98 protein-coding genes, 1 tRNA gene and 3 pseudogenes (2 of these 102 running past the window's edge) are annotated in these 115343 nt (G+C 59.8%); 44 read left to right on the top strand and 58 right to left on the bottom strand.

The window, feature by feature from the left end; genetic code table 11:
• Both QEN71_RS18805 and QEN71_RS18800 read right to left on the bottom strand, forming a co-directional pair.
• On the bottom strand, positions 1 to 254 hold the 5' portion of the coding sequence (locus tag QEN71_RS18805) for a phasin family protein (protein WP_201660718.1). 250 nt of this gene lie to the left of the window's left edge; 254 of the gene's 504 nt are visible here — the first part of the coding sequence; it begins with the start codon at positions 252 to 254; the stop codon falls past the left edge of the window.
• Positions 255 to 1538: 1284 nt separating this feature from the next.
• Positions 1539 to 1784 carry a hypothetical protein gene (locus tag QEN71_RS18800; RefSeq protein ID WP_201660721.1) on the bottom strand — a complete coding sequence of 82 codons (246 nt, stop codon included), beginning with the start codon at positions 1782 to 1784 and terminating at the stop codon, positions 1539 to 1541.
• Between the two features lie 50 nt (positions 1785 to 1834).
• Here QEN71_RS18800 and QEN71_RS18795 point away from each other — a divergent pair, with 50 nt between their 5' ends.
• The 3 genes and pseudogenes from QEN71_RS18795 (at position 1835) to QEN71_RS18790 (ending at position 3519) form a co-directional block, all read left to right on the top strand.
• On the top strand, positions 1835 to 2341 hold the full coding sequence (locus QEN71_RS18795) for a hypothetical protein (RefSeq protein WP_201660724.1): 507 nt from the start codon (positions 1835 to 1837) through the stop codon (positions 2339 to 2341).
• Positions 2319 to 2378, top strand: a pseudogene (locus tag QEN71_RS44680) (hypothetical protein); the annotation flags it as partial. The gene QEN71_RS18795 and the pseudogene QEN71_RS44680, both read left to right, overlap by 23 nt.
• 88 nt (positions 2379 to 2466) lie before the next feature.
• Complete coding sequence (locus tag QEN71_RS18790) at positions 2467 to 3519, top strand: putative bifunctional diguanylate cyclase/phosphodiesterase (protein WP_201660727.1); 1053 nt, start codon at positions 2467 to 2469, stop codon at positions 3517 to 3519.
• 953 nt (positions 3520 to 4472) lie between these two features.
• On the opposite strand, the gene QEN71_RS18785 is transcribed toward QEN71_RS18790, so the two are convergent.
• Positions 4473 to 5387, bottom strand: coding sequence for a helix-turn-helix domain-containing protein (locus QEN71_RS18785; RefSeq protein ID WP_201660730.1), 915 nt, complete (start codon positions 5385 to 5387; stop codon positions 4473 to 4475).
• 507 nt (positions 5388 to 5894) lie between these two features.
• Between QEN71_RS18785 and QEN71_RS18780 the strand changes: the two genes are divergently transcribed.
• A complete protein-coding gene (locus tag QEN71_RS18780; protein WP_201660732.1) occupies positions 5895 to 6899 on the top strand; it encodes a glycosyltransferase family 2 protein in 1005 nt (334 codons plus the stop codon).
• Positions 6900 to 7236: 337 nt separating this feature from the next.
• On the opposite strand, the gene QEN71_RS18775 is transcribed toward QEN71_RS18780, so the two are convergent.
• On the bottom strand, positions 7237 to 7806 hold the full coding sequence (locus QEN71_RS18775) for a CGNR zinc finger domain-containing protein (protein ID WP_201660734.1): 570 nt from the start codon (positions 7804 to 7806) through the stop codon (positions 7237 to 7239).
• Between the two features lie 72 nt (positions 7807 to 7878).
• Between QEN71_RS18775 and QEN71_RS18770 the strand changes: the two genes are divergently transcribed.
• From QEN71_RS18770 to istB (QEN71_RS18760), 3 genes are all read left to right on the top strand, one after another.
• A complete protein-coding gene (locus QEN71_RS18770; RefSeq protein WP_201660736.1) occupies positions 7879 to 9066 on the top strand; it encodes an MFS transporter in 1188 nt (395 codons plus the stop codon).
• 369 nt (positions 9067 to 9435) lie between these two features.
• The gene (gene istA, locus QEN71_RS18765) at positions 9436 to 10959 is read left to right on the top strand and encodes an IS21 family transposase (protein WP_201662938.1); all 1524 of its coding nucleotides are present in this window, start codon (positions 9436 to 9438) and stop codon (positions 10957 to 10959) included.
• 6 nt (positions 10960 to 10965) lie between these two features.
• Positions 10966 to 11754, top strand: coding sequence for an IS21-like element helper ATPase IstB (gene istB, locus QEN71_RS18760; RefSeq protein ID WP_201662941.1), 789 nt, complete (start codon positions 10966 to 10968; stop codon positions 11752 to 11754).
• 122 nt (positions 11755 to 11876) lie between these two features.
• On the opposite strand, the gene QEN71_RS18755 is transcribed toward istB (QEN71_RS18760), so the two are convergent.
• The 3 genes from QEN71_RS18755 to QEN71_RS18745 all read right to left on the bottom strand — a co-directional run bounded on the left by QEN71_RS18755 (position 11877) and on the right by QEN71_RS18745 (position 16438).
• Positions 11877 to 12371 carry a GFA family protein gene (locus QEN71_RS18755; protein ID WP_201661635.1) on the bottom strand — a complete coding sequence of 165 codons (495 nt, stop codon included), beginning with the start codon at positions 12369 to 12371 and terminating at the stop codon, positions 11877 to 11879.
• 342 nt (positions 12372 to 12713) lie between these two features.
• Positions 12714 to 15101, bottom strand: a complete 2388-nt coding sequence (locus QEN71_RS18750; RefSeq protein ID WP_201661638.1) for a hybrid sensor histidine kinase/response regulator — start codon at positions 15099 to 15101, stop codon at positions 12714 to 12716.
• Positions 15102 to 16036: 935 nt separating this feature from the next.
• The gene (locus QEN71_RS18745) at positions 16037 to 16438 is read right to left on the bottom strand and encodes a hypothetical protein (protein WP_233472161.1); all 402 of its coding nucleotides are present in this window, start codon (positions 16436 to 16438) and stop codon (positions 16037 to 16039) included.
• 595 nt (positions 16439 to 17033) lie between these two features.
• Here QEN71_RS18745 and QEN71_RS18740 point away from each other — a divergent pair.
• Positions 17034 to 17231 carry a hypothetical protein gene (locus tag QEN71_RS18740; protein ID WP_201661641.1) on the top strand — a complete coding sequence of 66 codons (198 nt, stop codon included), beginning with the start codon at positions 17034 to 17036 and terminating at the stop codon, positions 17229 to 17231.
• Positions 17232 to 17488: 257 nt separating this feature from the next.
• The gene (locus tag QEN71_RS18735; RefSeq protein ID WP_233472162.1) at positions 17489 to 17761 is read left to right on the top strand and encodes a hypothetical protein; all 273 of its coding nucleotides are present in this window, start codon (positions 17489 to 17491) and stop codon (positions 17759 to 17761) included.
• Between the two features lie 665 nt (positions 17762 to 18426).
• Here the strand turns inward: QEN71_RS18735 and bktB are convergent.
• The 8 genes and pseudogenes from bktB to QEN71_RS18695 all read right to left on the bottom strand — a co-directional run bounded on the left by bktB (position 18427) and on the right by QEN71_RS18695 (position 28092).
• Positions 18427 to 19620 (bottom strand): beta-ketothiolase BktB, encoded by a 1194-nt coding sequence (bktB, locus tag QEN71_RS18730; protein ID WP_201661643.1) that lies wholly within the window; start codon positions 19618 to 19620, stop codon positions 18427 to 18429.
• 64 nt (positions 19621 to 19684) lie between these two features.
• Positions 19685 to 21358, bottom strand: coding sequence for an electron transfer flavoprotein-ubiquinone oxidoreductase (locus QEN71_RS18725; protein WP_201661646.1), 1674 nt, complete (start codon positions 21356 to 21358; stop codon positions 19685 to 19687).
• A gap of 249 nt (positions 21359 to 21607) precedes the next feature.
• Entirely contained in the window at positions 21608 to 22585 is a 978-nt protein-coding gene (locus tag QEN71_RS18720) for an AraC family transcriptional regulator (protein ID WP_233472165.1), read from the bottom strand.
• 192 nt (positions 22586 to 22777) lie between these two features.
• A pseudogene (locus QEN71_RS18715) lies at positions 22778 to 24518 on the bottom strand (PHA/PHB synthase family protein).
• 14 nt (positions 24519 to 24532) lie between these two features.
• Positions 24533 to 25003 (bottom strand): MaoC family dehydratase, encoded by a 471-nt coding sequence (locus QEN71_RS18710; RefSeq protein WP_201661652.1) that lies wholly within the window; start codon positions 25001 to 25003, stop codon positions 24533 to 24535.
• A gap of 83 nt (positions 25004 to 25086) precedes the next feature.
• Positions 25087 to 26022: an electron transfer flavoprotein subunit alpha/FixB family protein gene (locus tag QEN71_RS18705; protein WP_201661655.1), complete on the bottom strand. Its 936-nt coding sequence runs from the start codon at positions 26020 to 26022 to the stop codon at positions 25087 to 25089.
• 28 nt (positions 26023 to 26050) lie between these two features.
• The gene (locus tag QEN71_RS18700; RefSeq protein WP_201661658.1) at positions 26051 to 26800 is read right to left on the bottom strand and encodes an electron transfer flavoprotein subunit beta/FixA family protein; all 750 of its coding nucleotides are present in this window, start codon (positions 26798 to 26800) and stop codon (positions 26051 to 26053) included.
• A 296-nt stretch (positions 26801 to 27096) separates the two neighbouring features.
• Positions 27097 to 28092, bottom strand: a complete 996-nt coding sequence (locus QEN71_RS18695; RefSeq protein WP_201661706.1) for an AraC family transcriptional regulator — start codon at positions 28090 to 28092, stop codon at positions 27097 to 27099.
• A 203-nt stretch (positions 28093 to 28295) separates the two neighbouring features.
• Here QEN71_RS18695 and QEN71_RS18690 point away from each other — a divergent pair, with 203 nt between their 5' ends.
• The 9 genes from QEN71_RS18690 to QEN71_RS18650 all read left to right on the top strand — a co-directional run bounded on the left by QEN71_RS18690 (position 28296) and on the right by QEN71_RS18650 (position 38718).
• Positions 28296 to 29351, top strand: a complete 1056-nt coding sequence (locus tag QEN71_RS18690; RefSeq protein ID WP_201661661.1) for a BKACE family enzyme — start codon at positions 28296 to 28298, stop codon at positions 29349 to 29351.
• 139 nt (positions 29352 to 29490) lie between these two features.
• The gene (locus tag QEN71_RS18685; RefSeq protein ID WP_201661664.1) at positions 29491 to 30831 is read left to right on the top strand and encodes a spinster family MFS transporter; all 1341 of its coding nucleotides are present in this window, start codon (positions 29491 to 29493) and stop codon (positions 30829 to 30831) included.
• A 52-nt stretch (positions 30832 to 30883) separates the two neighbouring features.
• Entirely contained in the window at positions 30884 to 32896 is a 2013-nt protein-coding gene (locus tag QEN71_RS18680; protein ID WP_201661667.1) for an acetoacetate--CoA ligase, read from the top strand.
• A gap of 88 nt (positions 32897 to 32984) precedes the next feature.
• Positions 32985 to 33965: a quinone oxidoreductase family protein gene (locus QEN71_RS18675; RefSeq protein ID WP_201661670.1), complete on the top strand. Its 981-nt coding sequence runs from the start codon at positions 32985 to 32987 to the stop codon at positions 33963 to 33965.
• A 25-nt stretch (positions 33966 to 33990) separates the two neighbouring features.
• Positions 33991 to 34839 (top strand): TauD/TfdA dioxygenase family protein, encoded by an 849-nt coding sequence (locus QEN71_RS18670; RefSeq protein ID WP_201661684.1) that lies wholly within the window; start codon positions 33991 to 33993, stop codon positions 34837 to 34839.
• 8 nt (positions 34840 to 34847) lie between these two features.
• Entirely contained in the window at positions 34848 to 36491 is a 1644-nt protein-coding gene (locus QEN71_RS18665) for a fatty acid--CoA ligase (RefSeq protein WP_201661685.1), read from the top strand.
• A 98-nt stretch (positions 36492 to 36589) separates the two neighbouring features.
• Positions 36590 to 36961 (top strand): Rieske (2Fe-2S) protein, encoded by a 372-nt coding sequence (locus QEN71_RS18660; protein WP_342965472.1) that lies wholly within the window; start codon positions 36590 to 36592, stop codon positions 36959 to 36961.
• A gap of 192 nt (positions 36962 to 37153) precedes the next feature.
• The gene (locus tag QEN71_RS18655) at positions 37154 to 38305 is read left to right on the top strand and encodes a porin (RefSeq protein WP_201661687.1); all 1152 of its coding nucleotides are present in this window, start codon (positions 37154 to 37156) and stop codon (positions 38303 to 38305) included.
• A gap of 29 nt (positions 38306 to 38334) precedes the next feature.
• Complete coding sequence (locus tag QEN71_RS18650) at positions 38335 to 38718, top strand: BON domain-containing protein (protein WP_201661689.1); 384 nt, start codon at positions 38335 to 38337, stop codon at positions 38716 to 38718.
• A gap of 333 nt (positions 38719 to 39051) precedes the next feature.
• On the opposite strand, the gene gcvA is transcribed toward QEN71_RS18650, so the two are convergent.
• Complete coding sequence (gene gcvA, locus QEN71_RS18645) at positions 39052 to 39960, bottom strand: transcriptional regulator GcvA (RefSeq protein WP_201661691.1); 909 nt, start codon at positions 39958 to 39960, stop codon at positions 39052 to 39054.
• Between the two features lie 114 nt (positions 39961 to 40074).
• On the opposite strand from gcvA, the gene QEN71_RS18640 reads away from it, so the two are divergent.
• The 3 genes from QEN71_RS18640 (at position 40075) to QEN71_RS18630 (ending at position 42416) form a co-directional block, all read left to right on the top strand.
• Positions 40075 to 41019, top strand: a complete 945-nt coding sequence (locus tag QEN71_RS18640; protein ID WP_201661720.1) for a DMT family transporter — start codon at positions 40075 to 40077, stop codon at positions 41017 to 41019.
• Between the two features lie 509 nt (positions 41020 to 41528).
• Positions 41529 to 41933: a hypothetical protein gene (locus QEN71_RS18635; protein WP_201661694.1), complete on the top strand. Its 405-nt coding sequence runs from the start codon at positions 41529 to 41531 to the stop codon at positions 41931 to 41933.
• 15 nt (positions 41934 to 41948) lie between these two features.
• A complete protein-coding gene (locus QEN71_RS18630; RefSeq protein WP_201661697.1) occupies positions 41949 to 42416 on the top strand; it encodes a hypothetical protein in 468 nt (155 codons plus the stop codon).
• Between the two features lie 87 nt (positions 42417 to 42503).
• Here QEN71_RS18630 and QEN71_RS18625 read toward each other — a convergent pair whose 3' ends face one another.
• Positions 42504 to 43163: a hypothetical protein gene (locus QEN71_RS18625; protein WP_201661700.1), complete on the bottom strand. Its 660-nt coding sequence runs from the start codon at positions 43161 to 43163 to the stop codon at positions 42504 to 42506.
• Positions 43164 to 43706: 543 nt separating this feature from the next.
• Entirely contained in the window at positions 43707 to 44324 is a 618-nt protein-coding gene (locus QEN71_RS18620) for an HAD family hydrolase (RefSeq protein ID WP_201661702.1), read from the bottom strand.
• A 154-nt stretch (positions 44325 to 44478) separates the two neighbouring features.
• Here QEN71_RS18620 and QEN71_RS18615 point away from each other — a divergent pair, with 154 nt between their 5' ends.
• Entirely contained in the window at positions 44479 to 45492 is a 1014-nt protein-coding gene (locus QEN71_RS18615) for an IS110 family RNA-guided transposase (protein ID WP_201663006.1), read from the top strand.
• Between the two features lie 1058 nt (positions 45493 to 46550).
• On the opposite strand, the gene QEN71_RS18610 is transcribed toward QEN71_RS18615, so the two are convergent.
• The 3 genes from QEN71_RS18610 to QEN71_RS18600 all read right to left on the bottom strand — a co-directional run bounded on the left by QEN71_RS18610 (position 46551) and on the right by QEN71_RS18600 (position 49048).
• Positions 46551 to 46883, bottom strand: a complete 333-nt coding sequence (locus QEN71_RS18610; protein ID WP_290468215.1) for a hypothetical protein — start codon at positions 46881 to 46883, stop codon at positions 46551 to 46553.
• Between the two features lie 232 nt (positions 46884 to 47115).
• A complete protein-coding gene (locus QEN71_RS18605) occupies positions 47116 to 48531 on the bottom strand; it encodes a transposase (RefSeq protein WP_201662188.1) in 1416 nt (471 codons plus the stop codon).
• Positions 48532 to 48892: 361 nt separating this feature from the next.
• Positions 48893 to 49048 (bottom strand): hypothetical protein, encoded by a 156-nt coding sequence (locus QEN71_RS18600; RefSeq protein ID WP_201662190.1) that lies wholly within the window; start codon positions 49046 to 49048, stop codon positions 48893 to 48895.
• Positions 49049 to 49718: 670 nt separating this feature from the next.
• Here QEN71_RS18600 and QEN71_RS18595 point away from each other — a divergent pair.
• The 3 genes from QEN71_RS18595 to QEN71_RS18585 all read left to right on the top strand — a co-directional run bounded on the left by QEN71_RS18595 (position 49719) and on the right by QEN71_RS18585 (position 52389).
• Entirely contained in the window at positions 49719 to 50000 is a 282-nt protein-coding gene (locus tag QEN71_RS18595; RefSeq protein WP_201662191.1) for a hypothetical protein, read from the top strand.
• Between the two features lie 110 nt (positions 50001 to 50110).
• Positions 50111 to 50809 carry a hypothetical protein gene (locus QEN71_RS18590; RefSeq protein WP_201662193.1) on the top strand — a complete coding sequence of 233 codons (699 nt, stop codon included), beginning with the start codon at positions 50111 to 50113 and terminating at the stop codon, positions 50807 to 50809.
• Between the two features lie 434 nt (positions 50810 to 51243).
• Complete coding sequence (locus QEN71_RS18585; RefSeq protein WP_201662195.1) at positions 51244 to 52389, top strand: branched-chain amino acid ABC transporter substrate-binding protein; 1146 nt, start codon at positions 51244 to 51246, stop codon at positions 52387 to 52389.
• Positions 52390 to 52728: 339 nt separating this feature from the next.
• Here the strand turns inward: QEN71_RS18585 and QEN71_RS18580 are convergent, their stop codons facing one another.
• From QEN71_RS18580 to QEN71_RS18560, 5 genes are all read right to left on the bottom strand, one after another.
• Complete coding sequence (locus QEN71_RS18580) at positions 52729 to 53658, bottom strand: asparaginase domain-containing protein (RefSeq protein ID WP_201662197.1); 930 nt, start codon at positions 53656 to 53658, stop codon at positions 52729 to 52731.
• 12 nt (positions 53659 to 53670) lie between these two features.
• On the bottom strand, positions 53671 to 54816 hold the full coding sequence (locus QEN71_RS18575) for a threonine synthase (protein WP_201662199.1): 1146 nt from the start codon (positions 54814 to 54816) through the stop codon (positions 53671 to 53673).
• A 260-nt stretch (positions 54817 to 55076) separates the two neighbouring features.
• Positions 55077 to 56048 carry an ornithine cyclodeaminase family protein gene (locus QEN71_RS18570; RefSeq protein ID WP_201662201.1) on the bottom strand — a complete coding sequence of 324 codons (972 nt, stop codon included), beginning with the start codon at positions 56046 to 56048 and terminating at the stop codon, positions 55077 to 55079.
• Positions 56038 to 56667, bottom strand: a complete 630-nt coding sequence (locus QEN71_RS18565; RefSeq protein WP_201662203.1) for a helix-turn-helix transcriptional regulator — start codon at positions 56665 to 56667, stop codon at positions 56038 to 56040. The genes QEN71_RS18570 and QEN71_RS18565 overlap by 11 nt, the downstream gene beginning before the upstream one ends.
• A gap of 1108 nt (positions 56668 to 57775) precedes the next feature.
• Positions 57776 to 58537, bottom strand: coding sequence for an H-NS family nucleoid-associated regulatory protein (locus QEN71_RS18560; protein ID WP_201662235.1), 762 nt, complete (start codon positions 58535 to 58537; stop codon positions 57776 to 57778).
• A 169-nt stretch (positions 58538 to 58706) separates the two neighbouring features.
• Here QEN71_RS18560 and QEN71_RS18555 point away from each other — a divergent pair, with 169 nt between their 5' ends.
• Together QEN71_RS18555 and QEN71_RS18550 are read left to right on the top strand one after the other, a co-directional pair.
• Positions 58707 to 59045 carry an H-NS family nucleoid-associated regulatory protein gene (locus QEN71_RS18555; RefSeq protein WP_201662206.1) on the top strand — a complete coding sequence of 113 codons (339 nt, stop codon included), beginning with the start codon at positions 58707 to 58709 and terminating at the stop codon, positions 59043 to 59045.
• A 181-nt stretch (positions 59046 to 59226) separates the two neighbouring features.
• The gene (locus QEN71_RS18550; protein ID WP_201662209.1) at positions 59227 to 59538 is read left to right on the top strand and encodes a hypothetical protein; all 312 of its coding nucleotides are present in this window, start codon (positions 59227 to 59229) and stop codon (positions 59536 to 59538) included.
• Between the two features lie 38 nt (positions 59539 to 59576).
• On the opposite strand, the gene QEN71_RS18545 is transcribed toward QEN71_RS18550, so the two are convergent.
• Together QEN71_RS18545 and imuA are read right to left on the bottom strand one after the other, a co-directional pair.
• Positions 59577 to 60539 (bottom strand): SOS response-associated peptidase family protein, encoded by a 963-nt coding sequence (locus tag QEN71_RS18545; protein WP_201662212.1) that lies wholly within the window; start codon positions 60537 to 60539, stop codon positions 59577 to 59579.
• A 45-nt stretch (positions 60540 to 60584) separates the two neighbouring features.
• A complete protein-coding gene (imuA, locus tag QEN71_RS18540; RefSeq protein ID WP_201662215.1) occupies positions 60585 to 61295 on the bottom strand; it encodes a translesion DNA synthesis-associated protein ImuA in 711 nt (236 codons plus the stop codon).
• Between the two features lie 65 nt (positions 61296 to 61360).
• On the opposite strand from imuA, the gene QEN71_RS18535 reads away from it, so the two are divergent.
• Genes QEN71_RS18535 through QEN71_RS18525 form a run of 3 tightly spaced genes read left to right on the top strand, consistent with a single transcriptional unit; the run spans position 61361 to position 62237 of the window.
• Positions 61361 to 61675, top strand: a complete 315-nt coding sequence (locus QEN71_RS18535) for a hypothetical protein (protein ID WP_201662218.1) — start codon at positions 61361 to 61363, stop codon at positions 61673 to 61675.
• Complete coding sequence (locus QEN71_RS18530) at positions 61672 to 62019, top strand: hypothetical protein (RefSeq protein WP_233472193.1); 348 nt, start codon at positions 61672 to 61674, stop codon at positions 62017 to 62019. Before QEN71_RS18535 ends, QEN71_RS18530 begins: the two co-directional genes overlap by 4 nt.
• On the top strand, positions 62019 to 62237 hold the full coding sequence (locus QEN71_RS18525; protein WP_201662221.1) for a hypothetical protein: 219 nt from the start codon (positions 62019 to 62021) through the stop codon (positions 62235 to 62237). The genes QEN71_RS18530 and QEN71_RS18525 overlap by 1 nt, the downstream gene beginning before the upstream one ends.
• Positions 62238 to 62652: 415 nt before the next feature.
• Here the strand turns inward: QEN71_RS18525 and QEN71_RS18520 are convergent, their stop codons facing one another.
• From QEN71_RS18520 to QEN71_RS18475, 10 genes are all read right to left on the bottom strand, one after another.
• Positions 62653 to 62919, bottom strand: a complete 267-nt coding sequence (locus QEN71_RS18520) for a hypothetical protein (protein ID WP_201662224.1) — start codon at positions 62917 to 62919, stop codon at positions 62653 to 62655.
• 130 nt (positions 62920 to 63049) lie between these two features.
• Positions 63050 to 63712: a hypothetical protein gene (locus QEN71_RS18515; RefSeq protein ID WP_201662226.1), complete on the bottom strand. Its 663-nt coding sequence runs from the start codon at positions 63710 to 63712 to the stop codon at positions 63050 to 63052.
• Entirely contained in the window at positions 63696 to 63983 is a 288-nt protein-coding gene (locus QEN71_RS18510) for a hypothetical protein (RefSeq protein ID WP_201662229.1), read from the bottom strand. The genes QEN71_RS18515 and QEN71_RS18510 overlap by 17 nt, the downstream gene beginning before the upstream one ends.
• Before the next feature lie 185 nt (positions 63984 to 64168).
• On the bottom strand, positions 64169 to 65272 hold the full coding sequence (locus QEN71_RS18505) for an HAD domain-containing protein (protein WP_233472194.1): 1104 nt from the start codon (positions 65270 to 65272) through the stop codon (positions 64169 to 64171).
• Positions 65273 to 65388: 116 nt separating this feature from the next.
• Positions 65389 to 65664, bottom strand: coding sequence for a hypothetical protein (locus tag QEN71_RS18500; protein WP_201662232.1), 276 nt, complete (start codon positions 65662 to 65664; stop codon positions 65389 to 65391).
• A gap of 155 nt (positions 65665 to 65819) precedes the next feature.
• Positions 65820 to 66626 (bottom strand): metallophosphoesterase, encoded by an 807-nt coding sequence (locus QEN71_RS18495; protein WP_233472195.1) that lies wholly within the window; start codon positions 66624 to 66626, stop codon positions 65820 to 65822.
• A gap of 96 nt (positions 66627 to 66722) precedes the next feature.
• Positions 66723 to 67511, bottom strand: a complete 789-nt coding sequence (gene istB / locus QEN71_RS18490) for an IS21-like element helper ATPase IstB (protein ID WP_201662945.1) — start codon at positions 67509 to 67511, stop codon at positions 66723 to 66725.
• Between the two features lie 5 nt (positions 67512 to 67516).
• Positions 67517 to 69037 (bottom strand): IS21 family transposase, encoded by a 1521-nt coding sequence (gene istA / locus QEN71_RS18485; RefSeq protein ID WP_201662948.1) that lies wholly within the window; start codon positions 69035 to 69037, stop codon positions 67517 to 67519.
• 501 nt (positions 69038 to 69538) lie between these two features.
• The gene (locus QEN71_RS18480) at positions 69539 to 69847 is read right to left on the bottom strand and encodes a BPSL0761 family protein (protein ID WP_290468214.1); all 309 of its coding nucleotides are present in this window, start codon (positions 69845 to 69847) and stop codon (positions 69539 to 69541) included.
• A 294-nt stretch (positions 69848 to 70141) separates the two neighbouring features.
• Positions 70142 to 70369, bottom strand: a complete 228-nt coding sequence (locus QEN71_RS18475) for a DUF6471 domain-containing protein (RefSeq protein WP_233472113.1) — start codon at positions 70367 to 70369, stop codon at positions 70142 to 70144.
• A gap of 285 nt (positions 70370 to 70654) precedes the next feature.
• On the opposite strand from QEN71_RS18475, the gene QEN71_RS18470 reads away from it, so the two are divergent.
• Together QEN71_RS18470 and QEN71_RS18465 are read left to right on the top strand one after the other, a co-directional pair.
• Complete coding sequence (locus tag QEN71_RS18470) at positions 70655 to 71134, top strand: HAD domain-containing protein (RefSeq protein ID WP_201659619.1); 480 nt, start codon at positions 70655 to 70657, stop codon at positions 71132 to 71134.
• A 13-nt stretch (positions 71135 to 71147) separates the two neighbouring features.
• Positions 71148 to 72464, top strand: a complete 1317-nt coding sequence (locus tag QEN71_RS18465; RefSeq protein WP_233472117.1) for a TniQ family protein — start codon at positions 71148 to 71150, stop codon at positions 72462 to 72464.
• Positions 72465 to 72594: 130 nt separating this feature from the next.
• Here QEN71_RS18465 and QEN71_RS18460 read toward each other — a convergent pair whose 3' ends face one another.
• The gene (locus QEN71_RS18460) at positions 72595 to 73290 is read right to left on the bottom strand and encodes a hypothetical protein (protein ID WP_201659624.1); all 696 of its coding nucleotides are present in this window, start codon (positions 73288 to 73290) and stop codon (positions 72595 to 72597) included.
• 1146 nt (positions 73291 to 74436) lie between these two features.
• Here QEN71_RS18460 and QEN71_RS18455 point away from each other — a divergent pair.
• The 3 genes and pseudogenes from QEN71_RS18455 to QEN71_RS44780 all read left to right on the top strand — a co-directional run.
• Positions 74437 to 77028 carry a DDE-type integrase/transposase/recombinase gene (locus tag QEN71_RS18455; protein ID WP_233472114.1) on the top strand — a complete coding sequence of 864 codons (2592 nt, stop codon included), beginning with the start codon at positions 74437 to 74439 and terminating at the stop codon, positions 77026 to 77028.
• Positions 77029 to 77261: 233 nt separating this feature from the next.
• Positions 77262 to 78317 (top strand): AAA family ATPase, encoded by a 1056-nt coding sequence (locus QEN71_RS18450; RefSeq protein WP_201659630.1) that lies wholly within the window; start codon positions 77262 to 77264, stop codon positions 78315 to 78317.
• A pseudogene (locus QEN71_RS44780) lies at positions 78314 to 78763 on the top strand (TniQ family protein); the annotation flags it as partial. The gene QEN71_RS18450 and the pseudogene QEN71_RS44780, both read left to right, overlap by 4 nt.
• 1030 nt (positions 78764 to 79793) lie before the next feature.
• Here the strand turns inward: QEN71_RS44780 and QEN71_RS18445 are convergent.
• The 7 genes from QEN71_RS18445 to fdnG all read right to left on the bottom strand — a co-directional run bounded on the left by QEN71_RS18445 (position 79794) and on the right by fdnG (position 89050).
• A tRNA-Sec gene (locus QEN71_RS18445) sits at positions 79794 to 79889 on the bottom strand.
• Positions 79890 to 79973: 84 nt separating this feature from the next.
• A complete protein-coding gene (selB, locus tag QEN71_RS18440) occupies positions 79974 to 81914 on the bottom strand; it encodes a selenocysteine-specific translation elongation factor (RefSeq protein WP_201659635.1) in 1941 nt (646 codons plus the stop codon).
• Positions 81911 to 83356 carry an L-seryl-tRNA(Sec) selenium transferase gene (gene selA, locus QEN71_RS18435; RefSeq protein ID WP_201659638.1) on the bottom strand — a complete coding sequence of 482 codons (1446 nt, stop codon included), beginning with the start codon at positions 83354 to 83356 and terminating at the stop codon, positions 81911 to 81913. Before selA ends, selB begins: the two co-directional genes overlap by 4 nt.
• A 15-nt stretch (positions 83357 to 83371) precedes the next feature.
• Complete coding sequence (gene fdhE / locus QEN71_RS18430; RefSeq protein ID WP_201659641.1) at positions 83372 to 84304, bottom strand: formate dehydrogenase accessory protein FdhE; 933 nt, start codon at positions 84302 to 84304, stop codon at positions 83372 to 83374.
• A gap of 93 nt (positions 84305 to 84397) precedes the next feature.
• Positions 84398 to 85033 (bottom strand): formate dehydrogenase subunit gamma, encoded by a 636-nt coding sequence (locus QEN71_RS18425; protein ID WP_201659644.1) that lies wholly within the window; start codon positions 85031 to 85033, stop codon positions 84398 to 84400.
• The gene (gene fdxH, locus QEN71_RS18420) at positions 85030 to 85968 is read right to left on the bottom strand and encodes a formate dehydrogenase subunit beta (protein WP_201659647.1); all 939 of its coding nucleotides are present in this window, start codon (positions 85966 to 85968) and stop codon (positions 85030 to 85032) included. The genes QEN71_RS18425 and fdxH overlap by 4 nt, the downstream gene beginning before the upstream one ends.
• Positions 85969 to 85978: 10 nt before the next feature.
• Positions 85979 to 89050 carry a formate dehydrogenase-N subunit alpha gene (gene fdnG / locus QEN71_RS18415; protein WP_201659650.1) on the bottom strand — a complete coding sequence of 1024 codons (3072 nt, stop codon included), beginning with the start codon at positions 89048 to 89050 and terminating at the stop codon, positions 85979 to 85981.
• 258 nt (positions 89051 to 89308) lie between these two features.
• Here fdnG and QEN71_RS18410 point away from each other — a divergent pair, with 258 nt between their 5' ends.
• Positions 89309 to 90631 (top strand): YihY/virulence factor BrkB family protein, encoded by a 1323-nt coding sequence (locus tag QEN71_RS18410; protein WP_201659653.1) that lies wholly within the window; start codon positions 89309 to 89311, stop codon positions 90629 to 90631.
• A gap of 397 nt (positions 90632 to 91028) precedes the next feature.
• On the top strand, positions 91029 to 92207 hold the full coding sequence (locus QEN71_RS18405; RefSeq protein WP_201659657.1) for a porin: 1179 nt from the start codon (positions 91029 to 91031) through the stop codon (positions 92205 to 92207).
• A 154-nt stretch (positions 92208 to 92361) separates the two neighbouring features.
• Here QEN71_RS18405 and QEN71_RS18400 read toward each other — a convergent pair whose 3' ends face one another.
• The 7 genes from QEN71_RS18400 to QEN71_RS18370 form a co-directional block, all read right to left on the bottom strand.
• Entirely contained in the window at positions 92362 to 93264 is a 903-nt protein-coding gene (locus QEN71_RS18400) for a peptidase (protein WP_201659661.1), read from the bottom strand.
• Between the two features lie 151 nt (positions 93265 to 93415).
• A complete protein-coding gene (locus QEN71_RS18395; protein WP_201659663.1) occupies positions 93416 to 94222 on the bottom strand; it encodes a transglutaminase family protein in 807 nt (268 codons plus the stop codon).
• A 13-nt stretch (positions 94223 to 94235) separates the two neighbouring features.
• Positions 94236 to 95186, bottom strand: coding sequence for an alpha-E domain-containing protein (locus QEN71_RS18390; protein ID WP_201659666.1), 951 nt, complete (start codon positions 95184 to 95186; stop codon positions 94236 to 94238).
• 117 nt (positions 95187 to 95303) lie between these two features.
• Positions 95304 to 96713, bottom strand: a complete 1410-nt coding sequence (locus tag QEN71_RS18385) for a circularly permuted type 2 ATP-grasp protein (RefSeq protein WP_201659669.1) — start codon at positions 96711 to 96713, stop codon at positions 95304 to 95306.
• A gap of 972 nt (positions 96714 to 97685) precedes the next feature.
• A complete protein-coding gene (locus QEN71_RS18380) occupies positions 97686 to 98141 on the bottom strand; it encodes an HU family DNA-binding protein (RefSeq protein WP_201659674.1) in 456 nt (151 codons plus the stop codon).
• 340 nt (positions 98142 to 98481) lie between these two features.
• The gene (pdxR, locus tag QEN71_RS18375; RefSeq protein ID WP_201659677.1) at positions 98482 to 99951 is read right to left on the bottom strand and encodes a MocR-like pyridoxine biosynthesis transcription factor PdxR; all 1470 of its coding nucleotides are present in this window, start codon (positions 99949 to 99951) and stop codon (positions 98482 to 98484) included.
• A 675-nt stretch (positions 99952 to 100626) separates the two neighbouring features.
• Entirely contained in the window at positions 100627 to 102153 is a 1527-nt protein-coding gene (locus QEN71_RS18370; RefSeq protein WP_201659680.1) for a peptide MFS transporter, read from the bottom strand.
• A 748-nt stretch (positions 102154 to 102901) separates the two neighbouring features.
• On the opposite strand from QEN71_RS18370, the gene QEN71_RS18365 reads away from it, so the two are divergent.
• The 7 genes from QEN71_RS18365 to QEN71_RS18335 all read left to right on the top strand — a co-directional run bounded on the left by QEN71_RS18365 (position 102902) and on the right by QEN71_RS18335 (position 110808).
• Positions 102902 to 103471 (top strand): cupin domain-containing protein, encoded by a 570-nt coding sequence (locus tag QEN71_RS18365; RefSeq protein ID WP_201659683.1) that lies wholly within the window; start codon positions 102902 to 102904, stop codon positions 103469 to 103471.
• Positions 103472 to 103675: 204 nt separating this feature from the next.
• Entirely contained in the window at positions 103676 to 105292 is a 1617-nt protein-coding gene (locus QEN71_RS18360) for a peptide ABC transporter substrate-binding protein (protein ID WP_201659686.1), read from the top strand.
• A gap of 29 nt (positions 105293 to 105321) precedes the next feature.
• A complete protein-coding gene (locus QEN71_RS18355; protein ID WP_201659689.1) occupies positions 105322 to 106260 on the top strand; it encodes an ABC transporter permease subunit in 939 nt (312 codons plus the stop codon).
• A 5-nt stretch (positions 106261 to 106265) separates the two neighbouring features.
• Positions 106266 to 107156: an ABC transporter permease gene (locus QEN71_RS18350; protein WP_201659692.1), complete on the top strand. Its 891-nt coding sequence runs from the start codon at positions 106266 to 106268 to the stop codon at positions 107154 to 107156.
• Between the two features lies 1 nt (position 107157).
• Complete coding sequence (locus QEN71_RS18345) at positions 107158 to 108147, top strand: ABC transporter ATP-binding protein (RefSeq protein WP_201659695.1); 990 nt, start codon at positions 107158 to 107160, stop codon at positions 108145 to 108147.
• Positions 108144 to 109145: an ABC transporter ATP-binding protein gene (locus QEN71_RS18340; RefSeq protein WP_201659698.1), complete on the top strand. Its 1002-nt coding sequence runs from the start codon at positions 108144 to 108146 to the stop codon at positions 109143 to 109145. Before QEN71_RS18345 ends, QEN71_RS18340 begins: the two co-directional genes overlap by 4 nt.
• Positions 109146 to 109299: 154 nt before the next feature.
• Positions 109300 to 110808 (top strand): OprD family outer membrane porin, encoded by a 1509-nt coding sequence (locus tag QEN71_RS18335; RefSeq protein ID WP_201659701.1) that lies wholly within the window; start codon positions 109300 to 109302, stop codon positions 110806 to 110808.
• Between the two features lie 67 nt (positions 110809 to 110875).
• On the opposite strand, the gene QEN71_RS18330 is transcribed toward QEN71_RS18335, so the two are convergent.
• The 5 genes from QEN71_RS18330 to QEN71_RS18310 all read right to left on the bottom strand — a co-directional run.
• A complete protein-coding gene (locus QEN71_RS18330; RefSeq protein ID WP_201659704.1) occupies positions 110876 to 111175 on the bottom strand; it encodes a hypothetical protein in 300 nt (99 codons plus the stop codon).
• 73 nt (positions 111176 to 111248) lie between these two features.
• The gene (gene panE, locus QEN71_RS18325) at positions 111249 to 112187 is read right to left on the bottom strand and encodes a 2-dehydropantoate 2-reductase (protein WP_201659707.1); all 939 of its coding nucleotides are present in this window, start codon (positions 112185 to 112187) and stop codon (positions 111249 to 111251) included.
• Positions 112188 to 112315: 128 nt separating this feature from the next.
• A complete protein-coding gene (locus QEN71_RS18320; protein WP_201659709.1) occupies positions 112316 to 113500 on the bottom strand; it encodes a thiolase family protein in 1185 nt (394 codons plus the stop codon).
• Between the two features lie 74 nt (positions 113501 to 113574).
• Positions 113575 to 115029: an efflux transporter outer membrane subunit gene (locus QEN71_RS18315; protein ID WP_201659712.1), complete on the bottom strand. Its 1455-nt coding sequence runs from the start codon at positions 115027 to 115029 to the stop codon at positions 113575 to 113577.
• Positions 115030 to 115075: 46 nt separating this feature from the next.
• A protein-coding gene (locus QEN71_RS18310) for a DHA2 family efflux MFS transporter permease subunit (RefSeq protein ID WP_201659715.1) crosses the window boundary here: on the bottom strand, positions 115076 to 115343 show its final stretch. Its footprint extends 1313 nt past the window's final position; 268 of the gene's 1581 nt are visible here — the last part of the coding sequence; its start codon lies off the right edge, out of view; it ends in the stop codon at positions 115076 to 115078.

The raw sequence follows: 115343 nt of genomic DNA, 5'->3' as shown, positions 1-115343 counted from the left end.
GCAGTTCCCGCGAGCGCGTAGCTTGTCTGCAGGCGCCAGGCGCCGAGTGGCGAGCGGGCGGCGGCGGCCTCGAGTGCGACGACGCGCTGCTCGTCGATTGCCGTTTGTATTGCGCGATTATTGAGCTCCGCGATGCGTTCGGCGGTGCGGATGCAAAGCTCCGCAAGATCGGTCATTTCGGCAGCGACCCATACGGCGCGTTCGGATGCTCTGTTGTGGATGGCACCGGGCAACGCAATGACACTCTGATACATGTTCAACTCCTCGACGGTTGGTGGACAAGACTTCGTGTTGCGCTGCCGCAATCGTCATTCCCGTCGCTGATTTCGACATACCGCTGCAAGAGCTGCTGTCTCGCGTGATGGCCCGCAACGATGTATGCGACGCCGCAACGTTGCGTGCGCCGGCTAACCACCGTCGATGTTCCACGTTTGCCCAGTCGCGTTAGACAGCGCGAACCGTGAAATTCCTTCGGCTGTCCGGCCCGGTGCCAAGGGATGCGGCACATCGCCCCGCACGACCGTGGCCATGCCAATTCCCGAGAATGTCCAGACTGCCAAGCGTCGCCATTATGTCTCTGATGCACGACTTGAGAGGCGCGGAGTCGCCGACGTCGCCCCGCAAGCCAAGCGCGCGCCGACCGGCCTGCCCGTTCCACGCTTGCCGGTGACTTCGCACCGCGTCAAAAACCGTGCTCGTTGCATGGGATCATGAATCTGACAAGATGGCTCGTTCGATCGGGTATCGCTGATACTAGGGGTCCGGAACCAGGCGCTCCCGGCGGCCCTCCCGACCGTTGTCACGCAAGCGGAGAGACCATCTCTCTCATCCGTCTCTCTTTCGACAAGCCTTGCCCCGCGGGTGACGTCCGCCACTGTGTCAGAGAAAAACTAGCGCCTCGTAGCCGTTTTGCATGTCAGGCATAGCGCATGCGAGTGAGCATCACATCATGGGGTGTTTCTGGCTGCGCTGAGCCGGCGACGCATTTCCGCAGGCCGGCCAACACTCCGGTACAACCCGCCTTTTTGTCGCGGCACGATTGCATGGCAGTACCCTCTGAGCGGTGGTCAGATGCCGTTCAGGGCGGTTTGGAAGGCCAGGCGCTTATAGGACGCTTGGCTTTTTTTTACTGGCCTGTCGTCCACAAATGGCGGCACGAGGGATGCTTAATTCACCGTGCATCGCAAGCGGTCAACGGTGTCGACGCTGCTTCACCTAAGACCGCGCTTCAAGGACGGCCGGGCGACGGGGACGTCTGGCCTCCTTCTTTCATTGGTCATCTTCATCGCGACTCTTGATGGGGCAAACTAGCACACTGGTCGTGTTCATCCCGGCGCGCTGTAGCGCGGCGTCAACGCGCGCCAACTCAGGCCGGAAATCAAGCTCGCAATCTGCGCCTCGATTAGCGCAAAGCTGTCGCGTACAGCCGAAGAACAGCGGCTTCGTGGCGCCCTTTTCGTGACGTCCGATCTCGAGAGGCTTACGACCCTTCACGTGGCTGCGAACCCCGATTTCCTCGATGGCGCTGGCATCGCGAGCTACGGCCCGAAGGGTTGGCCCATCAGCCGCGAGCGGCGGCGGCAAAGACATACGATCGCCTTGCGGAAGGTCTCGCCACCATGCGCGGCGGGCGCGAGAAACTTCAGGAGTTGCGCCGGTTGAGCGCCGCGTGGCCCGAACAGCTCGATATTGCCGCAAGAAACCTGGGCGCTCGCGGATGCCGATGTGAAACCGATCGAACCGGCACTTCTGCAGCAGGCGAACAGGACGCTCGGCTCGCTCATGGTTCTCTTGGCTCAACTGGAGCGCCGAGCAACGTGCACGAATTGCCGACATGCAGTTCGCGTCGCAGGACCAACTGGTCAGGCAAAAGATCTCTCTGGCGGTCGCCTCGGCAGGAGGCGTCCTGCTGCTCTTCGCGTTGCTCACGCGTCAACGTGCAGCGCTTGCGAAGCTGCCATCGACAATCGCAGCAATCGAGGCGCAACGTCGCTTCAAGGAATACTTCGAACGGCACCCCGTCGCTATGCTGATCTTCGACGTCAACTCGCTTGAGATCCTGACCGCAAACACAGCTGCGCAACGCCAGTACGGCCGCGAATTGCGGGCTACATCGATCGACCAGATCCGCCCTACAGAGGATATACAATACTTCCGGCGTGACCTGCAACACTACATCGCATCCGGCAACACCGGCCGGATTGGGAGGCGTGCGTCGTCACAAACACGCCGACGGCACCGCCGCCGTGCTGTGCGAAGTGGCGCGGCGGCTGTCCGCGGTCGTGTCGTCCACAGAACCGGTGGTTCGGTAGGGCGACCTGCTCAGGAGTGCCGCCGATGAAAACACGAAACTGGCTCTCGTCTTTCTGGACATCGACAACTTCAAGGAGATAAACGACTCGCTTGGACACACCGCGGGAGACTGGGCGCGGCGAAGTCGACGGCCTGGTGGCTGCCGCGAGCGCAATGAAAGATGCACTGAACTTCGGTTTCTCTGTACGCGACACGCTTGTCGTGCCGCAAGCCAGCGTCGGAATCGCCGTGTACCCCGACCACTCGACCGACCCCGAGGCCCTCCTTTCATATGCCGATGCGGCCATGTATCGGGCAAAGGCAATCGGGCGCAACAGCCTTCAGTTGTTTGAAGCGGAGATAGCATCACACAGCAACAGGCGGGCACTGATGGCGCAAGCACTGCGGCGAGCCGTTGGCGCCGACGAGTTCTCAGTTGTCTACCAGCCGCGGGTGAATCCCGTAACGGGACGCACGACAGGATTCGACGCCCTGGTCCGCTGGTACGACCCGGAGCAGGGCCACGTCAGCCCTTCGTTGTTCGTCCCGCTTGCGGAAGAAACGGGCCTGATCGTCAGCATCGGTGAACGCGTGCTTGGAGCGGCTTGCCGGCAGACGGCCATCTGGGCGCAGACCTGTCCGGACATAGTTGTTTCCGTGAACGTGTCGCCCGTGCAATTCGAACAGTCCGACCTGCCCGTCGTCATCGCCGAAACGATCAAGCGGACTGGCGTTCGCCCTCACAATCTCGAACTGGAAATCACCGAGGGCGTCATGATGGGACCGCGGTCGCTCGGAACGTTGCGCGCGCTTCGGGAACTCGGCGTCTCGGTCGCCATTGATAATTTCGGCTCCGGCTACTCGAGTCTCTCCTATATCCGGAACTTCATGGCCGACCGGCTCAAGCTGGACATGTCGTTCGTGCGCGGGATCGGCCGTTCGCATGCGGACGAGGTCATCGTCGAAGCGGTCCTTGCCTTGGGGAAGACGTTAGGGATGCGGGTCGTGGCAGAAGGCGTCGAAACGCCGGAACAACTGCAGTTTCTGGTCGACAACGGATGCGACGAAGTTCAGGGCTTCTGGTTTGCGCGTCCCGTCGAGGCGGGAATAGCGCAATCGTATCTGCCACGGGAATGCGCCACGCATGCGCGAGCCACTCACCAGTTCCAGGAAAAGGTGCCCACTGACGTACCACGACGTTTTCCTCACGGCAAAAAAACATCATGAGTGACAGCAAGCATGACGCGGATGTTGCGGCGGCTGCAAGCAACTGGCCGCTACTGCACGCCATACGTCTCACGGCTGCGAGTCCGTTATCAGAGCCGCGAGAGCGAAACAGCGCAATCCACGGCGATGGCGCTCCAGCACGTCGGTCCGTGCTATTCGCTCACGCGCATAGACATGCATTGCGGACATCAGTGCCCGCGCTGCACAGTGCCGCTCAGCGCCGGTTCGCTCCGGCATCGGCGACAGCAGCGTGCTCAGGTAGCAACGGCGGGATGGAACGGCAAGAAAAGTCTGCCAGTGAGCCCGATCCTCATGCAGCGATCGACGCGCCGCCGACGCATCATACTTCGGACAACCTGACCGCTTTGTTCGCCAGGCTGCGTGCGGGCGGCTCGAAAGCGTAGCGTCGAACATATCGACCGCGCCCGCACTCGAACTCGCGTGGCCGAAGCAGTGCCGGCACTGAGGCCCATCCTGCTCCTGTTAACTTCCATAGCGATCCCCGCCCGCCATGCCAGGAATCCGGACATTCCCCGTCGATTACGGGGTTTCTTCCGCTGCCGTCTGCCGTGGCCATCGGCTACGCTTCCCCATCGTTCACGTCAATGCGACAGCGGAGAGGACGATGACCCGGTGCTTCGAATGTGAAACCTTGCCATGCATGCCCTCGTCAGTAGCACCCCATGGGTCACTGCGGCGAGCCGATGCGTCTGCTGGAGGCGCGGCTGAACTCCCCCTGATCCATTACCTTGAATACCGCTGCGTCGTTTGCGGTTCGCGGTTCCGTCAGAACGATTCCGAAGGCTCTCCCCCCAATCTCTGGTCGGCCTGCGAAAGCTGGGCGACCGTTGAAGATCACGCAATTGAAGAGGCGCATGTCCGCAAACGTTGAGACCGGTCAGCCGATGCAATAACCTGATCCGCACCTGCTCGTGCCACAAGACGGGCACCTGTTAAATACCATTCAGCATGCGGTAGCAAGTTGGCGAAACTCCCATCTTTCGTCGAAATACCTTGGCGAGGCGATCACCGCTTACCATACCCACCCGCCGAGCAATCTTGTCGACCGGCAGTTCGCTATCGATCAGCAGGAGACAGGCCCGCTTCAGACGTGTGTGCAACAGGTACGCGGCTGGCGTCATGCCAAATTCATCCTGGAAGTGTCGCAAAAGCGTGCGCCTGCTCAGTTGTACGGATGCGGCGGCAGCATCTATCGTGAGCCGCTCCGCGCTGTTTCGCACCAGCCATTCCGCAGCGATTCGAGCCTTTACATCTGGCCGCTCGTGTTCGAGGTCTCCGCTACCGAATTGCGCGCACTGCAAGGTATTCTCAAAATGGCTGGCGACGCGTAATGCAAGACCATTGGCTTCGTCGCGCGCAAGCAAGCGTAGCGCGACGACCACTGCGGCATCGACTGTCATTGGCTGAAAGCCGTTATTCTCGCAATCGGCTCGCTGCCCCAACATGAGAACAGGAGTTGCATTCCTGTTTAGCCGCTGTATCCACGCCGCAAGGCCGCTTCGGCGAAGGGCGTTTCCTTGCTCTTTACCGGCCGCGACAAGAACAAAGTGATAGCTGCAAGACATTGTCGCGTCCACTGCTTGCGTGAACACCCGAAATGAGGCTCGTGTAGTGACGAGTCCGCCAAGCGGCGACAGGAAGTGCAGCCGCCATCGGTAGCGCATGGATGATTTTTCCGTGAGTTGACATGCGATCGCAAATACCTCGGCAAAAGCCCCAACGCCTGCAGCTTCGCAACCTTCGAACATGACGACGGCGATATTCCTCGTAGGGCGCGCGTTTTCCTCGGTGGCGGCCTTCGTCACCGCCGCCGCATCGATTGTCTGCGAATCGTTCGCACAAGCCATGAATCCCTCCCTGTCCGCAAGGACGCCTCTAGCGGTTTGCAAGTAGTGCCCTTGCTAAATGTATAGAGGGACGATGATCAACTGCCACCGTCCGTAACGGAGGCGTTTTGAGAATGCGGCATCGCCGCGAGTCACGAGGCAATCGCGACAAAGGTTCCACCGGTGAGGACAAAAGAGACGAACAGGCGTGAGAAATGAAAGTCTGCCAGCATTCGATACGGAGACGCGATGTATCCATTCTCCCGAGTGCACGGATAGGTGGTTGTAACCTGCCCGTTCTATCGGGACATAAGCACAGTACATCGTGCCAACGACGAGTCACCCAGGGACAGCCGCGAGTACCGTTCGATAACGACAGAGCAGACAAGAACTGCCGCGCGCGCCGAATCACGGCGTGTGCCCAAATGGCAGCTGGCTACAGAACGCCGGCTGAAGGAGACACGTTACCTTCGGACCGATCGGTGCGGCGGTTTGTTTTGATGTTTCCCGTAATTGGGCACGTAAGCCATGAATCACGTGACAGTTGTTATCTGCAACTTCAACTACGCCCAGTTCATTGGCAAGGCGATCGACTCGGCGCTCGCGCAGGATTATCCCTTCGTACGGGTGATGGTTATCGACGACGGGTGTACCGATGATTCCCGCAGAGTCATCGAAAGCTACGGCTCGCGAATCCGGCCTATTTTTAAAGAGAATGGTGGCCAGGGGTCTGCGTACAACCTGGCGATATCCCAGTTAGAGACCGAGTACGCGGTGATGCTCGACGCGGATGACCTTCTTTATCCAACGGCCGTCTCGCGAGCCGTAGAACTTCTGGACCTTGGTTACGCAAAGGTTCAGTTTCGCCTCGATGTTCTGAACGGAGACGGCCGGCCAACAGGCACACACGTGCCGCATTCTGAACCGTCTGAGACATGCGGTGAGCTGCTCGCCGACGGCTGGCTATATCCTTCTCCACCAGCGTCCGGTCACGTGTATCAGGTTAGCGCGCTGCAGCGCATATTTCCCGTGCCAGAGTTGGATGTAAATCGTTATGGCGCAGACTTCTATGCAATCTACGGCGTGGCGCTGCAAGGTCGCGTTGCAACAATCCCCTATGTTCTAGGCGGTTATCGTGTGCATCAAAGCACCGGTAGCGATGCAAGCTTCGCAAATTCTGAAGACCATCAGACCGTATCGGAAGCGTGCATTGAACGCTGGTCGCTTTTGCGTCAGATTGCGGCAAAGCGGATTGGCGTTGTGTTATCACCGACCTGTCACGATTTTGCTGTCGAGAAAGCGCAATTCTGCAGGGGCATTTACCGTGCTCCGTTCAAAAGCCGTTGGCACTGGCTTTTGAACGATTCCGGCAATTACCTGCATACGGTCGTCGCTAATCCGTTCTGGAGCCTGAGGAAGAAACTGGGAATGCTGTTCCTCTCAAGCCTATGCTTGCTTCCCTTCCCGTCGATCTCCAACTTTGCAGTCCGGTACATTGTGAATCCAGCGTCACGCCAGCGACGCATGACATGATTGGCCCTGCGGCCGGGCAGTAATCTTTGACTGCCGACGGTTCGGCCTCCCGTCAATGCCCTTTCCGCAAACCAGCGCGTGGAGGTCTCACTGAGCCAGTACGTGTCCGCTTTTTGGATCGACCCGGCCGTCGCGGCGACCTTGAGCGGATTTCGGCGAATGGCCTAAACTGGCCGTCTGCACCCACTCGTCGCCCTCGCAATCCCCGACAGACGGCGAACGCACCAAACCGACCCACAATGGACAGTCAGCTTTCCCTGAAGCGGACATTCAAACTGGATAAGAATTAGCCGCCAATCGAGGCCTGAGTAATACCCGTCGCTCGGAAGGCGTCACGTCAGGCAACGCCGTCCTTCCTTGCTTCACGAGCGCGATATGCTGTGACTTTCGCAATGGTGCCGCACGCCCGTCCGTCTGGGCCGCCCTTTGTCATACCGCACCAGCGTTTGCTGCCATTGCGCGTGTGGTCGTAGAAAGCCCATTGGCAATCAGGACAGGTCTTCAGGCGTGTCCACTCTCCCGAGGCAATGGCCTTTGCCGCTATAGCCACGAGATACCCAACAAAGCTCCCTTCTGACGCTTTGATATCCAACTGCAAAGCGCCGCCTACCCATCGGACTTTCAAGCCGAGCGCAGCGCTGTTGAACCATTCGTTCAGTGCCTCGCTACTGGACGCCTCTCCTTGGCAGGCACTGCGCAAATCATCACGTAGCCGTTGCAGCCGAGCCAGAGAGTCGGCTCGCGATAGGGAGCGGTGCGGAAACTCCTTGTGCCAGACTTTGGGAGCGCGAGCCAATCCGGGCAGTGCGTCTGTTGCTTCACGGGTGTCATTTGGAATCGACCAGGTGTTGATGAACCGCCGCACGTCCTCAAGCTCTCCTGGCGCTGTCTGATTGTGGTCCGGCATCGCGTCTCCGTGTTGCAAAAGAGCAGAGTTTACGTAACCATCAAAATACTACGGTGGTTACAGGGATGCAAGATGCTCGCCAATACCCGTTCGCTCAGTCCGACTTTTTCACAAGACATCAGGGCATTGTTGCGGATGCAAGGCGTGATGAACGCGTCGCACTTCATGACCGTTCCGCTTCTTGCACTGTACATGTCGATGACCCTGCACTTCAATTCCGTCGCGCTTGCGACCGTAATGTCAGCGAATCTGCTTTCCGCCCAGACGCTGCCGCTTATTGCCGGCGCGGTCGCAGACCGCTTCGGCTCCCGGCGGATGTTGGCCTTGGGGCTTTGGTTGAGAGGATTGGGATTTCTCGGATTTAGCGTTACGAACAACGAGACGGCCTGGACGTGCTTCGCTTTCGCGGCCGGGTCGGGCGTTGCATGTTACGAGGCCGGCCTGTACGGAGTCTTCGGCCGCCAGCCGAAGATATCGCATTCTGCCCTGTTCGCAGCGAACAACCAGATGCTGAACATGGGCACGGCGATTGGCCCCATACTCGGAGGACTGGCGGCCCTGATCGATGCCCGTTTCGCCTTTGTGGCAAGTGCACTTTTATTTGGCGTGCTGGGTGCGTCTATGTCCCGATCAACAGTCGGAGCAACTGAGACAGCGGATCGCCGAGCCGTTCTGGTCAATCTGCGCGCCGCTGCGGCTAACCGCGATCTGTGGCGCCTGATCGTGATTTCTTTTCCCTGGTTCTTTCTGTTCCCACAGCTTTATGTCGCGTTTCCGTTGTATGCCGGGCGTCTCGCGGGTCCGCACGCAGCATCAGCTGTCTACGTTGTGAACGGCGTGATCGGACTGGCATTCATGCTGGTCGCGAAGCGCTGGCTTGTCCGGATGAATCCGGCCATTGCAACGATGTATGCCTATTTGGCGGCTGCGATCGCCTTCACCAGCGTGGCCGCGTTCGATAGCCTCGCATGGTTTCTGTTATTCATCGCCGGATATACGGTCATCGAGACAGTCATGCTTCCGGCGCTGGAAACGATGACCGGCTCACTAGCGGTTGACGGAGGTCAGGCCACGTCCTTTGGTGTGTTGAGTGCTACAGGTGCATTGAGCGGCGCTGGCGGTTACTACGCCGGAAGCTGGCTGATCCTCAACGCGACGTCGCTCGAGACGTGGGCGACGTTTGGAAGTGTTGCAGCCGTGGGCTTCGCAGCAGCCGCACTGATTCTTCCGAAAACTATCCGTCGGGCTTCGATGCTCTAAAAGGTAGAGGCGCTGTGCTGGATGTCAACGATTTTGCTGCTTCAGGCGAATGTCCAAAATTGGCCGAGCGTAGCGTGACGGCTGGATTAATCCGACGCAAGGCCTGTCACTGACCGGCATATTCGAGCCATTCCGGGATCGGCGTAATCGAGCCACCGGATGATCGCCGCAATCGAGCCAGTGCATGATCGGCGCAATCGGGCCACTCGATGATCGGCGTATTAGAGCCACCGCAGGATCGGCGTAATCGAGCCACGTAGCGGGCTCAGTGTTCTGTCGGGCGGCAGCCCGAAACGCATTTCGAATTTCCACAACCCGGTACCTTCAGGCTTTTTGCCCGGAGGGCCGATGAGTCGAAGGAGGTTCGAAGTGTTTGAGTATCGACAGGTTCTGGCGCGCATGCGTCAGGGCGATTCCGACCGTGACATTGCCAGCGCACGCCTGATGGGGCGTGGGAAGCTGAAGACCGTCAGGCAGGTCGCGCTCGCTCGGGGCTGGCTCGATCCCGGTCGGCCCTTGCCGGACGACGCCGAACTGGCAGCGATCTTCGGACGCAATCCGAAGCTGCCGCGTAGCTGCGTCTCCACGATTGAACCGTTTCGCGATCTGGTGCGCGGCTGGTATGACGCCGACGTGCAGGGCACGACGATCTTCAACGCGCTTCAGCGCAACCACGGCTATACGGGCAGCTATTCGGCAGTGCGGCGCTTCCTGCTGCACCTGAAGGCCGAGCGCGGCGCGAGAGCGACGACGATCCTGGAGTTCGCACCGGCCGAGGCCGCACAGGTCGACTTCGGCGCCGGTCCGGTGCTCACGCATGAGTCCGGGGTTCTGCTCAAGACATGGTTCTTCGTGATGACGCTGTGCTGGTCGCGTCATCAATACGCCGAGGTCGTGCTGGATCAGACGGTCGAGACGTGGCTGGCCTGTCACCGGCGCGCCTTCGAATGGTTCGGTGGCCGCGTCGAACGCGTGATCATCGACAACGCCAAGTGCGCGATCACAAAGGCGTGCATGTACGACCCCGAGGTACAGCGCTCGTACGCCGCGCTGGCCGAGGGGTACGGCTTCCGGATCGATGCATGCCCTCCACACGATCCTGCGAAGAAGGGCGTCGTTGAGGCCGGAGTCAAATACATCAAACGATCCTTCGTGCCGCTGCGCGAATTCCGCGATCTCGCCGACGCCAACCGTCAATTGCGCGACTGGGTGATGCAGCAGGCCGGCACGCGCGAGCACGGCACGACGCGCGAGCAGCCGCTTGCACGTTTCGCCATCGAGAAGCCACTGCTCGCCAGACTGCCCGATGTGCCGCCAGTGCTGGCCGTATGGTGCGAGGTCAAGGTCCATACCGACGGGCACGTCGTCTACAAGAAGGCACTGTATTCGGTGCCGTTCACGCTCGTTGGCAAGCAGCTGTGGCTGAAGGCGACCGACACGGTCGTGCAGGTGTTCCACCGCCATGAGCTCGTCGCGACCCATCCGCGCCTGCGCAAGCCCGGCGATCGCCACACGGTGCGTGACCACCAGCCGCCTGAAGCGCAAGCGTGGCTCGAGCACGATCCACAGTGGTGCCTGGCGCGGGCAAAGGATATCGGGCCAGCCTGCCACGCGCTCGTTCTCGCGATGTTCAACGACAAGGTGCTCGTCAACCTGCGCGGCGCGCAGGGCGTCTTGAGGCTTCGCGAGAAGGTCGGCGATCAACGGCTGGAGGCTGCGTGCGAGCGTGCGCTCGTGTTCGCCAGCCCCAAGTACCGCACTGTCAAGGCGATCCTCGACAAGGGGCTGGACAGCCAGCCCACCGCAGCACCAGCGCCGACGCCGGCGCCTGCCGACACCTATCTGAACGGCGGCCGCTTCGGCCGTGACCTCCATTCCCTTCTGATCCATTGAACGCCTATGCATCCCAGTCCAGAACTGAACACGATCCTCAAGCAGTTGCGCCTCTCGGGCATCCTCGACTCGCTCGAGCAACGCAACCGTCAAGCCATCGACGGGCAACTTGCCTACACGGAGTTCCTCGCCACGCTTCTGCACGACGAGGTCGCGCGGCGAGAGCAGAAGAAGCTCGGCGTGCGGCTCGCCCGCGCTGGCTTCTCCCTAGGCAAGACGCTCGAGAACTTCGACTTCGACCGCGTGCCCAAACTCAACCGCGCTCACATCTATGATCTCGCCGCCGGCCGCTATATCGACGAGAAGGTCTGCGTGCTGATGGTCGGCCAAACCGGCGTCGGCAAGTCGCATCTCGCGCAGGCCCTGGGCCACTGCGCCGCACGCCAGGGCCGCGATGTCCTGTTCATCACGCAAACCGAATTGCTCAAGAAGCTGCATGCAGCACGGGCGACTGAGCTCTATGAACGCAAGTTGCAGCAGTTCGTGCGCGTTCCGGTGCTGATCGTCGATGACTTTGCACTCAAACCCCTGCGTGCGCCCCACGACGAAGACTTCCACGACCTGATCGCCGCCAGGTATGAGCGCGCGGCAACTATCCTGACGTCGAATCTCGACTTCAGCGAATGGGGCGACGCATTCCCCGACAACCGCATCCTCGGTGCTGCCACGCTCGATCGGCTACGGCACGGCGCCTACCGTGTCGTCATTGAGGGTGAGAGCTTCCGCAAGCCGAAACCGATGCCCGAAAACGGCGAAAACGTGGTTGCAAAATCAGGCAAAAAAACGCATTCTTGAGTCCCTTCGAAATCGCGTTTCGGGGCCATTCCAGGTGGCCTCATTACGCCGATCATCCCCGGCTCGATTACGCCGATCCGTGACAAGGCCTCAGTCACTAATCTCCTAAACTAGCGTCCCGGTCATGGACGCCCGGCGCCAATGCTGCCCTCACGGCCTTCCACCGACTCTCTTTCACGCCATAGGCGAAATAACTCCTCCTGCTCACCGACGCGTCCCTCAAATGCTGGAACGCCTGCCGGAATCAAAAACCATGGCTGTTTGCTACGGGTGTATATGTGCGCTATCGGGGCAAATTCGGTTTGGTTCTGTAGTGTCCCCGGTCTGAGTATCGCTGCGTCTGGTTGGTCAATAGGCTCAGCCCAAAGCCGCGTGTCACATCGCGGGCATGCTTTGCTACGCCGCTGCCGCCCATGACCGATGTCAAATACCAGCATGATCGGTTCGCCTTGTACAACGTGCAAATCTGTTCGACGGACCCACATGACAGGTAGCGCAGCACCGCCCGTTCTACGTTGACAGTTAGTGCAGTGGCAAACATAAAAAGTGAGCGGCTCGTCCCTTAGCTCAAACTTGATTTGGCCGCAGAGGCAGTTGCCAATGTAAGGTGCGGGCATACGAGGTTCCTGGATGTCGGGCGATGAAGGTTCGAAAGCTTGGTGCTGGCGTGACCCAGTGGCGAATTGTCGACGATTTAACTACCACTGTCGAACGACCGTTCTTGGCCGAACGTACTCATTCGCCGACTTTCCCGAGAGCCGCGGTTTATCGCTCGGCGGCCGCAACTCTCCTACGCTTGTCCGCACCCGCCACCATTTCTTGATGTCTCCTTCGAAGCGAGCCATCTGCTGTCGGCGTGGGCAAGTCTGGCAAAAACTCGACGCGCGCTTTTCTTACGTCGCACCGGATAAAGTCTCACCCAGCGCTCGGCATATTGTCTCGAGCGCTTCGCCGTTCCATCACTCCTCGTTTGTCTGCTTACGCCGTCCGTGCATGGCCCTGATCAACGCGTGCAGTTGGTCGCCCGTGAATGGTTTGCCGAGTGATGCACATCCAAATCCGACCTCCTCTGGCGTCGGTGTATTGCCTCCCGAGACAAAAATAACCCTGATGTCCGGATTGCGCCCAACGGCGACCCTGGCGAGTTCGATACCTGACTGCCCTGGGAGGGTGATGTCCGTGAGAAGGACATCGACTTTTTCCGCCATCAGGACACGCATTGCTGCCTCCGCATCCGCGGCCTCATGCACGTCATAGCCCATCGTGGTCAGCAGTTCATTAACCGCTTCGCGTGAGCCATTATCATCGTCCACCACGAGAACCGTGAGGTCTGGGGGTGTATAAGACGGTTGCGACGGCAGAGAAGGCGGGGACGGCGACGCGACCGCTGCGTCCGCATCTGACGCGCCAGCGGGTCCGAGCAGCCGGCGGATTTTTGAGGCAAGCTGCTCGCGGCTGTAGGGTTTGCTCAACAGATGCACGCCCGGGTCAAGGCGGCCACCGTGCACGATTGCGTTCTGCGTGTAGCCCGAAGTGAACAGCACTTTCAGATGCGGGAGCATCAGGGTCGCTCGCTTTGCGAGCTCGGTACTGCGCATCGTGCCGGGCATCACCACGTCGGTAAACAGAAGATCGATATTCATCCCGCTTTGCACGATGGCGAGTGCGCTCTGGGCGTCATCCGCTTTCAGCACCGTGTAGCCCAGCTGTCTGAGCGTTTCAAGGACTGTGACCTGAACCCGGCGGTCATCTTCCACGACAAGAATGGTCTCGGCACCGCCAGCGAGCGCGACCGGCTCCGGAGGTTCAAGATCGACCGCCTCCGCCATCGACCGTGGCAGATAGACCTTCACCGTCGTTCCGTGTCCTGGCTCGCTATAGATCCTGACGTGACCACCGCTTTGCTTGATGAACCCATACGCCATGCTCAGGCCCAGCCCGGTGCCCTGGCCTTCCGGTTTCGTTGTGAAAAACGGCTCGAACGCTCGCTCCATAATCTCGCGGCTCATGCCCGTGCCCGTGTCGGTGACGGCCAGCAATACGTACTGCCCGTCGCGAACATCGTCAGCCAGGGCTGTGTAATGCTCGTCGAGCATCGCATTCGAGAGTTCGAGCGTCAGCTTGCCGCCCTCGGGCATCGCATCGCGGGCATTGATGGCCAGGTTCAGGACCACGTTTTCAAGATGGTTCGGATCCACCAGCGTGTTCCAGAGTCCGCCCGCGATGACGGTCTCCACGTTGATCACTTCACCCAACGCGCGTCTGAGCAGATCGTCCATGCTTCGCAGCATCACCGCGAGATTGACAACAACGGGCTGCAGCGCCTGACGGCGTCCGAACGCGAGCAGCTGGGAGGCCAGCGTGGCGCCGTGCTCAACGGCTTCAATTGCCTTGTAGAGGCGCTCCTGTGTCCAGGCATCCCGACCATGACGACCCTCAAGCAGTTCGAGGTTGCCACGCAGGACCTGCAGCACATTGTTGAAGTCGTGCGCAACACCGCCCGTCAGCTTTCCGAGCGCCTCCATTTTCTGCGACTGAAGCAGCGCGACGCGCGCCTTTTCCAGTTGCTCCTGCGCGGTCTTGCGCTCCGTTACATCGCGTGTGATCTTGGCGAAGCCGATCAGCTCTCCGGTCTCGTCCCGGATCGCATCGATGATCACGTTGGCCCAGAAGCGGGTGCCGTCTTTCCTGACCCGCCAGCCCTCGGTCTCGAACCGGCCTTCTATCGCAGCCGTGTGCAGACCACGTTCAGGCAGCCCCAGGGCCGCGTCTTCGGGCGTATAGAACTGCCTGAAGTGCGCACCGATCACTTCGTTAGCCTGATAACCCTTGATGCGCGCGGCTCCCAGATTCCAGTTTGTCACAAGCCCCTCAGGAGACAGCATAAAGATGGCGTAATCGGTCACACCCTGCACCAGCAGCCGGAAACGTCGTTCGCTTTCGGTCACGGCTTCGTACGCCAGGCGCTTGTCGGTTGTGTCACGCACAACCTTGCCAAAGCCCACGAACGCGCCAGTGTCCGTGTAAAGAGCCGTGACAAGGATGCTGGCCCAGAACTTCGTGCCGTCCTTTCGGACGCGCCAGCCTTCCGTGTCGTGCTGGCCCTGCTCGCGCGCCTTGCGAAGCACTTGTTCAGGAACATGATTGCGCCGGTCCCCATCCGTGTAGAAGACGGAAAAGTGCCGGCCAATGATCTCATCCGCCTCGTAGCCCTTGATGCGTTTGGCCCCGGGGTTCCAGCTGGCAACCTCGCCGCGCTCCGTCAGCCTGAAGATTGCATACTCCGATATGCGACCGATCAGAAGTGACGGCCAGGTTGCCTGGATGTTATTTTCGTCGCCGTGCATTGGCGTCTCTCCGTTTTCCGGCTGTGCACATGTAGGCATCTGGCGTTCTGGGCCTGTTCGATCCGCAACCCGGGAGTCATCGCGTCATACACACTGAATGTGCCTTCTCTAGGCTTCGTACTCCCACGTCATGAGTCGGAAGACACAGACTTCGTGTACACCCTTGACAATGGGCGACCGGAAATCCAGCCGCCCCGCTTCAGTGAACAGGCCCGAGAGAACTTCCTCGTCGCGCAACGGCTCGATCGCCCACATTGTCTCTGCGAGTTGTCGGGAAAGTGCGCCAAGCCTTACGCTTGCGGATCAGTTTGTCGCCGCCCCATTCCCGTCTGACCAGATCCGCGTGGATTCGACCAGATGGTCCGTCCGCAGCCATGAAGACGTCCTGACGCGGCCCACAAGCTGCGAGACGACAAGATAACAGAGCAGCTCGGTCCGCGCTTCGCCATCAAGCCCCGACAGTCGCTTATGGTCCGCGTATGTCATAACGTCCCCTGTAATGTGTGCGGAGCCGGCCAAGCCCGCGCCCTGTCTCGCACGCCGGGCCCGCCAGCGGGCTCCAGCGACTTTTCGTGTTGCTCCCTTATCCTGGGAAGAGTCAATCGATCACTGGCCAAGGTCTCAAGAAACTGTTGAGCGCAGTCGCGCAGGGCAAACGAGCCATGTCTCTCGTTGCAGGTAGGAGACTGCCGGCAACGTCTCCCGATGCGCTTGGGTACGCTCCATTCCCGCGAGTTCAAATCGGCAAGTCACGTGTTGCCCTGCATGGAAAAGCATGGAATCGGGGATCGTGATGCCATATTGCCCTTCTCGACGGCGGCAAAGACGACACCTGCGAAAACGGCGATCCACGACGGCGTAGACAGCTGCCATCAGATCGCTCCTTGCACCGGCTTGGGCGCAATCTTCGGCTCGCGCTCTGCCCAATTCGCGCTCTATTGCTTCGAAGGAAACGGTTGCCAACTGGCGATAATTTTTAACGCGTCCGGTCTGTCTCGTTGCATCACTCGTTCGCCGAGGACGTGAATGAATGCATCGAGATCTGCCATACCGTGCGCCACGACAAAACCAGAAAGAGTATCGCCAACCGCCTGCATCAAAGACGCCTCACTAAGTGTACTTGCAATCACTGAAGCACCCCGGGCCAGTTCAACGGCGTACCTGACCTCGATATGCGGTATTGCAGCCTTGAACCGATTGCACTTTTCGGTTCGCCGGTTCGATGTTCTCTCAGCCATTTTGTTTTGGGAGCCCAGGGCGATCTGACTTCGGCTCATCAGAGTCGAAATCGGCATCCGCCAGGAAATCAGGAAGAGGCCGACACCAATGTGCGGCATCGGCCTGCACAGCGCCGAATTCTACAAGGGTTATTCGGCCCACAAGACGATGCCACGCCATCAGTCAGGAAACGCTTAGGAACTTTCCTATGGCAGGAGACGAAACCCAGAAACACGGTGCAGCACGCTGCTTTTGCGAATACATGTCAGTCGCAACCAGCAACGTCCGGTGACACGGTAGCGCTTTAGTCTCCTCGCACGCCGCTCCGCGGTTTAGCTATTGCTCGGTCTGAGTTGAGCGAGACGGAGACCCCGCGGTCGCACCTGCTCTCTCTGGTTGTATATCACATCGTGACATAATACCAGTCACAATAAACTGAACCGGTCCTGCAGTCGAAGCCATGTATGGTGACCGCAGTCGCTTAGGAAGTGCGGTCACGAGGTGCTATCAGGATGCAGTGTTCATATTTATTTTTCATCCTGTATCGTCCCCGATTTGGATTTAACATTTGTCTCCCGGCTTTGAAGGCTACAGAATTCGCGAAGCCGGCGCTCAAAAAGACTGGAACTACTACCGAATACGAAACGGTCGGCCGCGTCAAAGCATTGATGCTTCCCGACAACGTTCAATCCAGATTAAAGCGGAGACACATCTATGCTGAGCCCGCACGAATTCGCCACCCTCATGCTGGTCGCTGCCGCACCCGAGCAGATTGACCTGAACCGCGAAGAACTCGATACCCTGCTGGAGCGCCACCTCATCGCTTTGGAGCAACCAGCGTCCGGAGCCCAGCGTCTCCGCCTCACCTGCGACGGCGACTCAGTTCTCCAGGCCGTCGCCCGAAAACACTGACTCTCCATCCGCCAGCAGGCCGCCAGTCATGTGCGTGACCACGCCTGGCGCGCATCATCGGTCTGCAAGCGATCCCGCTGTCGCACGTCGCCCGCCCGAACGATGCGGCGTCGGCGCCTGACCGCCCATACAGGAGGTCATCATGCTGAGCCAGAAACAGTTGCCGAAACCTGGAAGGCCAATCTTTACCTTCTTTTCGACGTGAGCAACCATTGGCCGCTGCAGTAAGCCCGCACCTGTACCGGACTGGAGACGTTATGCACTTCTATCATCAAGGTGTAGCGATACAACCATCGGTAGCAAGAAGCGGAAATACTTTTGTCGCGCGTGTATCCATTCTTGAGGAAGATGGCGAGGCCACCTCGCTCGGTGATCTCGGGAATTTTGCGAACAAGCGATCGGCTCTCGCGTTTGCCGCGCGTTGCGGCACTGCATTCGTGGACGACGAACCGATGCCTCGTCCCCCATGCAAAATCCAACTAGTTGAGGGGTCGTCGCAAGCTGCCGTTCAGATTCATCGGGCAACATAGGATCTGCTGCTGCTCGAAATACGTGTTGCCGGGGGCAAGCACAACTACATGGCTCGTCCGGCCGCAATGTCAGTCCTGCCCTTTCGAGGCACGGATGGGTTGGCCGGTGTCGCTCACCGTTGCGGTCGACGGAAGTCGACCCTCAAAAGCCGTCCATGCTACGAGTCCCCAATGACGGCTGGCAGCATATCGTCAGCCACCGAAATCTAGTCGAGATGCGCGAACGGCGCATGCGAATCCATCCAGTCATATTGACCGCCTGAAGTCGCCCACGCCCAGATTCGCTCGGGATCAGAACTCATCGTGCCTGGTCCACCAATGCGATGGCTTTGCGCATAGTCGCACTCGTCAGTCTCTCGCCGCAGTGCCTGTGTTTTCTCTGTTCTCTGTTTCATGATCAACCTGTTTCAATGGATTCAGTGATATGCATTCTTGTCTCCGTCTGCCACGTCAGGTCGAGAGGAGACCAGTCTTTCGGGACGAGCTGCGTCAGCCCGCACATCGTCCACTGCGCTCAGGCAGACTACGGCCGGCGCTTCGGCAACGATGCACGTGACTGCGTTCGCTCAACCATCCAGTTTCGAGAAGCCCATCGTCAGTCGTCGGTATCAGGGCGAGAGACCGGCCACGCGTCATCGACTACCGCCGAAGCCGGTCTCTTGCACTCAGACGCGGCCGAGGTTTTCAAAAACTGCCGCAATGCCCTGTCCGCCGCCGATGCACATCGTGACGAGTGCATAACGGCCGTTCACTCGCTGGAGCTCATATAGCGCCTTGACGGTGATCACCGCGCCCGTCGCGCCGATCGGATGGCCAAGCGATATGCCTGAGCCATTCGGATTCACCTTGGCCGGGTCCAGTTCCAGCAGTTGCGTTACCGCGCACGCCTGTGCGGCAAATGCCTCGTTCGACTCGACGACATCCAGGTCTGTCGCACGCAATCCCGCACGCTGCAAGGCAGAACGCGTAGCCGGGACGGGGCCTATGCCCATATAGCGCGGATCCACGCCGGCGTGCGCATATGAGACGAGGCGGGCAAGCGGTTTCAAACCGCGCCGCTCGGCCGTCGCGCGCTCCATCATGACGAGGGCCGCGGCGCCGTCGTTGATGCCTGAGGCGTTGCCGGCCGTCACGGTGCCCCCGTCGCGCTGAAACGCGGGACGTAGCCCCGCAATCTCATCGGGATCAAGCTGCTGGCGTACGTGCTCGTCGGTGTCGAACACCGTCAACTGTCCCTTGACCTTCTGCTCCAGCGGGATGATCTGCTCGCGAAATCGCCCTTGCGCAATCGCATATGCAGCGCGACGATGCGACTCCACCGCCAGCGCATCCTGCTGTTCGCGCGTGATTCCATGCTTGCGCGCGACGTTTTCTGCGGTCATCCCCATATGCATCGAATGAAACGGATCGTGCAACGCGCCAAGCATCATGTCCAACAGGCGACTGTCACCCATGCGCGAGCCGAAGCGGGCATCAGCCGATACATAAGGTGCGCGGCTCATGTTTTCTGCGCCGCCTCCAATGACGATATCCGCGTCGCCAAGCAGAACAGTCTGCGCAGCCGAAATAATGGCCTGCAGTCCCGAGCCGCAGAGGCGGTTAACTGTGAACGCAGGCGTCTCTTCGCTCACTCCGGCATCCATCGCAGCAACCCGAGCGAGGTACAGGTCGCGAGGTTCGGTGGCGATGACATTGCCGAATACGACGTGCCCGACTTCATCTCCTCGCACACCCGCGCGCCCGAGCGCTTCGCGCGTGACGATCGTGCCGAGTTCCGTCGGTGGCATGGCCTTCAGGCTCCCGCCAAACTTGCCAATCGCGGTGCGCACGCCGCTCACAATGACGACTTCTCTATGCATTTTCGCTTTCCTCTCTGACTCGACCGGCAAAGGCAATCTGCCCTCGCCCGTTACCATGCGGTGATTACATGTTCGGATAGTTGGGGCCTCCACCGCCCTCGGGTGTGACCCATACGATGTTCTGGGACGGATCCTTGATGTCGCAAGTCTTGCAATGCAGGCAGTTCTGCGCGTTGATTTGCAGGTGGTCTTCGTTCTTCGCGTCTTTCACGAACTCATAGACGCCTGCCGGGCAAAAGCGCGCTTCCGGACCCGCATAGGTGCGCAGATTGAGCGCTATAGGAACGCTCGGATCGGTCAGCGTCAGATGCGACGGCTGATTCTCTTCATGATTCGTGTTCGACAGAAACACTGAAGAGAGGCGGTCGAACGTCAGCTTGCCGTCGGGACGGGGATATTCGATCGGCACGCACTGCGACGCGGGCTTGAGCGTTTCGTGGTCGCGGTACCGATGACGCAGCGTCCACGGCACATTACCGCGCAACAGCTTCTGCTCGAGGCCCACCATGAGCGTGCCCAGGACCAGGCCCTTGCTCATCCACTGCTTGAAATTGCGCGCCTTGTGCAGTTCGGTATGAAGCCACGACTGCCTGAACGCTTGCGGATACGCGACAAGTTCGTCGCCCTGGCGTCCCGCACACACTGCGTCGAACGCGGCGTCGGCGGCAAGCATCCCCGTCTTGATCGCAGCATGTGAGCCCTTGATGCGCGAGACGTTCAGGAAACCCGCGTCATCGCCAGCCAGCACGCCTCCCGGAAACACGAGCTTCGGCAGCGACACCAATCCGCCTGCGGTGATTGCGCGCGCGCCGTATGAAACGCGCTTGCCGCCTTCGAGAAACTTGCGGATTTCCGGGTGCGTTTTATAACGCTGGAATTCCTCAAAAGGAGAAAGATACGGATTCGTGTATCCAAGGCCGACCACGAAGCCGACCATGACCTGATTGTTGTCGATGTGATAGAGGAAAGAGCCACCGTAGGTCTGTGTATCGAGCGGCCAGCCGGCGGTATGAATCACGAGACCCGGCTTGTGCTTCGAAGGATCGATTTCCCACAGCTCCTTGATGCCGAGGCCATAGACCTGCGGATCCGCGCCATCCTGCAGTTTGAACCGCTCCGAGAGCTGGCGTCCCAGATGGCCTCGTGCCCCTTCGCAGAAAATCGTGTACTTCGCATGCAGTTCCATGCCGGGCTGGAAGTTCCCAGCCGGCTCGCCGTCCTTGCCGACGCCCATGTTGCCCGTCGCGACGCCCTTTACCGAGCCGTCATCGCGATAAAGCACTTCAGCTGCCGCAAAGCCCGGGAAGATCTCGACGCCAAGGCCCTCGGCCTGCTGCCCAAGCCACCTCGTCACCCTCGCCAGGCTGATGACGTAGTTGCCGTGGTTTCTGAAGTTGTCGGGCAATGCCCAGTCGGGCACCGCGCGGGCTCCTGTTTCGGTCAGAAAGAGAAAGCGATCTTCGGTCACCGGGACGTCGAGCGGCGCACCCCTTTCCTTCCAGTCCGGAATCAGTTCGTTCAACGCGCGCGGATCCATCACTGCGCCCGAGAGTATATGCGCGCCAAGTTCCGAGCCCTTCTCGAGCACGCAGACGCTGATTTCGGTGCCGGCTTCCGCTGCGCGCTGCTTGAGCCGGATCGCCGTCGCGAGGCCTGCCGGGCCACCACCGACCACGACCACGTCGTATTCCATCGTCTCGCGGGGGCCATACTGCCCGGTGATGCATGTTGTTGCCATAACGCTATACCTTCAGATCAGAACGAGTATTGGTGGCGCTGCGCCGCTTCGTTGAGAAACGCCTGCGCGGTGCGCCGACAGTCGCGTTCCCGACCGGGTCAGCAACAGATGTGCGAATCGTATCCCTTTGGGGGCGCAGACCGGCTGTCAAAACTGGACGACCTGTTGACATACCTGGCCACGTCGAGGCGACCACAGAACGTCAGCGGCACATCGATACAGGCCGACGCTGCATGGACATTGGCAAGGTCAACCGCCCCGGCGATACGCTGCCGGCGTGCTGCCTGTCCAGTGACGGAAAGCCCTGTGGAACGCGGTGGGATCGGAGAATCCGAGGTCGCTGGCAATGAAGGCAATCCCGTCGCGCGTGCCTGTCAGACGCTGTATCGCGATGTCGCGGCGCAGTTCGTCCTTGAGCACCTGAAACGCCGTGTTTTCCGCCGCAAGGTGCCGGCACAGCGTTCGCACCGAGCAGTGCGCATCCGCTGCCGCATCTTCAATGGTGGGTACATCGGGCAGCCGGGAGGCAAGATACTCACGCACGCGATGGCTAAAAAGCTGTTCGCTGAATGACACGAAAATCCAGTCCTCCGGCGCGCGTGCCAGAAACCGGCGCAGGTTCGCTTTGCGCTGTCGAATGGGCATGTCGAAATACGCGCTGCTGAACTGCATCGACGTGTGACCGGCATCGAATTTGGCAGGACCGGGGAAAAGGTAAAGGTATTCGAGCGCGTGCGGTGGACGCGCGAAGGCGAACTGCACCTGCAGCAACGGAATCCGCTGGCCGATGAGCCAGGATGCAACACCGTGTGCGAGTTTGAGCATCAGTTCCTGGCCGAGCACACCGGGCCGTGTGCCCGTTTGCCCAGGTTGAAGTGCAAGGCTTGCTACATGTTCGCTGCGCCGCGACTCGAAACGAAAGTCGTCCAGCACGATATGAAAGAACTGCCCGAAACGGTGCATCGCGGTTTCGAGATTGGGGGCGTCCAGCAGACTAAGACACAGAAACTTGAGCGTGCCGCTACGCAAGGGCCGAGAGAAAACACCAGGCATTTCATCGTCGAGCGCGATCGCGAGCGCACGATATAGCGTCGAGAACTGCTCCTCGGTGACGCGCGCCCCAGGCTGGTCCAAAAGTGCCGGCGGGATATTAGCGGCGGTTAGATGCCTGTCGACGATGTCCGTCTGCGTCCCGACGCTGTCCAGAAAGCCATGAACGAGCGACATCGGTACAGTTGCGCCTGGAGCGTGCATGACCTGGTTCCACGGGGCGAAGACGCTTCAGCTTACCCTTCCCGCTGCCTCGTGGCGATGAATTGCCTCCAGATCGAGCCGTGAAGCATGGCGGGAAAGGAGTCGGATGCGAGAATCAGCACAAGCCAGCTTTTCCAGACACGGTCGCTCGCGGCGCTCCAGACATTATTGCGACCGCACTTTTACATACCGACCCGGTGCGGACTCGATCGGTTTGTATCGTGTATTGCCCAGCGACGCGCGTGCCTCCACTTCTCCGCCAGCGTACTTTTTGACCCAGGTGATCCAGTGATTCCACCAACTACCTTGCTGTTGGGTCGCGGTCTCGAGCCACGCGTCGGCGTCCTTGCCGCACGCATCGTTCGTCCAATAACTGCGTTTGTTTCTCGACGCCGGATTGACCACTCCCGCTATATGGCCGCTTGCTCCCAGCACGAACTCTGTTTCGCCGCCCAAGAGTTGCGTCGAATGGTAAGCAGATCTCCATGGCACGATATGGTCTTCCTCAGTTGCCAGCAAATAGCTCGGCATATCGACGTTCCCCAGATCGACTGCACTACCGCAAAGCGTTAGCCTGTCCGGCACACAGAGGTTGTTCTCGAGGTACATGTTGCGCAGATAGAAGCTATACATCGGCCCGGGAAGGTTAGTCGTATCCGCGTTCCAGTACAGCAGATCGAATGCGGCCGCGGTTTTGCCCTTCAAATAGTTATTGACGACATTTGGCCAGATCAGATCGTTGGCACGCAGCGCCTGGAATACAAAGCCGAGTTCTCTCCCGGGATAGAGGCCGCTGCGACCGATCGTGTTCTCTCGCATCGAAACGCCCGGTTCGTCGATGAAAACACCGAGATCGCCGGGCTCGCTGAAATCGAGTAACGCCGTCAACAGCGTCAAACTGGCCACAGAGTCTTCACCGTTCGCGCGCATGACCGCAAGGGCCGACGAAAGCATGGTTCCACCGACACACCATCCCAGCGCATTGACCTTGTCGGCGTTGCTGATGCTGCGAGCGACATCGATTGCCTTCATCACGCCATGTTCAACGTAGTCCTCCCATCCGGTGTTCGCTGCTTCGTTCTGGGGATTGCGCCATGAAACGATAAATACCGTAAGCCCTTGCTCGCATGCAAAGCGCACGAAGGAATTCTCCGGCTGGAGATCCAGAATGTAGAACTTGTTGATACAGGGTGGAACGATCACCAGAGGGCGCTCTCCGACCTTCGACGTCAGTGGAGCGTACTGGATCAGTTGGAACAGTTCATTCTCATAGACTACCGCACCATCGGAGGTGGCAACGCTGCTGCCAACCTCGAACGCGCGCTGGTCGGTGATCGAAATCGCGCCATTCTTTACATCTTCGAGAAGATTCGTCAGGCCTGCGAGCAGGCTCGACCCCTTCGATTCAATCGCCTCGCGGACTGCCTCCCGGATTCGTTGCTACGAAGTTTGCAGGGCTCGCGAGATCGATGAACTGACGCATGAAGAACCGTAGCCGATGCTTGTCTTTTTTATCGAGCGTCCTCGCTTCGACAAGCTCTGTCAGCATCCGGGCGTTAAGCAGGTAGCTCTGTTTCCAAAGGCTGTACCAGCCGTTGTTGGACCACTCCTCGGCATGGAATCTTCGGTCACCATGCTCGGGTTCAGCCACCGCCGTTAAGCGCGCTCGTGCGCCAATCATTCCTTCGACGACACTGCTCCAAAGCGCCGCCTGCTTTTGCAAATAATGGGTGCCCGCCCGCATCAGGACGCTTTGCGCGCCTGACGACCGCGGAGTGATGTCCCGGTTGTCGAAGGAAAGCACCGACCCTGATCCGCACATTGCAGGCGAGGCACGGCAAAAGTCTTGTCCGGCCTTGACCCATCCCATCGAGAACTCATGTGGCATAAAGAATGGCATTGTCAACACGGATCTCGCTGTTAACCATTGCTGACCGCAGAATCCGTGCATGCCTTCACGCGATCAACACTGGAAGTCGGCATGACGATCGCGTCGCCTTCAATTACGATCTTGCCGCCGACCGTGCAAACGGTCGACAGCACCACACGGCGCTTGTCGTGGATCAGTTCCTTGACAGTCACTTCCGCCTGCACCGTCTCGCCGGGTCGGACAGGTGCCTTGAAGCGCAGGTTTTGACCGAGGTAGATTGTGCCCGGTCCCGGCAGCCGACCAGCGATGGTCGCGGAGATGAGGCTCGCGGTCAGCATCCCGTGAGCGATACGCCCTTTGAACGGTGTCGTCTGCGCGAACTGCTCGTTAATGTGGATCGCGTTGATGTCTCCTGAAGCGCCAGCGAACAGCAGGATGTCCGCTTCAGTGATGGTCTTTGCAGAACTGGCGCTCATGCCCGTTTGCAGGTCTTCAAAATCAAAACCGTTGAGTTGATTCATGATGATCTCAGTTGCTGCGGCGACATGCCTCTGCTTTCGATATCGGAAACAGTTTGTGAGACTCACGTTGGCCGCTGGATGTGCTAGCCCAAGGCGTGTTCAAATTCCGGCACGAGGGCGAACAGGTCGCCAACCAGACCGTAATCCGCGACACTGAAGATCGGCGCTTCTTCGTCCTTGTTGATCGCGACGATAACCTTCGAGTCCTTCATGCCTGCCAAGTGCTGGATCGCACCCGAGATGCCGACCGCGATGTACAGCTGCGGCGCGACGATCTTGCCGGTTTGACCGACCTGATAATCGTTCGGGACATAACCCGCATCGACAGCTGCGCGCGACGCGCCCATCGCCGCGTTGAGTTTGTCCGCCAGAGGCTCGAGAACCTTGTTGTAGTTCTCGCCGCTACCCAGACCCCGACCACCCGACACAATGATGTTCGCCGACGTCAGTTCCGGACGGTCCAGCTTCGTGACTTCGCGGCTCACGAACTGCGAGATGCCGGAGTCAGCCGCCGCTTCGATCTTCTCGACCGATGCGCTGCCGCCTTCGGCTGCCACCGGATCAAAGCCCGTCGAGCGAACCGTGATGACCTTGATCGGGTCAGCCGATTGCACGATCGCGATTGCATTGCCGGCGTAGATCGGGCGTTCGAACGTATCGGCGGAATCGACAGCCGTGATGTCGCTGATCTGCGCGACGTCGAGCTTCGCGGCGATACGCGGCGCGATGTTCTTGCCGTAGGCCGTAGCGGGCGCGAGGATGTGCGAAAAATCCTTCGCGATGTTCAGCACCGTCGCCTCGATGTTTTCCGCGAGACCTTCGGCCAGTTGCGGTGCGTCGGCCAGCAGCACCTTGGCCACGCCTGCCACCTTTGCAGCCGCATCAGCCGCGCCTTGCGCGTTGTGACCAGCGATCAGCACATGCACGTCGCCACCGATCTTCTGCGCGGCAGCCACCGTATTCAGCGTCGCTGCCTTGAGCGCCGCGTTGTCGTGTTCAGCAATTACCAGAATCGTCATTTCATTCGTCTCCGTGTGCCCGTAGAAATCAAAGCACCTTGGCTTCGGTCTTGAGCTTCTCGACCAGCGTCTTCACGTCGGCCACCTTCACGCCAGCCGAGCGCTTCGGCGGCTCGCTGACCTTCAGCGTCTTCAGACGCGGCGTGACATCGACGCCCAGGTCTTCCGGCTTCACGGTTTCGAGCGGCTTCTTCTTCGCCTTCATGATGTTGGGCAGCGTCACATAGCGCGGCTCGTTCAGGCGCAGATCGGTCGTCACGACTGCGGGCAGCTTCAGCGACAGCGTTTCCGCACCGCCGTCCACTTCGCGCGACACCGTTGCCTTGCCGTCAGCCACAACAACCTTCGATGCAAACGTCGCTTGCGGCAGATTCGCCAAAGCAGCCAGCATCTGACCGGTCTGGTTGGAATCGTCATCAATGGCCTGCTTGCCAAGAATGACAAGCTGCGGCTGTTCCTTGTCGACCAGCGCCTTCAGCAGCTTCGCGACAGCCAGCGGCTGCAGGTCTTCATTCGATTCGATCAGGATCGCGCGATCCGCGCCGATTGCCAGCGCCGTGCGCAGCGTTTCCTGACATTGCGTGACGCCCGCCGACACGGCGATCACTTCCGTCGCCACGCCCGCTTCCTTCAGACGCACGGCTTCTTCGACGGCGATTTCGTCGAACGGATTCATCGACATCTTCACGTTGGCGATGTCGACTGCCGTGTTGTCCGACTTCACCCGGACCTTCACGTTGTAGTCAATTACGCGCTTTACCGCGACCAGAATTCTCACAAAACTCTCCTACGCGAAAACAGTGACACCAACAGTTCCCGTACACATCGCGTTCCGGCTCCAAAGACGCGTTCGATCATGTGAGTAGTTGCGGATTGCAACGGGAACAACCGTTGGGAACATCGTATCGCTGAGAGCGGAAACCTGGCTGTCCAAACAGGCCCATCTACTGACGGATCTGGCCAGGCGCTCAGGTATGCATTCGCCATCCAATCAAGGACAGCGATGAGTATCGAACCGTCGGCACAGCGCGAAACCTTGCCTGTCAGCCGCTGCCAATATGCACTGCGAGCTGGTTATTGGTTCAACTGCGTAGTCCGCCACGCACGAGGTGATGTGCCGAAGCGCGCCGTGAACCATTGGGTGAAGGTTGACTGCCTCGAATAGCCGAGCAACATTGCGACACGCCCGATCGGGTAACGCCGATTCGTCAGGTAGCGTAGTGCGAGCTCCCGTCGAACTTCATCCACCAGATTCGAGAAGTTGGTGCCGGCCATATCGAGCTGGCGCTGCATCGTGCGTACACTCAGATGCAACTGACCTGCAACCTGGTCAACTGAAGCCTGCTCGATGGGCAGCAGCAGATAGATAGTCTTACGCACATCCAGCACGATTGAGTACGGCTCTGAGAGATTCAGTGGATTGGCCAAACTTTCCGCGTATCTCACGAGTTCAGGATCCGCATTCGGATTTGGTCGGTCGAGATCCCCGGCGGCGCAGACAATGCCATTGAAGTCGCTGCTGAATTCCACCGGGCATCCGAAGAAACGCCGGTAAAAGCTCATGCTGGTAGGCGCGGGATGGGTGAAACTGACGCTTCGCGGTTGCCAGTGTTCTCCAAGGAGGGCGACGCACGTACGGGACAGCACCCCAATGGCAAGTTCCGTTGCCTGCTGCGTCGAAATCCCGTGCTCGGTGATGATCTCCTCGCGGATCACGACTGTGCTTCCGCCTGCTTCCACGTAAATGGCCAGCGCCTCGTTGAGCAGGTGGCGATACTGGATCGCCGCGAGCAGGACCTCACGTAGCGTACGTTTGTGCGAGAGCAATAGCTTGAGCATGCCGAAGTCGAGCGGCTGGCGCGTGTCGGCCATTTCCAGCCCAAAGGTCGGACATTTCGCATTCAATGCGGCACTTTCCAGCAACTGGCACACAGCGCTGACCGGAATGCGATGGTCGAGATTGGCCAGAACGGAGGCATCGAGACCCGCCTCGCGCAGCAGTTGCTGGGGCACCAGCCCGTGTCGCCGGGCCACCTGCAAGAGGCCGCTCAATGCTCTGGCACGAACCATGGGTCCCGTCACTGTTCGATCTCCTGGATACCCCAGGTTGTGCCTGACGACACTGGTGATCGCCGCAGGGTTTTTACCGGGTGGCACCAAAACGAAAATATTTGGCACCTCGACGAAAGAGTCTATCTCATGGCCGACCTACAGTGTAGCCATACGCCGAGCTGCACGCCGCTATCGGTGCTCAACCGCCAGGAGCCAAATTTATGCAATTCCTCGACGACTCGCTTCACCCCAATAACCAGCAGAAAGTTGTCATCACTGTCGCCCCGTACGCCCCCGAGTGGATGCCTTCCGACTTCCCGGAAGACATTGCGGTAACCATGGAAGAGCAGATCCAGAAGGCCGTTGACTGCTACGAAGCAGGGGCACGGGTGCTGCACCTGCACGTGCGCGAACTCGATGGCAAAGGCTCAAAGCGCCTGTCCAAGTTCAACGAACTGATCGCCGGCGTTCGCGAGGCGGTACCCGACATGATCATCCAGGTCGGCGGCTCCATCTCTTTCGCGCCGGAAGATGAAGGTCAGGCCGCGAAGTGGCTGTCGGACGATACGCGCCACATGCTGGCTGAACTGGACCCGAAGCCGGACCAGGTGACGATCGCGATCAACACCACGCAGATGAACATCATGGAGTTGATGACACCGGAGGCCGTGGCAGGTACCTCGCTGGCCGAGCCGGTATTGCAGCAAGCCTATCGCGAGATGACTGTCCCGGCAGGTCCGGGTTGGGTTGAAGAGCACCTGCGCCGTCTGCAGGCTGCCGGTATTCAGCCACACTTCCAGCTCGCGGGCGTTCACTCCTATGACACGATCGAACGCATGATCCGCCGTGGCATCTACAAAGGCCCGGTCAACCTGACATGGATCGGCATCGCTGGCGGTGCGGACGGTCCCAATCCGTACAACTTCATGTATCTCCTGCAGCGGGCGGCCGACGGCGTGTGCGTGACGTCCGAGTCTCTTTTGCACAACGTCCTGCCGCTCAACATGATGTCCATGGCACTGGGCTTCCATCCTCGCGTTGGTACTGAAGACACGCTGACCGATCAACACGGCAATCGCATGACGTCCGTGCAGCAGATCCAGCAGTGCGTGCGTGTCGCCCACGAACTTGGCCGCGAAATTGCCACCGGCAAGGAGGCCCGCGAGATCTATCGCATTGGCACCTGGTACGACGGTGTCGACGAGACGCTGGCAGCGAACGGCATGGCACCCAACCGCCTGCCTGGTACCAGAGGCGTTCCGCTGCGTGCTGCCTGAGGGGACGATCGCACGTCGCGACTTGAGTGCAACCTGGTTCGCTGACCTTGCGAAGCAATGAAATTTCCGGTCTCGTTGAGAGATCACCAGATTAGAAAGAGGCTCTCAATGAAAGGGCCTCAACCCGGAGACGTAAATCATGAACTTGCATTCCGCCGTGCCGCAGTCGGACGACCGCGACGGCTACCTCGTCGGTCGGCGTCAGGCGTGGTTCGCCTTTGCGATGACCTTCGCGCTGATGTTGTTCGATTACATCGATCGTCAGGTCATCGTATCTTTGTTCCCGCACCTGAAGGCCGCCTGGGGTCTCTCGGACATGCAGCTTGGCAGCCTGGTGTCGATCATTTCAATCGTCGTGGCCGCTGGCGGCGTTCCCGTCGCGCTGATGGCTGACCGCTTCAGCCGGGTTAAGAGCATCTTCGTGATGGCGGCGGTGTGGAGCCTTGCAACGATCTCCTGCATGTTCGCGCGCAACTTCGGACAGCTCTTCGCCGCGCGAGCCGTCGTTGGCCTTGGCGAGACCGGCTATGGCTCGGTGGGGGGCGCCCTGATTGCCAGCCTGTTTCCGAAGCGACTTCGCACCACGCTGCTTGGCGCCTTTTTCGCGGCGGCCTCGCTCGGTTCAGTGCTTGGCGTGATGCTGGGTGGCGTTGTCGCGGCCCACTGGGGCTGGAAAGCGGCATTCGGTATTGTTGGCGTTCCTGGCCTGGTCCTGGCTTTCCTTTACCTGCTTGTGCCCGACTACAAGACAGTGGAGCTTGCCCCCCGCATGGACCAGGCGCGGCACTCCGTGCAGAGCTTTGCCAGACAGATCATATCGACGCTGACCGGTTCGCCCACCGTATGGTGGACCTGCCTTGGCGCGGCCCTTCAACTGGTCGTCGTGTCGATGATCTGGTCGTGGCTGCCAAGCTATTTCCACCGTTACCACGGTGCCGCTCCGGACCACGCGGGTATGCTGGCCGCAGTGATCGTACTCTGCGGCGCAGCGGGTTCCGTTATCTGGGGCGTGGTGGCGGATCGACTCGCCCGTCGCCGGCCGCGCAACAAACTTGTGATGATGGCCATCCTGTGCACGGCGACGCTGCTGGTCTTTATGACAGCCTTTGGCGGCACGATGCCAGCGAACCAGAAGTTCCTGCTCATCGCCCTGGGTGGTCTCCTGATGATGTGCACGGTGGCGCCGACCGCCACCGTGGTGCTCAATGTGATTCATCCGGGTGTCCGCTCCACCGGCGCCGCCATTCTGGCGCTGTTCCAGAATCTCTTCGGCCTTGCTGTCGGGCCTTTCGTAGGAGGCTTGGTGTCCGATGCCTGGGGCCTGCAAACGGCGCTTGCGGTGATGCCCGCTTTCGGTCTGCTCGCCGCCCTGTGTTTCCTGCGGGCCATGCGCACCTACGAATCGGAACTGGCGACGGTGGCGGATATCCGGCTGGATGCCGCGACGTCGCAGGGCTCGCCCGTCGCGGCATCGGCCTGAGCCGTGCAGCAACGCGTCCTTACCGTATTTACCTCTTATCGGTAGCCAAGCAATGAGCACTTCCCATAGTCAGACCCCGAACGCCGGTACCTTCGCCTCAGCCCCCGCCTGGTCGCCGTCTGCATCCGTCGTCGACAACGCGCGCGTGACGCAATTCATGCGATGGCTCGAAGAGAAGCGCGGCCTGTCGTTTGTGAACTACGACGCCCTGTGGCAGTGGTCAGTCAACGAGATCGACGCTTTCTGGCTGGCGCTCTGGGAATGGGCCGCCATTCCGTCGATCCAGAAGCCCCGCGTCGCACTGGCTGAGGCCACCATGCCGGGCGCTGCATGGTTCCCCGGCGTGCAGATGAACTATGTCGAACAGGTTTTTCGACACGCCACAGCTGGCCGGCCCGCGATTGTCTACCGCAATGAGGCGGGAGAGACGGGAGAAATGAGCTGGGCTGAGCTGGAACGCCAGGTTGCGAGCCTCGCCGTGTCCCTGCGCGGCATGGGTGTGGTTCGGGGTGACCGGGTGGCCGGTTATCTGTCCAATACGCCGCACGCGATCGTTGCGTTTCTCGCCGTGGCAAGCATCGGTGCAATCTGGTCGGCCTGCGCGCCCGATATGGGGGAACTGGCCGTGCTGGATCGGTTCCGCCAGATCGAGCCCAAGGTCATGATCGCAGTCGACGGCTATCGGTATGGCGGCAAGGAATTCGATCGCCGACCGGTACTGCGCACGCTGCTCGACCAATTGCCGGACATCGAGCGTGTCGTCGTCGTTCAGACGCTACGTTGTCAGGACGATCATTACGGGCTTTCCAACGCAGTAACGTGGGCCGACGTAGTTTCGAATGACGCGCTGCCGCTCGAGGTCGCGCATGTGCCGTTCGACCATCCGCTGTGGATCGTCTATTCCTCAGGCACCACCGGTTTGCCGAAGCCGATCGTTCACTCACAGGGCGGCATCGTTCTCGAGCACGTGAAGCTCACTACGCTCCATCTGGATCTGCGCGCCGGTGACCGCTTCTTCTGGCAGGCCAGCACCGGCTGGATCATGTGGAACCTGCAGGTCGGCGGCCTGCTCGCAGGCGCGACTGTGTGCCTGTTCGACGGCAATCCCGGCTACCCGAATATGAATGCGCTCTGGCAATTCATCGGCGATGCGGGTGTGAACTTTTTCGGTGCTGGCGCAGCGTACTACCAGGCCTGTGAAAAGTCCGCTATCGAACCCCGCGAAATAACGGATCTTTCGCGACTACGCGCCATCGGCTCGACAGGTTCTCCGTTATCGCCGGAAGGCTACGGCTGGATCCTGGACCACGTCGGCCCGATCTGGATCAATGCTTTATCCGGTGGCACTGACTTCGCTGGCTGCTTTGTTTCAGGTGTCCCCACGCTACCTGTCTACCTGGGTGAGATGCAGTGCCGCTGCCTGGGCGCGCGGGTCGAGGCGTTCGATGAGGCAGGAAAAGCGGTGGTAGACGAGGTGGGCGAGCTGGTCTGCACCGCTCCGATGCCATCGATGCCGCTGCACTTCTGGAACGACAAGGGCAACGCGCGCTATCGCGACAGTTACTTCGACATGTATCCAGGCATTTGGCGTCATGGCGACTGGGTGCGCATCACCCCTCGGGGCGGCGCCGTGATCTATGGCCGCTCGGACGCCACGATCAATCGCCACGGCATCCGTATGGGTACGAGCGAGTTGTACCGGGCCGTGGAGGAATTGCCCGAGGTTCTGGACAGCATGGTTGTGGATCTCGAATACCTGGGGCGTGAGTCTTACATGCCGCTGTTCGTGGTGTTGCGGCCGGGTGCCGAACTGACGTCTGCGCTCACCGAAATCATTCGCCAGCGCATCAAGGTTGCGCTCTCTGCGCGACACGTTCCGAACGACGTGTTCCACGTGCCGGCGATTCCGCGCACCCTGTCCGGCAAGAAGATGGAACTGCCGATCAAGAAACTGCTGCTGGGACAGCCGCTGGACAAGGTAGCAAGTCCCGACACCATGGCGAATCCCGAAAGCCTGGACTGGTTCGCCCGGTTTGCCGCCGGTCGCACAGCGATGGGACGGTAGTCACGCGTTAGTGCGCCTGCCACGAAGTGCCGATCCGGCACGAGGCTGGCGTGCCTCTAATCAGAGAATGAATGAAGGAGTACGAATCATGGCAAAAGCTGTTCGCTTTCATGAAACCGGTGGCCCCGAGGTCCTGCGCTATGAGGACGTCGCGGTCGGCGAACCCGGGCCAGGTCAGGTCCGGCTGCGCCACGAGGCGGTTGGCCTCAACTTTGCTGACATCTACTTTCGCACCGGCCTGTATCCGGCGCCGCTGCCCTCGGGCATTGGGACCGAGGCTGCTGGTGTGGTGGAGGCAGTAGGATCGGACGTAACCAACGTCGAAGTCGGCGATCGCGTGACCTATACGGGCGCGGCAAACACCCTCGGCGCGTATTGCACGCAGCGGCTGATCCCTGCCGCTCCGCTCATCAGGCTGCCCGATGGCATTGCCTGTGATACGGCTGCGGCCATGACGATGCGCGGCCTCACGTCTGCATATCTGATGCGCCGTATTTACGCGTTCAAGGAAGGCGACACCGTCCTGCTGCACGCGGCAGCCGGTGGCGTCGGGCTGATCGTCTCGCAGTGGGCGAAGCTGCTCGGGCTGACGGTCATCGGCACGGTTTCCAGCGAAGCCAAAGCCGAGGTTGCACGTGCCCATGGCTGCGATCACATCATCAACTACAGCCACGAGAACACCGCCGCGCGTGTACGCGATCTGACCGACGGCGTGGGCGTCAACGTCGTGATTGACAGCGTCGGCAAGGACACCTTCGAAGCCTCACTCGACTCGGTCAAGCGGCGAGGCCTCGTCGTCTGCGTCGGCACGGCATCGGGCCCGATCCCGCCGTTCAGTCCGCACATCCTCGCCCTTAAGGGCTCGCCGTACCTGACGCGTCCGGCACTGGCCGACTACATCGCCGATCCTGCCGAAAAGGCCGAACTGGCCGGCGAGCTGTTTGGCCACGTGGCATCGGGCCGCATCCGGATCGAGATCAACCAGCGCTACGCGCTGGAGGATGCCGCGCGCGCCCATCGCGATCTGGAGTCACGCAAGACGACCGGCTCTTCCGTCTTCGCGATCTGAAGATCGCTGCCACGAGGACATCATCATGCGTATTGAACAACTGACTTACGCCCTTGGCGCAGAACTCACCGGCGTGAAGCTGGCCGACGCCATTCATGACGACGGCCTGTTCACAGAAATTCTCGGCGCACTGCTGAAGCATCGCGTCCTGTTCCTGCGTGACCAGGAAATCAGCCGGACCGAGCATGTGGCGTTCGCCCGGCGCTTTGGCAACCTGGAGGACCATCCGGTTGCCGGTAGCGACCCGGAGTATCCAGGCCTGGTGCGGATCTACCGCACGCCCGAACAGCCGAATGACCGTTATGAAAACGCCTGGCATTCCGACGCGACCTGGCGCGAGGCGCCGCAGTTCGGCGCGGTACTGCGCTGCGTCGAATGCCCGCCCGTCGGTGGCGACACCATGTGGTCCAACATGGTGCTGGCTTTCGAAAAACTGCCGGCGCACGTCAAGGCCGAAATCGCCGACCTGCGCGCGCGTCACAGTATCGAGGCGACGTTCGGCGCCGTCATGCCGATCGAAAAGCGGCTGGCGCTCAAGGCGCAGTATCCGGACGCTGAGCATCCGGTGGTTCGCACGCACCCCGAGACCGGCGAAAAGATCCTTTACGTGAACGTCTTCACGACCCATTTCACCAACTTCCATACCCCCGGCCGTGTGCGCTACGGCGCCGATGCCAACCCCGGTGGCCCGGACCTGCTGCGCTACCTGATCAGTCAGGCATCCATCCCGGAATATCAGGTGCGCTGGCGCTGGAAGCCCAACAGCATCGCGATCTGGGACAACAGTGCGACGCAGCACTACGCCGTCATGGACTATCCGCCAAGCCATCGGAAGATGGAGCGCGCGGGAATTATTGGAAGCAAACCTTTCTGAGCCCTGCCATGCAAGACCACCTGATCACGCCGACGCCGTCGGCCTATACCTACCCGCTCCTCGTCAAGCAGCTGCTCCTGAATGCACTGAGCATTCATGGCGATCAGCAGATCACTTACCGCGGAGAAATGCGTTACAGCTTCCGGCAGTTCCGCGAGCGCGTCGGCCAGCTCGCGTCCGTGCTGCGCGGGCTGGATGTCCGGCACGGCTGCACCGTAGCCGTGATGGACTGGGACAGTCATCGTTATCTGGAAAGCTATTTTGCGATTCCGATGATGGGTGCGACGCTCTTCACGGTCAACGTGCGACTGTCGGCGCAGCAGATCCTCTATACGCTGAATGATTCCCGCGCCGAGGTTGTACTGGTGCATACGGAGTTCGTTCCCGTGCTCGAGGAGATCAAGAGGGAACTGAAGTTCGTACGCCAGGTGGTGGTGCTTGCCGACGGCGAATCCGTGCCGGTGATGACACTGCCGGTCGCCGGTGAATACGAGGAGATGATGGCGCGCGCTTCGGCGGATTTCGAATTTCCCGAGTTTGACGAAAGGACGCGCGCCGCGACCTTCTACACGACAGGCACGACGGGCGATCCCAAGGGCGTAGCGTACAGCCACCGCGACATCGTCCTGCATGCCATGGGGACAGCGATGAGCCTGTGTGCACCCCGCGAAGGCCAGCGGCTACATCGCGAGGACGTCTACATGCCGATCACGCCGATGTTTCACGTGCTCGCCTGGGGCATGCCGTACATCGCGATCATGCTCGGGCTCAAGACTGTGCTGCCGGGACGCTATATCCCTGAGAGCCTGGTCGCCTTGCGAAAGTCGGAAAAAGTCACTTTCTCCCACTGCGTGCCCACCATCCTCAAGATGGTGCTCCAGGCAGCGGACGTACACGGAGAGGAGCTGACGGGCTGGAAGCTCATGATTGGCGGCTCCGCGTTGCCGCCCGCGCTGTGTGAAGCTGCGCTCGACCGCGGCATGGATGTCTTCACTGCCTATGGCATGTCCGAAACCGGCCCGATCGTCTCCCTGGCGCAACTGCCGCCGGGATATGACTCGAGGGATCGCCAGGAAGAAGTGCGGATGCGCTGCACGACCGGACGCCCGCTGCCGTTTGTCGACTTCAGGGTCGTCGACGGGAACATGCAAGACGTGGTGCGCGACGGAAAGCAGCAAGGCGAGATCGTTCTGCGCTCACCGTTCCTCACCAGGGCCTACGTCGGGAAGCCAGAGGCGTCCGAAGAGCTCTGGGCACACGGCTATCTCCACACGCAGGACATTGCCGTCATGACGCCCGACGGGTTTATCCAGATCGTCGACCGCATCAAGGATGTGATCAAGACGGGTGGCGAATGGGTGTCATCGATCGAAGTCGAGAGCCTGATAACGGGCGTAGCCGGCGTGCAGGAATGTGCGGTAGTCGGCGTGCTCGACGAGAAGTGGGGCGAACGGCCGATGGCGTTCGTCGTTCGCGAGACGGGCGCGGGTGTTTGCGCTGAAGTGATCCGTGAACGGCTGATGCAGCATGTCGATGCCAGGCGCATCAGCAAGTATGCGGTTCCCGACGCCGAGCGCATTAGCTTCGTCACCGAAATTCCGAAAACGAGCGTGGGCAAGATCAACAAGAAGCTGCTGCGTGAGCAATGCTGACGAGCGCGTCGCGGCGGTCGGAATCGAGCAGCATCCGTGGAAGACGAACTTTACGGGAAGGTCGCCCGTTTCAGCGACCTCATTTCCTTCGACAGACCATGACTTGTCAATCCCACTCTGGCATATCGAATCTGGTGCCCGTCGCACTGGCAACTGAGCTTCCTCCAGGCCAACGCAAGCTCGTCTTCGCCGACGGCAAAAGCGTCGTCATCTTCAACGTCGAAGGGACGATCTACGCCATTGAGAACTCGTGCCCTCATAACGGAGCGTCTCTGGCGAGCGGTTGCCTCGAAGGGACAGTGTTGCGATGCCCCGCTCATGGCCTGCGGTTCAATCTGACGACGCAAGATGGTGGGACATCGGGCGCGCTGCGACTGCGCAGGTTTCCAGTGCGCGAGATCGGAGGCGTGCTGATATTACAGACCGATCCCGACGAGCGGTGGTCGATGCCGCGCAGCTCGGATCAGTAACCCGTCACAACAGCAGCCCCTGTTTCGAGCAAAGTTTGAACAACGCCAGTGCATTGGTTCTCTGATAGAAGAGGACTACCAGGCAAAAACATCTGGCCCAACATTGCCCGACCAGCCACAGGCAGCCTAATCGCATCATTTGCTATACAGCCGCCGGAATCTTCCGGCCCCTGCACAAACGTGGAGACCAAAATGAAAGTGAAGTGGAGTGGCGCCGCGGCGCTTGTCGTGTTCGCCAGCGCGGCACATGCTCAATCATCAGTCGCGCTGTATGGCGTCATGGATTCCGGTTTGCTCTATCAGAGCGCAAACGCAGCGAACTTTCAGTCTAAAGTGAATCTCGGGCACGTCTTCCAGTATAAGGACGGCGGGATCTATTCGAGCATCTTTGGCCTGAAAGGCTCCGAGGACATTGGCGGCGGCTTCAAGGTCAACTTCAAGCTGCAGGGATCGTTCAACAGCGGTACCGGGAGGAGCGGTCTGGCCGACACACCGACCGCCACGTCAATGTTCACCCAGCAGACGACGGTAGGCGTTTCGAGTCCGTATGGCTCCGTTGACATGGGTCGTCAGATCGTACCGATGATCTACGCAATGGCCGATACCGATGTGCGGAACGCCCAGTACTTCGGCAGCATCTTGACCGGGTGGCTCGGTCTGAATCAGGCATCGGGCTGGCAAGGTACGAGTACGAATGGTTCGGTCGGCGCGCTGTATGACGACAACGCGATCGTCTACCGGTCGCCGAAGTTCTACGGCGCATCACTGGCACTTGAGTATGCACCGGGTGGCGTCCCCGGCCAGTTCCAGGGCGGCACGCGCGAGTCAGCCGTGCTGCAATATTCGAACTACGGTCTGAACCTCGCGGCCGTGTACTACAACGGGCACGACTCCAATCCGTTCACGACGACCGCCAGTGGAATCGTCACTGCGCCTTCGACGGGTGTGAACAACAACCAGTTCTACTACGTGGGCGCGCAATACACGTTTCACTCGCTTTCCGTGTCGTCATCCTATAGCCGGGCCCGAAATCCCGCGAACACGAGCGGACCTAAGGGATTCAACCTCGAGATGTTCTCCGGGGGACTGGGATATAAATTCACGCCACTCTTCAAGGTCACATCAGGCTTTTACTACCTGCACGACCGGAACGTCGGCGCCAATCACTCGACCGAATACGCGGTGGGCGCCGAATACAGCATATCGAAGCGCACGCTTGCTTATGGGCAAGTTGGTTACGTCGACAACCACGGCAATATGAGTCAGACGATCACCTACGGCGCGCCTGTTCCAGAAGGCCGATCGACCACCGCGGCGATGATCGGCATCCGCCACAGCTTCTGATCCATTCCACACGACAACTGGAGCACACGATGACTACAACAAGGGCCCTTGGAATCGCCGGCGCCATATTGATCGCGCTGGCATCCGCTCATATCTGCGCGCAGCCCGGCACAAGCGGGGCAAGCGCGGCTTCGAACGCCACGGCCGTCGCGGCGTCCGGTGGCACGTCGGCCAAGGACGTTCGTGCGGCCAATCGCGCGCTGCGCAAAAAGGTCTACGCAGCGATCGCAAAATACAAAGAGATCAATGCTGGCGATATCAGTGTCGTTGCGAAAAACGGCGCCGTGACGCTCGACGGAACAGTCGTTGACGCCTCACAGATCGACAAGGTCGCCGAGATTGCCCGAGGCGTTCCCGGCGTGACGTCGGTGACCAACAGGCTGACTGTGCAGAAACCATTCGGCGGCCAGTAAATAGCCGGTGCGGTCCGCTGATGTGGGAGTTTGCTGGCGAGTAAGGCCACCGCACCCCGCCGGTTTGCTGTCTGCAGTTAATGCAGCAGCAGCCGTTCGGAAATGATGATCTAAGGGCCGCCTCGGCCGACTGTACCCATTCGGCACCTCCGCCGGATCAGGGTCGACGGCGACCGCACCAAACCCGACCCTTAGCCGACACTCGCTGATCGAGCTCGTGTGGCTGTTGCTGCTGGCCGACTGTACCCATTCAGCGCCTTTCTACTCCGGACCAAACGGCGAACGCATCGAACCGACCCTTCTCGGCGCTCAGCGCAATCTCGATCGCGATCGTCATCCAGCGTTCGCGAGGAAGCTCTGCACTTCTGCTGCTAACCAGCTGCGCAGAACGCTGACCTTGGGATGGTCGCGATTCCCTGCCCGATAGACCAGATCATAGCCGCGCTCAACCTTCAGTCGCGCATCCGGGAACAGCACGACAAGGCGTCCGGCTACGACGTCATCGCATACCAGAGCACTACGCCCCAAGGCTACGCCTTCGCCGCGAATGGCTGCCTCAATAGCCATGCTTCCATGACTGTATGCGGGCCCCCGCCCCTTGCGGCTCCTGACCACGCCCGCATAGGCAAACCATTGTTCCCAGTTCGTTAGCATCCGGTCCTCATGCAGCAATGTGCAACGAGTGAGGCTTGCTGGCTCCGGAATCCCGCCGGCCTCCTCTCGATACACGGGACTGCAGACGGGCGTCACTGTTTCTTCGAGTATCCGTTCTGACTGGACGCGCGGATAGCGACCACCACCATAACGCACGGCTGCATCGACCTGTCCATCGTCCAGGTCAACGTTGCGGTCGGTCACATCGAGGTGCACGTCGAGTTCCGGATGCATTGCCTTGAATCGATGAAGGCGCGGCGCGAGCCACTTTGTCGCAAACGAAACGCTTGTGCTGATGGTCATGCTCGCAACGCTATCGTGTCCGCGCAAATTCTCTGCTTCTCGCGTCAGTTCGCCGAGTAATCGTGCGACGGCAAAGTGAAACTCGGCACCTGCATCAGTCAGGACGATGCGGCGCGTGAGGCGGCGAAACAGTAGAACACCGAGATGATTCTCGAGCGTCTTGATGTGTCGGCTCACTGCGCCGTGAGTAACGTGCAGTTCCTCAGCAGCCAGCGTCATGCTCAGCAGTCGTGCAGTGGCTTCGAAGGCGCGTAGCGTTTGCAGGGGCGGAAGCCTGTCGAACATGTTGCGCTGTTATGTGTGAGTTTGACTCACGCATTATATGACGACAAATCGTTTGTTAGAGACGCATGCGCACCCGAATATCTACGTTTCGAAATCACTTTCACCAAAGCCCTGATGTCGAGCGAAAGCCTGACTGATGTCCGTCCCCCGGTCATCATCAAAGACCACGCCCCAAAGGGGATAACGCCGCGGAGTGTCGGCGCGATGCTGATGCTCGCGGTAATGTGGGGATTGTCCATCCCGGTGACGAAACTCGGGCTCGAGAGCCTGCCACCCCTGACGCTAACTGCAATGCGGTTTGCCATAGCGGTGCCCCTGCTTCTCGTCTTTGCCGTCGGCCGAAATCCGTTGCCGCGTCGTGCCTTACCTCGTGTTGCCGCGCTCGGTGTACTTGGCATCGGCATTGGCCAGGTAGCGCAGACGTTCGGTGTCTCAGGCACATCGGCATCCGTCGGCACGATCATCTCCGCAACCATTCCTGTTTTCATCGTGTTCTTTGCCGCGCTGAGACTGAAGCAGCACGTTTCGGGCTGGCAGAAGCTGGGGCTGCTTGCCGCATTCACGGGGATCGCTCTGGTCGCCTTTGCGCGCGGGCACGGAACGACAGGCGTGTCTGGAACGAGTGTGGGAGGCGCGTTCTGCGTGCTCCTGTCCGCGCTTGCTATCGCGTTCTACTACGTCTGGAGCGTTGAACTCACGACCGCCTACGGTACCGCCACGGTGGCGGCATGGAGTACGCTGTTCGGCTTCCTTGCTCTGCTGCCGTGGGCCGCCTGGGAAATGTGGCGAGTTCCGTTTCACATCACGACACCGGGCATATCGGCCGCGGCATACCTCGGCCTGATTGTGACCGTTGCGGGCCTTTTTCTATGGCTCAACCTGCTGCGTCATGTCCCCGCACGGGTTGCCGCGAGCGTGCAGTTCCTTCAGCCAGTATTCGGCATCGCGACTGCATCGATGATGTTTGGCGACAGGCTCGGCCCGTCATTTGTGGTTGGCGTGGCACTGGTTCTCATCGGACTCGCATTCTCGATGACTTCGCGCGGCGGTGCGCGATAAGCCACTCCCGAAAGCGGAGCGGTCTCTTCCCGCGTTAGGTCCATGGACTGCTGCTGGCCCGCTTGTCGCCTCTCGGGGCCGAGAACCGAGGCTTCGGGTCCAGACAGCAGGACATTGATTTTACACGGATATATATTGGGGACAGCCCGCAAAGCCGCATGCAGCGGGGAGCGTTCTAACCGGAAATTTGCGCCGAAATCAAGGGGACCCCTTCACCGGCGTCGTGCGCTACCACTCGCTGCAACGCTCTCTCCGATTGCACTCACTGATTGGCACTATCGGTCAAGAAGTGTGAAAACGCATGCACAACGCTGCAATCAAAAAACTCAACCCTCCAGATTTGCACGGGTGCTTATCCAGATGAGCAGCGATGATCTCAAGAAGGCCGCGCGAGTTGTACAGGCAATTATCTGCTCGGATATCGCCGTACGCCTTCCACTAGTGATTTAGTTCTTGCACTCTCGACCACTAGTGGTACACTGGCATCTCTATAGTAGGAGACCAGCCAAATGCCCAAATTCGAAGTTGATGAAGACGTAGCACGCCTTGTCGAACGGCTCGCCAATCCGAAGCCGTTTGAGAATCTGTCGTTTAACGCCGCGCTCAAACGGGTGCTGGATCGATTCATGGGCGACAATCACCAGCCGCAGGTCGATTTGAACGAACTGCTTGCTGGGTCTATGGCAGCAGCGCAAGCGCAACCAAAGAAAGCGCCTTCCCCAAGCGCTCAGGAATGGGCTGCGACCGTGCTAGAACTGAAGAACAAGCGCGGCCTGACCACGTGGAAGGCAATCTGCGATCATCTGAAAATCCAAACAGGCGGCGATTCGGCACGCAGGAGGTTGCAGACGTGGGTGAAGTTGCACAAGCCCGCATGGCCGCCAGTACCAGACACGCCTACAACAGCGGAATAGGAGCGTGGCCCAAATATGGACAAAATCCAATACCTTGAAGATATGAAGGCGGAGCTGGCACAAGCACTCGGAGAGGCAATCTGGGCGTTTGCGATGATCGAGCGGGTGACATACAGCTACATGAAGAAGCTGTCGAGTGACAGACTTGACGAACTTATGGGCGGCCAGCAGTTCAAGACGCGTACTGACCTGGTGATAAAGCTTGTCGAGCGATTGAAGGGGCAAGAAAAAGAGAAGGCGGTTGCGCTTCGCCATCTCAAGGAGGCTCAAAACTTAGCCATCGAACGGAACCTGCTTGCTCACAATCCTTGGCAAATCTGGATCGATCTTGACGAGTCAAAGTTCAAGTCGGAAATCAGGAAGTTCAATGACGAAACCAAGAAGGCAGACCTAGAAAAGGTTCGCGACTTCAGAGAGCGGGCGGGAGATGTAGCCTCAACGCTCGAATACGTGTTGGGTGATCTTCGCTTCCCTGGTCCATAAGCAACTAGGACTAGACCGCCTAGTTAAGGCGATTTCAACCCATGCGCGCGCGGCTCGAAGTCATCATGGGACGCGGGCGGGACTCGATTACTTGCAGACGGTAGTTGAAGTGCCCTTTGCTTGATCTACAACGGTCGTGCAATTCTGCCCGCTGGACGATGAGCAGGAGCCGATGAGGGCGAACAACACGAGGGCTATGAGGATGCCCGCGCCAATCTTGTACTGTTTGTGCGTCGATGGAAGTGATCCGTACTTCACATTTGCATATCGCTTCAACGACTCAATCAGCGGCAACCCTCGGTGCTCTGCGCGGTGGAGTGCAGCAGCGCATCCATTCACCATCGCCACGTTCCACTCCTTGTTCTTTATATCGTGGTGGTGTTTCGATAGCTGATGGAAGTTGATACGGAAGGCGCGCAAGTTCTCGTACACATACGCAACTTCCTTGGCCATCTCCGCGCCTAGCAATCCAATCTTTGCCGTGTTGCTGTCGAAGATCGGGCTGGGCGGAATCGGCCACTCTGGCAGGGTCAAACCTTCTTCAGTCATCGCCTGTCGAGCCATCTTCTCCAGCCCGTCTTTCATCCATTTGAGGGGCTCGGCGTGTGACTCCAGTTCACCGGCCAATGCACCGGCGAGCGCCTGCCCATCGCGAAAGCGCCTGTAATCTTCGCCAAGGAAATTGTTGAAATAGCCGCCAGCAAGCACGCCGATGAATGCGATGAGCGCGGTATTGACTTCAGCCATGAATCCCCTTATGCGTTGCTTGGCCCGATGCGCAGTGTAAACGAACTTGAGACGGTCCTACAGGAGCGGAGTGAACAACTCAAGTCTCGCGGCCCCGCGTTTGTCTCTCGTGCACCGCAGCCAAGAATTTTTGATGTTCGCTCTTAGTTCCGATCATGGCGACTCCAATAAACCACAACGGAGTAACGCCAAAAATGAACCTGTACGGTCTACGTTCACGTTCGGACGGACTCCACCTCGCGAATGGCTGCTGAACTCTGAAACCCGCCGCCTCGGTCGCGACATCGCTACCGGCGGCAACGGGTCCTCACCGGCGACTGGCCGCTTCCGGGAAGCGGATCTTCAGTGGCCGCTTTCCGGCGTCGAATTTGATGAGCGGATTGACGCAACCCGACCCACAAGGGACGGTCGCCCGCACGCAAAGCGGCCGTTCAGATAGGGCTCTTTTGGGCGCTCTGCTAACGAAGGGCCTGCTGGATTCCCAGCGCGACAATGAGCCCTCCACATGCTCGATCAATCCAAGCCTTCGGGCGACGAGCGAGACTATTCTAGTCGGATGGGAAATTTCTCGGTGAGCACCGTAACCAACTTACCCACATCGTTCTCTTCGTCGTCGTGAAAAATGACGCCCATACCGAGCGCCTTCGGTGCGGTCAGATTTTCCGGATTGTTATCGATGAAGAGGCTCTCTTCTGGCCGTATATCCAGACAACGCAAAGCGTACTCAAACACCGCTGGGTTGTCCTTGCCTGATCCGAACTCGGCAGACACAACTATCGGATTGAACAACGCATCGAGACCTTGAGACGCCCTTACGCAATCGATCCTATCTTTTTTGTTATCCGTGATGATTCCGAGAGCGTATTGCGACTTCAATCCACGCGCAAGTGCAAGCATGGCACCGTTTGCCGGTGTGCTCAGGAACGCCCGTTCGAGCAAAGAAAAATCGATCTTGCAATGGATGGCCTCGCAAACGGCGTCCCAAATCTCCCTATGCGTGATTTTCCCGACAAGCAATTCCTGATTGTATTTTGAAAAGGCCTTTTGAACTGCTTCGTACTCGACGCCTGCCATTTTGCTCAGGTAACGGTTCGTTGTGAGCGAGCCGGTCTTATCGGTCGTCAATACGCCATCGTAATCAAAGAATATTGCTTTTATCACGCCCAGTCTTTCCTATCGAGTTGCAGTTCGCGTGGAGGTCGCACGGTACTTGGTGGTCGATTGAAAATCATCTAGCGGACCCCTGCCGTCGCCCTGCCGGGCGACGGGGTTAAAGTGAGTTTGCCGAAACAGCTTTAACCAGAAGGAGGTCATCATGAACTATAGCGGCATTGACCTGCATTCGAACAATAGCGTGGTGAGCGTGATCGACGAAACGGACCGCGTGGTCGCCGAAAAACGCCTGCCGAACGACCTGACGAAGATCCTGGCTTTCCTTGCCCCATGGCGAGCCGGGATGGCCGGGGTCGTGGTCGAATCCACGTTCAACTGGTACTGGCTTGTCGACGGCCTGCAGACGGCCGGCTACGTGGTTCATCTCGCCAACACCACCGCGATCAAAAAATACGACGGGCTCAAACATAGTGGCGACGAGACCGACGCGCGTTACCTGGCCCACCTGCTACGCCTGGGGATCCTTCCGGTGGGCACCATCCTGCCGGCGAGACTCCGTGAGGTACGAGACCTGGCACGCAAGCGAATGCAGCTGGTACGCAGCTGCACCAGTCACATTCTCGCCGTCGAGAACATTACAGCGCGTCAGTATGGCACGCGAATCACGAGTAATCAGGTCAAGCGACTCGACGAACATGCTGTCAATCAGATGGGCCTGCCCGACAATGTGGCGCTCGCGGTCCGCGCGAACATCGCGGTCATCACGACGCTTCGCGATCAGATTGCTATCGTCGAAAGGCGTCTCCGGAAGGAAGTCGCGCGACATCCCGACTATGTCTTGCTGACCACGGTGCCCGGCATCGGCCAGACGCTCGCCACCGTGATCATGCTCGAAACCGGAACCATCGATCGTTTCGCCAACGCTGGAAACTTCGCTTCTTACGCACGGTGCGTGGACAGCCAGCGCATGAGCAACGGCAAGAAAAAGGGCGAAGGCAATACCAGGAACGGAAATCCATACCTGTGCTGGGCATTCATCGAGGCGGCCAACTTCGCGATGCACTTTAGCACCGAAGCCCGGCGGTTCTACGAACGCAAGAAAGCGAGGACGAATTCAGTGCTCGCTCGCAAGGCTCTGGCTCACAAGCTGGCCCGCGCGTGTTTCCACATGCTGAAGGAGCGCAAACCATTTGATGTGACTCGCTGCTTCGCATAAGCGTTACGACGGCGACCGGCAAGCCCTTATCGTTGACTGGGCCAGAAGCCACCGAGATTGAATGGGATGTCGTGCCGCCGTCCCCGAAGTACAGCAAAGCGGATCGCCTGCAACACGAGCCAGCCCTGGATTGGTGCCGGACGTTTGGCAACCACGAGTATTGTGCGAACCCGATGGACGCGTTGCGGCACCAAAGTTCTTCTGGGGTGGCAGAGCCACCAGGGCGACAGGCAACCGCTGCACGCCGATCGCTTGATCCTGATGGGTGTCTGGCGCGATCCGTCGCAGCCACGAAGCGAAGAAACGGGTGCGATTGGCTACTGCCTTCGATCAGTAGAAGCGACATCGGCCGCTCACCTGGCCGAGGAGATTGTTTGCTCGCTTGACACCGGGTCCGCTAATGGGTGTCAACGATCGAGGCGCATCTGTCGAACGACCGGTTGTGGCCGACTGTACCCATTCATCGCCTTTAGACTCCGGACCGACGGCGAACGCACCAAAGCGACCCGTTGCGGTCTTTCGATTCCGTGCAAAGCGGTCGTTCGATGTTGCGTTCAACGCTGCACGCAGGATTGTTTTATTCGCACTGGTGCGGATTTAATTCCAATAGTTCGCGCGCAAGCCGACTCGAAATCACCTGGCCACACGATGCACAATGCCCATCGTCGGTTTGCTTGCCACAACAGGGGCAAAACCATTCTCCGAGCTTGAACGGCCCCGAGATCGGAGCCGGAGCACTCAATGCAAGCCTCTCGAATTGCGCTCGAACAGAAATGCTAAATAATGATCCGCTCAAAGGACACTGAAGCTCACCTCCACGTGATTCGATCAGCTGTGCGGAGCAGTACGGGCAATACATAGGGAGACCGGAGTAGTTTCGTCTAGTTATCGACGATTTTGACGGGATCGTCGTCTACCCCCGTTTCTGGCCGCACAGCGGCTCACGAACGGGCGCCCGCGTCGTCTCGCGGGACGCACCTCATGCAAAAGGCATGAAACGACCCTGAGCGGTATCTCGCAATTCTCGAACTCGGTCATTCGAACGGCGCCCGGTTGAGCTACCGCTTCTGCCAGCTAACGTATGCGTCAGTACCCATTGCGTCGACATTGGGCATTTCACCGACCAGCACATGCTGAAAAAAGCCCAAACAATGACCCCATGACGACGTTTCAAGATCGGATTCAATCCAGCACGAATATCCCGATTGCTTCCAGTCCAACGACCTGTCGTCATTGCAGTGCCAAAGGACCTCCTGCGCGATTGCGTTGCACCAAATCAACGCTTCTTCTGCCGAGTTGGCCGTAATGAAAACTCCAGTCGTTGATTCATAGTCTTCAATCACTCCTTGCTCGAATAGTCGGCGGGATTCGGGCTCATGGTATTGAAACATGACAAGGTATTCGAGTGGCATGCTTATAGGAGGCTTGATAATTGACTTAAAGTTGCGGGTCGTCGCTACCCATTGTCGACGATCTGCGTCCGTCCGTCACCGACCGCTACTGGCCGATTCTGTTGAAAAACTCGACTCCGATGCTGGCGCCACGTGGCTTTATCCTGCCTGTCGCGCTGACGGTTTCGCTCACAAGTAAAATCGGCGGGGCGATTCGGCGGCCCGAACTGCATCACGCAGTCGCGACTTCCGCCTTTTTACTGCCCCACATCAACCTCTTTGCCATTCGCCGCAGATTCTGCGCTGTCGCTGCTAGCAAGAACTCATCGTGTGCGCCGCTGAGTCCTCGCAGTCGCAGTCGATCCAGCCTCAGAATCCGTTTCAGATGAGCGAAGAGCATCTCTACTTTCTTGCGTTCACGGCGGGACCGTTTGTATTGCGGGGTTGTCGCGATGGCCCTGGCGTGGTCGCGTGCGGCTTCGTGAACGCTGCGAGTGATCTTACGTCTTGGGGTGTCCGGACAACATTGATTCTTCATCGAGCACTCAGCACAATCGTGCTGACTTGACCGATATATAACCGTGTCCTCCTTTGTCACGTGCGTGCGAGCATTCTTGAACGCACGCCAGTTGCTGCGCAGCGCATGGCCGCCGGGACAGCGATACTCGTTGGCCTGTTCTATCCAATCGAAATCACTGTTAGGGAAGACGTTGTCGGCATGCGCCGCTCTTTGCCAGACGGGAACGTGAGGCTCGATACCTTTTTCCTCCACCATCCAGCCGAGCATCTTTCCCGTGCCGTAGGCGGTGTCCCCCACCAAACGTTCAGGCCTGAGATGGAAACGCTCTTCGACCCGATCGATCATCGTCTTCGTCGACTCAACCTCCTGCGATCTGTGTGCCGGCGTGGCCTCAACATCGACGATGATTCCGGCCTGCAGATCGATCAGGTAGTTGGTGGAGTATGCGTAGCAGGCTGGACCTCCCGGGGCGGCGGTATAACGCGCTGCCGGATCAGTCAGCGAGATCTTCTTCGGCGGCGTTTCAGGCTCTGTCTCTGGCGACGTGCTGTCGTTAGCTACAGCACTCTCGTCGAGCGCCTTGAGATATTCACGTACCGCGCGACTTGGTCGATCCAGCGCGCTCCAGTCGACACCTTCAATGCCAGCAGCGCCGCGAGCACGATTGGCGTCTGCCTTCACGACACTCGCGTCAACGGCGAAGCCTTCGCCGCCCACCAGTCCTTCGCTCATGCATCGCCGCAGAACCGATTCGAACACGTGACGCAGTGTATCGCTATCGCGAAACCGGCCATGCCGGTTCTTTGAGAAGGTCGAATGATTCGGGACGGCGTCGTCCAGCCCCAGGTGACAGAACCAGCGATACGCCAAGTTCAGATGAACCTCTTCGCACAGTCTGCGTTCGGAGCGAATACCGAAGCAGTAGCCCACGAGCAGCATGCGGACTATCAATTCTGGATCGATTGAGGGACGCCCCGTGTGACTGTAGAACGGCGCCAGGTGTTGCCGCAGGTCTCCAGCGTCAAAGAAGTGATCGATTCCTCGCAGCGGATGGTCGCGCGGCACATGATCATCAAGGTTGAAGGCGTAGAAGAGACTATCCTGACCACCACCTTGTTGACCCATCATGACGATGTACCCCCCGCCGATCGATGTCTACCAGGATAGGCAAGATTCCACTTCTCGGGCGAGTTTTTCAACAGAATCGGCCGATTCCGGGCCGATGGCGAATGCACCAAACCGACCGTTCAGGACGTTCCGTGCAGCCCGCTGCACATCCCATGTGGATGGCGACGGGCTTTTCGATCGTGTGCGCTGGCAGAAATGCAGACGTTCTTTCCGTGCAGCAATCTGGCGCGCGAGGAGGGATTGGAAACGCTCAAACATGAGTTTGGCATCGCCGGCCAGCAGTGCGCGTGGTGCCGCGGTACGGAGCGGCAACTGGCGCGAGAGCGCCGAGGACGACGGCGCCTGTCGTTGAGGGCGGGGATCAGCCGTTCAGTTGCGACTCGACGTTGAGGACGATCCGGGCAACCGGGTTCTTCTCGGCGGAATCCGGAGCGAACTTGATCTGGGCAAACGTGACAGCAGCGAAAGCGACGACGACGAGGGCAGCAGATGCGGCGATGCGGGGAATGTATTTCACAGGGACTTCCTTTTGAGGTGTAGGCAGAGACTGGCGAAGCTGACAGGGGGCCGAATCACTTCGGCGCCCTTTTTCGACAACCGGCAAGGCCGCACACGGGGCCCGATCGCGCCTGGCGATCTGAACCGCACTGCAAAAATAGGGCGACCCAAACCCAGCCACTATAACGGTTTTACTCGTGTGTGCAGTGCGACATGCGGTCGCCAGTGCGTGCTTAATTCTTGAGCAGCGCTTCGTGATTGAAAGGTATATGTAGGCCGTAATGAGCAGTGCGGGCTGCGCAATTAGCCTGGAGGCGTTGCGGGTTCCCGCCGGGAGTCCTACGTGGCGGGGCGGTGGTCGTCCGATTTCCCTTGCCGCCTGAATCAGCGGCAAAGTCTCAGCACTGGCAGGAGGCCGGAGCACAGTAGCGCATCTTGCAGCGGCAGATGTTCAGGCCCAGTCCCATGCCTGCCTCCCACGCCGGTTGGGTGGCCCTGCCCGGGGTCACGGATCGAAAAGCGTGGGCAGCGCGTGCTCCGGGATCGGATTGCCTTCCCAAACAAGCGCTTCGCGTTGCAAGCAACACGATATTTGCGGTCGGCAGCGTCGGTCGCGTTCTGCTTTCACTTGGCGTCTGCGTACCCGCCGCTCGCATCGGGTACGAGGGATGCGCAACCGACTACCCCACATGCATACCTCGTTCGTGCTGGAGGGCGCCATGCGTCAATCTTGCGAGCCGTACCGCGGGTACCAGATCGACGTTGAAGTTAGGATCACCTTCTCCCTTTCTTTCACCGGCGTACTGCGTCGCTTCACAGTTTTGTGGGTCATATACGCCTGCGACGATCAGATCGCCCCGGTCGCAAGCTACCCGGAAAACGTCGATTTCATATCCGAAAGTGCGGCGGCCGAATACGGGCTTCGACGAGCTCGTGCGTTCATCGACTGTATGGCGCGCCAGCCACAGTGATCTGACGCATCGCCTGCATCATTCATCTGAACAAGCTCGTCATCGTTGTCTGCGCGCGTCCGCTCCGTTCTTCTCCGAATGCACGATACAGCCTTCGTCCGGTTACGATTATGGATATACCACGGGTCAAGGCGATCGAAGCAATGAGGGTCGATGAGTTGTTACAACAGGAATATGAGGACGCGCTGATCGAACTACAGAAGCGGTTCGATGCCGTGCGCATCCTCAGCGGCGACGATTCAATCGACCCACTCGTTGTCCATCGCACCCGGGAGGCGTATGAACGGGCAAGGCTTCTGTGGCTGTCGTGTGACTTGCGACTACGCAGCATGGGAATCATCGGCCCATTTCAATTCCGCCAGGCCAAAGGGGTTCTGACCTACAGCGCTACCGAGAACGTAAGGCGCTCACTTTGCGATCTGCTTAGAGCCCACGCATATGTTCCGATCGAGGTCGCGCGCGTGGATGAGCTGCACGCCGCAGCACAAGATGTTCGCTTCGCTGCGGTCCTCGCCTATATCGAGCCTGCTATGCGGAGAGCACCGTCGTTCGTGACGTATCTGAGGCGGGTATCCGAGCCACTACCTCTTATCATCCTTCCACGCTTTTCAATGGGCACGACGCAGGCTGATCGGGCTTCAATTGCCCGTCACGGCCCCTCTCTTTTGACGACATTATTTCCGGAACTCGACAGCGCTATCAGATTGGCGGCAGCGTCAAAGCGAGAGCCCATCAAGCAACCGATCATGCTAGCGCCAACCGACGGTTATGTGGCACGGAGCGGTCAGATAGACCAGCGCGGCCGTTGACAGCCTGTGGCCGACTGCACCCACTCGTCGCCCTCGTGATCCCCGACCAACCGCGAACGCACCAAACCGACCCCAAGCCGACCTTCGAAACCAGCCTCGAAGTACGTCTCTTAACGGGGAGCAGTTGTCATTCCGAGGTCACAAACGTTCGGCCCGTTGTTTAAAAAGACGCCTGCTCGCTGAACCAACGCGTCAACAATACATTTTATTTAATTCTAGATAATCTTTCTGAAAATGGCCCGCGCGGAACAGACGGACCGCCGACGAGCGGCCAGTTTGAGGATCGCCACGCTACGGAGTACTAATCAGCTTACCCGCGGTTGATGAACTGCTCTGACGAATACTGACATTCGAAATGTCGCCAGTGCCGACAACTTCGATAGGGGACGCCGTACGCATTTTTCAACAGCAACCAGTTCAACAAGAGGCAAGCTATGAAATCTCAACTCAAACCCATCAACGCTGCGCTGACTCTCGCGTGCATCGTCATGGCCTACGGTCAAGCCGCTCTCGCCGACGTGACCGTGAAGATCGGCAGCGCTGCCCCGCTGACCGGCAACATCGCCCACATGGGCCAGGATGCGGCCGATGGCGTCAAGCTCGCCGTCCAGCAGATCAACAAGGCCGGCAATCTGGTCATCGGCGGCCAGAAGGTCGTCCTGGAGGTCGATTCGCTGGATGACCAGGCCGATCCCCGGACCGGTACGAATGTCGCGCAGAAGCTGGTCGACGACGGTGTCGTGGCAGTGATCGGCCACCTGAACTCTGGCGTGTCCATCCCCGCGTCCAAAATCTACCGCGACAACGGCGTCACCCAGATCACCCCGGGCTCCACCAACCCGCAGTACACGCTGCAAGGCTACAAGACCGCCTTCCGCGTGATCGGCACCGACGCCCAGCAGGGTCCCGCCCTCGCCAAGTACGCCCAAAACCAGAAGGTCAAGACGGTCGTCATCGTCGATGACGCCACGGCCTACGGCCAGGGCCTTGCGGACCAGTTCGAGAAGACCGCCAGGGCCGAAGGCATCCAGGTGCTATCGCGCGAGGCCACCAACGATAAGGCCACTGACTTCAAGGCTATCCTGACCAAGATTAAAGCCGAACGCCCCGACGCCATCATGTATGGCGGCGAGGACGCGACCGGCGGTCCCTTCGCCAGGCAGGCTATGCAGTTGGCAATTCGCGCCAGGATTCTGGCGGGCGACGGCGTCTGCACTACCGACTTGGCCAGGCTGGCCGGCGACGCCGCCGACAACCTGGTTTGCTCGGTCGCGGGCGGCGATCTGTCCGCGATGGCCGGCAGCGCCGCGTTCGGCAAGGAACTGAAGGCCGCGTACGGCCACGATCCGGTGGTCTACTCGCCGGTTGCGTACAGCGCCGTCTACGTGATCGTCGATGCCATGAAACGCTCCAACTCGATCACGCGCGCCGATATCCTGTCCGCCATGCCCGCGACCAATCTCAACACCCTGATTGGCAATATCCGGTTTGACGAGCACGGCGACCTGAAGGACAGTTCCATCTCACTCTACAAATACGTCAAAGGCAAGCGAACCCTGCTGGAGGTCGAGAAGATGTAATCGAAGCAGGACTGACGCGGGAGCCTCCTAGTTCCCGCGCCCGCACCGCACCGCAGCGCACCAGGTGGATCTTTGTTGAGATCCTTGAATGTGCCGCCGTCCCCGGCGGCGTTTCTCTTGTGCGCTCAGCAGGAGGGCACTGCAAGCGGTGCATCGCGACCTTGATTGAAAGAGATGTGGGGAGTCTGACTGCTGTAGATCGACGCCCAAGGCAGCGAAGCGGCAATACGCCACGACAACTGCTCGCCCACCGGGTTGATCGAATGGACCGTCAGCCAGGGATACAAGAACTTTGGGGCAGTACAGCGCGCGAACAAGCCCAGGTGGACGAGGCGCTGATCAGCGCCCAGCCTTTTCGCTTCGATTGGCACGACCAAGCTCGGCTATGAGCCGAATTCGTGCCTTTGATGCGTTCAGACCGTCATAACCCGCCGTGGTCAGGCCGAGGTTGTGCGCGCGATCATAGGCATATTTGGTGACGGCTGGATTGACCCGGAAACCGTGGGCGCAGCGTGTCGATAGCACGACAGGAATATGCCCAGCGGCTTCGCTCAGAAGTCTCTCTGACTGCGCGGAGAAGCCACCCGCGCCCTTGCCTGCCACGACGATACCGTCGAGTCTGGCGATATCCGGGAAGCCAACGAGTAACCCGAAGGTCTCCGTGACGATCGCAACGCGGGCGCCAAGATCGGATACATCGAGTTCCGCGTAACTCTCGTCAACGATTCCCGATCCTGCGAGCGTGACGATATTGGCTTCAATGGAGCCGCGGATCGCCGTATCTGGTCCGAAGGGCTGAATGGCCTGCGGCCATACCTTGACGATCGAGACCGGATCGAAAATCCGTCCCGCAAAGGCAACGAGGGCGCTCGCGCCCTGCGGCATGGCCCTTGCCAGATTTGCAGAATCCGCCAGATTGCGCGGGCCATCGGCATTGGCATTGCCACCGGGTATCGCAGCACCGGTCAAAACGACAGGCCGGTCACGATCAAAAAGCAGAGCGGCGACATAGGCGACATCTTCCATTGCGTCGGTGCCGCAGCACATGACGAACGCGTCGCTCTCCCGATCCTGCCGTATGACATCCCGAGCACGGCAAAGTGAAGCGAAGGTCAGATCGCAGCTATCGACAGGATCGATGTCATGTCCGATCCAGTCTGCCTGACCGCTCAATGCGATCAGATCGCGTGCCAATAGACGCTTGATCGTCCCATCAAGCTGATAGCTTTCCGTGATGGTTCCGCCGCAATTCAGGAGTCCGATTTTCATTAGAGTCGGCCTTTAGACAAGAGTGTCGAGAGTTTGCGAGTACATATCCGCGATGGCTCCGGCGTTCTTGATACCCGTGCCTGTTAACAGGACAACTGTCGCCTCTCGAGCCCGAATCGCCCCAACCTGGGTAAGCCGGTCAAATCCTGCAACCGCAGTCGCCGAAGTCAGCTCCGGCAGAAGGCCTAGCCGCGCAATTCGCCTGAGCGCTTCGACGATTGCCTCTTCTTCCACAGCCACAGTCGTGCCGCCCGTCTCTCTGACAGCGTTGACCACCTGCGCGAGCCGTAGAGGATGGGCGATGGCCGTCCCCTCGGAGACTGTCTTTCGTATCTCGCGCGAAACGGGAGTCGTGACGCCGGCCTGGAAGCTGGCATCGATGGGAGAGCAGTTCAATGGCTGGCAAACGAATAGCTTGGGCATTTTGTGAATCTGACCCGCACGCATCAGTTCCGAGAACGCCAGATAACAGCCGAGTACATTGCTGCCCGCGCCTGCAGGCATGACGATGTTGTCCGGCGCCTGGAAGTTGAGGTCCTCCCAGATTTCGTAGCCGACCGACTTGGTCCCTTCCAGGAAAAATGGCTGCCAGTTGTGACTGGCGTAGAAGATGTTCGCGGACTGCCGGACTGCCTCGTCCTCGCACGCCTGTCGAGGCCCGTCGACCAGTTGCACCTCCGCCCCGTAAGCCCGCATCTGGGCGATCTTCGCGGGCGACGCGTAGGCGGGCGCCAGAATCTTCACGCGCACAGAGCCTGCAGCGCCGTAAGCCGCCACTGAAGCTCCGCCGTTGCCTGAACTGTCCTCCAGAACGGAGGCGATACCTTGTTGTCGTAACATCGAGAGCATCACCGTGGTGCCGCGATCCTTGAAGCTGCTGGTGGGGCTGAACCACTCCAGCTTGAAGTACGGCCGGTGGTCGTCCCATGTCTTCTGGATCAGCGGGGTGCACCCTTCCCCCATAGAGATGGGGGACACAATCTCGACTGGAAGCGATGCGCGATAGCGCCATTGGGAGCGAAGGTGTCGGTCGATGTCATCCCGGGAAATTCCAGCCAGCGGCGAGATCAGGAGCGGTCTGCGGTCGTCCGAACACCACCGGGGCGTGTCTAAACGATAAGTGGTGCCGCTGAGCGGCTCAACATAGTGCGGTTTCAAGTTTCCGACTCCTCTTTAGCGCATACCGGATCGCTGCAAGGGCAAGACGATGATGGCTGTGACGTTGTTGGGTCTTACGGGAAGGCCATTGGTTGATGAAAAGGTGGCCCTTGCGCCCTTAGCATCAGCGATTGACCGGCCCGCCATCGACAGCGCGCGGGGTGATCGCACGGCGACGCGCGATGAGGGCGACGAGCGTGCACGGTGCGGGTCATCATCGCGGATCGTCCGGATATTCTGGGTTCAGGCCAGGACAGCTATCACCAGGGCCACGCCACGGTGACTCCGAGGCTCAGGTCAGTGGCGCGGCGGTGGATCAATCGAGCGACGGTCAGGTCCTGCAAGGCCAGGCCGGTCATGTCGAAAACGCTGATATCTGTCGGTTCGCGCCGCCATTGGGAACGGCCCGTGACCAGGTCTCCCATCTCGATGGAAGGCGTGTGCGGCGCCCATTGCAGTTCTCCAAGCTCGCGGGCCTGCTCCAGGTCGTCGACGACGATCCGTGCTCGATCGAGCACACCCGAGGCAAGCTCGCGCTTGCCTCGGGTGTCCGCGCCGACGCAGTTCAAATGCGTCCCGGCGCGGAGCGCTGTTTCATCGAAAAGCGGGCCGCTACCGGTCGTCGCGGTGATGATGAGGTCACTTTGGGCGACAGCCTCATCCGCATTTGCGGCGCATCTCAACATGCAATGGCCAGCAAACAAAGATTCAAACTCTGCCTGCGGTTCCCGATCCAACGAGACGTAATTCACATGCGTCAGCGAAGGTAACGCTCTGAGGGCAAATGCGAGTTGCGCCTTCGCCTGAATGCCTGTGCCGAAGACTGTGACCACTGCGCTGTCCTGGCGCGCCAGCAGGGAAAGCCCAAGTGCCCCAGCCGCGGCGGTGCGCGCGGTGGTGATGGCGTTGCCGTCGATCACGCACATGGGCCGGCCGGTGACGGGATCGAATAGCAGCACAGTGGCCTGATGCGCTTCGCCGCCGAGTGTCCGGTTCATTGGCCAAAAGCCGGCCGCCTTGAACCCTAGCAGGTCCTGGCTCCCGACGTCCCCGGATTTGATACCGAAGATGCCGCCGGTGGTCAGCTTTTCGCGCACGACCGGGAACACGCGGCCCGCGCGCTGTCCGTGCAGTTCGAAAGCCTCGCGCACCGCCGCGATCACGTCGTCCGGTATAAGCAATTGCTCGACGACATGCTTGTCGACGAGAAGGAGCGTGGCGTCATTTGGCATCGCTGTACACCGTTGCGCGAGACACGCCTAGATGGACGGCAATGGTGTCCATTGCGCGACGGACCTCGAGCAAGCCGGCCGCCTTGAGTTCCTTCAGGAGCGAGCGGCGGTCCTCTGCCTTGAGCGCACGGGGTGTCGACGCCATGCGTGCGGCGAACTCGTCTATACGGGCGCGAATGAGGTCGGCGCTAGCAGGATCCAGCGACTCCCTGGCAGGTGTGGTGCCCTCGACGGCCATGAACCTGCTCAGCATGTTCTGAAACCCTCGGAACAGCGTGAGGTCGACGTTCATGCACAGTGCGGCGATGTAGTCGCCGTTGGAGTCCTTGATGCCGATGGAAGTGCTCTTCACCTGGCGGCCATCCGAGAACTGGTTCGGATAGTTGGCGATGATCTGCTGGTAGGCAGGGTCCATGATCCGCGCAAGCCCGAGTTCGGTCGCAGGCTGCCCGACTTCTCGACCTGACAGATTGTTGTGGATCGCAAGCACAGCGTGCTCCGGGTCACGGAGATCATGGACGACGACCTCGGTAAATGGGGCGAAAGTCTGTGCCAGCCCTTCGGCGACCTGTTTGATCTGCCCCAGCAGTAGCTGCTGTTCGGGAGTCTTCTTCGGCATGTCGGCTCCAGTAGTTTTTAAACATGCTGGGCAGTTTGGCCAATCCTGGAAGATTTGTCAAACCCCTAACAAACTGTCTAGCTGAAAATCCCGAGGTGGTTCGTCTAGGAGCTTCCAACGCCTGCTGGATCGGTCGATGCAGCACAACGTGGTCATCCACGCTCCAGTGGATTCCTCTGACATGACGCCTACCAGAAGACTTTTTGATTCGGGGCGCCCAGATCCGTGCAGCAGCCCTTCGCCCGTGCAGTGCACAGTGCCGCCCATCAGAAAACGGGGAACCCCGGTGGAACGCGTTCGAACTTTGTGCGCAATTACCGGCACGCGGCGACGACACGTTTTGCGCGTAACCTTGTACCCCCTGCTCGTTCGATCGCTCCAACAGCAGCAATCCGACTCTTGCGAAAGCAACGGCCGGTTCCTGACTCGAGCCGACGTTTGAACGTCTGCGCGACAGTACGAGCAAATGACGCCTCTTGGCCGCGTGGAGGCAATGCCACCTGCGATCTGCTAACCGAAGACCGGCCATTGAGCGAGGGCGGACGAGGCCTCGGTCAGCCAAACTGGACGACGACCTCGACCGGCCGATCATGGCCGTTCAGAAGCATTTCGTCGGCGGCTGAGTTTCAAGATACTTCGACCGAACACCAGTCGGGCACGAACCCTTCGAAGATGAAAAAATCGTCGATGTACGCGAGACCGAGTTTTTCCAAAGACCTCACGCACGCGTCTGCTGCATCTCCGCCGCAAAACGGACCGAGCGAAATCAGATTGCTAGATTCGTCAAAGTATGTCCGCAAATTGAATTCAACCATAACCACCGAGAGATCGACGTTCTTGGCTGTGAGCGCGGCTCGTCGGACAACGATTCCGAAATCTCGCGATACCTTCATCTGTAGATGGCCGGAGCAAATGTGAAGCCACAATTGTTAACGATCTACGTGCCGGTGGCGACTGGCCGTTCATGGCCGCACTCAGCCGATCATCTCTGGTTTTCGGCAATCTGTCGGCCGCTGCAGACCTAGCACACGAAGGGAGAATCGAGACGAAAATGTGCGAACGGGACGCAGAGGTCCCGCTCGTAACTCCAGTAATACCTGAAAATCAATCAGGAAGCAGACGTCTCGCTGACGACTCCGGATGCATCAACAGGAACAGTGCTACGCGCGTCGACGCTGACGGCCCCCTTCCTCGCAGTCACTTTCTTTGCTGCCTTATGCACGACTGCTTTTTTGGTAGCAGCTTTCTTCGCCGCACCCTTTCTGGCAACCGCCGCTTTAGTGGCTGCATTCTTCGCAGCGACTTTCTTCACCGGCGCCGATGCTTTCTTCGCTACTGAAGGCTTCGACTCCGTAGCGTTCTCAACCGCTCCTGCAATCAGAAACCTGGTGCGATCCTTTGCGCTGGCCAGCCATGCGGGTGCAGGACCGCGGCCGCTCCATGTAGCTCCCGTCTTCGGATCGCGGTACTTCGGCGCCTGCGGGCCGCGAACGTAATTGCCAGCCTTTTCGTTCTTCGCCATCGCAGATCCCGAAGCGACAGCGTTGCCTGCGATCAGATACTTGTTGCGATCTTTCGCACTGGCAATCCATGCGGGCGCGCGACCGTGGCCCGTCCAGGTCGCGCCGCTTTTCGGGTCGCGATACTTTGCTGTCGATGCGGACGGCTGGGCCGCAACCTTGATGCCCGGCTTGCGTCCAACTTTCGTCGAAGCGCCGATATGCGCGTCGATGTCGGCAGTCGTCAAACCGTGCGCTTCCATGATGGCGCGAATCTTCGCGATCACGCCGGACGACTGCTTCGCGGCTAGCGCTTCCGCCTGAGCCTGGAGCTTTGCGATCTGTGCCTGAACCTTTTCAAGTGTTGCCATTGATTTTCTCCCCGTCGTTAGTGTTGGCGGCACTATGCCATATAACCGTGCAAACAGGGCCATCGAGCGATAAACCCTTATAAGCGGCACCCAAACTGGAGTGGTAATCTCAAGGCACAGCGCTTGCATCGCACGCTAGTGGCTGCAATTCGTAAAACGGGGAAATCTCATGGATGAGCGAAAGCGCGACAGTATGGTCGCTTACCTGCGCCGCAGAATGGCTGAAGTCGGTATCGAACTGGATGATCTCGCGGCGGCGATCGCCGAAGACCAGATCCGGCAGAAGGCGGCTCGATATCGCAGTGCTACGGGAGAAAGCTGGTCAGGCGACGGTGAGATGCCGCTATGGCTGAAGCAGGCCATTAGCGCGGGTCAGACTCTGGACCACTTTACCGTCGCGCGCCAGGCACAGCCAGAGTCCGAGCCTCGTTCGAAGGTGGATTGGCGTCAGGACCCGTTTGCAGGCAGTCGGCTAGCGGCCGTGCAGCCGTTGCATCGAGACGTGTGAGTAGGCGCCTGGTTCGCCTGACTGACGTCAGGAAAACCCGCTGAGTCTGATATGCCAAAACGGCACGCCCGATGTGGCCATCGATGCCGATGCTGGACCAAGGTGAACGGCATTGGTAATCTGCTTGCACAGAACAAAGCCTCGACCGCACTGACCTTGACCTTCATTCCCGGGAGGATTCATGCAAGTGAGCACGGAAATGCTTGTCGACATGCTTCGCGAAGTGGAAGCAGAAGATCCCATCGACTATGCAGACCTGCCGTTTGGTGAACAGGAACTCAGACGGCTCATTGTCAGCTCGCTCGTTGAGCCTCACCACAACGTAGAGACAAGCATGTCCGTCTCCGACGTCCATGCGTTGTATCTCCTGAGCACCGCCAAGCTTGTTCTCGAAAACACAGTCCTCCACGCGCGCCTGCTTCTGCTTCAGGGGCATCAGCTCGACATGGAGGCATTGCTCGCGCCTTTCACCCTCAAAGGGAAGCGAAACTGACTGGCGGTCCCGACGAACGATAATAGCCAGCCAGCCAGTCAAGCGGCCATCCGGTGCTCGTAATATGGCCGCTCCCTGTCGTCGAGTATCGCGTATAGCGCGTCCAGGCGCGTGGGGTCGGGATTCAGCCATGCGTCAAGATGCGCTTCCCTGATCGGCACGATACATCGGTCATGACCGGCAGCTGCCACCTCTTCTGGCGGTTCGTCCGTTATGGCGGTAAATGAAAGCAGATCGGGCTCGCCTGGTGCCGACCACTTCGACCACAGACATGCGACCAGCATCGTGCTCCCATCGGCAGGCTTGAATTCAAGCACCAGATTCTCGTCCTTTTCACCCTCCCCGAGTTCTCGCCCTTCCTTCTTTGCCCGACTCACATTCTCGTAAAAAACGTCGACCATCACCAAACCATGTCGATATCCGAACAGTGGCTTCCAGAAGCCTTCAAGGTTATCCCGTCTGGCGTTGTAGGTACCAGGAAATTTGAGATCGTAGTTCGCCGGCTTACCCGCAATCCGGCATTGGTACCTCATGGGCTTCACGACCCGTTGCCCATCTTCGACGACAAGTACCGGCGCATAGTGTCCGGGGAAGATACGGGAATCTCGCGGTTCGCTCTCGCTGCGCCTGATGTCATCAAGCCGGCGAAGCGCCGCTTCGATCTTGTCGCCAGCGATGCGCCTGCTTTCGGTCGCCGCTTTCGTCTGTTTTGTCTGCAGCGTTCGCTCTGCCGCGACGAGCCTCGCGCGTTGCCTGAACAGTTCTTCCTCGAGCCTCTTGGCCTGACCGGCGTTGTACTGATCGATCAGCCGTCTGATCTCGAGTTCACTTTCGGACTGTGGCGAGCGAAACGAGTCGTCCATCGCCTTGGGAATCTTCGCGTTCAGTCGTCCGTCGGCGCGCTCCCAGTAGAGCCGCGCAAATTCCCGGATATCCATGTGTGCGCCGAACGTCCGCACATATCGTTTGTAGTCAGCTTCAATTTGCGCCGAGTAGCACATAGTCGCTCCAGTCAGTGCGGCGAACTTCGCCAGCCAGTCTACGCGCTAAGCGTGCGCCCGCTCAAGCGCGCCAACAACGTGGTCTGCGCCTTCGCGCGCCGGCTTCGCCGCCCGACCCCGGTTCGAAAACAGAACAGGCGTCGGCTGCAGTGTCACGGAGATTGGGCCGGCCAGCACGGGACCTCGACGCTTGACGATGTCAATCACCAGTCCGTCGTACGTCGGTCGCAATGCGAGCCGTAAAGTCGCAGGCGACGAGTTCTGCGATGACGCGAGCGGCCTCACCATGACGAAAAGGCTTTCCGTCGACTGCGCCGCCAGATGCAGCCGCCTGAGCGACGAGTCCTTCACTTGCTGCGCCCAGAAAATGACGGCGCTGCAGGTGCCCGCCCGAAGGATCTGCTCAACGGACCACAGGGCATCCGCACTATTCGCAGCCTTGACGAGCATCACCCGCTCAACCGGAACGCCGATGTAGTGCAGTCCAAGTCCATCCGGCAGATGCGGCGCATTGAGGAGCGCAATCGACCCGCCTGCGATCGCAGTGAGCGCCGGTCGCAACAGCCTGAACTCGCCGATGCCCGCCTGCTGAACAAGAAGATCGACCAGCGCCGCAACTGGCCATCCGCCTCCGGGCAATTCGCGCGACAGAACGGGGTACCCCGTCTCCACCACCCGTCCGCGCCCGTGCGCAAGCTGCGACGCGCGCCAGATCGACGGATGGATATCTTCCGGGCAGGCAGGTGATGCGTTCATGGGTGTGACAACAATACTGTATAAATATACAGTATCATAGACTGATCGACCTGCCAGAGAGCCATATGGACGCCCGAGTTCGCAAGCCGCAATCTCACCCGATGCCGGAAGTTGCAGAATTCGTGCGGTCGCTTCGCGACGCATTTGGCGACGACGTGATCGACGTCGCCATTCGCCAGGGGAAAGCCGGTGAGCCGAGTTTTTACGCGTGCGAAAATGGCCGCTCGGTCGGCACGGCCTCGCCATCCGGTATCGCGTGGCGGGTCGATGAGTCTGTACGCGACCGACATTTTTGTTCAGGGTGCGACGGCAGCTGTGTCGCGCAGCAGATGAGCTGTTCAACACACCTTGCCATGCAAGCTCGGAGAAACAACCGGTGAAAGCAGTGATCTGCGGACTGGCGGCATTGATAACGGTCGCGGCCGCATGCGCCGGCGAACGATACGTTGAAATCTGGAATCCGCCAGAGGCGCGCGGCGCGGCTGGCGGGCATCACGATCAGCCGTCTCGCAAGGGGTCTAACCATGAGAAAACGGCCGAACGCATGGCTCATCGCCATTCGCCCCGACGTGTGGTTGCGCACGCCCCTGTTTCTGCCGCTCCCGTGCGTGCGGCAAGTCAGGCGAGCCGGCCAACGTTCGACGACATTCCGCGTCAGTTGACGCCCGAGGGGAACGTGCTTCGCGTGGACGGCAGGACCATGCGTGCCGAGGTGGAACGCTGATGCAAAGCGAGATCTATCGGGGCTACGTTCTGTGGGGCCACGCGATTCTCGAGCAGCCAGCGTCACCCGAGCGTAAACGCTATGCCGCCAGCGGCACCGTGACGAAGGCTGGCAAGTTCGCCGAGGCGTCAGGCATTCTGGGCATTGCCGATTCGGAGATGAACGCGGAACACATCGGCCTCGAATGGGCACGGGCGTGGGTCGACAATCATTTGTGAAGAGATGCGCGCGCCTATGCAAAAGTATGTCGACTGGCGCATCTGCTCTCGCATGTCATTCTCCCCGCCTCTATCTCTGCTCAACCGGATTCGCCTTTATTCATTGTCAGTCGAACCCGTAGATGGTGCTTGCCCGTCCGGACAGACACCCAATCGTGACCATATTTCCCTTTGCCGCTGTTCGCGCAGCACCGCAGGGTCAACGGGCTTAAGCGTAATCCGCGCCCGGTCAAGCGGCCCATCCAGTTTCTTTACCTGCCGTTCCAGATCGCCGGTTGACCCCTGCACCGCGTGACGCCCGTCCTTACGACATCGCTCCATCACAGAACTCCGTTTCATTCCCGCGTGTACGCCTGGGCGATCAATCCTGCAACGAGTCCATGGACCTGAACACGCTGAGTCCTGGCGCACTGGACTACTCCTCCGATGCCCGGGCAAAAGCATCCCCGGTCCACTCCTGCGGAACGATCCCTAACTGGCGCGCCGTAGCCGTCGGCAGACGCAGCACGACTGTGCCTGGCGGGTGCCCCCACAAACTGCCGATCATGTTTACATCAACCTGAACGCCACCCTCAAATTCAAGATAGACAAAATCGTCCTTCTCGGACATCTCGCTATAGATCTGCCAGCCAGGCAGATTGCCGGCCTTCTCCTGAGACCGGATAGTGTCTTTGGTGCTCATGGCCTTCCTTTTGGAAATCTGTTCCGCGGTCAAATCGGCTAGTACAACCTGATGATCCTTTTTGCAGGATTACACATGCCACCTTACCCACTGCACGGCGAAAGCAAAAAACTGAAATGGTCTGCATGCCTTACCATGCAGCGTCTTTCGGCTGCCTGAACTCGCCGGTCGCTGCGTCGATCACGCGCTTCGGATCCTCCGCAAAGACGTCTGCCGGCTTTGCACCATCGAGAACCCTGCACGGCCAGTACAACCAGAACGCGTTCTCCCATCCGCCGCTTTCTGCATCGCGGTCCGGAAGGATTGTGAGCAGCGTTGCAACGTCAGGAATTGGACGACCCTCGCGGTCGAACTGGAAATCCGGATAGACATAGCGTCGGCGCGGCCTGCTCCATACACCGAGGATGATGCGCTCTGTTCTCAAACGATGGACATATGCGGCCGCGTCCTGTGACGACACACCCAGCCGTGCTGCGACCCGTTCGCTGTCGGGCCAGTCCCTGGCGAGCAGTTCGTCACGAAACGCCTGGGAGAATGCACGCCTCTCGTCCTCCGATGGGGGCTCAGATATCTGCAGCCAAAGTCCCAGCACCCGTCGCAAACAATGCTGGCAAAGATCAACCCGGATATTCCTGCCGTCGCCGAAGATCGAGTGCATGCCCGTCCGCCACGCCAGCGACTGCTTCTCCGCATGTTCCGGGTCGGTGTGGTGCATGCGCCGGCCACACCGGTCGCATACACACACGGGGATCTGTTCCCGGTCGACGCCGCGATAGTCAAACATCAGCGTCACCAGGCGATTCCTCGGGCGGAACCTCTTCCGCGTCTCGCGGACGGCTGTCGATGGCCCTCCCCCGCTTCGACGCCGGGGGCTTTGGGCGCACACGTCTCGTCGGGCCGGCCAGTACCGAGATGTTGTTGTCAGGGAACGGTATCTTTGCAGCGTTGATCGCCCACTCACGGGTGGCGAGCGCGAAAGCCTTCAGGCGCGCCTCTAGTTGCTCGCTGCTCTCGTACGGCGGCAATGCCTGTCGCCGTCTTTTTCGCCGGTTTGCCTTGGTCACGTGGCCTCCCTGTCGAAGTGACTTCCCTATATCTGTAGTCTTTTCGCTCAACGCCAACGCTTGCCAGCGGCCCTTTCACCGACTCCCCTATGGACGTAGTCTTTTGCATACGGACGACCAGCGGGAACCGACGCAGTGTGTATGTCCTGCTGTCTCGCGGGAATCCCGTAAAGCGCGCAGCGAACCTACCCGACTAGCTGGTCGTCAAGCGCCGACAGCCTGTCGCTCAACGCCCGTTGTACGGTCAGGTCACTCAGACCACGCGCGGGCGCACAGGCGATAAAGCGGCGCTCCGTCGCCTGCGTCGCAACGACGCTCGCGTGATCGTCGATGGCGAGCCAGTGAATCAGTTTCCTCCGACGAACTTCCGTCAGGATCTCCTCAGACCGGCACGATCCGACACTCTCCACCACCCCCGCAAACCGGTTGCCCAATGGCCCCAGTAGCCGTATCAGCGTTGCGTCGTCGAACAGCCTTCGCCAGTCGGAGCTGATGATGATCCGCACGGCCGGATACTGAGCCAGTAGCGCCTCCAGGATCGGACGCCAGACGAAGAGCCCCGGGTTGTCGATCAGACCGAAGTCGTCGTCAAGTGCGGGCTCGCCGACGGGACGCAGTACCCCGTCGAAGTCAAGAAACAGGGCGGGGAGCACCGTGGGATCGGCTGCGCGGTTCGCTGCCAGCGCGTCGCTGATCGGTTCGGGCATCCTCATGGAGACAGGCGGAAACGTAGGTGGTTTAGGACCTGCATGACCGGCTCCCGTTTGCCCCGCGATTCTCTGCAACTCCGCTCGTGGTCGGTGCGCACTCGGCGCACCGTCGCCATACATATCTGCAAGCTTTCCGCACAAGTCCTCGAAAACGTCAGGCGCACTGATGCCAAGCACTTCGCGGGTGTGGACCAGGTGTGCCCTGCACGAGGGTGGCCAGCCTTCGGCATCGTCGTCGAGCGCGAGCCACGCAGCCGGCCTGCGACGACTCACGTCCGCCAGGACCTGAACGCCACGAGGCAGTTCAAGGAATGCGGCAGTATCCATCCTGCTGTGATAGGTCGCGCCGATCACGCGCGCGCGCAGACCGGCCGGCAACCGTCGGGCGGCCTGCGTGAAGCTGAGCAGGCGGACCCAGTTCGTTGCCAGCACGATCTGAACGTCCGGGTACGGCTCAAGCGCCTGAGCGAGAAGCGGCGCAAGCTCGAATACGCGATGCCCGGGCGGCGTCGCGACGTACGGCCCGATTCCCGGACGCCGCCAGACATTTTCCGGATGCAGCACGCCATCGAAGTCCAAATACAGCACCCAGCCCCCGGTGCGAGCCGGCTTGGGCAAAGTCGCAACAACCGGGACCCCAGCACGAGGCCCCATAGGCGTTCCTGCCAGACCGCCCCTGAAGACCCCCGGCATCATCAACTACACAAACCGAAGCGCAGGTGGTTCACAACCTGAATGACATGCTCCCGCTTGCCCTGCGCCAATAATTCAAGTGCGCTGGATCCGCCGAATCCGATCGTCCGGCCCACGAGCCAATGGCCGGCCTGATTCTCGGATTCGCACGTAGCAAGGAGCCCTTCGACCAAGTCCGGGTCACTTGATCGGAGCGCGTTGACGGCCCGGCAACCGATCCTTTCGAGGTCCGCGTACTGCCCCGACGCTGCTTCTGCAAGCCTTTCGATCTCGGTCATGCTATTGCTCCTCATTTGGTCTGCGACGCGGACATCGCGTCGGTGTGGCCGTGTTTTGCGGCCGTCGGGTACCTCTTATTGCCTGCGGCGGCCGGGTCGGTCCGTCGTCCCCCTGTTAAACGCAACGCGCTCCGGCAATTGCAATCACAGCGCGATCACCGGCGCCGGATCGAACGCCGGGTTTTCCCACTTCGGGCCGACCGGCATCTCTTCGCATAGCCGAGGGGGTTGGCAATCACGCGCGTCCCGCCGACGCAGTAATCGAACGACTCATGCACGTGGCCGTGAATCCACGCGTCGGCGTGGCCAAGCAGTTGCCCCAGGTCACTGACGAATGCGGCGTTGAACGGATCACCCGCGTAGCGTAGATGCACTGACGGCGGTGCCACGCCGTGACGGGTCACCACGACCGTGCGGCCGTCGAAGGGCTTCGAAAGCTGGTCCTGCAGCCAGTCCAGCGCCTTTTTGTGCTCGGCCAGCGCGTGCTCAGGCCGGAACCGTTCGCTATCGTCGATGCGGATCGCACGGTAGTCATGCATCATGCGGTCGGCCAGCGCCATGCTTTCGTCGCGCGTGCTATCGAGCGCATAGTCGGTCCGCAGGCAGCAGCCGAGGAACTTCACGTCATCCACGACAAGCACATCACGCTCAATGTAACGGACCGCGGTCCCGGTCGCACGCTTGCGGATGTCATCGGCCAGCGCGCCGTACTTCGCGCCATACCCTTCGTGGTTGCCATGAACGTAGATGACCGGTACCGGCCAGCGCGCAAAATGCTCGACGGCATCCGCACGATTCGCAATGTCTCCCGCGAGCACCAGCACGTCCGCATCGGACGGCGCGATCGGGTTATAGCCAGGAAAGCTCCGGTGCAGGTTTTCCAGATGTAAGTCGGACGCGATCTGGATACGCATCGGGGATCGTGCACGCTTTCCCGCCCGGCTCACCTTCATCATCACCATCGTTGTTCCTTATGTCACGGGGCGGCGTAATGGAGCCGGGGATGGGCGGCGTAATGGCGCCAGCAGAAACGGGGTAAAACGCGGATTCGAACAGTTTCAAGATTGCGGTCTTTTACCGTTTTTAGCAACCGCATTTTCGCTGCTTTCAGGCATCGGCTTTGGCTTGCGGAAGCTCTCGCCTTCTATGACGACACGATAGGCACCATGACGAAGGCGGTCGAGCGTGGCGGCTCCGAGAATGCGGTTGTCAGGGAAAGCCTCACCCCATTCACTGAAGTCCAGGTTTGAAGTCAGGATCGAGGCTGCCCGCTCATACCTGGCGGCAATCAGGTCATGGAAGTCTTCGTCATGAGGTGCGCGAAGTGGCTTGAGCGCGAAGTCGTCAACGATAAGCAGCGGCACACGCACGAACTGCTGGAACTTGCGTTCATAGAGATCCGTGGCGCGCGCTGCGTGCAGCTTCTTGAGCAGATCCGTCTGCGTGATGAACAGTACGTCGCAACCCTGGCGTACGGCGCAATGCCCGAGCGCCTGCGCCAGATGCGATTTGCCGACGCCTGTCTGGCCGACCATCAGGACGCAGACCTTCTCGTCGATGTAGCGGCCGGTGGCGAGGTCGTGAACGTGCGCCCGGTTTAGCTTTGGCAGCCGGTCGAAGTCGAAGGTCTCGAGCGTCTTGCCTAGCGCGAAGCCGGCGCGGGTGATCCGCGCGCCGAACTTCTTCTGGTCGCGTCGTGCGACCTCGTCATGCAGAAGCATGGCAAGGAACTCGGTGTAAGCGAGTTGCCCCTCGATTGCCTGCCGGTTGCGCTGCTCAAGCGAGTCGAGGACCCCGGACAGGCGCAACTGCTTGAGGATGGTGTTCAGTTCGGGACTTGGATTCATGACACTCAGTGCAGAAGGATGGACTGGAGATCACGGCCGAAGCGACCGCCGTTCAGGTACGTGTCGGATGGTGCCGGTGTTTGTGTGGCTGCCTGCTCGCTATCGAGTCCCTTGTCGAGAATGGTCTTGACGGTGCGATACTTCGGGTTCGCGAACGCGAGTGCGCGCTCGCAGGCGGCGTTCAGGCGCACATCACCGTACTTCTCGCGCAAACGCACAAGGCCCTGCGCGCCCCTCAGGTTGACGAGCACCTTGTCGTTGAACATTGCGAGGATCACTGCGTGGCAGGCAGGCCCGATGTCCTTTGCACGCGCCAGACACCACTGCGGGTCATGTTCAAGCCATGCCTGCGCCTCTGGCGGCTGATGATCACGCACCGTATGGCGGTCGCCAGGCTTGCGTAGTCGCGGATGGGTCGCGACGAGCTCGTGGCGGTGGAACGCCTGCACGACCGTGTCGGTGGCCTTCAGCCACAACTGCTTGCCCACCAGCGTGAAGGGCACTGAATAGAGCACGTTCTTGTAGACGACGTGGCCGTCGGTATGCACCTTCACCTCGCTCCACACTGCCAGCACCGGCGGCACGTCAGGCAGCCGCGTGAGCAGCGGGCGTTCGATCGCAAAGCGCGCGAGTGGCTGGTCGCGGGTCGTGCCGTGCTCGCGGGTGCCCGCCTGCTGGGAGACCCACTCGCGCAATTGCCGGTTGGCGTCGGTCAGATCCCGGAACTCGCGTAGTGGTACGAAGGACTTCTTGACGTATTTGACTCCGGATTCAACGATTCCCTTCTTGGCCGGGTCGTGCGGTGGACATGCGTCGATCCGGAATCCATATCCCTCGGCTAGCGCGGCATAGGAGCGCTGGACTGCGGGTTCATAACGGCAGGCCTTGATGATCGCGCACTTCGCGTTGTCTATGATGACCCGGCCAGGGCAACCGCCGAACCATTCAAACGCCCGCCGGTGGCAGGCCAACCACGTCTCGACCGTCTGGTCCAGGACGATCTCCGCGTACTGGTGACGCGACCAGCAGAGCGTCATCACAAAGATCCACGTCTTGAGCGGAAGGCCTGACTCGTGCCTGAGCACCGGCCCGGCGCCAAAGTCAACCTGGGCGGCGTCCGCTGGCGCAAATTCGAGGATCGTCGTCGTGCCGACCGGATGACGCTCGGCGGCCAGGCGACGCAGCATGCGCTTCACGGCGTCATAGCTGCCGGTGTAGCCGTGATTGCGCTGAAGGGCGGCATGGATCGTGGTGCCCTGCACGCCGGCGGCCGCCCAGCTTCGGATCTGTTCACGAAACGGCTCTGCCGTCGACACGCAGGTGTGCGGCAAGTGCGGCGAGCGACCAAAAACGCCAGCGATCACTGCGTCATCCGGCAGCGGCTGGGCGGGATCGAGCCATCCCCGTGCCTCGGCCTGGCGCCGCACAGTCGTCAGCTTCTTGCGTCCCATCAAGCCGCCGCGAGCGATGTCGCGGTCGGAATCGCCTTGCCGCATGCGGACAAGGACTTGGCGGTACTCGAACAATTCGAACCTCCTGTTGGCCATGGACGCTCCGTTCAAATAGAACGGAGCGTACCGACTTGAAAAGTTCGAATCGCGCTCTAGCCCTGGTGCTGCTGGCGCCTATGCGCCGCCTTTCGGGTGGCTCCTTTACGCCGCACGTGAGGTGGCGCCATTACGCCGCCCCTCAGGTGGCGCCTTTATGCCGCCCTCGAAATGGCTCCATAGTGCCGCACGGTGACACCTTAAACCTTTCTTCCCACTCGCAACTCTCAGTTGGCAGAATCACACTGACCGGATCAGGGTTCGCCAGTGGATGAGCGAACTGTTTAGCGTTCGTGGCGCGGTGCGGCGGGCGGACGGACCAGAACGCCGTTGCGAGGAAGAGTGCGTGTGGCCCGCGATCACTCAGGTAGTCCCCTCGCCATTGGATGAGACGAACTAGCAGCAGCACCATGCACATCGCAAAATTCAGAACATTGACGGACGTGCTGAACGGTACTTGTTCATCGCTTTTCCTGCTCTTCAAGATGTCGTTTCGTTATCTGCACCTCTCATCGTCCTCTTGCGCACCCGGTCATCAGCGACTTTAGGAACGTCTGGCGCTACTGCTGAAGTCGACGCTTGAGAACAACCGCCGTGCATCGTTCCCCACAGGGTTGGAAGCGAACTGCTTGAGAGTGCGAGGTCAGCGTCTGATGGGAAATGGCGCAAGAGTTGAATAGCAAGGGTGCGGACAAGAAGGTGATTGAGCTGGTCTGTGTGACTAGCAAGTGTCTCGAGGAACTGTCGCGTCCCCCGCACCGCGCGTGTGCGTTCTGCGGGCGTTGTCATCTCACTCCCCCTGCTCCTTGGCTGAACGTCCCCGCCGGCAACCTAAGATCGAGCAACCACTAGCCTCATTTTCAAGACTATAGTCTCGTATATGAGATTTACAAGACGAGATTTAAGCTTTTTCAGGCTATTGTGAATTGGATAGTCGGATCAATGATCGGCGCAGGACCGCAAGCGGCGCACGACTTTGACGACGGTCCACGCCGAGACAGCGTCGGTCTCGCGCGAGACCGACTCATCCGGACGTCAGCAGGAAAGGCGATGAAAGCCCGGGAACCGTAGAAATAATGAGGCCTAGATTACGTCGGTGAGGTCTATACGGAAATCCGTTCGCCCCAAAGCTCGCATGCATTGCAGGTAAAACGCAAAGCTGAAGCTACCGCGAGAGAGCTTGTTGGCGATGGATCGCTCGGTCTCGCTTACTCCGACATCAGCAAGTAGTTCCGCCAGTTGTCGATAGCTAACGCCGTGCCGAACAAGCTCGGCACGAAGCACGTTTCTCGCTACCTGATACCAGTCCATCCGCCCATGACCCCGCAAAAAGGCGGATTATTCCTTGCCTCTCTCGAATATGGTTCTATAATCCCACATATGCGACTTTAGCGCCTTATTTGAGACTCTTCTCAGTATGACCGCCGACACCTCGACCGCAGGTAACCGGTCCCGCGCTCCGACGCAACCGAATATGCGATGAGTTAAGGAACAAGAGTTCGAACCGCCTTCCCAAACATCGCTTCTTTGTCCAACGGAGCAGTCAGCGAATGCAACTGGCGTCATATCGAACAGGATTCGAGCTGGAGTGACGCAATGATTCTGCTTTTACTTAATTTTGACGGCGTGTTACACCCTAACGCCGTGCACTTCACGCAAGAGAACAGGCCGGTCCTCGACGCCCCCGGACATCGCCTTTTTGAAGGCAATTCTGCACTCGGAAAAGTCGCCGTGGATTGTGCCAGCCTATGGCTAGTACTAAACACGTGGTGGACCTACACCGTAGGTCTCGACGAGTGTCTTAATCGTTTGCCTAAAGCACTTTCAACACGAGTTACCGGTTCAATCCTGCCGCATGCCAGTTTATGTCCCACACTACCGCACCGCATTTCGATGGCAAGTGAGACAGCCGATAACTCGAACGTACCTGTAGTCATACTCGATCACGCAGACGCCCGATATCCTAAGCACCTCCGTCACATTACGTTCCTTCTCGATCCGCAAATCGGCCTGGCCGACCGTCAAGCCGTGCGCGCATTCCGCCGCTTCCTATTGAGCGCAGTTGCTTCCCATTGAAAAACCGTAAGTGATGCGACAGTCCGCACAGACTCAAGATCGGCCCGAAGGCTGGCCAGTCGACCTTCCGCCAAGATCGTTTCTATTTGGAGTTACGCCCTACGGTTTTGACGGAGCAACGCGGGAAAGCCTTGTAAGCTTTTTCAGACGAACTTCAGATGCGCACGCTCTATTACCACGTTCTCTGGCCTATCACTCGATAGTCCCATTAACGGAGGTTGCGTCGAAGAATTCAGCGGATTCAATGGCCGATGAGTGCTATCGCCTTGAGCTCTGCGGGTTGAGCACGAAAGCTGCTCGCTGGATTGATTGTTTGAATCAGCTCACCGCGCGATCAGATCTTGAGTCGTTGACATTATTCCCTCTTAAACATTTCGTGTCCTCCTATCAACTAATCGAGCACACGAACCGTTTCTGTCCAACCTGCTATGCCGAAGACGAACTGGCCGGACGTCAGAAATACGACCGGCTTCTGTGGACCGTACGTTGTGTCAGCGCATGTCCCAAACACGAACGCCTGCTCACTTCTGAGGCAAGAGGCAAGTGCCACAGCCGCATGCCGTTCACGGCGCCCGGCATCTCGAGGAACGACGGCAGCAGTCTAGCAAGGTTTACCAGCGGAAGAGCGCCAGGATTTGACGTAATTTGTGCAGGACTGGTCGCAAATTTTATAGACGAGATAACTCCCATCGATGCGCAAAAAGCGTCTTCGATTACAGCCTTTTTGACACATGCGGCGGACGCTCTTTTTAATGGGAATTCCGCGGCCCTTGCACTCCACCTTGGACTTTCCAAGTCTCAAGTACACGGATGGATGCACGACGGCATCCTGCCTAGCCTAGCAGGCTTGATTCGAATCGCATACGCGTTTGAATGCGCTATCGCAGATGTCATCTTGGGAAGCGAAGCTAGTCTGCGACTACGTCGAGCCTGCAAGCTGCCTTACGGGCTATTTAGGCTCTCGCGAAGAGTCGGTTACAAAACGCCTCAATCCGAACTACTTGATTCCCTCGTGCGTTTTACGACGTCGAACCCAGGCGCCAGCGCCCAAGAAGCCGCAAACCACCTCGAAGTGTCTCCCAAATTTCTTCGCGAGACTTTCCCAGAACAAAACAAATCGCTGGTTAATGCGCATCGATCGTTCGTAAACCGCAATTCGCAAGCGATGCGCGACGCCAAGGACGACGCATTCAAGCAATCTTGCTTAGCGCTGTCGAAAAATGGTACGTATCCGTCTCGGAGAAAAGTGGTGGCGCCCCTGAAGAAACTGCGCATTTCTTTCACCTACGCAGACGAGAAACGAGCAATACGGAAAACACGGACACTGTAATTCACGCGGATGGATTCTCGCGAGATTCGTTTGTCTCTGATGATTCCCGCTCTCGATTGCCCCCGTAGCGTACGTACCCTTGCAATGGAGCCGGGTCTGCCATCCCCTGCTACATTCGCATGCTCATCCGCTATTTCAAGCGACCGAAGTGACTGAGGTTCAGCATATATTTTTCAACCCAACGATCCCCCTCGCCTTCCAAGCAATTCTCTCCCACTGCGGATTTAAATGGCCTTCCAGCGATGTAGCGCAAGTCCCCTTTCTTGCCTACTTCTTGACCCCAGACCCGCAACCCCTGCCGGTTGAGGAAAGCAACCACACTCTTCATATCAACGTTCGCCCCATTGTGAAGTAGAACTCGAGAATGCCATTTCGATAAGAACAGGCTAAACATAACGCAAAAATGATGAAATATCACCATCTCAACATTGTAGACCCTCCGATATTCACGCGACGCGATCATGCGCCCCAAACCGAGATACGATTGCAATTGGTTGTATGCAATGGCGTATCTTTCAACATTGCCAACCGCCTCGGCCCGCTTCATGCGAAAAAATATACAACTGAGCCATGCCCATTGACTTGAGCGACCGAAGAATCGGCGTCGGACCGAAGTTTTGCTACCCTCGAACGCCTGGTGATCCATATAAGCATTAAGCCTAGGGTCATCTACGTGCAAGCCCATCCGTTCCACGTTGCACAAGAAATTCGTTTCAAGCTCAGCAAGGCTCCAACGACATGTCTTTGCTAGTTCCCAAATCGCACCGTCTATCAATTCGCCGAAAAGCGCGTTCTGGTCCTCGAATCTAGTTCTGTACACGGCCACGACACCGTTCCTTCGCGTCGCGGAGTCATCGAACGACTGCGCACACCGACTCATTCGCGCGAAACGTTGCTTGACTGCGGGAAAGCTATCTCTCGCGCTACACATGACTCTCGCCATTGTGTGTGGCTTGCTTGTTCCCGCGGTCTCTGCTGCGAGCCAGAAGAAGAGTCGCCATCTAATGAAATTTAACTCCGACTCGCGAGTCGCATGATCCGTTGTGACAGACTCCCACGGATTGAACTGGAGATAGTAGCCAGCTTCGCGGTCTTCAATTGATACGGGCGAAAAAGCACATACGACCTCTAGTAACATTTTTTCTCTCCAAATGTCACGTCACAAGAAAAGAAATTGTCCTATCGTGACGGGTAAACGTATCAGCAGATGTCGTTTTATAGACGGCAGGAGTCGGGATGTACGCGGAAGAATCTTCCCTTTGTCGACGATTACTTTGATCGTCGACGCGGGCTCATTGAAGAGGCATGCACTACACCATACGCAGTATCGAACCATATCGTCAACACGGCGGATGTGGGGAGCTAGTTCGTGCCCGCATCCGATATCCACTTGCGGCAGTGCATCGCTCATGTAGCGGAGGTTTTGGGAGACGGCTATGAAGACTAATCTGCTGGATTCGCCAGCCTCTGTCTCGACAGCTGAACAATGCACGCGACAACGGCTGCTCCTGTCTCGCCTCGCGTCGCGTGGTCCTCATATCCCAGATCCACGACATTTCACGGACGACGGCGTCGTCGTTGGCGAATGGAAGACAAAAGCCGAAATAGCCAAGTTGGTACACGAGAACCACGCGCCTCCCACCCAAGTTCCAAAGCATGCTGAGATACCAGAATGAGAATAGAGCTGCCAGTTACGTTGGCACCCATTTCAATCTGGAAGCAGAACGAAAAGCAACAGATAGATGCTAGTCCACTCGCGTCCGCGAAGCCTTACACGGACGACGAGCGTCGACAGGCCATGAAAGAATGGGGTACACCAGAAGCGGGGCGGGAATACATACTTCGATCTCTGCGGGAATCTCCAACTAGAAAGTTTCCAGGGACTGGTAGAAACGTCCGATCTCGCTATACCTCAAGAAAGATGAGGAGAAGAATCGAGACAGAAAGCAGGCGGGTCGAGTTCCCAGCCGTTGTGAAAGCCGATTTCGACGGATTCACCCGCGAGTTTTGTTGTCAGCCACTAAACGTTGGAATTCCGAGAGTCACCCGACGCACCTCGCGACACGACGGTAAAGTAACCGAATATACTTATAATATTCGGTACACCCCTGATCTGCTTCGCCTCACCGACTACGGTCCAATCGTTGAGGAATGGAAGACTGAACAAGAACTTCTGAAACTCGCGAAGAAGGAACCCGAACGCTTCTTCAAGGTTGAAGGAACGTGGCATTGTCCTGAACGGGAAGAATATTTCAAGACTCTCGGGATTACTTTCTGTCTTCGTTCGTCGGCCGAACACGACGACCTGTTTGCGTCGAATCTCGAGCACCTCGCGGCCTTTCTAAATGACGACCAGCGTCCTGTAACCGACGACGCCTGGTCGGCAATCGAAAAGGTTGTAATAAAACGCGGTGGCGCAATAAGTTTTTCCGCCCTGATTCGCGAGGCGTACGATGACAACACGCCGTGGAATGAAGATATCGTATTGCCAACGCCAGTTGGTCGATTTCGCGTCGACGATATCTGGAAATCTATCGCTGATCAGCGTCTCTTTGTTGATCTGGAATACGATGATCTTTCTGACCCTCACATGGTTGTCCTTTGTCTGACAAGGGAGCAACTGGAAGCGGCCAAATGGCGACGCCCTCCGCCACACGCGGTCTCGACTCATTTTGTCATGACGGTCGACATAGGGACCGAATTCATTTTTCGCGGAAAAGCTGACGTGTACACCGTCACTGCGATGCCAGAGGGCAAGGTCTTTTTTCGTGACTTCACCTCCAAGGTATTTGAACACCTATCAGATCAAGACTTCCAGACACTGATGTATTCGGGCGATATCCAGTTGCTTTCGACATCACAAGGCACAGATGAACTGCTGGACGGTAGCCCGCGCATTACCGATGAGCAAGTCCGGAAGGCACATTACAGGTTCAAGCTGCTAACTATCCTCGAGCATACCGACGTTTCACATGTCGAAGACGTGCGTACTATCCAGCGCTGGCAGAAAAAGAAGCGCGATGCTGGGGATTCAAAGCCGCTTCAGATGCTTGCTCTGGTTCCGGGGAGGCCCGGGGGACGAGGTCCTCAAATTGTCGATGACGTTCTCGATCTAATCAAAGAAGTAGCCTGCGGTGCAAACAATCCCACGAACCCGAAAGAATCCCATAGCTTCGGGGTCTTTGTAAAACTCTGCGAGGAGCGCAAACTGAAGCCCTGCTCGAAGAACACGTTCTATCTTCGATCCGCTCAGTTTCGTGATATCCGAAAAAGGGAAGGCTCTCGCCGTGCATACAACCAGGAGCCTGCGATTTGGTATCTGCATCGTCATGACAAGATTCACGGAGGCCGACCTTTCCATCGAGTCCACATCGATCACACCAAGCTCGATATTTTCATCAAGGTGCGAGGATTTGGTGGCCGAATATACAAACTACGTCCGTGGCTTACCGTATTGATCGACGAAGAAACGCGAGCGGTCTTGGGCTTTTATCTCGCTGCGCACCCGCCCAGTACCGTGAGTTGCATGATGGCCATTCGCGCCATGGTCGCTCTTCATAAACGTGTACCGGATTTCATCGTTTGCGACAACGGCAAAGAGTTCCTCTCAAAGGCTTTTGACCGGTTTTGTGATCTCAATGATATCACCATCGATTATCGGCCAGCACATGAGTCTCGGTTCGGTCTTGTCATTGAGCGCCTGTTCGGGTCGACCAACACCGAACTTATTCATAACCTAGTGGGCAACACGAAAGCCATGCAGCACGTACGGACTTTAACACGGTCAGTCGACCCGATTAACGCTAAGCATCTCTCATTTGTTCATTTGCACGGCCTTCTAGAACATTACTTCTTCGTGCAGTACAACCGTGAAGATTCCCATCCAGCGCATGACCATACTCCCGAGCAGTATATGCATAAGCGGTTCATGGAGACGGGGAGGCGTCTCTCAAGACTCAGACCATATGACACTCAGTTCATGTTGCAAACGTTGATTCCGGTTTCAAATGGAGGCACCCGTTCAATCAATCCAACAATGGGGATAAAGATTGGACCCATATGGTATTGGACCGACGAATTCGCAGCGAAACGCCATAAAAAAACGAAAGTCGAAAGCTTCGTTGATATGTGGGACGTAAGTGTCGCGTACGTGGTAATCAAAGGGCTATGGCACAAGTGTATTTCGAGCTTGCTGCTCCGCTACCGGAACCTCACAGCGATCGAGTTGCGCTATGCCCTTTACGAGGTGCGATTGAGGCTTAAATCTGCACCCGCAGAATGCTTCGAGTCGGTTCTTGAAGGGGTGTTGGCTGAGCATAATCTACCCACCGCAGCTGAAGCAACCGCAGCTACACGACAAATTTACGGACCGGCGGGCCTCACGGCCGTCTTAAGCCGCGACGAGCACGACTCTCAGATGCAAGATGCCGCTGCCGAAGCCCCTGCATCTTCAGGATCTTCGGCTAATGGTACAGCAGCAAGTCAAGTCCATTCAAACAATAAGAAGAAATCCCCTAGGTTCAATGTAGATTACGCGTCCCTGCCAATAAGGAAATCAATTTGACAAGGAGGATATTCAATGTTTCCGCGCAACCAAACGATAGCATACGTACACGACGAGATTAATTTACTCGTGATCCACCATAGAAGCATTGAGCAGATCGCAAGCGACTTGCAGCTATTCTTGGAAGAGTATGCACGACGTTCAGCGACGACGTTTGTCTGTTGTTCATCAGGAACTGGCAAATCGTCGAGCATCATTGCCAATGACGATCCCGCGTGAGGGAGGAACCTCAAATGCTTACACGCGAGCAGGCGATTGCAGGATCAGAAAAGGACAAGGAGGATTATATGGACGCACTTGTAATCCCTCACAGAAACCTGCAGGAAGTCGTCGCCAAAGTGCGACCGCGCATGACTGCAGGTGTGGGACTTTCGATTACGATGGTCGTTGGCCCTACCGGAATCGGGAAGTCATCGCTAGGCCGGAAGCAACTGCTACAACTCCTGTCACTCTATAAGATCCAGATACAGGAGAATCCCGCCATCATTCCGGCGGTCATGGTACAAGTGAATCCAGCAGACAAGGAAACTGAGATAAATATGACAGTGCTTTACGCTCGACTTTGCTCTGCATTGTTGGCACCCACCGCCCTAGACCGGTTTAAAATTCCAAAATCTCTAGATGAAACATATAACTTGGCCAGAAGTAGCAGTCTTATGTTTCAAGCGGCAGTCTCCGGGCGAAATCTTCAACACCTTATACTTGATGAAGCGATCCACTTCGTACACTCATCGACCGGGCCATTGCATTACGGAAACTTGCTTAAATACTTGTCCAACCTTTCCGGTTTCAACCTATTGTTGCTAGGTGCATACGGATCCGAAGAGCTCATTCACGCAAGCGGTCAGCTAGCTCGTCGCGTTAGCATTGTCCATTATAGTCGGTATAAACGATGCGATGCCGACTTCTTAGAATACACAACGTTCATCAAGTCAGTTGCGGCCGCCATGCCATATCGCTTCGAAATCGATTTAGAGAGAAATCTTGAATACTTGTTTCATGGCACCTTTGGGTTGCCCGGTGAGTCCATCGACGTACTCAGAGAGGCCGCCGCGACCTGTGCGCAAGAGCGATATCCACGGTGGAGCGAAAAGATATTCTTAAAATCGATGCCGTCTAAGGAAGCACACAAGACATTCGCGAAAGAGACGCTGCGAGGAGAAGAGCGAATCCAACCTTTTCTTTGTATGGAGCGAGCGATCGAGTACGAAACGGAAGATCAAATTCTTCATCGGTTAAAAGAGGAAGACGCAGAAAGCAAGGGTCTAAATGGTCATCTCACTCGATGAGCAATTCGATAATCCTTTTGAGCGTTCCTCCGGGGTGGCCTGAGGATTGCCCCCCGCGGTCTGCGTTTTTTAGTTTAGCGCCGGAGGGTTGCAGCGGAGGAACGAACGAAGGCCTCTCAAGCTACTACAATAGACTAAGTGCGTGTCACGGATTACATCCACGGTCTCTTGCCATGCAAGCGATCGCACCTCTCTTTCGTGATCAACCGATGGATACGCAACGAACAATAAGAAATAGCTACTACGATTTAAGAATGAACGGGGTATCGCAGACCGCAATAGCTTGGGTCGACGCACTTGAGAGACTTACGCTACGAAACGACCTCGCTCTAAGAACGTTGCTTCCGTTACGATCTGTTGTTTCTTCGTTCAGGCTGCTTTCGAAAACTGAGCGCTTCTGCGCATGCTGTTACCGGGATGACGAATTTTCTGGTCACGCAAAATACAACCGATTGCTTTGGTCAATTGATTGCGTCGAGGCCTGTCCTTATCACAATGTTCTTCTCCAAATCGCCCCATATTCTCGAGATACGACACAATACAAGTTCTGTGTTCCAGGCTTATCCCGTCTAGACGGCTCCAATCTTGCGAGGTACACGACCAGAGGAGCAAGCCAAGAACAGGTACGGTCCGCGCGTCTGGTTGCAGAATTATTGGATGATGTCCATCAACATCCCGATGCGTTTGCCAACGGCTGTTCGCCAAGCAAATTTGTGCAGCATGCCATCAAAACCCTGTTCGATGGAAATTCCAGGCGATTTGCGAATCATCTTGGTGTCGTTAATTCAGAAGTTGATTACTGGCGCTCGGAAAGGGGCAATCCGTGCTTGCCTCGACTAGTACTCCTAGCCTACTGCTGCGGCAGCTGTGTGTCTGATGTCCTCCTCGGAAACACAGTCATGCTGAGAAAAGTTTATCCAATTTCTAACGCTGATCCGTTAAATTGCAAGTCGGCCAAAGACTCTCAAAATCTGCTTGCGGAGTTGGATGTGCTCTTCCGATCGGGATCGACAGAAAACCTCCATCAGGCGGCTCGGCTTCTCAACGTTACCGAAACATTCTTACACAAGCTAGCGCCGGAAATTGCCGCCAGTTTAGTGCAACGAGGAACGGCGATTAGGCATTGCAGAAGGATCCAGCGAGAAGAAGCTCGCTTTCACGACTTCTGGCAATCATTCCAAGAACTGCGCTTTGAGGGCATCTACCCGGCGCGAGTAAAAGTTCTGGAACGGATGCGTCGGCGGACCGGGAAGGGTCTCGGCTTCCGTGAAGCCGCCCGCTTCCACAAAAGGGCGTTTGACCTAGCAGAGACGTCTCCTTACCCTAGCGCCTCACCGACAAGGACAAGCCGAGACTAATTTTCGCAATCAGTCCGGATCCGGACAGCCATGCCCCCGCAAAACAATCAATTCGTGTCGTAAACGACATTAATTGATGAACTCCACAAGGAGTTACCCCAAGCGCTAAAAAGCCGTGTGGCGGAAGGCAGCCGGAGTCGAACCGACCAGGGAGCGGCTGACGCCCCCTACTGGGTTTGAAGCCCAGCCGCACCACCAGATACGAATGCCTTCCGTTGAAGATCAGCACCAGTACTACATTTCATTCGCAGCCGATTATAGCGGCCGCAAAACAGCAGCGTCATCTATTGGTTCGACTTTACGCATCCGACTCGCACATCAGCGCCTCACGCAAATGCGAATCCGGTCTTAGCCAGTGCACATCGCGTTGAAAGCGCGTATAGCCGATGCGATCGAAGAACTCGAGAATCTGGATCGCGCGTTTGCGTCCCAGACCCGTCGCATCGCGAAACGCCGACGCACCCAACGCGCCGCCATGCCCGTCCGCGATACCGGCGATAAGCCGCGCAAGCTCATGCACCACCTCGCGCGAATAGAACAGATCGCGAACCACCTGATACACGTCGCCCTGTCGCGCGAGCTTGCGCAGCACCTGACGCACGGCCTCTTCCTGCTGTCCCGTCGTCTTCGCGAGATCGCGCACCCACGGCGGATCGAAACGGCCTGCCACAAGCAACGGCAGCAATGCATCGGCGATACGCTGCTCGTTCGAATCGAGCGCAACGGAATGCCCCGGCAAATGCAGCCACGGCCCGCTCCGTGCGATTACCCCTTCATTCACGAGCGAATCGATCAACGCACGCCACATCGCGTCCGGCACCAGCGGTGCTGCAATACGCCGCAAACGCGCCGCATCGGGTCCCTGCTCGTCGGGTGAGCGCGCGTGATACTGATCGAGCGCCGCCATCACGTTCGATCGCAAACGCGCCCAGTGCTTGTGCAATACGACGATCGCATCGCCCGCATCCTTGCCGTGCAATGGAATCGATTCGGCATCGGCGGGCAGCGGCAACGCATCGGCGGGCAAGCCCGTCAGTTGCATCAGCATCGAACGCGACACGCCGCGCGGCGCTTCATCCAGCAGCGGCGCCAAACGGCCTTCGTCGAGCCACGTGCGCAACGCATCGAGCCACGCACGCCGCTCCGCTGTCCTGCGCTTGCGCGGCGGCCCGAACGGATCGAGCACGCGTCCGCCGCCGACCGTGCGCGTCGCCTGCGCATTACGCACGATAAAGCGGTCGCCGGGCATCGCGCAAACGGGCGCGTCGAACACCAGTTGCACACGCGCCGAGCATCCCGCAGCGAGCGTGTCGCCGTCGAGCAGCGCGACATGCGCCACGCGATGCAGCGTACCGATATGCACATGCAGCGGCGCCCAATGCTGCAACGTGATGTCCGCATCCGCGAGCAGCGTCAGTTCGACGTCGAGCCGTTCGCCGGGTTGTGCGAGCCGCGCATCGACGATCCAGTCGCCGCGCGAGATCGCGTCCTTGTCGATGCCCGCGAGATTGAGCGCACAGCGCTGTCCTGCACGGCCCACATCGGCGGCGCGGTTTTGCGCATGGATGCTGCGCACGCGCACCGGATGTTGCGCGGGTTCGAGCATCAACGTGTCGCCCGTCGCGACGCGTCCGGCGAACACGGTGCCCGTCACGATCGTGCCCTGCCCCGTCAAGGTGAATACGCGATCGATGGCCAGCCGGAACAATCCGTCGTCACGACGCGCACGCCACGTGACAGCCGCATCGCGCAGATGCTGCGATAGCGCGCGCACGCCTGCGTCGTCGGAAGCGGTGGCGTTCGTTTCGAAGATAGGTGCTTCGACGAAGGGCGTCGGCGCGAGCCACGCGCGAATCTCGTCGCGCACCAGCGAAATACGCGCAGCGTCCACGCGATCCGTCTTCGTCAACGCAATCGCGCCGCGCGTGACGCCGAGCAGTTGCAGGATCGCGAGATGCTCGCGCGTTTGCGGCATGATGCCGTCGTCGGCGGCGATCACGAGCAGCGCATAGTCGATGCCGCACGCGCCCGCCGCCATCGTATGCACGAGTTTCTCGTGGCCCGGCACGTCGATCATGCCGAGCACGTCGCCATTGTCGAGCGGCGTGTACGCGTAGCCGAGTTCGATCGAAATGCCGCGCGCCTTCTCCTCTTTCAGACGGTCGGTATCGACGCCCGTCAGTGCGCGCACCAGCGTCGTCTTGCCGTGATCGATGTGGCCCGCCGTGCCGACGATCATATTCGCAGCTCCGCGCATTGCTCGATGAACGCGGCTTCGTCAGTACTTTCCAGGCAGCGCAGATCGAGGCGCAGCGCATCGTCGGCAATGCGTCCGATCACGGGACGTGGCAACGCACGCAGCGCTTCTTCCAGCTTCATCAGCGCGCGACCGCCACGCTTGCCCGACGCATTGCGTATCACGAGGCCGAAGCTCGGCAACTGATCGACGGGCAATGCGCCGCTGCCGATCTGGCTCATCATCGGCTCGGCGGTCACGCTGTATGCGTCGCCGAGAGCACGTTGCAACACATCCTGCACGCGTGAAGCCTGGGCTTGCATATCGGCTGAAGGACGCGTCAAAAGACGCAATGTAGTGAGCCGCTCGCGCAGCAGTTCAGGCGCGCGATACAGCTGCAACACGGGTTCGAGCGCCGCGAGCGTCAGCTTGCCGACGCGCAGCGCGCGCTTCAATGGATGCTTCTTGATCTTGCGGATCAACTCCGCGCGCCCGACGATCAGACCCGCCTGCGGCCCGCCGAGCAGCTTGTCGCCGCTGAACGTGACGAGATCGGCGCCTGCCGCGACGGTCTCGCGCACGGTCGGCTCGGTCGGCAAACCGAACTGCGCGAGATCGACCAGCGTGCCGCTGCCGAGATCGACCGCCATCGGCAAGCCGCGAGCATGTGCGAGTTGCGCGACTTCATCGACGGATACGCTTTTGGTGAAGCCTTCGATTGCATAGTTGCTGCAATGCACCTTCATCAGCAACGCCGTGCGCGCGTTGATCGCTTCGTCGTAATCCTTCAGATGCGTGCGGTTCGTCGTGCCGATTTCGCGCAGCTTCGCGCCCGCGCGCGACATGATGTCGGGAATGCGGAACGCGCCGCCTATCTCAACCAGTTCGCCGCGCGACACCACCACTTCTTTCTTCGACGCGAGCGCCGACAGCGTCAGCAGCACGGCAGCCGCGTTGTTGTTGACGACGGTCGCCGCCTTCGCGCCCGTGAGTTCGCCGATGAGGCCGTCAATCAGATCGTCGCGGTCGCCGCGACTGCCCGTAGCGAGATTGAACTCGAGGTTCATTGGACGCGTGAGCGCTTCAATGACAGCGCGCACGGCTTCGTCGGGCAGCAGCGCGCGCCCGAGATTCGTGTGCAGCACCGTGCCCGTCAGATTGAACACGGCCCGCAGATTAGGCCGCGATCGCTCGGACAGTACGCGCGCTGCGTCGTCGGCGAGCTTCGCTTCGAAGTCGAATGAATCATCGAACGAAACGCCTGAGAGCAAATCGCGCCGTAGCGTTTCGGTTGCGGCGCGGATTGCGTCGACAACCTGCGTGTGGCCATATTCGCCGATCAAACGCTGAGCCGCCAACGACGAAAGCACGCGTTCGACGGCCGGCACTCGTGCCAGCAATGCGCGTATGTCCTTGCCAGTCTCATTGCCCGACACTTCGCTCACGCTTGCGTCCCCCGTTCACTCGTCCGACGCCACTTCCGGCCACAACAACGGATTCGGACTGCTGCGCCGGTAGCCGGCTTCGTTCATCAGCAGGTCAAGCGTGAGGCTCGCGAGATCGTCGGCCAGCGGCTCGAAGTCGTAGTCTTTCTCCTGATAGCCGATCTTGCGATACGTGTGGCACTCGTCGCACGATTCGGCCTTGAGCGCTTCGCTGCCGCCCTCGATGCCGTGATACGCAATGCCTTTCGTGGAATCGCAATTCGAGCATTTGACGCGCACGACGTGGTACTCCGTCGAGCACAATGCGCATTGCAGATAGCGATAACCCGAGAACTGTCCGCCGACCCGCACGATGCTCGCCACGGGCGGCGTGCCGCAAACGGGACATGCGCCGGGCGTGTCCAGATACGGCACGGCACGCGCATCGATGCGGCTCGCGATGTCCGTCCACACCACCTGCAGCGCCGCCATCACGAACGGCGCGGACGACGGCTCGACTTCGTTGAAGCGCAGCGCGACGACGGCATCGGCGAGCGCGTCGAGTTCCTGCGCGCTCTTCACGCGCAAGCCGTCAATCACTCGCGCGAGAACAGGCGTCACCAGTCCCGCCGCTTCGACGCGATCGAGCAGACGTTGCAACACGTCGCGCCATAATGGATCGCGCTCGGGCGTGGTTGCAGGGACGATAGGCATCGAATGCTGCTGCGCGAGCGCAATCGATTCGTCGGAAGGCATCGTCGCGCTGATCTGCGCGAGCGTCTGCTGCTGCGCATCGGCGAGCGCGGCCATCAGCCTGACATAGCCGCCGATCGGGCTCGCACCCGCCAACTGGCGAAGCCGCGCGGCACGCGTCGAGAAATGCGCGGCGCGCTCCGGCATGCGCAGGCGCGGAATGGCCGAATGATCGAGCGATTCGATCTGGCCGGGATCCAGAATGCGTTGCACCAATTCAGGTTCCTGACGTTCAGAACGGACATGGCGTCAACAGTAGCAGATAAGCGCGAGCGGCGCGCGCCAACCCGTGCGCGCGCCGTTCGAATGTCACTTGATGCTTTCGCGGAACCACTTCGGATGATGCTTGCGCGCCCAGCCCAACGTCACCGTGCCGCGCACCATTGCGCTAATCGAACCCTTCACCCACAGCGCCGCATAGATATGCACGATGATGCTGCAGATCAGCACGAACGCACTGATCGCGTGAATCACGGCGGCGACGCGCACCACTTCGATCGGGAAATAGAAGGCGAAATACGCGCGCCAGATGACGATGCCGCTCAGCAGCAACAGCAGCAGACATAGCACCAGCACGAAGAACAGCAGCTTCTGCCCGGCGTTGTATTTGCCGATTTCGGGCAGTCGGTCTTCGCGATTCATCAGCACGTCGTTCATCTGACGCAGCCATTGGCGATCGTCGGCGTCGAGATAGTTGTGATGCCAGAAGCGCAGCGCAAGAATCATGAACGACACGAACATCACGATGCCGACGAACGGATGCAGGATGCGCGTCCATTGCCCGCCGCCGAAAAGCGCAGAGAGCCAGAACATCGACGGATGAAACATCGCGAGCCCTGACAGCGCGAGCAAAACAAACGTGATCGCCGTGATCCAGTGATTCGTGCGCTCGTTCGGCGTGTAGCGCTCAATCAGTTCCGGGTTGTCTTGCCGATGATGTCTCATTTCACGGGCTCCTCGGGCTTGTTCTCACGGCGTTCGCGGATGTCGTGCGCGGCGTTGCGGGCGGCGTCTTCGTCTTCTTCCGATACCTCGTTCGGGCCGACGCGCGTGTAGTGGAAGAAGCCCGCCAGCGCGGTGATCGCCATCGCCGCGACGGCAAGCGGTTTGGCGACGCCTTTCCACAGCTTCACGAACGGGCTGATGTGCGGATCGTCGGGCAAGCCGTTGTACAGCGACGGCTTGTCCGCATGATGCAGCACATACATCACGTGCGTGCCGCCCACGCCTTGAGGGTCGTACAAACCGGCCTTCTCGAAGCCGCGCTCCTTCAGGTCCGCGATGCGTTCTTCCGCGTGCTGGATCATGTCGACCTTGGTGCCGAACACGATCGCGCCTGTCGGACACGTCTTCACACACGCGGGCTCCTGGCCAACGCCCACGCGATCCGAGCACAGCGTGCACTTGTACACGCGATGATCCGTCTTCGACAGACGCGGAATGTTGAACGGACAACCCGCAATGCAATAGCCGCAGCCGATGCAGTTTTCCTCGTGGAAATCCACGATGCCGTTCGTGTACTGCACGATCGCGCCCGGCGACGGACACGCCTTCAGACAGCCGGGATCTTCGCAGTGCATGCAACCGTCCTTGCGGATCAGCCATTCGAGATCGCCTTTCGGGTTCTCGTACTCCGTGTAGCGCATCACCGTCCACGAATGCTCGTCGAGATCGCGCGGGTTGTCGTAGATGCCCGTCGTCGTGCCGATGTCGTCGCGCAGGTCGTTCCACTCCATGCACGCCGTCTGACACGCCTTGCAGCCGATGCACTTGGTCACGTCGATCAGCTTCGCGACCGTGCCCGTCACCGGCTCGCGCACGGACGTGGGCTGCACCGTCGTGGCGGAGAGGCGTTTGATGTCCAGCGATTGAAATGCCATGGCGCCTCCCCTATGCCTTTTCGACCTTCACGAGGAACGACTTGAATTCCGGTGTCTGCGAATTCGCGTCGGCCACGACAGGCGTCAACGTGTTGGTGATGTAGCCCGGCTTGGTGAGCCCCTTGAAGCCCCAATGCAGCGGCACGCCCACGGTCTGCACCTTCTTGCCGTCGATCATCAGCGGCTTGATCCGCTTCGTGACCACGGCGACCGCGATGATGTGTCCGCGATTGCTCGACACTTTCACGCGATCGCCCGCCACCACGCCGATCTGCTTCGCGAGGTCCTCGCCGATTTCGACGAACTGCTGCGGCTGGATGATCGCGTTCAGACGCGCGTGCTTGGTCCAGAAGTGGAAGTGTTCCGTCAGACGATAGGTGGTCGCCGTATGCGGGAAATCGGCCGCCTTGCCGAACGCCTTGCGGTCGTCCGGGAACACGCGCGCCGCCGGGTTGCTGGTCGCCGCCGGATTGTTCGGATGGAACGTGTTGTAGCCGAGCGGCGTTTCGAACGGCTCGTAGTGCTCGGGGAACGGACCTTCGTTCATCCCGTCGCGTGCAAAGAAACGCGCGACGCCCTCCGGATTCATGATGAACGGACCCATGCCGTTTTCGGGCGGCTCGTCGAGCTTGAAGTCGGGAATGTCGGTGCCGCTCCAGCTCGCACCGTTCCACGCGATCAGCTTTCGTTTCGGGTCGAACGGCTTGCCGTTCAGATCGCACGATGCGCGGTTGTACAGCACGCGCCGGTTCGCGGGCCAGGCCCACGCCCAGTTCAACGTCTGACCGATACCCGTCGGATCGCTGTTGTCGCGCCGGCCCATCTGGTTGCCGTTCTGGGTCCACGATCCGCAGAAGATCCAGCAGCCGCTCGCCGTGGAGCCGTCGTCCTTTAGCTGCGCGAAGCCGGCAAGCTGATCGCCCTTTTTCACCAGCACTTTCGATGCATCCTTCGGATCGGGCAGATCGGCGAGCGCGCGGCCGTTGTACTCCATCGCGACCTCTTCGGGCGTCGGGCTGTCGGGATGCGCGTACGGCCACGTCAGATTGACGATCGGATCGGGATACTTGCCGCCCTGTTCCTTGTACGCCTTGCGCATGCGCAGGAAGAGGCCCGACATGATCTCGAGATCGCTGCGCGCTTCGCCCGGTCCTTCCACGCCTTGCCAGTGCCATTGCAACACGCGGCTAGAACTGACGAGCGAGCCGCGTTCTTCGGCGAAGCAGGTAGTCGGCAGACGGAACACTTCCGTCTGGATCTTCGACGAATCGACGTCGTTGTACTCGCCGTGGTTTTTCCAGAACTCGGAGGTTTCGGTGGCGAGCGGATCCATGATGACGAGCCACTTCAGCTTCGCGAGACTGACGCTCGTCTTGCCCTTGTTCGGCGCCGCCGCGAGCGGATTGAAGCCCTGGCAGATGTAGCCGTTCATCTTGCCTTGATTCATCAGCTCGATGGTTTGCAGCAGGTCGTACGGCTTGTCGAGCTTCGGCAGATAGTCGTAGCCCCAGTTGTTGTCTGCCGTCGCGGCGTCGCCCCACCACGACTTCATCATGCTGACGAAGAACGCGCGATAGTTCTTCCAGTAGCTCAACTGGTTCGGACGCAACGGCTGCGACGCGCGAATCTTGATGTAGCCGTCGAAGTCCTGTTCGGGCTCGTTCGGCAGCGTCATATAGCCCGTCAGCAGATTCGACATCAGCCCGAGGTCCGTCAGCCCCTGGATGTTCGAGTGCCCGCGCAGCGCGTTCATGCCGCCGCCCGCAATGCCGATATTGCCCAGCAGCAGCTGCACCATCGCGCCCGTGCGGATCATCTGCGCGCCGATCGAATGATGCGTCCAGCCGAGCGCGTACAGAATGGTGCCCGCGCGGCCAGGCGTCGCGGTGCTCGCGAGCGTCTCGCAGACATGCAGGAACTTGTCCTTCGGCGTGCCGCAGGTCTTCTCGACCATCTCCGCCGTGTAGCGCGAATAGTGCTGTTTCAGCAGGTTGTACACGCAGCGCGGATTCTGCAGCGACATGTCCACCTTGACGAAACCGTCGTCGCCGCGCTCGTAATCCCACGACGATTTGTCCGTGTACTTGTGCGCCTTTTCGTCGTAACCCGAATAGATGCCGTCGTTGAACGCAAAGTCTTCACGGACGATGAACGCGAAGTCCGTGTAGTTCTTCACGTACTCGTGCTGGATCTTGTCGTTGGTCAGCAGATAGTTGATCACGCCGCCCAGGAACGCGATGTCCGTGCCCGTGCGGATCGGCGCATAGAAGTCCGCGATCGACGCCGTGCGCGTGAAGCGCGGATCGACGACCATCAGCTTCGCCTTGTTGTGCGCCTTCGCCTCGGTGACCCATTTGAAACCGCACGGGTGCGCCTCGGCTGCATTGCCGCCCATCACGAGAATCACGTCCGCGTTCTTGATGTCGACCCAATGGTTCGTCATCGCTCCACGGCCAAACGTCGGGGCAAGACCTGCCACCGTCGGGCCATGTCAGACACGCGCCTGATTGTCGAACGCGAGCATCCCCGTACTGCGGATGACCTTGTGCGTCAGATAGCCGACCTCGTTGCTGCCCGCCGACGCCGCGAGCATGCCCGTGGTCAGCCAGCGGTTGACCTTCTTGCCGTCGGGCGTGCTTTCGACGAAGTTCGCGTCGCGGTCTTCCTTCATCAGCTTCGCGATGCGGTCGAGCGCGTCGTTCCACGAGATGCGTTGCCACTGGTCGGAACCGGCGGCGCGATACTCGGGATACTTCAGGCGGCTCGGGCTGTGAATGAAGTCGATGAGGCTCGCACCCTTCGGGCACAGCGTGCCGCGATTGACCGGGTGATCCGGGTCGCCTTCAATATGGATGATGCTGGCCGTCGCGTTCTTCGCGCCGTCGCCGAGGCCGTACATCAGGATGCCGCAGCCGACTGAGCAATAAGGACACGTGTTGCGCGTTTCGGTAGTGCGAGCCAGTTTGTACTGCCGGACTTCGGCAAGCGCGGGCTCCGGCGAGAAGCCCATCAGGGCCAGGCTCGATCCGGCTAGCGTGCTCGCCGTCACCTTCAGAAACTGGCGACGGGACATTTGCAACATGATCGCCTCTCGTTCTATTTGTGGGGAGGTGAAAAAAGTATAAGTCGTTTCCTGCGAATCGTAAGCAGAGCGGAACAGGACGCTCGCATGCCGTATGCCCGCTGATTCGGAGTTGTTGTATCCGCATAGATAGATGGGCATGACGATTGCGTAATACGATTGTCAGTTGCATGTCCCGGCGCGCTACGATGCGCGATGAATCCACGCGACGATGCGTTGCGCGTCTGCCGTTTCATACCCTCGTCATGAAGGACCGTCATGGAACTCGATTCACTGTCCGCCGACAAGCTGCAAACGGCCGCGAAGAAACAGGCGTCGTGGGCGGTCGGCGCGCTGAAGCAGTTTTCCGAGAATCGCTGCGCGGCGATGGCGGCGAGCATCGCGTTCTATGCAGCGTTCTCCCTCGCGCCGACGCTCGTGATGGTGATCGCCATTTCCGGCTGGTTCTTCGGTGCCGAAGCCGCGCGCGGCGAACTCTTCAGACAGGTGCATTCCGTGCTCGGCAACGATGCAGCGGCCGCCGTCACCACCATCGTGCAGAACGCGCATCGCAGCGGCGGCGCGGGCGGCATCGCCGCGATCATCTCGTTCGTCCTGCTGGCCGTCGGTGCGTCGGCGACATTTTCGTCGTTGAACAGCGCGCTCAATATCGTGTGGCCTGCCGTCGCGCCGCGCGCGTCGAGCGTGATCGCGCTGGTGCGCGTGCGGCTGATTTCGTTCGGGCTCGTGCTCGGCGTCGCGTTTCTGCTGATCGTGTCGCTGGTGCTCGACACGGCGATCACGTTCATCGGCAACTGGATCTGGGGTAACTCGCCGTATGTGGTGATCGGCAATATTCTTCAGCTGGCCGTCGGCTGGCTGGTGCTCGCGTTCGCGTTCGCGGCGCTGCTCAAGTTTTTACCCGATGCGCCCGTGCGCTGGCGCGATGCGCTCGTCGGCGGCACGGTCGCGGCCGCGCTGTTCACGGCGGGCAAGAAGCTGTTCGCGCTGTATCTCGCGCATGCCGGCATGGCCAACTCGTTCGGCGCGGCGGGATCGCTTGCCGTATTGCTGATGTGGCTGTACTTCTCGGCCGTCGTGCTGCTGCTCGGCGCGGAATTCGCCGCGGCGCGCGGACGCATGCACGATCCGCGCGGTGGCTGGGGCTTCGCGCGATCGGCGCCGCCGGGCAGTCGCGCGATGCTCGCTTCGGTGCTGGCGGCATCGACGGTCGCGGCCGATGCGAACCGCGGTTCCGTGCGCAGCGCCGCGCGTTCACCTGGCGATACGGCGAGCGCGCCGTCGACGCCCCGTCCTTCGATGGCGGCAAGAGTCGCCGCGAAGCACGACGCGGGCGTCGTCAAGGCGGTCACGATCGGCAGGACGGTCATCAACGCCGAAATGCAGGCGACGCGCGCCGCCGCGCTCACGCTCGTCGAAGCGCGCCGCAAAGCCGTCGCCGCGGACCAGTATGTCAGGCGGCATCCGTGGAGTTCCGTGCTGGTCGCAGCGGGTACCGCGATGGCCGTCGCCGCGTTCGCCCGCCGCCGCAACGGCCCCGATGACGCAGCAACGCCGCCCGTCGACAGGTCCACGCGTTAAGCGTCCGCTTCAACAGAACACGCCTTCCAGCGACCATATCTGGCCGAAACTGTCTACCCGATGCGTCAAGGCAACGGTTTCGCCCGTTTATGCCTTCTTTATATAGAAGCGGAATTTTCGTCAATCGACTAGACAACTAACTTACGTTCTGCCTTCGACCATGCGCACAAGTCGCGGCGATCCCACCGATCACTGTCATAAAAAGAACAATAATGCATAGTCAAAGATTTAATATTGCTGAAACAGAAACAATCGTTGACAAGCTTGCGATACAAGGCTTCTACCGGGCTGTCACATTTTCGATACACCTTAATTTTTTTCAGTTCTTACACCTTGAGACACTGCGCTATTCTCCGATTCGCAACAACGAAAACCAATCATCTGCGTGGAGAAATGGATGAAACGAATCGCACTGTCGACGCTCTCGCTGGCACTGCTCGGCGCTGCAGGCGCAGCACATGCACAAAGCAGCGTGACGCTCTATGGCTTGATCGATGACTCGATCCAGTACATTCACAACGCCAACACGTCCAACGACAACCTGTGGCAGCTCGCAGCGGGCAACCTGCAAGGTAGCCGCTGGGGCATGAAGGGCACGGAAGACCTGGGCGGTGGCCTGAAGGCGATCTTCCAGTTGGAAAGCGGCTTCAACCCGAACAACGGCAAGATGGGTTCGTACGGCACGGGCACGAAGCTGTTCGGCCGCCAGGCTTATGTCGGCTTGACGCACGACGCATACGGTACGTTCACGATGGGTCGTCAATATGACCCGCTGGTCGACCTGGTTCAGCCGCTGACGGGCGACAACTACTTCGGCAGCACGTTCACGACGCCGGGCGACGTTGACAACAACGACAACAGCTCGCGTACGAACAACGCAGTCAAGTACGTTTCGCCGGTGTGGAGCGGCTTCCAGTTCGAAGGCATGTACGCACTGGGCGGCGTGGCTGGCGCAACGGGCGCTGGTCAATCGTGGGCAGGTGCAGCAACGTGGAGCGGCGGTCCGTTCAGCGTTGCAGCTGGCTACTTCCGCATGCAGAACGCAAACACGTTGGCTGGCCGCGCTGGTACGTGGAGCCAGAGCGTGACGTCGGACGCAACGTTCGATGGCTCGAACATCAACGGCGCGTACCAATCGGCCAAGTCGATCGACATCACGTCGGCAGCGGCGCAATACGTGACAGGTCCGTTCACGTTCAACGTTCGCTATAGCTTCGCACAGTACAAGCCGGACGCATTCTCGGCATTCGCGGAACAAGAAAAGTTCCACGTTGCTGGCGCATACGCGGGCTACCAGATCACCCCGGCAATGCTGGTTGGTCTCGGCTACATCTACACGCACGGCGCAGGCGACACGTCGGCGAACTACCACCAGGTTTCGCTGGGCGGCGACTACTCGCTGTCGAAGCGCACCGACCTGTACCTGGTTGGCGCTTACCAGCACGCAAGCGGCCATCAGCGCGATGCATCCAACGGCTCGATCGTCGACGCAGGCGCATCGGTCGGCTCGTACGGTGCTCAAGCTGGTTCGAGCAACCAGGAAATCATCAGCCTGGGTATCCGTCACAAGTTCTAATAGAACAACATGACCTACGGCTCGAGACGTCGAGCCGTACCCTGAAGCCAGCCAGAGGCGAAAGCCGAAGGCTGGCTTTTTTCATTGGTGCGATGCAAACGCCGAAAAACGCCTCACGTGAAGGCGTTCGACACGCGGCGCTTCGTCTGACGCGTCAGCCGCGTGCTTTAGGTTTATCCGCTTGCGCGAGAGTCTGAGCCGCGCGCACATCGACGCCCGGCGTGCTGCGATCCGCGTCGATATGCAGCGCGCCCGGCGGCCGGTACAGCACCATCTCGCCGATATGCCCGTTCTGAGGCACCTCGCCCGTGCTTTGCCAGTCCGGCTCGGGAATCTCGCTGAACACCTGCCGCAGCCGCTCGCCCCACGTGCGGTGAATCATCTGGTAGTAAGCGTTGTCCTGATCGATCGAGACAAAGCGCGTCACCTTCAGCGCATCCTTTTGATAGACGAGCAGATCGAGCGGCAGCCCGACCGAGAGGTTCGAGCGCAGCGTTGAGTCCATCGAGATCAGCGCGCATTTCGCGGCCTCGTCGAGCGGCGTGGACGGCACCAGCACGCGGTCGATGATCGGCTTGCCGTATTTCGATTCGCCGATCTGGAAGTACGGATTCACGCGCGACGACTCGATGTAATTGCCCGCTGCGTAGATCATGAACAGACGCGGACGCGGCTGTGCGCCGCCCTCGCCGCCGTCCCCAATCTGACCGCCGAGGATGAAGCTGCAATTGAAGTCGACGCCAAATTCCTGCAGCGCATTCGCCTCGCGCTGGTGCACGTCGCGCACCGCCTGACCGACGACGCGCGCGGCATCGGCCATCGTCGGCACGGTCCAGAGCGTGGGCCGCGACGGCACCGAAGGCTCGGACAATTCGTGCAGCACGGCCTGCGTGAGCGACAGATTGCCCGCGCCGAGCAGCACCAGCATGCGCTCGCCCGGCTCTTCGAACACCGACATCTTGCGCGCCGTGCTGATGTGATCGACGCCGGCATTGGTCCGCGTATCCGACAGAAACACGAGGCCTTCGTCGACACTCATTGCCACGCAGTAAGTCATGACGTGAATCCAGACGGCTGCCGCAAGCGAACGGATGCGAGGATGCGGACGGAGGGCGAGCCGGAAAGAGGCAGGGCCGCGGCGTGCCGCGGGACGCTGCCATTGTAATGCGCGCGCCTCGCGCGCTGTACAGCAGACCTTCGGTCGATCGCTATTGCGACGTCTGCTCCTGCGCCTTCACGGAAACGGACACATCGAGCGTCTCCTCCAGTCCGCCGATCCGCCGTCCGCGCACGGGCGACGCCGCTTCGTAATCGCGCGCCGCCGCGAGCCGGCAGTACATCTCGCTAGCGAATGCCGCGTGCGTCACGTCGACGGACACCCAGCCGATGCCCGCGAGCCACACGTCGACCCACGCGTGACTCGCCGCATGCTCGACCTCTCCGGGCTCGATGTAGCCGCTCACGTAACGCGCAGGAATGCCGCGCGCGCGGCAGCACGCGAGCATCAGGTGCGCGTGGTCCTGGCACACGCCCTTGCCGAGCGCGAGCGCCTGCGACGCCGTGCTGGTCACGGCCGTCGCGCCCGTTTCGAACTGCACGCGATCGACGATCTTCTCCGCCAGCGCGATCAGCGCAGCCGGTTTGTCGAGCAAAGGCACCGACGCGGCCAGTTCGCGAATCGCCGGATCGCAATCCGTCAGGCGCGTCGCGCAGGTGAAGTGTTCGAGCGGAATCGCGCCCTCGTCGTCGCCGAGCCTGCCGTCCATCAGCGCAAACGTGTCGATTTCTCCCGACACGTGCACGCGAATTTCCTCGTGCGGCTTGTTGAGCACGAGCGTATGGAGCACGTTGCCATAGGCGTCGAAGGTCGAATCGAGCTTGCCGGGCGCATCGAGCGTCCAGCGCCGCACGATCTGGGAAGCACCGCTCGACGGCGTGAGGCGCAGCTGCTGGATCGAATAATGGACCGTCGATTCGTAGCGGTAGAACGTGTCGTGGCGGATCGTCAGAAACATGAAGGGCACTCCGTCAGGCAACAGGCAGCATCAGATACGTGCGCGCGACCATGTTGCCGAGTTCGAACACGCGTGCGAGAAACTGCGTGAGCCAGGCATGCAGGCCGGCTTCGAAAATCTGCCGGATATCCGAATACAGCAGTTCGGCGCGCAGCTTGCCCGCAAACCGCTCGCATAGATTCGAGCCTTGCGTGCGCAGCATCGCGAGGTTGTCGCAGACGCCGTCGAGCGACGCCAGCAGCGAGCGCGGCATCTGCGAATTGAGGATCATCAGTTCGACCACGCGCGCGGGCGTCACGACATCGCGATACACCTTGCGGTAGATTTCGAGCGCCGATACCGAGCTGAGAATCGACGTCCAGTAATAGAAGTCTTCGAGCTGACGCGCGGCCTCGCGCGAATTCGGCTCGGCGTCGGCGAAACGCACGTCGAGAATGCGCGCCGTGTTGTCCGCGCGTTCGAGGAACGTGCCGAGCTGCGTGAAGAAGAACGCATCGTCCTGCAGCGCCGTGCCGATCGTCACGCCGCGCGACAGGTGCGAGCGGAACTTCACCCATTCGAACAGCGCGGCCGGATTGCTCGCCACCTGGCCGTGCGCCGTGCGCTCGTTGAATTCGAGCCACGTGTCGTTGATCGTTTCCCACCATTCCGTCGTCAGCGTGCCGCGCACCGCACGCGCGTTTTCGCGTGCGGCCTGCAGACACGAATGAATGCTCGACGGATTCGTAGGATCAGCGATCATGAAATCGAGCACGTTGTCGCGCGTGGCGTCTTCATAACGCTGCGAGAACGCATGATCGAGTTCGGAGATGCGCAGCACCGAACGCTGCGCGCGCTCCTCCTGCTCGGGCGTCTGCGGCAGCAACTGCGCCTTCAGGTTGATGTCGAGCATGCGCGCGGTATTCTCGGCACGCTCCATGTAACGGGCCATCCAGAACAGATGATCGGCGGTGCGGCTCAGCATGTCGGCTTTCCGTGTTGAGTTGGCGCGTCGACGGTGCGTGACCGCGAGCGCCGGGTTGCCCGTTTTTCGACTCTGCATCGCACGATGCAGATGCTTTGAAACATCGGTCGAACGAAATCAGTCGACCATCCAGGTGTCCTTCGTGCCGCCGCCCTGCGACGAATTCACGACCAGCGAGCCTTCCTGCAGCGCGACGCGCGTGAGGCCACCCGCGCACATCGTCACGGTCTTGCCCGACAGCACGAACGGACGCAGATCGATATGACGCGGCGCAATGCCCGCTTCGACGAAAGTCGGGCACGCGGACAGCGCGAGCGTCGGCTGCGCGATATAGCCTGCGGGCTTCTCGATCAGCCGCTGCCGGAACGCCTCGATTTCCGCCGACGTCGACGCCGGCCCGACGAGCATCCCGTAACCGCCCGCGCCGTGCACTTCCTTGACGACGAGTTCGGGCAGATGCGCGAGCGTGTAGGCGAGGTCGTCGGGCTTGCGGCACTGATACGTCGGCACGTTGTTCAGAATGGGCTTTTCGCCCAGATAGAACTCGATCATGTCGGGCACGTACGGGTAGATCGATTTGTCGTCGGCGATGCCCGTACCCATCGCGTTTGCGAGCGCGACGCGCCCCGCGCGATACGCCGTCAGCAGACCGGGCACGCCAAGCGCCGAATCGGGGCGAAACGCGAGTGGATCGAGAAAATCGTCGTCGACGCGGCGATAGATTACGTCGACGCGGCGCGGCCCCTGGGTGGTGCGCATGAACACGTAGTTGTCGTCGACGAAGAGATCCTTGCCTTCCACCAGTTCGACGCCCATTTGCTGCGCGAGGAACGTGTGCTCGAAGTAAGCGGAGTTGTACATGCCCGGCGTGAGCACGACGACGACGGGATCGTCGACGCCTTCGGGCGCGACCGAGCGCAGCGTATCGAGCAGCAGATCGGGGTAATGCGCGACGGGCGCGATGCGGTTCTGCACGAACAGTTCGGGGAAAAGCCGCATCATCATCTTGCGGTTTTCGAGCATGTACGACACGCCCGACGGCACGCGCAGATTGTCTTCGAGCACGTAGAACTCGCCGTTCTCGCCGGCGCGCACGACGTCGACACCGGCGATATGCGCGTAGACCGCGAGCGGCACGTCGACGCCCTGCATTTCGGGGCGATACTGCGCGTTGGTGTAGACCTGATCGGCGGGCACGATGCCGGCGCGCACGATATTGCGCTCGTGATAGACATCGTGGATGAAGAGGTTGAGCGCCTGGACGCGCTGCCTGAGACCCGCTTCGAGCGTCTGCCATTCGCTGCGCGGGATGATGCGCGGAATCAGGTCGAACGGGATGAGCCGCTCCGTGCCGGACAGATCGCCGTTGACGGCGAACGTGATACCGACGCGGCGAAACAGAAGATCCGCTTCGGCTCGCTTTCTCGCGATTGCTTCGCTGCCCTGCTGCACGAGCCAGCGTTCGAACCGCTGATAATGCGGCCGCACGGCGTCATCGAAATGACGCATCTCGTCATAGCATCGCATGTCACGCCCCACTCTTTTTGTCGGATAGAAGGCGAATGCGCTGCGCATTCGGTTTTTCGATCACGGTTCAAGCAAGCGTTATGCCATTTTTGGTTTTGTCGTTGTTTTTGCGCTGCGCGCGGTTTCCATGCTTTGGTGCGCACTATGTTGGCGCTTGTTTTATGGTGTCATCGTAGCTTGGGGTTTCAGTGTGCGCTACCGCAGTGCGTGTTTTGGCGCACACGGTGCATGCGGTTCTAGTGTGGGTTCTGTCTGCGACGCAGTCGCCATTCTGGTTTTTGGTTTTTGTCTTTCGGTTTTTGTCTTTCGCTGGCATCCGCGAATTCGTATCCGTGCTTCATGCGTCGCCCCTGTGCGGGGCAGCACCTACTTTTCTTTGCAGCGGCAAAGAAAAGTAGGCAAAAGAAAGCCGCTTTTGAACCTCCGGTGCCTGCCCGGATGGCGCCGCGGCATGCCGTGGTTGAGCTGTCGCGCAGCAACGTCCGCACTCTGTAGAAAGCCCGCAGTCAACCGCGCACGGCGCGAAATCCCACACACAATCCGGAACACATACCACCGCAATCAGACCGACGGCAATCACTCAAAAACAAGCCGACCGAACGTGTCCCAAGTGGATGTCATCTTTCGCGCCGCGCGCGCCTGACTGCGGGCTTTCTACGGAGTGTTTGCGTCGCTGTGCGACAGCTCAAGGAACCTGTACCGTAGCGTTATCCTCGCAGGCACCGGAGGTTTGAAGCGGCTTTCTTTTGCCTACTTTTCTTTGCCGCTGCAAAGAAAAGTAGGTGCCGCCCCGCACAGGGGCAACGCGTGAAGCACCGATACGAAACCGCGGATGCCAGCCAAAAGCAAATAATGGCGACTGCGTCGCAGACAAACCAAAAACCGAAAACCCAAAAAAACAATCCCCGCACACTTCCGCATGCGGGGACCGCAAAAAACACCTTCAAACAACAGCCAGCGCCACGAGGCGCCTTAAGCTGCTGCTGCGTCCTTCAACTTCTTCAGCGCACGTGCCTTGATCCGCACGCTTGCCGGCTTCGCCGGGAACCAGCGCTCCTGACCCGTGAACGGATCCTTGCCGAAGCGCTTCTTCTTCGCCGGAACAGCCTGAACGACGATCTTCAGAAGGCCCGACAGCGTGAACTCACCTGCGCCCTTCTTGTGGACCGAACCGAGGATCGTGTCTTCGAGTGCAGCCAGAACTGCCTTCGCCGACTTCGGCTCGACGCCAGCACGCTCCGCAACGTGTGCAGCCAGCGAGGCCTTCGTGAAGGTGTCCTTGATCGGCGAGGGAACGCCGGACGCCTTCACGGCGACCTTCTTAGCCGTGACTTTCTTTGCGGGAGCAGCAGCTTTCTTTGCAGCAACCTTCTTGGTCGGTACCGTAGCAGCCTTCTTGGCTGCTACCTTTTTTGCGGAAGTCGCCATATTTCTCCTACCTCTAAGGGTCATTGATTGCGTGAAGCGCACGCGATATGCACACGCTTCAAGGCCGGATTCTACAAGCGCTTTCGCGTTCTGCGCGAATCTTTTGTGTATAACGGTTACGGTTTGTTGCGCGGCGCCGACTACCTCGCGCATTTCGAGCCTGTTTTTAAGGGGTAAACGCGACTCCCCAGCGATTTCGACGCACCTGTCCAGCGTGAATCGTCAAACCCTTCGGATGGGTGGTGACACCTTCGTCGATGCCAGTTTCGATAGCGACGTCAGTCGCGCATGCGTCGGGAAAGCCCTACATGTCGATCCATCCAGACCTACGAAGCCGCGCTCAAGTGCTTGATTCGACACGCGGCAGCAGCGTCGCGAGCTTCGTCAGCGCAGCGTCGATCTGCTCGGCCTCGATGCCGCCATAGCCGAATACGAGCCCCTGCTGCCGTTTGGCACGCACATAAAAAGGCGCGAGCCCAGGCAATGCGATCGACTCGGCGCGCGCCGCTTCGATCACGTCCGCTTCTGCAAGCGGCGCCTTCAGCAGCGCAGCCAGATGGATGCCCGCCGTCGGCACGATCGGTTCGAACCAGCGGGCGAGATCGCCTTGCAGATGCTTCAGCAGACATGCGCGACGCGCGGCATAAAGCTTGTGCATCCGCTTCAGGTGCTTGGCGAAGTCGCCGTTCAGCATGAAACGTGACAGCGCGGTCTGCGTCAGCGAGCAGCCATGCCAGTCGCCGATCTTTCGTGCCTTGCGCAGCGTGTCGAACAGCGATGCAGGCGGCACCATGTAACCGACGCGAAGTTCGGGGAAGATGGTCTTCGAAAACGTTCCCACATACGCGACGAGTCCCGCGCGGTCCAGGCTCTTGAGCGGTTCCATCGGCCGTCCTTCGAAGCGGTATTCGCAGTCGTAGTCATCTTCGATAATGACGGCGTCGCGTTGCTGCGCCCATTCGAGCAGTTCGACACGCCTCGCGAGACTCATCGGCATGCCGAGCGGAAACTGATGCGACGGCGTCACGTAGACGAGCCTCGCATTCTTCGGCAGCTTGCTCACGATCAAACCTTCGGCATCGACGGGCACGGCGACGACCTTCGCACCCGTGGCCATGAGGCACGCGTGCGCAGGCGGATAGCCTGGGTCCTCGATGACGGCGACATCGCCGGGGCGCAGCGTCACGCGCGCGATCAGATCGAGCGCATGCTGCGCGCCCTGCGTCACGATGACATCTTCCCAATTGCTCGCGACGGCGCGATTGAACGCGAGGTAACGCGAGATCGCGAGGCGCAGTTCCTGCTCGCCGGCGGCATCGCGATAGGTGCCGCGACCGCGCGCCTGCACGCGAAGTGCGTGATTGACGCAGCGGCGCCAGGCATCGAAGGGAAAGTGGGTTTTATCGGTGATACCGCCGATGAAGTCGTATGGCGTGCCGGGCGTCGGCTGCGGCCCGAGAATGTCGGGGACGGTCTGCCAAAGGGGCTGCGCGCGGGCGACCGGGCGGGGTGACGACTTCGCGTCGTCGGCGGCGCGCGCGTGCGATGTACGTTCTGCAGGCAGGCGCTGCAGCCCTTCCGCGACGAAGGTGCCGGCGCCGGCGCGTGCGTGCAGGAAACCTTCGGAGAGCAGGCGCTCGAAGACATCGAGGGTGGTTTTGCGTGACACGCCGAGTTGAGTTGCCAGATCTCGTGTAGAAGGCAGTTGCGTGCCGCCTGCCAGACGGCCTTCGATGATGCCCGCGCGCAGTTGCCTGTAGATTTGGCCCGCCAGGTCGTGGCGGCCTTCTACCGAGATGTGGATTTCCATTTTGGTTTTGGATTTGGTCTTGGTTTTTTGGCTGCGCCGTGGATTTGGTAGCTTAACGCGGAAGGGAAGGGTTTTTTGTCTGCGACGCAGTCGTCATTCTGGTTTTTGCTTTTTGTTTTTTTGCTTTTTGCTGCGGTGGCGTCCGCGAATTCGTATCGGTCTATTAGCGTTGCCCCTGTGCGGGGCGGCACCTACTTTTCTTTGCAGCGGCAAAGAAAAGTAGGCAAAAGAAAGCCGCTTTTGTACCTCCGGTGCCCGCCAGGATAGCGCTTCAGCATGCCGCGGTTGAGCTATCGCGCAGCAACGTCCGCACTCTGTAGAAAGCCCGCAGTCAACCGCGCACGACGCGAAAACCCGACACAGTTTGGAACACATACCGCCGCAATCAAACTGACGGCAAACGCAAAAAAAACAAGCCGATCGAATGTGCCCCAAGTGGATGTCAACTTTCGCGCCGCGCGCGCCTGACTGCGGGCTTTCTACAGAGTGTTTGCGTCGCTGCGCGACAGCTCAAGGAACGTGTGCCGTGGCGTTATCCGGGCAGGCACCGGAGGTTTGAAGCGGCTTTCTTTTGCCTACTTTTCTTTGCCGCTGCAAAGAAAAGTAGGTGCCGCCCCGCACAGGGGCAACGCTAGCGAGCCGAAGCGAAAACGCGGATGCCAGCGAAGAAATAGCTTACTGCGCGGAAGCGGAAGCGGAAGCAGAACCAGAACCAGAAGGAGCAGCACCAGACTGCAAAGCAAACTCGTGATGCGCCCGCGAAAGCCGCCCCATCAGCGGCAGCAAGAAAATAGCAACAACAGCACCACCAGCAGCCAGCCACCCAAGCTCAGCAAAGAGCTTTGTATACAGAGGAAGCGAGGTAAGAGGATCAAGATCCCCGGCAGGCATCCTGGCGAGATTAGCAACAACACTACCCAGATACTGCGACACCCCGGTGGCCACAAAATAAGCGCCCATCATAAAACCGCTCATCCGCGCGGGCACATAGCGCGCGATCATGGCGAGCCCAAGACCGCTGACCAGCAGTTCGCCGAGCGAATACAACCCATACCCGCCGACCATCCACCACGACGACACCCGTCCATTCACCGCAAAACTACCGCTCCACGCATAAACGAAGAAACCCGCCGCGACCACGGCAAATCCAAACGCATATTTCGCCGCAACGGGCACATCCTTGCCGTCTTTCGCAAGCTTCGTATACAGCATCGCGAGCAGCGGGCTCAGCAACATGATCCAGATCGGATTCAACGCCTGGAACTGCGCCGCGCTCCACGTAAACAGCGGCGTACCGAACAGCGAGAACGTCGGATCGACATTGCGCAGCGCAAACAGCGTCAGCGACGTCGACATCTGCTGATAAAACACGAAGAACAGAATTACCTGCAAAGTCAGAATCAGCGCTGCAAGCAAACCCGAACGCTCGGAGCGCTCGCACTTGACCAGCATGTACGCGAAGATCGCCAGAATCGCGACGCCCGCCGTGTACACGCACGCAACGGCAATCGCTTTGTGCTGCAGCACGAACATCGTCGCGGTGCCAAGCGCAATGCCGCCGAGCGCGACGGCCAGCACGCGCTTCCAGCGCACGGGTTCGGCATCGGGCGCAGAACCGACATGCGACAGCGTGCGCAACATCACGAAGTAGTTGACGACGCTGATCAGCAGACCGCCACAGCAGACGGCAAACGCCGTGTGCCAGCCCCAGTGATCCTTGATCCACGGCGTCGCCAGCATCGACACCGTCGAGCCGATATTGACGGCCATGTAGTAGATCGTGAACGCGCTGTCGATGCGCGCATCGTCGCCTTCATAAATGCGGCGCACGAGATTCGCGGCGTTCGACTTGAAGAGCCCGTTGCCGACCACGATCACGCCAAGCGACGCATACATGAAATCGAGGCTGTCGTTCGGTATCGCCAGCATCAGATAGCCGGCCGCGAGCACCAGCGCGCCGAACACCATCGATCGGCGCGCGCCGAGTACCTTGTCGCCGATCCAGCCGCCGATCGACGGCGACGCATACACCAGCGCCGCAAATGCGCCCCAAGTGAGGTTGGCGCGGCCGTCGTCGAAGCCGAGCTTGTCGATCATGAACAGCACGAGCAATGCCGCCATGCCGTAGTAGCCGAAGCGTTCCCACATCTCGATGAGAAAGACAGTCGAAAACGACCGGGTCTGGGATACGGGTGATTTCATGTGTTCCTCGTATTCATGCAAAAACAGCCGCGCGCACGCGTCGACCGACGCCATGCCACGTGGCGAAGCTGGAAAAACTGGAGATCGTCGATGACTTGCCGTGCCCGCCGCGCGATGCGGCATGCGGAGACGGTTCAGTGCGATACGAACGACGGACAGCGCGGTCCGCGTCGAAAACGGAACAACCAGGACTTCAGCGGGAGACCGTCAACGCGAAAAGCGCGTGACGAAGGCTCAATGATAAAGCATCGCGCGCCCAGCCCTCTTCGGCGGCTGCATCGGCGTACGCGTGCAAGGTATGCGGGATGAGTGAGGAAAGACTGCGAAAGAAATCGACATGCGTGTTCACCTCTATTCGTCGGTGGCAGTCCGGTCGGGACGTACCGATCAAAAACGCCGCCGCAGGATCGCTGCAAACGGGAGTGCCGGCGGAAAGACCATGGCTTGGCCAACCCGCGCGAGGTTGCGATTGTGCGCATCGAATCGCAACTTGTCGCTTCGGGAATTCACTGACATGAGCCCGTCGACACGCGCTGCGTCTCGATGCATTGCGAGTCATCTAATGCAATTCCGATAACTGCGCTGTGCGATCTGGCAACATAGAGTGTTTTCTCGAAAAGATCGAAACAGCGCGAACAGGCTTGAAGAGTTGTCAATCCACGCAAGGCTTTCGCGGGCATGAGCAATACGTCATCAAACAACATTTGCTTATATCAAACTAATCTTGACGGACTAATTTGGTTTTGTTATGGTCACGACACTTGAGAAGGACACGGCACTTGCACTGGGGAGCAAGATCCGCGCGCTGAGGCAAAGACTGAAGCGCACGCTCGACGAAACAGCAACGGCAGCAGGTATTTCGAAGCCGTTTCTGTCGCAGGTAGAGCGCGGTCTCGCGTCGCCGTCCATCACATCGCTGGCAGGAATTGCGAATGCGTTGGGAGTGAAGGTGCAGTACTTCGTCGATACACCAAGCGAAGAGCGCTCGGTGTGTCGAGCAAACGAACTGAAGTTTTTTGGATTTGCAGACTCGGCGAATCTGTTTGCCCGGATGACCAATCTGTCGGGGGGCCGTCAGTTGGAAGCCATCCTTGTGAGGATGCCACCCGGGCAAAAGCGTTCCGAAGTCACGACACATGCCGGCGAAGAGTTTATCTACGTCATCGAAGGGCAAGTGTCGTTGACGCTGGAAGGCAAGACCTTCGTGCTGCGCGCGGGAGATAGCGCGCATTACGAATCGACGCTGCCGCATAGCTGGGCCAATACGGCCCGCAAGGAATCGGTGGTCGTCTGGGTAGGTACGCCGAGGCTGTTTTAGAAGGCAGGCATTCGATCCTGGTTGGAAGCGCTTCCGCTCAAGGAAGCGCGAGAAAATCCGCTGTAGGATGCCTGTAATAATAATTGTAAGGAATCCTGCATGTATACCGAACAAGGGCCACCCCGGTCCCCATCACGCGGATAACCGTTAGCGGCGTTCCGTGCCGCTCGCGTTTCTCTCCAGACTCTTTCTGCGAATCCAACCATGAATAAAACGTTCGTCTATTCGACGGCGCTGACTGCGCTCGTCCTTACACTTCAGCAAAACGCATCGGCCGTCACGATTCCGTCCGGCACGACGCTCGCGCCGAGCCAGGAACTGACGCGCCAGGTGCCCGCCGAAACCGAATCGCTCGACCCTGCTCACATCGAATCGTGGACGGGCAACACGATCGGCCTCGATCTGTTCGAAGGTCTCACGCGCATCGACGCAGCGGGTGCGATCGTGCCCGGCGTCGCGCAATCGTGGACGCGCACCGCACCCGACACGTGGGTCTTCAAGCTGCGTCACGACGCGAAGTGGAGCAACGGCCAGCCCGTCACGGCAGCAGACTTCGTGTACGCATGGCAACGCGTCGTCGATCCGAAGACGGGTTCGAAGTACACGATCCTCGTCGAGTTCGTGAAGAACGCGAAAGCGATCATCGCGGGCAAGGCGCCGCTGACGAGCCTCGGCGCGCGTGCCGTCGATCCGTACACGCTCGAAGTGAAGACGGAAGTGCCCGCGGCATTCTTCCCGCAGCTGGCCGCGATGGCGACTATGGCGCCCGTCGACAAGGCCGTCGTCACCAGGTTCGGCGGCGACTGGACGCGTCCGGCGAACTTCGTCGGCAACGGTGCGTTCGCACTCACCGACTGGCAGCCGAACAACCGACTCGTCGTCACGAAGAGCAGCAACTACTGGAACGCGCCGAAGGTGGCGATTTCGAAGGTCACGTATCTGCCTATCGAAAGCGACGAAACGGCGATGCGCATGTATCAGGCAGGCCAGTTCGACTACACGTACACGATTCCGTCGGGCATCTTCAATCAGGTCGACAAGCAGTTCGGCCAGCAGTTGCAAAAAGGCCTGCAAATCGCGACGTATTACTACAGCCTCAATAACGACGATCCCGTTTTCAAGGACAAGCGCGTGCGCGAAGCGCTGTCGATGGTGGTCGACCGCGAACTGCTGACGTCGAAGCTGACGTCGAGCGGCGAAGTGCCGATGTACGGTCTGATTTCGAAGGGCACGGAAGGCGCCTCCGTCTTCAAGCCGGAATGGGCCTCGTGGCCGATGGCGAAGCGCGTTGAAACCGCGCGCAATCTGCTGAAGGAAGCGGGCTATTCGGACGCGAAGCCGCTCACGTTCACCTTCACATACAACACGAACGATCTGCACAAGAAGGTCGCGCTCTTCGTCACGTCGGAATGGCGCACGAAGCTCGGCGTCAACGCGAAGCTGGAGAACGTCGAATACAAGGTGCTGCTCAAGCAGCGTCATGACGGCAAGGTGCAGGCGTCGCGCGACGGCTGGTTCGTCGACTACAACGACGCGATGTCGTACTTCGACCTGATCCGCTGCGGCAGCGTGCAGAACGACCAGCACTACTGCAACCCGAAGGTCGACGCGCTGATCGATCAGGCGAACCAGCAGACGGACGACAGGCAGCGCACCGCATTGCTCACGCAGGCGCATGAACTCGCGATGAACGACTATCCGATGATCCCGCTGTTCCAGTACTCGGCGGCACGTCTGGTGAAGCCGTATGTCGGCGGTTACGCAGCGACCAACTATCTCGACATGCGCTCGTCGCAAGACATGTATGTGCTCAAGCACTAAACGGCAGCAAAGGCACAGGAAAGGCACCCATGCTTGCATACACGTTGCGCCGCACGCTGTGGGCGATCCCGACGATACTCGCCGTGATCACCGCATGCTATCTGCTGCTGCATCTCACGCCGGGCGGTCCGTTCGACACCGAGAAGCAGTTGTCGGCGGCTACGCTCGCGAATCTGAACGCGCGCTATCACCTCGACGAACCGCTGTGGCAGCAGTATCTGCATTATCTGTGGAGACTGCTGCACGGCGATCTGGGCCTGTCGTTCCGCTACACCGACTGGTCCGTCACCGACCTCGTGCTCAAGGCATTGCCCGTGAGTCTCGGCGTCGGAGGCGTGTCGGTGCCGATCGCCGTCGTGATCGGCGTCGCGCTCGGCACGATCGCGGCCGTGCGCCGCGATAGCGTGATCGATCACACCGTGATGGTGCTCGGCAACGTCGGCAACGTCGTGCCGCCGTTCGTGCTCGGTCCGTTGCTCGTGTGGGTGTTCGCCATTCTGCTGAAGACCTCGGACGGCCACGGCTGGCTGCCCGCGGGCAGTTGGGGCGACGGCGAGTGGCGTTATCGCGTGCTGCCCATCGCGCTCCTGACGATCATCAATGTCGCGCTGATCGCACGCGTGATGCGCGGCAGCATGATCGAAGTGCTGTCGGGCAACTTCATCCGCACCGCGCGGGCGAAGGGCCTGCCCGCACGCACGATCGTCCTGCGCCACGCAATGAAGCCCGCTCTGATGCCCGTCGTGTCGCTGCTCGGCTCGGTGTGCATTTCGTCGATCACGGCCGCTGTCGTCACCGAATCGGTGTTCGCGCTGCCGGGCTTGGGGCAACTCGTCGTCAACGGCGCGATCAATCGCGATTACACGCTCGTGCTCGGCCTCGTCGTGCTGACGACGGCCGTCGCCGTTCTGTTCAACCTGCTCGTCGACCTTGCGTATGCATGGCTCGATCCGCGTATCCGCTATTGAGAACGATGGGAACGCCAATTATCAATCTGACCGTCACGGACGCGCCGCCTTCGCGCAGCCCGTTCGCGACTGCCGCGCGCCGCTTCGCCCGCAATCGCGCCGCGTTTGCCGCGCTGCTGTTGCTGGTCCTCATCGTGCTCGCGTGCTTCGTCGGTCCGCTTCTGTCGCCGAACAATGCGATCGACAGCGACTGGTCCGCGATCAGCCTCGCGCCCACGTTCGCCAACATGCACTGGTTCGGCACCGACGAACTCGGCCGCGACCTGCTCGTGCGCACACTGGTCGGCGGACGCGTGTCACTCGAAGTCGGTCTGCTCGGCACGCTCGTGTCGGGCGTGATCGGCGTCGCGTGGGGCGCGACGGCCGGCTATCTCGGCGGACGCGTCGATGCCGTGATGATGCGCATCGTCGACATGATGTACGCGATCCCGTACATGCTGATCGCGATCCTGATGATGACGCTGTTCGGCCGCGCGTTCTATCTGGTCGTGCTGACGATCAGCGCGTTTTCGTGGCTCGACATGGCGCGCGTCGTGCGCGGTCAAACGTTGTCGCTGCGCTCGCGCGAATTCATCGACGCGGCGAAGGCGATCGGCGTCGGCTCGCGCTCGATCATCGCGCGCCACATCGTGCCGAATCTGATCGGCGTGGTCGTGGTCTACGCGACGGTCACGGTGCCGGGCATCGTGCTGACGGAATCGGTGCTGTCGTTTCTCGGCCTCGGCGTGCAGGAACCGATGACGAGCTGGGGCGTGCTGATTCAGGACGGCGCGCAGAAGCTCGAATCGACGCCGTGGCTGCTGCTGTGCCCTGCCCTCATGCTGTGCGCGACGCTTTATTGCGTGAGTTTCGTCGGCGACGGCCTGCGCGATGCATTCGATCCGAAGGACCGCTGACATGGCACTACTCGAAGTCAACAATCTCAGCGTGCGCTTTTCGCGCCGCGATGGCGCGCCCGTCGACGCCGTGCAGCGCGTGTCGTTCGCGCTCGAAAAAGGCAAGACGCTCGGCATCGTCGGCGAAAGCGGTTCGGGCAAGAGTCAGACGGTGATGGCGCTGCTCGGCCTGCTCGCGAAGAACGGCGCCGTCAGCGGCGAAGCGCTCTATAACGGCGCGAATCTGCTGACCATGAGCGACGCTGCGCTGAACCGCATTCGCGGCGACCGCATCGGCATGATCTTTCAGGACCCGATGACGTCGCTCAATCCGTTCCTCACGATCGAACGGCAGATGACGGAGACGCTGCAACTGCATCGCAAGCTGTCGCGTCGCGAGGCGAAGCAGCGCGCGATCGAAGCGCTCGAACGCGTGCGGATTCCCGACGCGGCGCGCCGCATCGGCATGTATCCGCATGAGTTTTCGGGCGGCATGCGTCAGCGCGTGATGATCGCGATGACGCTGTTGTCCGAGCCTGAAATCCTGATCGCCGACGAGCCGACCACGGCGCTCGACGTCACCGTGCAAGCGCAGATCATCGAACTCTTGCGCGAACTGAACCGCGAGCGCGGCACCGCGATCATTTTGATCACGCACGACATGGGCGTTGTCGCCGGTCTGTGCGACGACGTGATGGTGATGTACGCGGGACAAACCGTCGAACAGGCGCCCGCGCAACAACTCTTCGCCGCGCCGACGCATCCGTACACGATCGGCCTGCTGAATGCGCTGCCGCGTCTCACCGACGAAGACGACCAGCCGTTGCAGACCATTCCGGGCAATCCGCCGCTGCCGGGTCTCGCATCGCAAGGCTGCGCGTTTGCGCCGCGCTGCACGTTCGCCGAAGAAACGTGCCGCACGACGCGTCCTTCGCTCGAAGCAATCGAAGGCGATCTGCATGCGTTGCGCGCGTGTCATCGCCCTGTTCACGCTATCGCGGAGGTGGTATGAGCGATCACGAAACGTTACTCAAGGTCGACAACCTCAGCGTGCATTTTCATATCGCGCAAGGCGGCTATCCGTGGTCGAAGAAAGCGACGCTGCGCGCCGTCGATGGCGTGTCGTTCGACGTGCGCCGCGGCGAAACGGTTGGCCTCGTCGGCGAATCGGGCTGCGGCAAGTCGACACTCGCACGCGCGATCATCGGCCTTGCGCCTGTTACGTCGGGCAGCGTGCAGTGGAAAGGAAATGAAACCGTCAAAGGCGAAGCGTACCGCGACACCGTGCAACTCCGCCGCGACGTGCAGATGATTTTCCAGGATCCGCTCGCGTCGCTCGATCCGCGCATGACGATCGAGCAGATCGTCGCGGAGCCGCTGAAGACGCATCAGCCGCAACTCGGACGCGAAGAAACGCGCGTGCGCGTGCGGACGATGCTCGAACGCGTCGGCCTGTCGAATCATCATTTGCGGCGTTATCCGCATGAGTTTTCGGGCGGCCAGTGTCAGCGTGTGGGCATTGCGCGTGCGCTGATCGGCGAGCCGCAACTCGTGATCTGCGACGAGCCCGTGTCAGCGCTCGACGTGTCCATTCAGGCGCAGATCGTCAATCTGCTGCGCGACCTGCAACGCGAACTGTCGCTGTCGCTGCTGTTCGTCGCGCACGATCTCGCTGTCGTCAAAGCGATCAGTCAGCGCGTGCTCGTGATGTATCTCGGCCGCGTGATGGAGTTCGGCGACAAGCGCGACGTGTATCGCGAGCCGCAACATCCGTACACGCGAGCGTTGCTCTCCGCGGTGCCGCTGCCCGATCCCGTTGCGGAACGCGCGCGTGAACACGTGTTGTTGCGCGGCGAGATTCCTTCGCCGCTGAAGCCGCCTTCGGGCTGCGCGTTCCGCACGCGCTGCCCGGATGCGATCGACGCCTGTGCGAACGAGCGGCCCGTCACGAAAGCGGCGGCGGGCATCGGTCATACGCAAGTGGCCTGCATACGCGCCGTCATGACCTGACGTCCATCTAGCTTCACTCAACCCTTTTTCCACGACGCAGCCAGCCGCTGCGCCGAGGGAGGCGTTCGTCCGCGCGACAGCGGGGACGGGCGAGAAAGCGTGACACGGCCGACCGCCGCGTCGCTGTTTCATCAACTAGAAGAACGGAATAGCAATGACAACCCAACGATCCACATCAGGAGCATCGAAATTCGCGTTGCTGGCGGTAGGCCTGCCCGCGCTGACGATTGCAACCGCCGCGTTCGCAGACGACGCAGCCGCACCCGCCACAGCCGCCAGCGCAGCAGTGGCGCAAGCAACACCCGCAGCGCCCGCAACGCCTGCCAAACCGAAGCTGAAGCACACGCCGAATACCGCGGAAGTGCAGCCGGAAACCAACAACGCACTCGTGAACGCCGAAGCCGATCAGGTCGCGACGCCGCCCGAGCAGTTGTCGAGCCAGGCGAAAAGCAAAGGTCTGATCGCCGACAGCCATCTGAACCTGCTGTTCCGCAACTACGCGGACCAGTTCGATAACGAAGGCGGACCGCATCGCCATGCATGGGTGCAGGGCATGCAGGCAAACTTCGAATCGGGCTATACGCAAGGGCTCGTCGGTCTAGGCTTCGATGCGTCGCTGTTCGCGGCGCTCAAGCTCGACGGCGGCAACGGCGCGGGCAACATGGTGCACGTCGCGAAAGGCGGCGGTGGCTCCGATCAGCTCGCGTGGGCATATCCGGGCATGTACGACATCAAGGGACGCATTTCCGAAACGGTCGTCAAATACGGCTTGCAGATCGTCGATAACAACCCGTTCATGGAACCGCACGACAACCGCGCGTTGCCGCCGACGTTCCTCGGCGTATCGGCTGTGAGCAACGACATCCACAACGTCACGCTCCAGGCAGGCAGCTTCACGAAAGTCGACGCACGCGGTCACACGAACCTGATCGACCTGACGTCATCGTACGGCGGCGTGACGATCAAACGTTTGTCCTACTTCGGCGGCAACTGGGACTATTCGCCGAACGGCACGGTCACGCTGTACGCGGACCAGGCTGAAGACGTGTGGAATCAGTTTTACGCCGCAATTTCGCATTCGATCGGCGATGTGAACACCGTCAAGTGGGCGGGCCTCGCGAACATCTATTCGACGCACCAGACGGGTTCCGCGCTGCAAGGGCATATCAACAACAACGCGTATAGCCTGTCGCTGTCGGCACAACATGGTCCGCACCAGGTGCTGCTCGGTTATCAGCAGATTCTCGGCGACCAGTTCTTCGATTACGTGAACGAGACCAACGGCATCTATCTCGTGAACTCGATGGACGTCGACTACAACGCGCCGCACGAAAAGTCATTCCAGCTGCGTTATACGTTCGACGGCAAGTATGCAGGTCTGCCCGGCTTCAAGGCGATGCTGTGGGGCGTGACGGGTTGGGGCGCGGATGCTTCGGCAGGCGCTGCTTCGAATGCAATCGGACCGTACACGCGCAACGGCGAATATGTGCACGGCACGCACCATGAAATCGGCTTCATTCCGAGCTATACGCTGCAAAGCGGCCGCTTCAAGGATACGAAGGTCACGTTCATCGCGATGTATCACAAGTCGTCGTCGCACTACTCGGACCCGAACAACATGGAGTACCGGCTGGTTGTGAATGTGCCGGTGAAGGTGTTCTAAGCTGGGTGTTTGCTACCGTGTCTGCGAGCGGCGACGTTCGCAGACACTGTTCATCGTTCGATGACGCTCAAAACACCACCGACACCACAATCGCCGCCCACACGCCTATCACTCCGCACAAAAACATCATCCTCGCGAGCCGCACCTTCGAGTCGTTCCCCTCGGCGGCAACGGGACTTGTGGCGACCCACGGCACGAGCCCGAGAAACGCAAAGCCGATCACCGCGAATCCCGCGACGAAGTTGTCGGCGAGCGTCCACGCGCCGTCCTCCTGCAAGCCCCAATAGCCGAGAAAGATGATGCCGAGCGAGAACATCGTCGCGGATGCCGCGCAGAGCGCCGGCACCGATCCCTGGGGCATGGGCATGGTCTACCTCGCGTGAGTGAGTGCCGTCGATTCTACTTCAGCTTCACCTCACGCCGATCCTCCCGCCCCGCGCTTATGCGGACTGCCGCGCCAATCTCGCCTCATAGGCTTTCAGATGGCTGTACGCGATGCGCAGCAGCGTCAGCGCGCCTTCCTTCTGCGCGTCGCCGCCGCGCGCAATCAGATCGCCGACGATATGATCCGCCTCGATCCGCGATTGTCCTTCGATGTCGCGCAGCATCGAAGCCGTCAGCGGCGAGCCTTCCGCAAAGAGAATGGTCTGCGCACGCGCATTCGATGCATCGCCGATCGCGTAACCATTCGCCGACGCAACGCTCTTGCATTCGCCGAGAATGCCTTCGATCACGCGTCGTCCGTCCGGCGTCTTCAGAATGTCGCCGATAGCGGCGCGATGCAGTGACGTGCTGCATGCGAGCGTTGCGAGGAATACCCACTTCTCCCACATCTGCTGCAGGATGTTGTCCGAAGCCGCGGAATCGAAACCCGCGCCGTCGAATGCCGCGGCCACGTTGCGCACGCGCTCGCTGATACCGCCATCCAGTTCGCCGAAGCCGATCGAATGCATGTCGTTCAGCTGCACGATTTCGCGCTCGCGATTCAACGTCGCGGCAATCACGCACTGCCCGCCCAGCACTTTCGACGCGCCGAAGCGCTGCTTGAGTACATCGATGTGGCGCATGCCGTTCAGCACGGGCAGGATCATCGTCGACTCGCCGACGGCGGGCGCGAACGATTCGATCGCATCGTCGAGGTTGTAGGCCTTGCAGCTCAGCAGCACGAGATCGTAAGGCTGCGCGATCTGCGACGCGAGCACGGTCTTCACGTCGCGCAACGTCAGATCGCCGCGTGGACTCTTGATGACGAGCCCCGCGCGCCGCAGTTCTTCAGCGCGCTTCTCGCGCACGAGAAACGTCACGTCGCGGCCCGCTTGCGCGAGACGTCCGCCGAAGTATCCGCCCGTTGCACCCGCACCCACCACGAGAATACGCATTGCTGCTCCTTTGACTGGTTTGCATGGCGCACGCCACGCCCGTGCGCTGCAGTATGTCGCAAATCGACGCTGCCCGCAGCGGGCTTGCAAGCCACATTACGGGCATCGTCAGTGCAATGAAGAACGCGTTAGAGGATTTCGAGCGCTAGCGCGATACCTTGTCCGCCGCCGATGCACAACGTCACGATGCCGCGCTTCAGACCATCGCGGCGCATCGAATGAATAAGGCGTGTCGTGAGAATCGCACCCGTCGCGCCGATGGGATGGCCATGCGCAATCGCGCCGCCTTCGACGTTGATGATGTCGTGCGCGAGCCCGAGCTTTTGCGCGACTGCGAGCGGCACGGCAGCAAACGCCTCGTTGATCTCGACGCGTTCGACATCGCCGAGTTTCCAGCCCGCGCGTTCAAGCGCGATCTGCACGGCAGGTACCGGGCCAAGACCGAACATGCCTGGCTCGACAGCGGCGATGCCGAATGCCGCGAGACGCGCGGACGCTTCGATGCCGTGTGTTTCCGCGTAATCACGTCCCGCGACGATCATCGCCGCGGCACCACTGTTCAGGCCAGGCGCATTGCCTGCCGTGATCGTGCCGTCGGGACGGAACGCGGGACGCAGCTTCGCGAGTGTTTCAATCGTCGTGTCGGGACGCGGCTGCTCGTCGCGTGCGAACTGCACGGTGCCTTTGCGGCCCGCGATTTCAACGGCGACCAGTTCCGCGTCGAATGCGCCGCGCTCCTGTGCGGCAGCGAATCGCTGCTGCGAACGCGCAGCCCATTCGTCCTGCGCGGCGCGTGTCAGTTCAGCCTTGCTCACGAGGTCTTCCGTGTGCCAGCCCGAGTGCTCGTTCGAAAACGCATCGACGAGACCGTCGCGAAGCATGCTGTCATGCACCTGCGCGTTGCCCATGCGGCTGCCCCAGCGGCCGCTTTCGAGCAGATACGGCGCGCGGTCCATGTTCTCCATGCCGCCCGCGACAGCCACGTCGCCGAGTCCTAGCGCGATCTCCTGCGCGGCCGACACGATCGCCTGCGCGCCCGATCCGCACACACGATTCACCGTCAACGCGGGCACCGACACCGGCACGCCACCGCCAATCGACGCCTGTCGTGCGGGGTTCATCTTGTTGCCCGCCTGCACGACGTTGCCCATCACTACCGACGACAACGCCTTCGCATCGAGCCCGCTGCGCCGCAGCGTTTCGCGCACCACCGTCGCGCCGAGCTGTACGGCGGGCACATCCTTCAACGACCCGCCGAATGCGCCGATCGGCGTACGGACGGGGTGAGCAATCACAATATCGCGTGCATTCATCGCTATTCCTCTGGTTGAACGACCACATGGACGCCTCGCATCCGCGAGGCGCTTTCATTCCGCTTCCGTTGCGTTCAGTTCGCGGCAACGTCCGTCGACTGCTTCGCCTTCGCGACGTCGCTATTCGCAGGCGCGTCCCAGCCGCCGCCGAGCGAGCGATACAGCGCGACAGCCGCTTGCGCATGGTCGCGCTTCGCCTGATTCAACGACTCCGAGTCGCGCAGATACGCTTCCTGCGCATCGAGCACATCGAGGAAACTCGACGCGCCGCCCTTGTACAGTTCCGTCGACAACTTAAGCGCATGGCCCGACGCATCGAGCGCGCCGGTGAGCTTGGCAACTTCCGCATCGCCGTTGACGAGATCGCTGCGCGTGTCCTCGATTTCCTTCAGTGCGGTGAGCATCGTCTGTTGCAGGCCCAGTTGCGATTCGCGCATGCGGCTCTCGTTTTCCTCGATGTGCGCGGTGATGCGCCCCGCATTGAAGATCGGGCTCGTCGCATTCAACGCGGCGCTGAACAGGTTGTCCGTCAACGTCGGCATGCCGAGATACGACGACGCGAGAATGCCGTCGGTAAGGCTCAAATTGAACTTCGGATAACGGTCCGCGCGCGCGACGCCCACTTCGGCCGCGCGCTGTTCGACCGTCGCGTAAGCGGTGCGCACATCGGGGCGGCGCAGCAGCGCTTCGGAAGGCAGCGTCTGCGGCACGCTTTGCGAAGGCACGGGAATCGCGCGCGCATCGCTGAGCAGCAGCGTGTCGACGCTTTCCGGCGTGCGTCCCGAGTACACGGCGATCAGACTCATATCGTGCTGAATATTCGACTTGATCCTCGGAAGCTGCGCCTGCAAGTCCTGCAACTGGTTCTGCGCACGCGCGACGTCGAGTTGCGTCGAGAGTCCATATTTCAGGCGCTGTTGTGTGAGCTTCAGCGCGCGGCTGCGAATTTCCTCGTTGTCGTTGACGATCTGCAATTGCGTCTGCGCCCAGCGCAAATCGATGTAGGCGGCAGCGGCATTCGCGGCGAGCGCGAGGCGCAATTCATTCAACGCCGATTGACGGCCCGACACCTGCGCCTGCGCCGCGAGCACGGCAAGACGTTCGCCGCCGAACACGTCCGGTTGCCACGAAGCCGTCAGGCCGACGCCGCCTTGCTTCACATAGCCGAGCGGCGGCGGCGTGTTCTGCCGTTTGTACGCAGCCGTCGCGCCTGCATCGAGTTGCGGCGAGAGCGCGGCGCGTTGCTGCTTCGTGACTTCCTGCGCCTGCTTCACGCGCTCGACGGCGGCTTTCACGTCGAGGTTGTCATTCAGCACGAGATCGACGAGCTTGTGCATCGTCGGGTCGCCGAATTGCGACCACCATTGGTCGGCGTCCACGCTGTCTTTCGGCGCGTCGACACTCCACGCGTCGGGGGCGACGGTCTTCACCGTCTGCGGCAAATCCGCGTGCGTCTCGGGCTGCACCGCACAGGCCGCGAGCGTCATGGCGGCGGCAACGGCGAGCGCTTTGGCTACGATCGATTTCATGTCGAGGCTTCCAGTCATCGGAATGGTTGATGTGTTCGCTTGCATGTCAGTGCGCATCGGGCGGCGGCGCGGTATTGCCGAAAGGCCGCGAAAACAGCACGCTGACGAGTCCCACCGCGAAACACAGCGAGACCGCGAGGAACGTGTCGGAGAAGGTCAGCACGAGCGCTTCGCGCATCATCAGCGCGTGCAGCGATGAGAGGCCCGCGGATGCGCCGTTGAGCATGTCCCCGCCGACAGCCGCGAAATGCGCGGCCTGATTGCGCAGAATGTCTTCAACAACGGGACGGCCTGCCGTCACATGTTCGTCGAGC

The organism is Paraburkholderia sabiae (assembly GCF_030412785.1).
GTDB lineage: Bacteria > Pseudomonadota > Gammaproteobacteria > Burkholderiales > Burkholderiaceae > Paraburkholderia > Paraburkholderia sabiae.
The sequence above is the reverse complement of the archived record's forward strand: the minus strand, read 5'-3'. Positions and strand labels throughout refer to the sequence as shown.

Coding starts and splice junctions, on each gene's coding strand:
- QEN71_RS18800 (WP_201660721.1), bottom strand. CDS start 1,784: ATGAGCGAGCCGAGCGTCCTGTTCGCCTGCTGCAGAAGTGCCGGTTCG.
- QEN71_RS18795 (WP_201660724.1), top strand. CDS start 1,835: ATGCAGTTCGCGTCGCAGGACCAACTGGTCAGGCAAAAGATCTCTCTG.
- QEN71_RS18790 (WP_201660727.1), top strand. CDS start 2,467: ATGAAAGATGCACTGAACTTCGGTTTCTCTGTACGCGACACGCTTGTC.
- QEN71_RS18785 (WP_201660730.1), bottom strand. CDS start 5,387: ATGGCTTGTGCGAACGATTCGCAGACAATCGATGCGGCGGCGGTGACG.
- QEN71_RS18780 (WP_201660732.1), top strand. CDS start 5,895: ATGAATCACGTGACAGTTGTTATCTGCAACTTCAACTACGCCCAGTTC.
- QEN71_RS18775 (WP_201660734.1), bottom strand. CDS start 7,806: ATGCCGGACCACAATCAGACAGCGCCAGGAGAGCTTGAGGACGTGCGG.
- QEN71_RS18770 (WP_201660736.1), top strand. CDS start 7,879: ATGCTCGCCAATACCCGTTCGCTCAGTCCGACTTTTTCACAAGACATC.
- istB (WP_201662941.1), top strand. CDS start 10,966: ATGCATCCCAGTCCAGAACTGAACACGATCCTCAAGCAGTTGCGCCTC.
- QEN71_RS18755 (WP_201661635.1), bottom strand. CDS start 12,371: ATGCCCGCACCTTACATTGGCAACTGCCTCTGCGGCCAAATCAAGTTT.
- QEN71_RS18750 (WP_201661638.1), bottom strand. CDS start 15,101: ATGCACGGCGACGAAAATAACATCCAGGCAACCTGGCCGTCACTTCTG.
- QEN71_RS18745 (WP_233472161.1), bottom strand. CDS start 16,438: ATGCCGCACATTGGTGTCGGCCTCTTCCTGATTTCCTGGCGGATGCCG.
- QEN71_RS18740 (WP_201661641.1), top strand. CDS start 17,034: ATGCTGAGCCCGCACGAATTCGCCACCCTCATGCTGGTCGCTGCCGCA.
- QEN71_RS18735 (WP_233472162.1), top strand. CDS start 17,489: ATGCACTTCTATCATCAAGGTGTAGCGATACAACCATCGGTAGCAAGA.
- bktB (WP_201661643.1), bottom strand. CDS start 19,620: ATGCATAGAGAAGTCGTCATTGTGAGCGGCGTGCGCACCGCGATTGGC.
- QEN71_RS18725 (WP_201661646.1), bottom strand. CDS start 21,358: ATGGCAACAACATGCATCACCGGGCAGTATGGCCCCCGCGAGACGATG.
- QEN71_RS18720 (WP_233472165.1), bottom strand. CDS start 22,585: ATGTCGCTCGTTCATGGCTTTCTGGACAGCGTCGGGACGCAGACGGAC.
- QEN71_RS18710 (WP_201661652.1), bottom strand. CDS start 25,003: ATGAATCAACTCAACGGTTTTGATTTTGAAGACCTGCAAACGGGCATG.
- QEN71_RS18705 (WP_201661655.1), bottom strand. CDS start 26,022: ATGACGATTCTGGTAATTGCTGAACACGACAACGCGGCGCTCAAGGCA.
- QEN71_RS18695 (WP_201661706.1), bottom strand. CDS start 28,092: ATGGTTCGTGCCAGAGCATTGAGCGGCCTCTTGCAGGTGGCCCGGCGA.
- QEN71_RS18690 (WP_201661661.1), top strand. CDS start 28,296: ATGCAATTCCTCGACGACTCGCTTCACCCCAATAACCAGCAGAAAGTT.
- QEN71_RS18685 (WP_201661664.1), top strand. CDS start 29,491: ATGAACTTGCATTCCGCCGTGCCGCAGTCGGACGACCGCGACGGCTAC.
- QEN71_RS18680 (WP_201661667.1), top strand. CDS start 30,884: ATGAGCACTTCCCATAGTCAGACCCCGAACGCCGGTACCTTCGCCTCA.
- QEN71_RS18675 (WP_201661670.1), top strand. CDS start 32,985: ATGGCAAAAGCTGTTCGCTTTCATGAAACCGGTGGCCCCGAGGTCCTG.
- QEN71_RS18670 (WP_201661684.1), top strand. CDS start 33,991: ATGCGTATTGAACAACTGACTTACGCCCTTGGCGCAGAACTCACCGGC.
- QEN71_RS18665 (WP_201661685.1), top strand. CDS start 34,848: ATGCAAGACCACCTGATCACGCCGACGCCGTCGGCCTATACCTACCCG.
- QEN71_RS18660 (WP_342965472.1), top strand. CDS start 36,590: ATGACTTGTCAATCCCACTCTGGCATATCGAATCTGGTGCCCGTCGCA.
- QEN71_RS18655 (WP_201661687.1), top strand. CDS start 37,154: ATGAAAGTGAAGTGGAGTGGCGCCGCGGCGCTTGTCGTGTTCGCCAGC.
- QEN71_RS18650 (WP_201661689.1), top strand. CDS start 38,335: ATGACTACAACAAGGGCCCTTGGAATCGCCGGCGCCATATTGATCGCG.
- gcvA (WP_201661691.1), bottom strand. CDS start 39,960: ATGTTCGACAGGCTTCCGCCCCTGCAAACGCTACGCGCCTTCGAAGCC.
- QEN71_RS18640 (WP_201661720.1), top strand. CDS start 40,075: ATGTCGAGCGAAAGCCTGACTGATGTCCGTCCCCCGGTCATCATCAAA.
- QEN71_RS18635 (WP_201661694.1), top strand. CDS start 41,529: ATGCCCAAATTCGAAGTTGATGAAGACGTAGCACGCCTTGTCGAACGG.
- QEN71_RS18630 (WP_201661697.1), top strand. CDS start 41,949: ATGGACAAAATCCAATACCTTGAAGATATGAAGGCGGAGCTGGCACAA.
- QEN71_RS18625 (WP_201661700.1), bottom strand. CDS start 43,163: ATGGCTGAAGTCAATACCGCGCTCATCGCATTCATCGGCGTGCTTGCT.
- QEN71_RS18615 (WP_201663006.1), top strand. CDS start 44,479: ATGAACTATAGCGGCATTGACCTGCATTCGAACAATAGCGTGGTGAGC.
- QEN71_RS18610 (WP_290468215.1), bottom strand. CDS start 46,883: ATGTTTCAATACCATGAGCCCGAATCCCGCCGACTATTCGAGCAAGGA.
- QEN71_RS18605 (WP_201662188.1), bottom strand. CDS start 48,531: ATGATGGGTCAACAAGGTGGTGGTCAGGATAGTCTCTTCTACGCCTTC.
- QEN71_RS18595 (WP_201662191.1), top strand. CDS start 49,719: ATGCATACCTCGTTCGTGCTGGAGGGCGCCATGCGTCAATCTTGCGAG.
- QEN71_RS18590 (WP_201662193.1), top strand. CDS start 50,111: ATGGATATACCACGGGTCAAGGCGATCGAAGCAATGAGGGTCGATGAG.
- QEN71_RS18585 (WP_201662195.1), top strand. CDS start 51,244: ATGAAATCTCAACTCAAACCCATCAACGCTGCGCTGACTCTCGCGTGC.
- QEN71_RS18580 (WP_201662197.1), bottom strand. CDS start 53,658: ATGAAAATCGGACTCCTGAATTGCGGCGGAACCATCACGGAAAGCTAT.
- QEN71_RS18570 (WP_201662201.1), bottom strand. CDS start 56,048: ATGCCAAATGACGCCACGCTCCTTCTCGTCGACAAGCATGTCGTCGAG.
- QEN71_RS18565 (WP_201662203.1), bottom strand. CDS start 56,667: ATGCCGAAGAAGACTCCCGAACAGCAGCTACTGCTGGGGCAGATCAAA.
- QEN71_RS18560 (WP_201662235.1), bottom strand. CDS start 58,537: ATGGCAACACTTGAAAAGGTTCAGGCACAGATCGCAAAGCTCCAGGCT.
- QEN71_RS18555 (WP_201662206.1), top strand. CDS start 58,707: ATGGATGAGCGAAAGCGCGACAGTATGGTCGCTTACCTGCGCCGCAGA.
- QEN71_RS18550 (WP_201662209.1), top strand. CDS start 59,227: ATGCAAGTGAGCACGGAAATGCTTGTCGACATGCTTCGCGAAGTGGAA.
- QEN71_RS18545 (WP_201662212.1), bottom strand. CDS start 60,539: ATGTGCTACTCGGCGCAAATTGAAGCTGACTACAAACGATATGTGCGG.
- imuA (WP_201662215.1), bottom strand. CDS start 61,295: ATGAACGCATCACCTGCCTGCCCGGAAGATATCCATCCGTCGATCTGG.
- QEN71_RS18535 (WP_201662218.1), top strand. CDS start 61,361: ATGGACGCCCGAGTTCGCAAGCCGCAATCTCACCCGATGCCGGAAGTT.
- QEN71_RS18525 (WP_201662221.1), top strand. CDS start 62,019: ATGCAAAGCGAGATCTATCGGGGCTACGTTCTGTGGGGCCACGCGATT.
- QEN71_RS18520 (WP_201662224.1), bottom strand. CDS start 62,919: ATGAGCACCAAAGACACTATCCGGTCTCAGGAGAAGGCCGGCAATCTG.
- QEN71_RS18500 (WP_201662232.1), bottom strand. CDS start 65,664: ATGACCGAGATCGAAAGGCTTGCAGAAGCAGCGTCGGGGCAGTACGCG.
- QEN71_RS18495 (WP_233472195.1), bottom strand. CDS start 66,626: ATGGTGATGATGAAGGTGAGCCGGGCGGGAAAGCGTGCACGATCCCCG.
- istB (WP_201662945.1), bottom strand. CDS start 67,511: ATGAATCCAAGTCCCGAACTGAACACCATCCTCAAGCAGTTGCGCCTG.
- QEN71_RS18480 (WP_290468214.1), bottom strand. CDS start 69,847: ATGACAACGCCCGCAGAACGCACACGCGCGGTGCGGGGGACGCGACAG.
- QEN71_RS18475 (WP_233472113.1), bottom strand. CDS start 70,369: ATGGACTGGTATCAGGTAGCGAGAAACGTGCTTCGTGCCGAGCTTGTT.
- QEN71_RS18470 (WP_201659619.1), top strand. CDS start 70,655: ATGATTCTGCTTTTACTTAATTTTGACGGCGTGTTACACCCTAACGCC.
- QEN71_RS18465 (WP_233472117.1), top strand. CDS start 71,148: ATGCGACAGTCCGCACAGACTCAAGATCGGCCCGAAGGCTGGCCAGTC.
- QEN71_RS18450 (WP_201659630.1), top strand. CDS start 77,262: ATGCTTACACGCGAGCAGGCGATTGCAGGATCAGAAAAGGACAAGGAG.
- selB (WP_201659635.1), bottom strand. CDS start 81,914: ATGATCGTCGGCACGGCGGGCCACATCGATCACGGCAAGACGACGCTG.
- QEN71_RS18425 (WP_201659644.1), bottom strand. CDS start 85,033: ATGAGACATCATCGGCAAGACAACCCGGAACTGATTGAGCGCTACACG.
- fdxH (WP_201659647.1), bottom strand. CDS start 85,968: ATGGCATTTCAATCGCTGGACATCAAACGCCTCTCCGCCACGACGGTG.
- QEN71_RS18410 (WP_201659653.1), top strand. CDS start 89,309: ATGGAACTCGATTCACTGTCCGCCGACAAGCTGCAAACGGCCGCGAAG.
- QEN71_RS18405 (WP_201659657.1), top strand. CDS start 91,029: ATGAAACGAATCGCACTGTCGACGCTCTCGCTGGCACTGCTCGGCGCT.
- QEN71_RS18400 (WP_201659661.1), bottom strand. CDS start 93,264: ATGACTTACTGCGTGGCAATGAGTGTCGACGAAGGCCTCGTGTTTCTG.
- QEN71_RS18395 (WP_201659663.1), bottom strand. CDS start 94,222: ATGTTTCTGACGATCCGCCACGACACGTTCTACCGCTACGAATCGACG.
- QEN71_RS18390 (WP_201659666.1), bottom strand. CDS start 95,186: ATGCTGAGCCGCACCGCCGATCATCTGTTCTGGATGGCCCGTTACATG.
- QEN71_RS18385 (WP_201659669.1), bottom strand. CDS start 96,713: ATGCGATGCTATGACGAGATGCGTCATTTCGATGACGCCGTGCGGCCG.
- QEN71_RS18380 (WP_201659674.1), bottom strand. CDS start 98,141: ATGGCGACTTCCGCAAAAAAGGTAGCAGCCAAGAAGGCTGCTACGGTA.
- pdxR (WP_201659677.1), bottom strand. CDS start 99,951: ATGGAAATCCACATCTCGGTAGAAGGCCGCCACGACCTGGCGGGCCAA.
- QEN71_RS18370 (WP_201659680.1), bottom strand. CDS start 102,153: ATGAAATCACCCGTATCCCAGACCCGGTCGTTTTCGACTGTCTTTCTC.
- QEN71_RS18365 (WP_201659683.1), top strand. CDS start 102,902: ATGGTCACGACACTTGAGAAGGACACGGCACTTGCACTGGGGAGCAAG.
- QEN71_RS18360 (WP_201659686.1), top strand. CDS start 103,676: ATGAATAAAACGTTCGTCTATTCGACGGCGCTGACTGCGCTCGTCCTT.
- QEN71_RS18355 (WP_201659689.1), top strand. CDS start 105,322: ATGCTTGCATACACGTTGCGCCGCACGCTGTGGGCGATCCCGACGATA.
- QEN71_RS18350 (WP_201659692.1), top strand. CDS start 106,266: ATGGGAACGCCAATTATCAATCTGACCGTCACGGACGCGCCGCCTTCG.
- QEN71_RS18345 (WP_201659695.1), top strand. CDS start 107,158: ATGGCACTACTCGAAGTCAACAATCTCAGCGTGCGCTTTTCGCGCCGC.
- QEN71_RS18340 (WP_201659698.1), top strand. CDS start 108,144: ATGAGCGATCACGAAACGTTACTCAAGGTCGACAACCTCAGCGTGCAT.
- QEN71_RS18335 (WP_201659701.1), top strand. CDS start 109,300: ATGACAACCCAACGATCCACATCAGGAGCATCGAAATTCGCGTTGCTG.
- QEN71_RS18330 (WP_201659704.1), bottom strand. CDS start 111,175: ATGCCCATGCCCCAGGGATCGGTGCCGGCGCTCTGCGCGGCATCCGCG.
- panE (WP_201659707.1), bottom strand. CDS start 112,187: ATGCGTATTCTCGTGGTGGGTGCGGGTGCAACGGGCGGATACTTCGGC.
- QEN71_RS18320 (WP_201659709.1), bottom strand. CDS start 113,500: ATGAATGCACGCGATATTGTGATTGCTCACCCCGTCCGTACGCCGATC.
- QEN71_RS18315 (WP_201659712.1), bottom strand. CDS start 115,029: ATGAAATCGATCGTAGCCAAAGCGCTCGCCGTTGCCGCCGCCATGACG.